The 89,803-nt window shown below is 72.4% G+C and carries 82 protein-coding genes and 1 tRNA gene; 40 read left to right on the top strand and 43 right to left on the bottom strand.

Annotated features, from left to right (window positions below; all coding sequences use genetic code 11):
• Positions 1–1,835, top strand: a 1,835-nt coding sequence (locus tag ACTIF1_RS16795) for a transglycosylase domain-containing protein (protein ID WP_439597599.1), incomplete at its 5' end; no start/stop codon positions are given.
• Between the two features lie 12 nt (positions 1,836–1,847).
• Entirely contained in the window at positions 1,848–2,462 is a 615-nt protein-coding gene (locus ACTIF1_RS16790) for a hypothetical protein (RefSeq protein ID WP_439597598.1), read from the top strand.
• A gap of 18 nt (positions 2,463–2,480) precedes the next feature.
• Here ACTIF1_RS16790 and ACTIF1_RS16785 read toward each other — a convergent pair whose 3' ends face one another.
• The 7 genes from ACTIF1_RS16785 to ACTIF1_RS16755 form a co-directional block, all read right to left on the bottom strand.
• A complete protein-coding gene (locus ACTIF1_RS16785; RefSeq protein ID WP_439597597.1) occupies positions 2,481–3,617 on the bottom strand; it encodes a 2-aminoethylphosphonate--pyruvate transaminase in 1,137 nt (378 codons plus the stop codon).
• Positions 3,618–3,764: 147 nt separating this feature from the next.
• On the bottom strand, positions 3,765–4,322 hold the full coding sequence (locus tag ACTIF1_RS16780) for an NUDIX domain-containing protein (RefSeq protein ID WP_439597596.1): 558 nt from the start codon (positions 4,320–4,322) through the stop codon (positions 3,765–3,767).
• Positions 4,309–4,923 (bottom strand): FMN-binding negative transcriptional regulator, encoded by a 615-nt coding sequence (locus ACTIF1_RS16775; protein ID WP_439597595.1) that lies wholly within the window; start codon positions 4,921–4,923, stop codon positions 4,309–4,311. The genes ACTIF1_RS16780 and ACTIF1_RS16775 overlap by 14 nt, the downstream gene beginning before the upstream one ends.
• A 142-nt stretch (positions 4,924–5,065) precedes the next feature.
• Positions 5,066–5,941 (bottom strand): DMT family transporter, encoded by an 876-nt coding sequence (locus ACTIF1_RS16770; RefSeq protein WP_439597594.1) that lies wholly within the window; start codon positions 5,939–5,941, stop codon positions 5,066–5,068.
• A 58-nt stretch (positions 5,942–5,999) separates the two neighbouring features.
• Complete coding sequence (gene folD, locus ACTIF1_RS16765) at positions 6,000–6,842, bottom strand: bifunctional methylenetetrahydrofolate dehydrogenase/methenyltetrahydrofolate cyclohydrolase FolD (RefSeq protein ID WP_439597593.1); 843 nt, start codon at positions 6,840–6,842, stop codon at positions 6,000–6,002.
• Positions 6,839–7,138 carry a DUF167 domain-containing protein gene (locus tag ACTIF1_RS16760; protein WP_439597592.1) on the bottom strand — a complete coding sequence of 100 codons (300 nt, stop codon included), beginning with the start codon at positions 7,136–7,138 and terminating at the stop codon, positions 6,839–6,841. Before ACTIF1_RS16760 ends, folD begins: the two co-directional genes overlap by 4 nt.
• Before the next feature lie 7 nt (positions 7,139–7,145).
• Positions 7,146–7,457, bottom strand: a complete 312-nt coding sequence (locus ACTIF1_RS16755; protein ID WP_439597591.1) for a YggT family protein — start codon at positions 7,455–7,457, stop codon at positions 7,146–7,148.
• Positions 7,458–7,606: 149 nt separating this feature from the next.
• Between ACTIF1_RS16755 and ACTIF1_RS16750 the strand changes: the two genes are divergently transcribed.
• The 4 genes from ACTIF1_RS16750 (at position 7,607) to ACTIF1_RS16735 (ending at position 11,238) form a co-directional block, all read left to right on the top strand.
• A tRNA-Ala gene (locus tag ACTIF1_RS16750) sits at positions 7,607–7,682 on the top strand.
• A gap of 144 nt (positions 7,683–7,826) precedes the next feature.
• Positions 7,827–8,471 carry a hypothetical protein gene (locus ACTIF1_RS16745; protein ID WP_439597590.1) on the top strand — a complete coding sequence of 215 codons (645 nt, stop codon included), beginning with the start codon at positions 7,827–7,829 and terminating at the stop codon, positions 8,469–8,471.
• An 86-nt stretch (positions 8,472–8,557) separates the two neighbouring features.
• Entirely contained in the window at positions 8,558–9,535 is a 978-nt protein-coding gene (locus ACTIF1_RS16740) for a tripartite tricarboxylate transporter substrate binding protein (RefSeq protein ID WP_439597589.1), read from the top strand.
• An 11-nt stretch (positions 9,536–9,546) separates the two neighbouring features.
• Positions 9,547–11,238, top strand: coding sequence for a thiamine pyrophosphate-requiring protein (locus ACTIF1_RS16735; protein ID WP_439597588.1), 1,692 nt, complete (start codon positions 9,547–9,549; stop codon positions 11,236–11,238).
• A 76-nt stretch (positions 11,239–11,314) separates the two neighbouring features.
• Here ACTIF1_RS16735 and ACTIF1_RS16730 read toward each other — a convergent pair whose 3' ends face one another.
• The 6 genes from ACTIF1_RS16730 to ACTIF1_RS16705 form a co-directional block, all read right to left on the bottom strand.
• Positions 11,315–12,109, bottom strand: coding sequence for a DUF72 domain-containing protein (locus tag ACTIF1_RS16730; protein ID WP_439597587.1), 795 nt, complete (start codon positions 12,107–12,109; stop codon positions 11,315–11,317).
• 50 nt (positions 12,110–12,159) lie between these two features.
• Positions 12,160–12,987: a metallophosphoesterase family protein gene (locus tag ACTIF1_RS16725; protein WP_439597586.1), complete on the bottom strand. Its 828-nt coding sequence runs from the start codon at positions 12,985–12,987 to the stop codon at positions 12,160–12,162.
• A complete protein-coding gene (gene phnE / locus ACTIF1_RS16720) occupies positions 12,984–13,727 on the bottom strand; it encodes a phosphonate ABC transporter, permease protein PhnE (protein WP_439597585.1) in 744 nt (247 codons plus the stop codon). The genes ACTIF1_RS16725 and phnE overlap by 4 nt, the downstream gene beginning before the upstream one ends.
• Positions 13,724–14,563 carry a phosphate/phosphite/phosphonate ABC transporter substrate-binding protein gene (locus ACTIF1_RS16715; protein WP_439597584.1) on the bottom strand — a complete coding sequence of 280 codons (840 nt, stop codon included), beginning with the start codon at positions 14,561–14,563 and terminating at the stop codon, positions 13,724–13,726. Before ACTIF1_RS16715 ends, phnE begins: the two co-directional genes overlap by 4 nt.
• 2 nt (positions 14,564–14,565) lie before the next feature.
• Positions 14,566–15,282 carry a TVP38/TMEM64 family protein gene (locus ACTIF1_RS16710; protein WP_439597583.1) on the bottom strand — a complete coding sequence of 239 codons (717 nt, stop codon included), beginning with the start codon at positions 15,280–15,282 and terminating at the stop codon, positions 14,566–14,568.
• Between the two features lie 294 nt (positions 15,283–15,576).
• Positions 15,577–16,521, bottom strand: coding sequence for a polysaccharide deacetylase family protein (locus ACTIF1_RS16705; protein ID WP_439597582.1), 945 nt, complete (start codon positions 16,519–16,521; stop codon positions 15,577–15,579).
• Between the two features lie 55 nt (positions 16,522–16,576).
• On the opposite strand from ACTIF1_RS16705, the gene ACTIF1_RS16700 reads away from it, so the two are divergent.
• A complete protein-coding gene (locus tag ACTIF1_RS16700) occupies positions 16,577–17,371 on the top strand; it encodes an SDR family NAD(P)-dependent oxidoreductase (RefSeq protein WP_439597581.1) in 795 nt (264 codons plus the stop codon).
• Here ACTIF1_RS16700 and ACTIF1_RS16695 read toward each other — a convergent pair.
• Together ACTIF1_RS16695 and ACTIF1_RS16690 are read right to left on the bottom strand one after the other, a co-directional pair.
• The gene (locus tag ACTIF1_RS16695; RefSeq protein ID WP_439597580.1) at positions 17,365–18,276 is read right to left on the bottom strand and encodes a DUF6282 family protein; all 912 of its coding nucleotides are present in this window, start codon (positions 18,274–18,276) and stop codon (positions 17,365–17,367) included. The genes ACTIF1_RS16700 and ACTIF1_RS16695 overlap by 7 nt on opposite strands.
• 15 nt (positions 18,277–18,291) lie before the next feature.
• The gene (locus ACTIF1_RS16690) at positions 18,292–19,059 is read right to left on the bottom strand and encodes an HpcH/HpaI aldolase family protein (protein WP_439597579.1); all 768 of its coding nucleotides are present in this window, start codon (positions 19,057–19,059) and stop codon (positions 18,292–18,294) included.
• A 124-nt stretch (positions 19,060–19,183) separates the two neighbouring features.
• Here ACTIF1_RS16690 and ACTIF1_RS16685 point away from each other — a divergent pair, with 124 nt between their 5' ends.
• Positions 19,184–19,975 (top strand): IclR family transcriptional regulator, encoded by a 792-nt coding sequence (locus ACTIF1_RS16685; RefSeq protein ID WP_439597578.1) that lies wholly within the window; start codon positions 19,184–19,186, stop codon positions 19,973–19,975.
• Between the two features lie 69 nt (positions 19,976–20,044).
• Positions 20,045–20,947: a hypothetical protein gene (locus ACTIF1_RS16680; protein WP_439597577.1), complete on the top strand. Its 903-nt coding sequence runs from the start codon at positions 20,045–20,047 to the stop codon at positions 20,945–20,947.
• Between the two features lie 11 nt (positions 20,948–20,958).
• Here the strand turns inward: ACTIF1_RS16680 and ACTIF1_RS16675 are convergent, their stop codons facing one another.
• From ACTIF1_RS16675 to ACTIF1_RS16660, 4 genes are read right to left on the bottom strand one after another with little or no spacing between them, the layout of a single operon-like run.
• Positions 20,959–21,408: a nuclear transport factor 2 family protein gene (locus ACTIF1_RS16675; RefSeq protein WP_439597576.1), complete on the bottom strand. Its 450-nt coding sequence runs from the start codon at positions 21,406–21,408 to the stop codon at positions 20,959–20,961.
• Positions 21,409–21,413: 5 nt separating this feature from the next.
• Complete coding sequence (locus ACTIF1_RS16670) at positions 21,414–22,397, bottom strand: Bug family tripartite tricarboxylate transporter substrate binding protein (RefSeq protein WP_439597575.1); 984 nt, start codon at positions 22,395–22,397, stop codon at positions 21,414–21,416.
• A 17-nt stretch (positions 22,398–22,414) separates the two neighbouring features.
• Entirely contained in the window at positions 22,415–23,218 is an 804-nt protein-coding gene (locus tag ACTIF1_RS16665; protein WP_439597574.1) for an amidohydrolase family protein, read from the bottom strand.
• Positions 23,215–24,216 carry a Bug family tripartite tricarboxylate transporter substrate binding protein gene (locus ACTIF1_RS16660; RefSeq protein ID WP_439597573.1) on the bottom strand — a complete coding sequence of 334 codons (1,002 nt, stop codon included), beginning with the start codon at positions 24,214–24,216 and terminating at the stop codon, positions 23,215–23,217. The genes ACTIF1_RS16665 and ACTIF1_RS16660 overlap by 4 nt, the downstream gene beginning before the upstream one ends.
• 170 nt (positions 24,217–24,386) lie before the next feature.
• Here ACTIF1_RS16660 and ACTIF1_RS16655 point away from each other — a divergent pair, with 170 nt between their 5' ends.
• The 7 genes from ACTIF1_RS16655 (at position 24,387) to ACTIF1_RS16625 (ending at position 30,663) form a co-directional block, all read left to right on the top strand.
• Positions 24,387–25,400 (top strand): NAD(P)H-quinone oxidoreductase, encoded by a 1,014-nt coding sequence (locus tag ACTIF1_RS16655; RefSeq protein WP_439597572.1) that lies wholly within the window; start codon positions 24,387–24,389, stop codon positions 25,398–25,400.
• Between the two features lie 20 nt (positions 25,401–25,420).
• Positions 25,421–26,182: an IclR family transcriptional regulator domain-containing protein gene (locus ACTIF1_RS16650; protein WP_439597571.1), complete on the top strand. Its 762-nt coding sequence runs from the start codon at positions 25,421–25,423 to the stop codon at positions 26,180–26,182.
• An 89-nt stretch (positions 26,183–26,271) separates the two neighbouring features.
• Entirely contained in the window at positions 26,272–27,123 is an 852-nt protein-coding gene (locus ACTIF1_RS16645) for an amidohydrolase family protein (protein WP_439597570.1), read from the top strand.
• 11 nt (positions 27,124–27,134) lie between these two features.
• Complete coding sequence (locus ACTIF1_RS16640) at positions 27,135–27,956, top strand: amidohydrolase family protein (protein WP_439597569.1); 822 nt, start codon at positions 27,135–27,137, stop codon at positions 27,954–27,956.
• Positions 27,953–28,909 (top strand): tripartite tricarboxylate transporter substrate binding protein, encoded by a 957-nt coding sequence (locus ACTIF1_RS16635; protein WP_439597568.1) that lies wholly within the window; start codon positions 27,953–27,955, stop codon positions 28,907–28,909. The genes ACTIF1_RS16640 and ACTIF1_RS16635 overlap by 4 nt, the downstream gene beginning before the upstream one ends.
• Positions 28,910–28,925: 16 nt before the next feature.
• Positions 28,926–29,699, top strand: coding sequence for an SDR family NAD(P)-dependent oxidoreductase (locus ACTIF1_RS16630; RefSeq protein WP_439597567.1), 774 nt, complete (start codon positions 28,926–28,928; stop codon positions 29,697–29,699).
• A gap of 16 nt (positions 29,700–29,715) precedes the next feature.
• Complete coding sequence (locus ACTIF1_RS16625; RefSeq protein ID WP_439597566.1) at positions 29,716–30,663, top strand: Bug family tripartite tricarboxylate transporter substrate binding protein; 948 nt, start codon at positions 29,716–29,718, stop codon at positions 30,661–30,663.
• Between the two features lie 6 nt (positions 30,664–30,669).
• Here ACTIF1_RS16625 and ACTIF1_RS16620 read toward each other — a convergent pair whose 3' ends face one another.
• Positions 30,670–31,734, bottom strand: a complete 1,065-nt coding sequence (locus ACTIF1_RS16620) for a mandelate racemase/muconate lactonizing enzyme family protein (RefSeq protein ID WP_439597565.1) — start codon at positions 31,732–31,734, stop codon at positions 30,670–30,672.
• Positions 31,735–31,892: 158 nt separating this feature from the next.
• Here ACTIF1_RS16620 and ACTIF1_RS16615 point away from each other — a divergent pair, with 158 nt between their 5' ends.
• On the top strand, positions 31,893–32,879 hold the full coding sequence (locus tag ACTIF1_RS16615; protein ID WP_439597564.1) for a Bug family tripartite tricarboxylate transporter substrate binding protein: 987 nt from the start codon (positions 31,893–31,895) through the stop codon (positions 32,877–32,879).
• On the top strand, positions 32,876–34,252 hold the full coding sequence (locus tag ACTIF1_RS16610; protein WP_439597563.1) for an MmgE/PrpD family protein: 1,377 nt from the start codon (positions 32,876–32,878) through the stop codon (positions 34,250–34,252). Before ACTIF1_RS16615 ends, ACTIF1_RS16610 begins: the two co-directional genes overlap by 4 nt.
• Before the next feature lies 1 nt (position 34,253).
• Here ACTIF1_RS16610 and ACTIF1_RS16605 read toward each other — a convergent pair whose 3' ends face one another.
• Entirely contained in the window at positions 34,254–35,078 is an 825-nt protein-coding gene (locus ACTIF1_RS16605; protein ID WP_439597562.1) for a DNA-binding transcriptional regulator, read from the bottom strand.
• A gap of 162 nt (positions 35,079–35,240) precedes the next feature.
• Here ACTIF1_RS16605 and ACTIF1_RS16600 point away from each other — a divergent pair, with 162 nt between their 5' ends.
• The gene (locus tag ACTIF1_RS16600; RefSeq protein WP_439597561.1) at positions 35,241–36,233 is read left to right on the top strand and encodes a Bug family tripartite tricarboxylate transporter substrate binding protein; all 993 of its coding nucleotides are present in this window, start codon (positions 35,241–35,243) and stop codon (positions 36,231–36,233) included.
• Between the two features lie 202 nt (positions 36,234–36,435).
• Entirely contained in the window at positions 36,436–38,286 is a 1,851-nt protein-coding gene (locus ACTIF1_RS16595; RefSeq protein WP_439597560.1) for an ATP-binding protein, read from the top strand.
• A gap of 34 nt (positions 38,287–38,320) precedes the next feature.
• Here ACTIF1_RS16595 and ACTIF1_RS16590 read toward each other — a convergent pair whose 3' ends face one another.
• A complete protein-coding gene (locus tag ACTIF1_RS16590; RefSeq protein ID WP_439597559.1) occupies positions 38,321–39,556 on the bottom strand; it encodes an MFS transporter in 1,236 nt (411 codons plus the stop codon).
• Positions 39,553–40,224 carry a nitroreductase gene (locus ACTIF1_RS16585; protein ID WP_439597558.1) on the bottom strand — a complete coding sequence of 224 codons (672 nt, stop codon included), beginning with the start codon at positions 40,222–40,224 and terminating at the stop codon, positions 39,553–39,555. The genes ACTIF1_RS16590 and ACTIF1_RS16585 overlap by 4 nt, the downstream gene beginning before the upstream one ends.
• A 145-nt stretch (positions 40,225–40,369) precedes the next feature.
• On the opposite strand from ACTIF1_RS16585, the gene ACTIF1_RS16580 reads away from it, so the two are divergent.
• Positions 40,370–45,529, top strand: coding sequence for a two-partner secretion domain-containing protein (locus tag ACTIF1_RS16580; RefSeq protein ID WP_439597557.1), 5,160 nt, complete (start codon positions 40,370–40,372; stop codon positions 45,527–45,529).
• 112 nt (positions 45,530–45,641) lie between these two features.
• Here the strand turns inward: ACTIF1_RS16580 and ACTIF1_RS16575 are convergent, their stop codons facing one another.
• The 3 genes from ACTIF1_RS16575 to ACTIF1_RS16565 form a co-directional block, all read right to left on the bottom strand.
• Positions 45,642–46,505, bottom strand: a complete 864-nt coding sequence (locus ACTIF1_RS16575) for a hypothetical protein (protein ID WP_439597556.1) — start codon at positions 46,503–46,505, stop codon at positions 45,642–45,644.
• Positions 46,502–47,752: a hypothetical protein gene (locus ACTIF1_RS16570; protein WP_439597555.1), complete on the bottom strand. Its 1,251-nt coding sequence runs from the start codon at positions 47,750–47,752 to the stop codon at positions 46,502–46,504. Before ACTIF1_RS16570 ends, ACTIF1_RS16575 begins: the two co-directional genes overlap by 4 nt.
• Positions 47,753–47,842: 90 nt before the next feature.
• Complete coding sequence (locus ACTIF1_RS16565) at positions 47,843–49,198, bottom strand: APC family permease (protein WP_439597554.1); 1,356 nt, start codon at positions 49,196–49,198, stop codon at positions 47,843–47,845.
• 151 nt (positions 49,199–49,349) lie between these two features.
• Between ACTIF1_RS16565 and ACTIF1_RS16560 the strand changes: the two genes are divergently transcribed.
• Genes ACTIF1_RS16560 through ACTIF1_RS16550 form a run of 3 tightly spaced genes read left to right on the top strand, consistent with a single transcriptional unit; the run spans position 49,350 to position 52,322 of the window.
• Complete coding sequence (locus tag ACTIF1_RS16560; RefSeq protein WP_439597553.1) at positions 49,350–50,321, top strand: Bug family tripartite tricarboxylate transporter substrate binding protein; 972 nt, start codon at positions 49,350–49,352, stop codon at positions 50,319–50,321.
• 1 nt (position 50,322) lies between these two features.
• Entirely contained in the window at positions 50,323–50,826 is a 504-nt protein-coding gene (locus tag ACTIF1_RS16555; protein ID WP_439597552.1) for a tripartite tricarboxylate transporter TctB family protein, read from the top strand.
• Positions 50,826–52,322: a tripartite tricarboxylate transporter permease gene (locus ACTIF1_RS16550; RefSeq protein ID WP_439597551.1), complete on the top strand. Its 1,497-nt coding sequence runs from the start codon at positions 50,826–50,828 to the stop codon at positions 52,320–52,322. The genes ACTIF1_RS16555 and ACTIF1_RS16550 overlap by 1 nt, the downstream gene beginning before the upstream one ends.
• Before the next feature lie 247 nt (positions 52,323–52,569).
• On the opposite strand, the gene ACTIF1_RS16545 is transcribed toward ACTIF1_RS16550, so the two are convergent.
• Together ACTIF1_RS16545 and ACTIF1_RS16540 are read right to left on the bottom strand one after the other, a co-directional pair.
• On the bottom strand, positions 52,570–55,017 hold the full coding sequence (locus ACTIF1_RS16545) for a membrane-bound PQQ-dependent dehydrogenase, glucose/quinate/shikimate family (RefSeq protein WP_439597550.1): 2,448 nt from the start codon (positions 55,015–55,017) through the stop codon (positions 52,570–52,572).
• Between the two features lie 59 nt (positions 55,018–55,076).
• Positions 55,077–55,703 carry a TetR/AcrR family transcriptional regulator gene (locus ACTIF1_RS16540; RefSeq protein ID WP_439597549.1) on the bottom strand — a complete coding sequence of 209 codons (627 nt, stop codon included), beginning with the start codon at positions 55,701–55,703 and terminating at the stop codon, positions 55,077–55,079.
• A gap of 86 nt (positions 55,704–55,789) precedes the next feature.
• On the opposite strand from ACTIF1_RS16540, the gene ACTIF1_RS16535 reads away from it, so the two are divergent.
• From ACTIF1_RS16535 to mdoH, 3 genes are read left to right on the top strand one after another with little or no spacing between them, the layout of a single operon-like run.
• The gene (locus ACTIF1_RS16535; RefSeq protein WP_439597548.1) at positions 55,790–56,200 is read left to right on the top strand and encodes an abscisic acid-deficient protein Aba4 family protein; all 411 of its coding nucleotides are present in this window, start codon (positions 55,790–55,792) and stop codon (positions 56,198–56,200) included.
• Positions 56,197–56,970 carry a hypothetical protein gene (locus ACTIF1_RS16530; protein ID WP_439597547.1) on the top strand — a complete coding sequence of 258 codons (774 nt, stop codon included), beginning with the start codon at positions 56,197–56,199 and terminating at the stop codon, positions 56,968–56,970. Before ACTIF1_RS16535 ends, ACTIF1_RS16530 begins: the two co-directional genes overlap by 4 nt.
• A 32-nt stretch (positions 56,971–57,002) precedes the next feature.
• Entirely contained in the window at positions 57,003–58,667 is a 1,665-nt protein-coding gene (mdoH, locus tag ACTIF1_RS16525) for a glucans biosynthesis glucosyltransferase MdoH (protein WP_439597546.1), read from the top strand.
• On the opposite strand, the gene ACTIF1_RS16520 is transcribed toward mdoH, so the two are convergent.
• From ACTIF1_RS16520 to ACTIF1_RS16510, 3 genes are all read right to left on the bottom strand, one after another.
• Positions 58,664–60,625, bottom strand: a complete 1,962-nt coding sequence (locus ACTIF1_RS16520) for an alpha/beta hydrolase domain-containing protein (RefSeq protein ID WP_439597545.1) — start codon at positions 60,623–60,625, stop codon at positions 58,664–58,666. The genes mdoH and ACTIF1_RS16520 overlap by 4 nt on opposite strands.
• An 81-nt stretch (positions 60,626–60,706) precedes the next feature.
• Positions 60,707–62,794, bottom strand: coding sequence for a YjbH domain-containing protein (locus ACTIF1_RS16515; RefSeq protein ID WP_439597544.1), 2,088 nt, complete (start codon positions 62,792–62,794; stop codon positions 60,707–60,709).
• A 230-nt stretch (positions 62,795–63,024) separates the two neighbouring features.
• Complete coding sequence (locus ACTIF1_RS16510) at positions 63,025–65,610, bottom strand: SLBB domain-containing protein (RefSeq protein ID WP_439597543.1); 2,586 nt, start codon at positions 65,608–65,610, stop codon at positions 63,025–63,027.
• A 124-nt stretch (positions 65,611–65,734) separates the two neighbouring features.
• On the opposite strand from ACTIF1_RS16510, the gene ACTIF1_RS16505 reads away from it, so the two are divergent.
• The 7 genes from ACTIF1_RS16505 (at position 65,735) to ACTIF1_RS16475 (ending at position 74,222) form a co-directional block, all read left to right on the top strand.
• Positions 65,735–67,561 carry a heparinase II/III domain-containing protein gene (locus tag ACTIF1_RS16505; protein WP_439597542.1) on the top strand — a complete coding sequence of 609 codons (1,827 nt, stop codon included), beginning with the start codon at positions 65,735–65,737 and terminating at the stop codon, positions 67,559–67,561.
• Between the two features lie 57 nt (positions 67,562–67,618).
• Complete coding sequence (locus ACTIF1_RS16500; protein WP_439597541.1) at positions 67,619–68,488, top strand: hypothetical protein; 870 nt, start codon at positions 67,619–67,621, stop codon at positions 68,486–68,488.
• Positions 68,485–69,714 carry an O-antigen ligase family protein gene (locus tag ACTIF1_RS16495; protein WP_439597540.1) on the top strand — a complete coding sequence of 410 codons (1,230 nt, stop codon included), beginning with the start codon at positions 68,485–68,487 and terminating at the stop codon, positions 69,712–69,714. The genes ACTIF1_RS16500 and ACTIF1_RS16495 overlap by 4 nt, the downstream gene beginning before the upstream one ends.
• Positions 69,707–70,321 carry a sugar transferase gene (locus tag ACTIF1_RS16490; RefSeq protein WP_439597539.1) on the top strand — a complete coding sequence of 205 codons (615 nt, stop codon included), beginning with the start codon at positions 69,707–69,709 and terminating at the stop codon, positions 70,319–70,321. Before ACTIF1_RS16495 ends, ACTIF1_RS16490 begins: the two co-directional genes overlap by 8 nt.
• A gap of 148 nt (positions 70,322–70,469) precedes the next feature.
• Complete coding sequence (locus ACTIF1_RS16485) at positions 70,470–71,678, top strand: DegT/DnrJ/EryC1/StrS family aminotransferase (protein WP_439597538.1); 1,209 nt, start codon at positions 70,470–70,472, stop codon at positions 71,676–71,678.
• A complete protein-coding gene (locus ACTIF1_RS16480) occupies positions 71,665–73,053 on the top strand; it encodes a glycosyltransferase family 4 protein (RefSeq protein WP_439597537.1) in 1,389 nt (462 codons plus the stop codon). The genes ACTIF1_RS16485 and ACTIF1_RS16480 overlap by 14 nt, the downstream gene beginning before the upstream one ends.
• Positions 73,050–74,222: a glycosyltransferase gene (locus ACTIF1_RS16475; protein ID WP_439597536.1), complete on the top strand. Its 1,173-nt coding sequence runs from the start codon at positions 73,050–73,052 to the stop codon at positions 74,220–74,222. Before ACTIF1_RS16480 ends, ACTIF1_RS16475 begins: the two co-directional genes overlap by 4 nt.
• A 109-nt stretch (positions 74,223–74,331) precedes the next feature.
• Here ACTIF1_RS16475 and ACTIF1_RS16470 read toward each other — a convergent pair whose 3' ends face one another.
• The 4 genes from ACTIF1_RS16470 to ACTIF1_RS16455 form a co-directional block, all read right to left on the bottom strand.
• Positions 74,332–74,520, bottom strand: coding sequence for a hypothetical protein (locus tag ACTIF1_RS16470; protein WP_439597535.1), 189 nt, complete (start codon positions 74,518–74,520; stop codon positions 74,332–74,334).
• Positions 74,521–74,657: 137 nt separating this feature from the next.
• Positions 74,658–74,855 carry a heavy-metal-associated domain-containing protein gene (locus ACTIF1_RS16465; RefSeq protein ID WP_439597534.1) on the bottom strand — a complete coding sequence of 66 codons (198 nt, stop codon included), beginning with the start codon at positions 74,853–74,855 and terminating at the stop codon, positions 74,658–74,660.
• Entirely contained in the window at positions 74,852–75,256 is a 405-nt protein-coding gene (gene cueR, locus ACTIF1_RS16460; protein ID WP_439597533.1) for a Cu(I)-responsive transcriptional regulator, read from the bottom strand. The genes ACTIF1_RS16465 and cueR overlap by 4 nt, the downstream gene beginning before the upstream one ends.
• A complete protein-coding gene (locus tag ACTIF1_RS16455; protein WP_439597532.1) occupies positions 75,253–77,685 on the bottom strand; it encodes a heavy metal translocating P-type ATPase in 2,433 nt (810 codons plus the stop codon). The genes cueR and ACTIF1_RS16455 overlap by 4 nt, the downstream gene beginning before the upstream one ends.
• Positions 77,686–77,853: 168 nt before the next feature.
• Between ACTIF1_RS16455 and ACTIF1_RS16450 the strand changes: the two genes are divergently transcribed.
• The gene (locus ACTIF1_RS16450; RefSeq protein WP_439597531.1) at positions 77,854–78,921 is read left to right on the top strand and encodes a trypsin-like peptidase domain-containing protein; all 1,068 of its coding nucleotides are present in this window, start codon (positions 77,854–77,856) and stop codon (positions 78,919–78,921) included.
• Positions 78,922–78,982: 61 nt separating this feature from the next.
• Positions 78,983–79,753, top strand: a complete 771-nt coding sequence (locus tag ACTIF1_RS16445) for a transporter (protein WP_439597530.1) — start codon at positions 78,983–78,985, stop codon at positions 79,751–79,753.
• Here the strand turns inward: ACTIF1_RS16445 and ACTIF1_RS16440 are convergent, their stop codons facing one another.
• From ACTIF1_RS16440 to ACTIF1_RS16410, 7 genes are all read right to left on the bottom strand, one after another.
• On the bottom strand, positions 79,754–80,710 hold the full coding sequence (locus tag ACTIF1_RS16440; RefSeq protein ID WP_439597529.1) for an ABC transporter substrate-binding protein: 957 nt from the start codon (positions 80,708–80,710) through the stop codon (positions 79,754–79,756).
• Between the two features lie 34 nt (positions 80,711–80,744).
• On the bottom strand, positions 80,745–81,731 hold the full coding sequence (locus ACTIF1_RS16435; protein WP_439597528.1) for a tripartite tricarboxylate transporter substrate-binding protein: 987 nt from the start codon (positions 81,729–81,731) through the stop codon (positions 80,745–80,747).
• Positions 81,732–81,945: 214 nt separating this feature from the next.
• Positions 81,946–82,692 (bottom strand): SDR family NAD(P)-dependent oxidoreductase, encoded by a 747-nt coding sequence (locus ACTIF1_RS16430; RefSeq protein ID WP_439597527.1) that lies wholly within the window; start codon positions 82,690–82,692, stop codon positions 81,946–81,948.
• A complete protein-coding gene (locus tag ACTIF1_RS16425; protein WP_439597526.1) occupies positions 82,689–83,579 on the bottom strand; it encodes a 3-keto-5-aminohexanoate cleavage protein in 891 nt (296 codons plus the stop codon). Before ACTIF1_RS16425 ends, ACTIF1_RS16430 begins: the two co-directional genes overlap by 4 nt.
• 5 nt (positions 83,580–83,584) lie before the next feature.
• Positions 83,585–83,893, bottom strand: a complete 309-nt coding sequence (locus ACTIF1_RS16420; protein WP_439597525.1) for a YciI family protein — start codon at positions 83,891–83,893, stop codon at positions 83,585–83,587.
• A 5-nt stretch (positions 83,894–83,898) separates the two neighbouring features.
• Positions 83,899–84,744 carry a dioxygenase gene (locus ACTIF1_RS16415; RefSeq protein WP_439597524.1) on the bottom strand — a complete coding sequence of 282 codons (846 nt, stop codon included), beginning with the start codon at positions 84,742–84,744 and terminating at the stop codon, positions 83,899–83,901.
• A gap of 14 nt (positions 84,745–84,758) precedes the next feature.
• A complete protein-coding gene (locus tag ACTIF1_RS16410; protein WP_439597523.1) occupies positions 84,759–85,790 on the bottom strand; it encodes a quinone oxidoreductase family protein in 1,032 nt (343 codons plus the stop codon).
• 116 nt (positions 85,791–85,906) lie between these two features.
• Between ACTIF1_RS16410 and ACTIF1_RS16405 the strand changes: the two genes are divergently transcribed.
• The 3 genes from ACTIF1_RS16405 to ACTIF1_RS16395 all read left to right on the top strand — a co-directional run bounded on the left by ACTIF1_RS16405 (position 85,907) and on the right by ACTIF1_RS16395 (position 88,113).
• Positions 85,907–86,977 (top strand): LacI family DNA-binding transcriptional regulator, encoded by a 1,071-nt coding sequence (locus ACTIF1_RS16405; RefSeq protein ID WP_439597522.1) that lies wholly within the window; start codon positions 85,907–85,909, stop codon positions 86,975–86,977.
• A complete protein-coding gene (locus ACTIF1_RS16400) occupies positions 86,968–87,813 on the top strand; it encodes a metallophosphoesterase family protein (RefSeq protein WP_439597521.1) in 846 nt (281 codons plus the stop codon). Before ACTIF1_RS16405 ends, ACTIF1_RS16400 begins: the two co-directional genes overlap by 10 nt.
• Positions 87,814–87,909: 96 nt before the next feature.
• Positions 87,910–88,113 (top strand): hypothetical protein, encoded by a 204-nt coding sequence (locus ACTIF1_RS16395; RefSeq protein ID WP_439597520.1) that lies wholly within the window; start codon positions 87,910–87,912, stop codon positions 88,111–88,113.
• Positions 88,114–88,123: 10 nt separating this feature from the next.
• Here ACTIF1_RS16395 and ltnD read toward each other — a convergent pair whose 3' ends face one another.
• A complete protein-coding gene (gene ltnD, locus ACTIF1_RS16390) occupies positions 88,124–89,038 on the bottom strand; it encodes an L-threonate dehydrogenase (RefSeq protein WP_439597519.1) in 915 nt (304 codons plus the stop codon).
• A 366-nt stretch (positions 89,039–89,404) separates the two neighbouring features.
• Here ltnD and ACTIF1_RS16385 point away from each other — a divergent pair, with 366 nt between their 5' ends.
• On the top strand, positions 89,405–89,632 hold the full coding sequence (locus tag ACTIF1_RS16385) for a hypothetical protein (RefSeq protein WP_439597518.1): 228 nt from the start codon (positions 89,405–89,407) through the stop codon (positions 89,630–89,632).
• Positions 89,633–89,803 lie beyond the last annotated feature (171 nt).

The following is an 89,803-nucleotide window of genomic DNA, read 5'->3' as shown; positions in this document are numbered from 1 at the left end:
CCGCCCGGGCGGCCCCGCGCCCGGCCCCCCGCCGCCGCTCCGCCTGGCGCTGGCTGCGCTGGCTGGTGCTGCTCGGCACCTGGGGCGCGCTTGCGGTGGCCGCCGTGCTGCTGGTGCTGGTCTGGGACCTGCCGCGCACCGATCTCGCGCTCAGCCAGACCCGCCGCGCCGGGGTGACGCTGGAGGCCGCGAATGGCACCGTCATCGCCACCTCCGGCGATGTGCATGGGGAGATCGTGCGGCTGCGCGACCTGCCGGTGCATCTGCCCGCCGCCCTGCTGGCCATCGAGGATCGCCGCTTCCGCCAGCATTTTGGCATCGACCCCATCGGCATCGCCCGCGCCGCCTGGGTGAACTGGTCCACCGGCCAGATCGCGCAGGGCGGCTCCACCCTGACGCAGCAACTCGCAAAAAACCTGTTCCTGACGCCGGAGCGCAGCTTCCGGCGCAAGGCGCAGGAGGCGGTGATGGCGCTGTGGCTGGAATGGCGCTTCAGCAAGGACCAGCTGCTGGAGATCTATCTCAACCGCGTCTATCTCGGCGCCGGCGCCTTCGGGGTGGATGCGGCGGCGCGGCTCTATTTCGGGATCCCGGCCACGCGGCTGAACCTGTGGCAATCGGCGGTGCTGGCCGGCCTGCCCAAGGCCCCCTCCCGGCTGAACCCGCGCAGCGCCCCGGAAGCCGCGGCCGGCCGGGCGGCGGAAGTGCTGGGCGCCATGGTGGAGACCGGCGCCCTCACCCAGCGCCAGGCGACCCTGGCGGCGGAGAGTATCCGCATCCCGCCGCGCCCCTCCCGCGATTCGGGTTGGTTCGCGGATTGGGCGCTGGACGATCTCGGCACGCGCTTCCCCGGCAATGCGGACCTCGTGCTGCGCACCTCGCTCGACCTCCGGATCCAGGCGGTGGTGGAGGCGCGGCTGGAGGCGCTGCTGGCCGGGCCCGGCGCGCGGGCCGGCGTGGGCCAGGGCGCCGTCGTGGTGATGCAGGCGGAAACCGGGCTGGTCCGCGCCATGGCCGGCGGGCGGGACTATCGCCAGAGCCAGTTCAACCGCGCCACCCAGGCGCGCCGGCAGCCGGGCTCCGCCTTCAAGCCCTTCGTCTTCCTCACTGCCCTGGAAGCCGGCGCCGCGCCCACCGACATGGTGGAGGATGGGCCGATCAACCTCGGCGGCTGGCGGCCCGGCAATGGCGGCTGGCGCGCCCAGGGGGAGATCACGCTGGAGGAGGCCCTGGCCCATTCGGTGAATACCGCGGCGGTGCGGGTGCTGGCGCGCGGCGGCGGGTCGCGGGCGGCAACGGCCACCGCCCAGCGCTTCGGCCTGCCCGGCCCCTTCCCCGCCGATGCCACCCTGGCGCTCGGCACCGGGGAGGTGACGCTGCTGGACCTGGTGGCCGCCTTCGCGCCCTTCGCCAATGGCGGGCTGCTGCCGGAACCGCGCGGCCTTGTCTCCGCCCGGGCCGATGGCCAGCCGGTGCCGGCCGGGCGCCCCACCTTGCGGCGCGTGACCACGCCCGAGCATGCGGCGGAGATGCGCCGGATGCTGGAGGCCGTGGTGGCGCGCGGCACCGGCCGCGCGGCGCAGCCCCCCGGCGGCCGGGCGGTGGCGGGCAAGACCGGCACGACGCAGGATTTCCGCGATGCCTGGTTCATCGGCCTGGCCGCCGCCCCGCCGGGGGCCGGCGGCGGCACGCTGGTCGCCGGCGTCTGGCTCGGCAATGATGATGCGACCCCGATGGCCGATGTGCGCGGCGGCACGCTGCCAGCGCGACTGTTTCGCGATATCATCGAATCCCTGTCCCAGGCCGCCCCGCCCGATTCGGCGGCGGCGCGATGAAGGAGACCCGGCTTGGCGGATGATCAGCCCCTGCCGCAGGCGGATGCGGCCCACCCCGTCCGGCTGCGCCAGGACCATCTGCGCCGCGTGGCGCCGGCCGTGCAGCACGAGATCAACAACGCCATGATGGTGCTCTCCGCCAATCTGGACCTGCTGGCGCGCAGCGTCGGCGAGGGCGCGCCGCAGCGGCAGCTGGACCGTGCCCTGCAGGCCAGCCGGCGGCTGGAGGAAACGATGCGCGGCTTCCTGGACGCGGCGCGGCGGGAGGTGGCGGAGACCGGCCCCGCCTGCCTCGCCACGGCGCTGCGCCAGCTGCTGCCGCTGCTGCGCGTGGCGCTCGGCGCGCGGCACAGCGCGGAGATGGTGGCGCCCGAACGGCTGGCCCCGGTGCGGCTGGACCGCGCGGCGCTGGAGATCGCCCTGCTGGCCGCGGTGCAGGAGGCCGCGCCCCGCCTGCCGCATGGCAGCCGCCTGAGCGCCGCACTCCATGAGGCGGAGGCGGAGGTGCTGCTGGAGCTCAGCCTGCCGGACGGGCTGGGCGAGCAGCCCCTGGCCCTGCTGCGCGGCTGCTGCGCCCGGCTGGAGCTGCGGCCGGATGGCTGCTTGCTGGCCTGGGCGAAGGGGTAAGAGCGGTCCCGGCGGCCTTCAGGCCAGGGCGCGCCCCATCCTGCGCACGCCCATCTCCGCCAGCGTATCGGCCAGGGCATCCAGCGCGCGGCCGATATCGGCCTCCGTCACCACGCCGATGCAGGCGATGCGGAAGGTATTGGCGGCGGCCAGGCGGCCGGGAAAGATGACGAAGCCGCGCCGCTTCATGCCGAGATACAGCTTCTGGAAGGCATAGGCGGGGTCGTCGGGGTCGTGGAAGGTCGCCACGATGGGGGAGGCGACGGCATCCTCCAGCAGGGTCGAGAATCCCATCTGCCGCATGCCATCCACCAGCCGCCGCCAGCTGGCGCGGTAGCGCGCCTGGCGGGCGGCGATGCCGCCTTCCTCCCGGTGCTCGCGCAGCGCCTCGGCCATCGCCAGCAGCAGATGCGTCGCGGGGGTGAAGCGGAACTGGCCGGTACGCTCCAGGTGCTGGTGCTGGTCCCAGAGGTCGAGCGTCAGGCTATGCGCATTGCCCTTGGTCTCCTCCAGCGCCGCGCGCTTCGCCACCACCCAGACCAGTCCCGGCGGCGCCTGCAGCCCCTTGTTGGCGGAGACCACCAGCGCATCGAAGGCCAGCGCCCGGGCATCGATCTCGAAGGCGCCGAAGGAGGCAACGGCATCCACCAGCAGCGACTTGCCCGTCCGCCGGCAGACCGCGGCGATCTCGGCCAGCGGATTCAGGATGCCGGTCGAGGTCTCGCAATGCACCACCATCACATGGGTGATGGCGGGGTCGGCGCGCAGCGCCTCCTCGAATTGCCGGGCGGTCGGCGGGGTATAGGGTGCGGTGCGGAAGCTGGCATGGGGCGTGCGGATGCGGCGCGCCACCTCCACCAGCCGGTCGCCATAGACGCCGTTGGTATGGATCAGCAGCTTCCCATTCGGCGGCACGAAGCCGCCGATCACCGCCTCCACGCCCGAGGTGCCGCTGCCGACCAGCGGAACCGCGGCATGGCTGCCCTGGCCGTTGCAGATCTCCAGCAGATAGTCCCGGCAGAAGGCGATGGTCTCCAGCATCCGCGCCTCGCCCGAGGCATAGTCATGCAGCATGGCGCGCTTGACCCGGGCCGAGAGGGTGGAGGGGCCGGGGGTGAGCATCAGCGGCTCATCCTCGATCGGCGTCTCGGTCATCGCGGCCTCCTGCATGGCAGGGCGAGCCTATGCTGCACTGCGGTGCGCGAATAGCCGGGGTGACAGCGCCTCCAACGGGCTGCGGAAAATCGGAGGAAAGCCCTCTTCCCCACTTCTTGTGGGGGAGAGTGCTTTTTCCTCAGCCTGCTAAATCAGCCCCTTCAGCCGCAGCAATCCGAAGGTCGCCATGGTGGTGGCATCCAGGATGGTGCCGTCGCGCAGCATCGCCTCGAACTCCGCCAGCGGCACGGCGCGGGTGATCAGATCCTGCTCCTCCACCTCCGGCATTGCCGCGCCCTGGGTCAGGCCGGTGGCCAGGAAGATGTCGTAGCCCTGGCGCATGGTGCCCTGCGCCAGGTTCAGGAAGCCGGCATGGGTCCAGCCCGCGGCGGCGAGGCCGGTTTCCTCCAGCAATTCGTGGCGCGCCGCCTCGATCGGGTCGGTGCCGGGCGGGCCCCACATGCCCTGGACGAATTCCCAGTGCCGCGCGCCGACGGGATAGCGGAACTGCTGGACGAGCTGGATGGACCCATCCGCATGCACCGGCACGACGGTGACGAAATCCACCTTCTCCACCACGCCATAGATGCCGGTGGAGCCGTCCCGGCGCCGTACCTGATCCTCCCGCACCGTCATCCAGGCGTTGCGATAGACCTCGCGGCTGGCGAGGGTCTCGATATCCGGCTTCACGTCACGCAATGCCATTGGCCTCCCGCAGGGCGGCGGCGGCGGCGTGGTCGCCACGCGCCTCCAGCGCCGCGGCGACGGCGTGGCGGTCCGCCTCGGGCCGATTCTGGCTCTGCTTGCGCTTGCCCGTCCAGTGCCGAACCGTGAGGGTCACACCGACCAGCGCCTTGAACATCCCCTCCATGTATTTCGGGGGCTGGGCGTCCATGTCGAAGCCGGGGGTGGGCTCGTAGGCGGCGGCCAGGGCGCGCATCTGGCCGGCGACCGCCTCCGGGTCCTCGGTCAGGGTCGCGATGCCCTCGGCCTGCACCACGTCGTAGTTCCAGGTCGGCACGCTGGGATGCTGGCCGTACCAGGTCGGCGAGACATAGGCATGCGCGCCGCGGAAGACGGCCAGCGCCGGCGCCCCGGCGCCTGCAAAAGCGCGCCAGTGGGGATTGGCGCGGGCCAGGTGGCAGAGCAGCCGGGCGGGGCCATCGCCCTCCGGCCGCAGCAGCTGGAAGGGCAGATGGCTGACCATCAGCGGCTCGGCGCTGACCAGCATGCCGAAGTCGTTCCGCTCGACATGGCCGAAGATCCAGGCCGGGTCGTCGACCCGGAAGGCGGCGGGGGTGTACATGGCGGGTATCCTGCAGGCGAACGGACGGGACGACCGGAGGGGTCGGGCAAGAGGCTCAGAAGCCGATGCTAGCTCGTCGTCGCGTTTGCATGCCTTGCATCCTGCACCGAAACGGGCGCCCGAGCCCTGCAACTTTGCAGGGTCAGGCCCGCGACCGGGCATGCACCAGCAGCGCCAGCCCGCCCAGCGTCAGCACCCCGCCGATGATGTCGCTGACATAAAGCCGCTCGCCCAGCAGCGCCCAGCCGAAGACGGCGGCCAAGGGCGGCGCCAGCAGTTGCAGGGCGGAGGCGGTGGAGGCCGGCACGCGGCGCATCATCGCGAAATTCAGCGCATAGGCGCCGATCCCCACCACCACCATGGACCAGACCATGGCCGCCCAGGTCGGCCAGCTGCCGGAGCTCGGCGGCGCCCCCTCCAGCGCCAGGGCGAGCGCCAGGCAGAGCAGGGCGGAGACGGTGGTCTGGCCCAGGCTCGCCATCCAGATATCGACGCGCCCCTTGGCCGGCGCATAGACCAGCAGCCCCACGGCCTGGCTGATGGCGGCGCCGATGGCGAAGACGAAGCCCAGCGCCTCCGCCGCCGCCAGCCCGTCCACCGCGCGCAAAAAGCCGAGCAGCGCGACGCCGGACCAGCCGATGGCGAGCCCGACCCAGGCCAGGCCCGGCAGCGGCCGGCGCAGGAACAGGCTCTCGCCGGCGGCGACCATCAGCGGCGTCGTCGCGCAGATGAGGGCAACGAGCCCGGTCGGGATGCGCGCCATGGCGAGCCAGGCGAAGGCGAGATAGCCGCCCATGCCGCAGAGGCCGAGCACGGCGACGCGGCCGATATCGCCGGGCCGGGGCAGCCGCGACCGCAGCGCCAGCACGATCACCAGCAGCATCGGCGCGGTCAGGCCGAAGCGGATGCCGAGCGACCAGAGCGGCGGCCATTCCTTCACCACCACCCCGGCCACGGTGAAGGCGGAGGCCCAGATGGCGACGAATGTGCCGGCGATCAGCAGCGCGCTGCCCTGCATGGAACGGATGCCCTTCGTGGAGCGCCTCAGTAGCGCGCCGCGCCGCGCGCTTGCACCCTCAGCCGCGGCGGGCCAGGGCCGCGTCCAGCGTGTTCTCCAGCAGGCAGGCGATGGTCATGGGGCCGACACCGCCGGGAACCGGGGTGATGGCGCCGGCATGGGAAGCGGCTTCCGCGAAGGCGACATCGCCCACCAACCGGCCATCGGCCAGGCGGTTGATGCCGACATCGATCACGGTGGCGCCTTCGGCCACCCAGTCACCGCGCACCATCTCCGGCCGGCCCACCGCCGCCACCAGGATCTCGGCCCGGCGGCATTCGGCGGGCAGGTCGCGGGTGCGGGAATGGACGATGGTGACGGTGCAATCGGCGGCCAGCAGCAGCTGCGCCATGGGCCGGCCGACGATATTGCTGCGCCCCAGCACCACCGCCCGCGCCCCCGGCAGCGCCGCCCCGGCCGCCTTCAGCAGATGCATCACCCCCTTCGGCGTGCAGGGGGTGAGGCCCGGCTGGCCGCTGGCCAGCAGGCCGGCGTTCAGCGGATGGAATCCGTCCACGTCCTTCTCCGGCGCCACGGCGGCGATCACCCGATCCGCCCGGATCTGCGGCGGCAGGGGCAGCTGCACCAGGATGCCGTCCACGGCGGGGTCGGCATTCAGCCGGGCGACCTCGGCCAGCAGCTCCGCCTCCGTCGTGCTGGCGGGCAAAGCGATGGTGGCGCTGTCGAAGCCCACCTCCTTCGCCGCCTTGTCCTTGTTGCGGACATAGACGCCGGAGGCCGGATCCTCCCCCACCCGCACCACGCGCAGGCCCGGCTTGAAGCCGAGGCCGGCGGTGCGGGCGGCGATGGACTGGCGCAGCGTGGCGGCGACCGCCTTGCCGTCGATGATCTGGGCCGTCATGCGGTCAGGGCTTCCAGTTTCGGCACGAGATGCGCCGGATTGCCGGTGATGCGCAGCGTTTTCTGGCGGCTGGTCGCGCCATGCAACACCTCCACGGCGGATTTCGGCAGGCCCAGCGCCCGGGCCACGGCCTCGCAGACCGCGCGATTGGCGCGGCCATCCTCCGGCACCTCCGCCACCGCCACCTTCAGCGCGGCGCCATCCGCGGCCAGCCCGCCGCAGGAGGGACGCCGGGCCCGCGGCTGCACTTTGACCGACAGGTCCAGCCCATCCTGGAGCAGGCGCCAGGGCGTCATGGCGGCGTCAGAAGTAGAGGCCGCTCCGCAGCAGGTAACCCTGGATGGCGGAAACGGCGATGGTGGCGGCGGTGATCAGCAGCAGCACCACCAGGGGCGAAAGATCGATGCCGCCCAGGTTCGGCAGCAGCCCGCGCACCCGGCGCAAGGCGGGTTCCGTCACCCGATAGAGGAAATCCGCGATGGTCCAGACGATGCGGTTGCGACCGTCCAGCACATTGAAGGACAGCAGCGTCTGCATGATGGCGGCCAGAAGCACCGCCCACCAGAAGAGGTCGAGACCCGCCCGGAGCAGGAAGAAAACGGCATCGAGCAGCATCTGCGACCCCTGGCGTGATGCGCGGAACCTAGTGGCGGGACGGCCGGCGAACAAGGGATTGCGGGCGTGGCGGCTTTCTCGCCCCGCTGTGCGCCCCCCCGCTTGACACCTGCCAAGGCCCCTTCCATAACCCGCGCCCTGCGGTGGACGGGGGTGTAGCTCAGTTGGTAGAGCGCGTCGTTCGCAATGACGAGGTCAGCGGTTCGATCCCGCTCACCTCCACCACGCCGCAGCTTTCCTTCTGACAATGTGGTCTACCAGTATCTCGGGTCGCTAAGCGGCGCTTGGCAAGGCCTCTCCGGTTTGTTTCGATGGGCGCCGGAGCCCTTGCCGCATGTCCGCCAGACCGTCCCGTGATGCTGCCACGCCATGGCCCTGAGGCTGCGCGCGCGCCATGGCGGGGCGAAGGTCATTCCCCTTGTGCTGCGAGATGGTCCACGGACGGGCGGGCTGCTGGTGGCCTTGCTGTTCATCGCCTTCGGCTGGATGTCGCTGCATGTCTCAGCCGATTCGCAGGCCGATGGGATGTCCTGGCTCCCTCCTGCCGTCGGCCTTTTCATGCTGGCCGGCGCCGCCTGCCTCCTCTGGCAGGGCTTTGCACCGAGACGGGAGGAGGTGAGGATCGCCCCCACAACCCTGTTCGTTCGGCTGCAGAGCGGCCGGTACGAGGCCGCCTGGACGGAGATCGCCGACATCACCGTGCATGACGTCCCGTTTTGGCAGCGGGACCAGGGAAGCCAGCCGCGCGTGACGGTGCGCCTGCACGCCCCCTCCGGTGCGCCGCTGGAATGGCTGACGATCCTCGACGTCTATGAGATCGGCCGCGCGGAGCTCGCCGCCGAACTGCGCGCCGGCCTGGCGGCGGCCCCGCCTGCCACCCAGCCCCGGACCTATGCCACCGCGGCCGTCGTCATCGACCGGCGCGACGAATGGCTGATGCGCTTCGGCGCCCTGTTCGCACTGGCGCCGCTGCTGCTCGGGCTGGCGATCCTGCTCCGCGCCTGGCTGCGTTAAGTTTTGCCCTGACTGGGACACAAGCAGGGTTCCAGACCCCGCGCGATGCTGCTTTCATGTCCGGACAACCTGCGCGGGGTCCCGACATGCTGCGTCGCCTTATCCTGCTCGCCGGCCTCGCGCTGGCGCCCCTCGCCCCCGCACTGGCTCAGACGGGCGCGCCGACCGCCTGGCCGGACCGGCCGATCCGGCTGATCCTGCCCTTCGGCCCCGGCGGCCTCAGCGACGGCGTCGCGCGGCTCGGCGCGGAATGGCTGACGAAGCAGCTCGGCCAGCCGGTGGTGGTGGACAATCGCCCGGGCGGCAATGGCGTCATCGGGATGGAGGCCGTGGCCCGCGCCGCGCCGGATGGCCATACGCTGCTCGGCGCCAGCGCCTCCCACCTCGTGGTGCTGCCGCTGATGCAGCGCCTCAGCCTCGACCCGCAGCGCGAATTTGCGCCCATCGCCATCACGGCCGCGAGCCCGCTGGTGCTGGTGGTTTCGCAAAGCCTGGGGCCGACCAATCTGGGCGAATTCATCGCGCATGTGCGGGCGCGGCCGGGGCAGCTGGACTATGCCTCCGGCGGCACCGGCGGGCTGAGCCACCTGGGCATGGCCTATCTGCTGCAGCGCCTCGACCTGCGGATGGAGCATGTGCCCTATCGCTCCGGCCCGCTCGCCATGCAGGACATCCTGGGCGGGCGCATCCATGTCTATCTGGGCAATGCGGTGGAGGTGCTGCCGGCGCTGCAGGGCAATGCCGTGCGGCTGCTGGGCGTGACGGGCGCCACGCGCAACGCCGTGCTGCCGGATGTGCCGACCATCGCGGAACAGGGCCAGCCGGGCTTCGAGGTGACCACCTGGAACGGCCTGGCCGCACCCGCCGGCGTGCCGGAGGCAGTGCGGGAGAGGATCGCCACCAGCCTGCGCGCCGCCTGCCAGGATGCGGATTTTCGTGAGCGGCTGATCCGCCTCGGCACGGACCCTGTGTGCAGCACGCCCTCGGAAATGGCCGCCTCCATCCAGCGCCTGACGCCGGTGATGCGCGACGCCATCCGCCTGTCGGGCGCGACGGTCAATTGAAGGGCTCCAGAATGACGGAAAGTGCTGCGGAAATCTTCCTGCGCCAGCTCGGCGCCTGTGGCGTCGACTGGTTCTTCGCCAATGGCGGCACCGATTTCCCGCCGATCGTCGAGGCCTTCGCGAAGCTGGAGGGCAGCAACCATCGCCTGCCGGTGCCGATGACGGTGCCGCACGAGAATGCGGCCGTCGCCATGGCGCATGGCGCGTATATGATCACCGGCCGGCCGCAGGCGGTGATGGTGCATGTGAATGTCGGCACGGCGAATACCATCAACGGCATCCTGAACGCGGCGCGCGACCACACGCCGGTCTTCGTGCTCGCCGGCCGCACGCCCTATGCCGAGAAGGGCCGCCACGGCGCCCGCACGCGCCACATCCACTGGGCGCAGGAGATGTTCGACCAGGCCGGCATGGTGCGGGAGGCGGTGAAATGGGATGGCGAGCTGCGCCAGCCCGACCAGGCCGCGGACCTCGCCACGCGCGCGCTGCACATCGCCATGACAGCGCCGCGCGGCCCGGTCTATGCGACGCTGCCGCGCGACACGCTGGCCGCGCCGGCCGGTGCCGCGCGCGTCGATGCCAGCCGCGCCGCGGTACCCGCGAAGCCGCTGCCGGACCCCGCCGCGATGGCGCAGGCGGCGCAGTGGATCGCCGAGGCGCAGCGGCCGCTGATCATCACCTCCGCCGCCGGGCGCACCCGCGAAGGCTTCGATGCGCTCAGCGCCTTTGCGAGTCGCTTCGGCGTGCCGGTGATCTCCTTCACGCCCCGCTTCGTCAATATCGCCGCCGACCATCCCATGCATCTCGGCTACGAGCCCGGCCCGCTGCTGGCGGAGGCGGATTGCGTGCTGGTGGTGGATACCGACGTGCCCTGGATCCCGCATCTGCAGGGGCCGCTGGAGGATGCGCGCATCATCCACCTGGGCGAGGACCCGCTCTTCACCCGCTACCCGATGCGCAGTTTTCCGACCGACCTCGCCATCACCGCGGAACCGGCCACGGGGCTGAACGGCATCGCCGCGGCGCTCGATCCGCTGCTGCAGGCAGACAGCGACGTGGTGCAAACGCGTTTGCTGCACTACGGCGCCATGGGCGCGGCGCAACGCACGGCCTGGGCGGCGCAGGTGGCGCAGCCGCCGGAAGGGCCGATCACGCCGGAATGGATCAGCCACTGCATCGCGGAGGCGGTGGGGCCCGACGCCATGCTGGTGAACGAATACCCGCTGCGCCAGACGCATTGCCCACGCACCCGGCACGGCAGCTTCTACGGCCAGTCCACCGCCGGCGGCCTCGGCTGGGGTTTCGGGGCCGCGCTCGGCGCCAAGCTGGCGGCGCCGGAGCGGCTGGTGGTGGCGACACTGGGCGACGGCGCCTATGTCTTCAACAACCCGACCGCCTGCCACTGGGTCTCGGCCGCGCACAACCTGCCGCTGCTGGTCGTGGTCTTCAACAATGCGATGTATGGCGCGGTGCGCAATTCGACGCTGGCCATGTATCGCGACGGCGCCTCGGCACAGCAGGGCGGCACGCTGCTGGCCGATCTCAGCCCGGCCCCGGCCTTCGAGAAATTGGCCGAGGCCAGCGGCGGCTATGGCGAACGGCTGAGCGTGGCGGCGGAGCTGCCGGCGGCGCTGCGGCGCGCGGTGGATGTGGTGCTGCGGGAGAAGCGGCAGGCGCTGGTGAATGTGGTGTGTGAGTATTAGGGCGGCTGGGGCTTAAGCCCTCTCCACCCAAAAAGGGGGGGGGGGGAGAGGGCTTTTTCGGCAAGTCCTCAGCCTGCTAAAGGCGCTTCATCAGCGCCATCGCCGCATGCGGCGCCTTCGGCTTGAAGCCGTTGATCATGAAGACGAAGACCTCGCGGGATTTCGGCGGCTTCGTCTCCGCCGGTGCCAGTAGCGGAAGATCCTTCGGCGCGCCGCCCTTGGCCCAAACACGCGCCCGATCGGCCCATAGATCCAGCACCGCCTCCGGATAGCCCAGCGCCTCCTCCTCCGATGCGTTCTGCAGCCGCGCATAGACGAAGGGCGCGGTCACGTCTTGGATCGCCGGATGCGTCGCGCTATCGGCCACCACCACGCCGATGCCGTAGCGGCGCAGCAGCGCGGGAAATTCCGGCACGCAAAAGCTTGGGTGGCGCACCTCCACCACATGCCGCAGCGCCACCCCGCCCTGCGTCTTCGGCAGCAATTGCAGAAAGGCTTCGAAATCCTCGGGTTCGAAGGCCTTGGTCGGCAGGAACTGCCAGTTGATCGGACCCAACTTCGCCTTCAGTTCCGTCAGCCCGCTGGCCAGGAAGCGCGCGACGGAGGCCTCCGCTTCCGCCAGCACCTTGCGGTTGGTGGTGAAGCGGCTGGCCTTCAGCGAGAAAACAAAATCCTCCGGCGCCTCGTCATGCCAGCGCGCAAAGCTTTCCGGCTTCTGGCTGCCGTAATAGGTGCCGTTGATCTCGATGGCCGTCATCTGGCGGCTGGCGAAATGCAGCTCCTGCTTCTGGGGCAGGCCCGCCGGGAAGAAATTGTCGCGCCAGGGCGCGAAGGTCCAGCCGCCGATGCCGACGCGAATTCTGCCCGCCATGCCGTCCCCCATCCCCGTGCCGCAGGCTGCACCATGCGGCGCGGAATGCCTCACCACATCAGCGCGACCGGCGCCAGCGCCTGGCCGCGCCGCGCGCGCTCCACCGGCGGCAGCACATCGGCGGAGGGCCAGAGGCCGGAGGACAGCGCCGCCGCATAGCCCTCCGGCAGCCGCGCCGCGCGCATCGCCGCGGCGGCCGCCGCATGGTCGTAATCCAGCGGCAGAATCTCGACGCCCAATCCGTCGGGCCCAGGCGTCAACACGGAAAACCAGACGCGCGGCGTGCCGTCATCCGCCGGCATGCCCACCGCGCCGGCATTCAGCCACAGCGCCTCGCCCACCCGCCGCGCGAAGGGGATGCCGCAATGGCCGGCGATCACGCCGTCGCAGCCGGTGGCCGCGATCTCCGCCGCCAGCACAGCCTCCGGCGCCGAGGCGAACAGGAAGCGGCTGATCTCCGCCGCACCGCCATGCAGCACCGCCAGCCGCCGCCCGTCGGGCAGTGCCACCTCGATGCGCTTCGGCAAGGCGCGCATCCAGTCGCGCTGCGCCGAAGTGACCTGCGCATTGGCATGGGCATACCAGCTGCGGCTGAGCAGGTCGCAGGCGGTGCCTTCCGCAAAACCGCAGCCGCAATCCTCGGCCGCCTCGGCCAGCTGCTCCTCGCAATTGCCGGCAATGACGAGAATGCCGCTGTGCATGACCAGGTCGCAGCAGGCCGCCGCATCGGCGCCATAGGCCACCACATCGCCGGTGCACACAGTGCGCGCCGCCGGAATGCCGCGCCGCGCCGCTTCCGCCAGCACGGCCTGCGTCGCCTGCAGGTTCGAATAGGGCCCGCCGAAGACCAGCAGCGGGCCATCGAGCGCGATCCTCATGCGAGACTCCTTCGAAGCGCGGCGCTGATCCGATCCGCGGCCAGGGTCAGCCCCACCACCACCAGCAGCAGCGCGAAAAGGCGGTTGAAGTCCAGCAAGTCTACCGCGTTCTTCAGCTCCTGCCCGATGCCGCCGGCGCCGACCAGCCCCAGCACGGTGGAGGCGCGGATATTGAACTCCCAGACATAGAGCAGCGCGCCCGCCGTCTCCGGCAGCGTCTGCGGAACCAGCGCGTGGCGGGCGACCTGCAGGGGCGTGCCGCCGACGGCGCGGATCGCCTCGGCCGGGCGCGGATCCGCTGCCTCCAGCGCCTCCGACCACAGCTTCCCCAAGGACCCCGCCGAATGCAGCGCCACGCCCAGCATGCCCGCGAAGGGCCCGAGGCCCACGGCCGCGACGAAGATCAGCGCGAAGACGAAGCCATCCACGCCGCGCAGCGCATCCAGCAGCCCGCGCGCCGGCTGGCGCAGCCAGGCCGCCCGTACCACCGGCCGCGCCGCCAGCACCGCCATCGGCGCGGCCAGCAGCGCCGCCACCACGGTGCCGAGCGTCGCGATCCCCACCGTCTCCGCCGCGCGGCGCGCGATATCGCCGGGTTCGGAGAAATCCGGCGGCCAGGCCGTGCCGAGCCAGCCGGCGAGCTTCGGAAACCCCGCCGCCAGCCGCGCCGGGTCCGGCCCCACCACCCAGACGGACCCCGCCAGCAGCGCCGCGAAGGCCAGCCACGCCAGCCGCCTCACGCGTTGCGCAGCCTTCCCAGCGCGCGGCCCGCGGCCGCGATGGGGGCGTAGGTTTCGGAGGTGGCGGGCACCCAGCCGGTATAGTCGGGCGGCAGCATCTCGGCCGTGCTGGCCATCGCCGCCTCCGCCAGGGCCGTGCGCAACTCGGCCGGCAGGCCGCGCCGCACGGCGAGCGCATCATTCGGCAGCGGGTCGCTGCGCCACACCACCTTCACCTGCTCCGGCCGCACCCGTCCCGCCGCCTGCATGGCGGCCAGGTTGCGGTCGTAGTCGGTGGCGAGGTCGACCTGGCCATTCGCCACGGCGATCACATTGGCCGCATGGCTGGCGCCGTCGCGGTAGCGGAAGTAGGTGCGCGGATCGATGCCCTGGCGCAGGAACCAGTGATGCGGCACCAGCCAGCCGCTGGTCGACCCCGCATCGGCGAAGGAGATCGACAGGCCCCGCGCATCCTCCGGGAAGCGCGCGATGGGCAGATCGGGCCGCGCCAGGATGATGGCGTGGTAGGTCGGGCTGCCACGCCAGAGCACCATCGCCACCGCTTCCGCCCCCGCGCGATCCTGCGCCAGCACATAGCCCCAGGGGCCCATCCAGGCGCAATCCACCTGGTCGCTGCCCAGCGCCACGGCAATGCCGGCCCAGTCGCCGGTGACCGACAATTCGTGCCGCCGGCCCAGCCGGTCCGCCAGATGCGCGAAGAAGGGCGCGAAGGCGCGGCGGGTGTCGCCCGGCGTCGGCTGGAAGGGGCCGACCGCGAAGCGCAAAGGCGGCGCCTGGGCCAAGGCGGGGGCGGCCAGCAGGGCACCGCCGGCCAGCAGGCTGCGTCTCGCGATCATCGTCACGTCCCCTTCGTCTCGAATCGCGCCTTCAGCGGAATCGCCGCCAGCGACAGCGCCGCCAGCCCCAGCAGCGCGCCGAGGATCTGCGGCGTCAGCACGCGGCCCACATCGAAGCTTCCGCCGGCCTCCAGCACCTCGCCCAGCCCGGCGCCGGCCAGGCTGAAGACGGCGGTGGCGGGGATGATGCCCACAAAAGTCGTCAGGACGAAGACCGGCAGCCGCACGCCGGCGAAGGCCGGCACCAGGTTCACCAGGAAGAAGGGAAACAGCGGCACCAGCCGCAGCACCAGAAGGTAAGAGGCGGCATTGCGCCGGATACCCTCCGCCAGCCGGCCCGCCATGGGCCCCAGCCGCTCCAGCGCATCGGCCCCGAAAATGCGCCGCGCCAGCAGGAAGACCAGCGTGGCACCCAGCGTGGCCCCCAGCACCGTCAGCGCCGTGCCCGCCAGCGCGCCGAAGAGGAAGCCGCCGGTGAGGGTCAGGATCACCGCGCCGGGGATGGAAAGCGCCACCGCCGCCGCATAGGCCAGCACGAAGCCGGCGGCGGCCAGCACGGCATGTTCCGCCACCAGCCCCGTCAGCGCGGCCCGATGGCGGGCCAGGGTGTCGAGGGAGAGGTCCGGCAGCAGCCCGCCCCAGCGCAGGGCCAGCAGCCCCGCCACCACGGCCAGCACCACCCACACCCTCCGGTCACGCAGCAGGCGGGTGACGGACATGGAGGCTCCTCGAACGGGGCGGCGCGGCGGGATATGGGGCTGCGGCCCGCGCCAGCAACCGCCCGCCCCTGGCTTCGCCCCGCCCCGGCCGGCGGTTACGCCCCTGACGCTGGGCGCCGGCCCGCCCCGAGCGGCAGGCCGCACCTGATCGACGTCTCCGACGCGAATGTCTGGGACCTGACGGCCATCGCGGCGCTGGACCGCGTGGCACGGAAGTTCCGCGGCAGGGCGTGGCGGTGACGATCATCGGCCTGAACGCCGCCAGCGCCGCGCTGGCGGCGCCGCACTGAACCGCTATTCGTTCAGCCCCTTGCCCGGATAGGGATGCGTCGCCATCCAGTGCCGCGCGATATCCACCCGCTTCGCGATCCAGACATCGCGCCGCTGCATCATATGGTCCAGCAGCCGCTTCAGCCCGGCGGCGCGGGCCGGATGGCCGATCAGGCGCATATGCAGCCCGACCGACATCATCTTCGGTGTCCGCGCGCCTTCCTCGTACAGCATGTCGAAGGCATCGCGGACGAAGCCGAACCACTGCTCCGCATTGCCGGTCTGCATGTTGTACTTGCCGTCATTGTTGGTCAGCGAATAGGGCACCACCAGATGGCCCTTGCCTTCCACCGTCACCCAGAAGGGCAGTTCCTCCCCGTAGTAGTCGCTGTCGTAGAGAAAGCCGCCATGCTCGTTCACCAGGCGGCGGGTGTTCACGGAAGGCGAGTAGCGGCAGTACCAGCCATCCGGCTTGCGGCCCAGCGTGCGTTCCAGGCTGGTGACGGCGCGCGCGATATGTTCGCGCTCCTCCGCCTCGCTCAGCTCGTAATGCTTCACCCAGCGCCAGCCATGGCAGCAGATGTCGTAGCCCGCGGCGCGGATGGCGGCGGCGGCTTCCGGGTTCTGTTCCAGCGCCAGGGCGCAGGCGAAGATGGTCACCGGCAGGCCGCGTTCCTGGAACAGCCGGTGCAGCCGCCAGAAGCCGACGCGGCTGCCATATTCGAACATGCCTTCCGCCGCCAGGTCGCGGCCCTTCGGGATGGGCGCGCCGCCATGGGACTCGGTATGGCCCGTCTCGGTATGCGCCTCCCCATTCTGGATCGAGGGTTCGGAGCCCTCCTCGTAGTTGATGACGAAGTTCACCGCGAGCCGCGCGCCGCCCGGCCATTGCGGGTCCGGCGGGTTGGCGCCGTAGCCGACATAGTCGCGCTTCACCTCATAGGGCATGCCGGGTCTCCGATCGGGCATCTGCGAGGGGCGCAGCCTAGCTCCATTCCGATGTCCTGGGCAAAATGGCCCTCCCATGGAACAGGAGACCCGCCGCATGCGCCTGAAGGACAAGGTTGTCGTGGTCACCGGCGGCGCCTCCGGCATCGGCCGCGCCATCGCCATCCTCTTCGCGAAGGAGGGGGCGCGGGTCGCCATCGGCGACGTGACGGAGGCGGTGAAGGAAGGTGGCGCCCCGACGCGGGAGGTGATCGCGGCCGCAGGCGGCATCGCCCGCTTCCATCATTGCGATGTCTCCGTCTGGGCCGATGTGGATGCGCTGGTGACGGCGACCGTTGCCGAATTCGGCCGGCTCGACGTCATCGTCAACAATGCCGCGACGCTCGGCCAGGCTCGCCCGCTGCTGGAGACGACGGAGCAGGACTGGGACCAGGTGATGGCGGTGAATGCCAAGGGCGTGTTCTTCGGCTGCAAGCGCGCCGTGCAGCAGTTCCTGACCCAGCCGCTGGTCGGCGATGCGCGCGGGCGCATCGTCAATATCTCCTCCCAGCACGGCATGGTCTGCGCGCCGGGCAAGATCGCCTATGGCACCGGCAAGGCCGCCGCGGCCTATATCACCAAGCAGGTGGCGGTGGACTATGCCGAGCAGGGCATCATCTGCAATGCCGTGGCGCCGGGCCGCATCCTCACCGGCAAGCCCCTCGGCGGGCCGGGCTCCGACGCGCTGGAATACTCCCATGCCCGCACGCCGATGCCGCGCCTCGGCCGCCCCGGCGATATCGCCAGCGCGGCCCTGTTCCTGGCCAGCGAGGAGGCCAGCTACATCACCGGCCACAACCTGATGGTCGATGGCGGCTGGATGGCCTATTGAACCGGCGTATTGGCGCCGAGCCCCGCCAGCTGCGCCGCATTGGTGCTGACCATCTTGCGCACATCCTCCTCGGAATAGCCGATGGACAGGCACAGGCCGATGATCTGCCGGAAGCCTTCCACCGGCAGCGGCGCATTGGTCTGGCCGAGGTCGGAGCCGAAGAAGGTGCGATCCACGCCGGCGGCCTCGATCATCGCCTTCAGGAAGGCCTCGTCATAGACCTTCATGCGGTTGGGGATGAACATGCAGATCGAATGTTCGATCCAGGCGCCCATGCCCACCAGTTCCTTCATGTCGGAGAGCGAGGCACCCACGGTGTAGCTCGGGTGGTTCACCAGCAGGCGGTTGCAGCCGCGCTTCTTCGCCTCCTCGAACAGCGGCCAGACCTCGCTGATATGCAGGTGCCCGCAGGACAGCACCACGTCATGCTCGGCAACGATGTCCAGCACCTGCTTCACGGGGTCCAGCAGATCGCCCCTCGCATCCAGAACCGATAGCGCCACCTGCTTCAGCATCTTGCCCTTGGTCGGCAGCAGCGACTTGCGATGGCCTTCGCGGATATGGTTGGCGGCGGAGACGGTGGGCATCCAGACCACCTTGGCACCGCACTTCACCGCGGGCTCCACGGCGAAGGGGTTGATGCCGCCGACGGAGTTGTTCAGCACGATGCTGCCGATCGGCTCCGCCCTTGTGGCCTTGCCGCCTTCCTTCAGCACATCGACGAAGGGGCCGGTGGGGTAGTAGTGGTCCTTGAACAACACGGCGCGCATGCCCGCGGCGGCGGCCTGTTCCAGCGCCTGCTCGTGGTTCAGCGCGCGCGCCATGACGGAAGGGCCGCTGTGGCAATGCAGGTCGATGGCGCCCTGCATCAGGCGGTCGATCCGGGCGGTGTCTGCGTGTGACATGGTTCTGTCCTTCCTTCAGGCCAGCGCGCGCATCTCGGCGAGCGCCTTGCTGGCGGCCTGCTTCATGAAACCCTGGTCGGAGGCGTAGACGAAGGCGGTGGCGCCGATTCTGGCCAGCCACTCCGCCTCCTTCATCCCGCCGACGAAGACCATCACCGGCTTGCCGGCGCGCTTCGCGGCGCCGGCGATGCGTTCCACCGCGTCGCGGATCGGCGGCGCGTCGTTGGTGGCGGCGCCCATCGCCGCGGTCAGGTCGCCGCGGCCGATGAACAGCGCATCGATGCCGGGCGTCGCCGCGATGGCGTCGATCTCGTCCAGCGCCTCGGGGTCCTCGATCTGCGCGACGACGGTGGCGGCGGCATCGGCGGCCTCGATGTAGTCCCACATCCTGCCGCCGCCATAGCCGGCGGCGCGAACGCTGCCCGAATAGCCGCGCTTGCCGCCACGATAGCGGCAGGCGGCCGCGACCTGCGCGGCCAGCGCGGCGCTGGCGACATGCGGCACCAGCACGCCGGCGGCGCCGCAATCCAGCACGGACAGCAGGTGGTGCGGCGCCGGACTCGGCACGCGCACCAGGCCGGCGGCGCCGGTGGCGCGGGCGGCGAACAGCGCGGCATCGGTGGCCGCGCGGTCGAAGGGCGAATGCTCCTCATCCACCACGACGAAGTCGAAGCCGATGCCGCCGAGGATTTCCGTCGCGTGCAGCGTCGGCGTCTTGATGAAGCTGCCGACCAGCCGGTCGCCACGCGCCAGCCGCGTGCGGAAATTTGCGTCAATTGGCATCACGGGATCCTGCGAAAGCAGCGTTGACGGAAAAGGGATGTTCCGTTAATCGGAACATGATCCTGTTGATAGAAACTTGTGCCGTCACGGCGCCAGCTGTCAAGCAGCGGGAAGGAGCACGCCCATGCCGCGCATCGACGGACCCAGCCGGGGCGAGGGTCTGCAGGCGGTCGCCATGGCCTTCCTGATCCTGGAACACCTGGCCCGCCACCGCGGAGATGCCGGCGTGACGGAACTCGCCCGCGCGCTGGAGACGACGAAAAGCCGCATCCACCGCCACCTGCGCACGCTGCTGGAGGCCGGCTACATCGTGCAGGTGCAGGACCGCTACCGCATCGGACACCGGCTGGTGACGCTGGGCCGCGCCGTGGCGGAGAATTTCGACCTGGCCACCATGGCGCGGGAGGAGATGCGCACGCTGCGCGACCGCGTCGGCCAGACCGTGGTGCTGAGCCGCGCGGAGCCACTGGGCGCCGTGGTGCTGGCGACGCTGCCGGGCGAAGACACGATCGAGATCTCGGCCAAATCCGGCGCGCTGATGGCGCCGCATTGCACGGCGCAGGGCAAGCTGGCCCTGGCGCATGCGGAGCCGGCGTTGCGGGAGCGCGTGCTGCTCTCGCGCCTCGACCTGCGCACGCCGCATACCATCACCGATCCCGACCAGCTGCGGGCGGAGCTGGAGCGGATCCGCGAACAGGGCTGGGCCACGGCGGCGGAGGAGAGCCTGGTCGGCGTCAATGCCCTGGCCGCGCCGATCTTCGAAGGCGGCGGCGGCATGGTGGGCGCCATCGCGCTGCTCGGCTCGATCCAGTTCATCCGACGGGACCCGGCGGCGGAGCAGATCCGCCAGGTGCAGCAGGCCGCGGCGCGGATTTCCGCACGCCTCGGCTGGGCGCTTGACAGCGCCAGGGGCTGACAACAAGACTGCTCCGTCAAAAGAAACACTGTCTCGTTCCACAGAACAAGACGGGCTGGAGCAGACGCCATGGCCTATCACGCCTCCGACCCCCGCGCGGCCCTCGCCCCGGCCAGCGGCGCCAAGCCGACCGAGGGTCCCTATGCCCCCGCCGACTACGCCAAGTTCTACAAGACCGCGCCGCAGTTGCAGGCCGATGGCGCCCGCACCTGGCTGGTGCGCGGCCGGAATTTCGTCATCGCCTATTCCGAGGTCGAGGACGGCGCCGTGCTGACGCGCCACAACCAGCCGGACGAATATGTGCTGCTGCTGCCCGATCCGGGTCTGTCGGCCACCATCACCGCGCGCGGCGAGACGAAGACCGTGGAGGGCCATTCGCTGGCCTTCATCCCGCCCGGCGACAGCCGCATCACCCTGTACGGCAAGGGCCGCATCACGCGCCTCTTCACGCCACGCGCCGCGGACCTGGCCGCACAGTGCAGCAATGCCGCGAACTACCTGGAACCCGACCCGCGGATCCCGCCGATCCAGGACTGGCCGACGCCGCCGGACGGCTTCCGCATCCGCAGCTACACCCTGGACGTGCCGAAGACGCCGGGGCGCTTCGGCCGCATCTGGCGCTGCACCACCTTCATGGTGAACTACCTGGACCCCGCCGCCGGCCCGCGCGACATCCGCAAGCTGTCGCCGCATCACCACGACGATTTCGAACAATGCTCCCTGGTGCTGAACGGCTCCTACACCCACCACATCCGCTGGCCCTGGACGCCGGACCAGACGCATTGGCGGGAGGATGAGCACGAGCTCTGCGGCGCCCCCTCCGTCACCGTCATCCCGCCGCCCAGCATCCACACCTCCCGCGCCGAGGAGGCAGGGCAGATGGTCGATATCTTCTGCCCGCCGCGCCTGGACTTCTCGAACAAGCCGGGCTGGGTGCTGAACGCGGACGACTACCCGATGCCGAAGGACTGACGCTTGGGACATCAGCCGGAGGTCGGCCGGCTGCCCTTGAACAGCGGCCGCGTGGTGCGGGCGGCATAGCGCCAGCGGCCATCCGCGCCACGCACGCATTCATCGGTCACGGCACCGATCAGGATCGGCGGCTCCGAGGCCAGCGGCGCCACGCCGTCCTCGGCATAGAGGCACATGGTCCATTCCGCCGTGGCGTGGTCTGCATCCCGCACGATGACGTGGAAGTTGTGGATCAGGTGGCGCGCCACGCGCTCCCCCCGCCCCTCGCGCTCGGCATAGAAGCCGCGGATGGCGTCGCGGCCGACCCGCGCCTTGTGGCTGGTGGTATAGACGCCGTCCTCGGTGAAATGCTCGTGCGCAGTGCGGCCCCAGTTGGAATCCACGTCGCGCCAGAAGGCGATGTTCAGCATCTCCAGCTCCTGCCGGATGCGCAGCGCATCGAATCCCATGCCCTGGTCCATCCCTCTCACTCCACCGAGATATTCGCGGCGGCGATGATCGGGCGCCACAGCTCGACCTCCGCCACCATGCGCCGCGACAGTTCGGCCTGCGTGCCGCCCAGCGGCGTCAGGCCCAGCGGCTGCAGCAGGGACCGCGTCTCGTCCAGCGTGAGATAGGCATTGCTCGCGGCGTTCAGCTTCTCCACCGCATCGCCCGCCATGCGGGCCGGCCCAAGTAGCGAGATCCAGCCCGTGGCGCGGTAATCCGCGATTCCCTGCGCCTGCACCGGCGGCACGCCCGGCAGCTGGGGAATCGCCTCGGCGGAGGTGACGCCGAGCGCCCGCAGCGTGCCGGCCTGGATATGCGGCAGATAGGTGGTGACCAGGTCGATGCCCATATCGACCGCTCCCGCCAGCAGGTCGTTGGTCAATGGCGCGGAGCCGCGATAGGGCACCAGGTTCAGCCGGATGCCCGCGCGATGCATCAGCAGCTCGATCGCCAGATGCGCGGCGGAGCCCAGCGGTGGCGTGCCGCAATTCACCTTGTCCGGATTCGCCTTCGCATGAGCGATCAGCTCCTGCACCGTGCGATAGGGCATCTGGCTGCGCGCCGCGATCACGATCGGCAGTTCCGCCAGCAGCGCGATCGGCGTCAGGTCGGTGCTCGGGTTGAAGGGCATGGACTTGAACAGCAGCGTGTTGTTGGTGATGGGGCCGTTGGTCGTGACCATCAGCGTATGGCCATCGGCCGGCGCGCGGGCGACGGAGGCGGCGCCGATATTGCCATTGGCGCCGGATCGGTTCTCCACCACGAAGGGCTGGCCGAACTGCTCCGAGAAGTAGCGCGCGACGGACCGCGCCAGCACATCGGTGGACCCGCCGGCCGGCCAGGGTACCACCACCGTCACGGGCCGGCTGGGCCAGGCCTGGGCCGCGGCCGGGCGCGTCACGGCAAGCGTTGCGGCGCCAAGCGCGAAGGCGCCGATCTGGCGCCGCGTGAGGCTGGTCATGGCGATCCTCCCTTTTTTCATTGGCCGAAATACAGGCGCATCGGCGTCTCGCCGCCGATCAGCCGGCGCGTCGCGGCATCCGGCACCCAGTCGTGCAGATCGGCGATGGTCTGCGCGTAGCTGACGCGATCCTCGAAGGCGGCGAAGGGCCAGTCGCTGCCCCACATCAGCCGCTCCCCGCCCGAGACGCGCAGCAGCGCCTGCGCATAGCTGCGCGCAGCGGCCGGCGACGGCATGCGGAAACCGCCCGACATCTTCACCCAGGTGCGGCCCCGCTCCACCGCCGCCAGCAGCGCCTGGAAGCCGGGGCAGTTCACGCCAAGCTGCTCGTCCGGCTTGCCGAAGTGGTCGATCACCAGCTTCACGCCGGCGCCTTCCACTTCCTGGATCACCTGCGGCAGCATCGGGCTGCTGACCAGCGTGTGCACATGCCAGTCCAGGTCCCGCACGCGCCGCAGCAGCAGCCGGTATTCCGGGCTGGTGAGGTCCGGCGGATCCGGCACGCGGCGGAAGAACAGGCGGATGCCGACGACACCATCGGCCTTCATCCGCTCCAGCGTGTACATATCCGTCTCCGGACGCACGAAGACCGTGCCACGCAGACGCTTGTGGCGGCGCAGCGCGCGGATGACGTAGTCGTTGTACTGGCCATGCAGGCTGGCGGCCGCGATCACGCCGAAGCCGATGCCGTGCCGGTCCATCACCTGCAGGAAATCCTCGGCGGAGGCATCCTCAGGTGGCTTGTGCCAGGCCCAGGAGGTGAGCGGCATGTCCTTCAGGTAGAGGTGGAAATGCGTGTCCACCAGGGGTGAGTCCTTCATTCGCGGGGGATTCCTGCGGCTGCGACCATGCCCTGCCAGAGCGGCACCTCGGCGCGCATCCGCGCCGCCAGCACCTCCGGCCCATCCAGCAATGTCTCCGCACCCAGTTCCGCCATGCGGTCCGCCAGCACGCCCTGGCGCAGCGGCAGGAGTTCGCGCATCACCGTCGCCACCGCCTCCGCCGGCAGGTCGCGCGGGGCGAAGAGGCCGAACCACAGCTGCACGCCCTCGTAGCTGGGCACGGCCTCCGGCATGGCCGGCGCCTCGGGCAGCAGGGCGCTGCGCGTCGCGGCGCAATTCGCCAATGCGCGCAGCCGCCCGCCGCGGATATGCGCCAGCACCTCGATGGGGCTGAGGAAGCCGCTATCGACCTCGCCCGCCAGCAACGCCGTGGCGGAAGGCGAGGATCCGCGATAGGGCACGTGCAGCAGATCCACCCCCGCGCGCAGCTTCAGCAATTCGCCGGCGAGATGCACGGTGGTGCCGATGCCGGCGGTGCCGAAGCTGATGCGGCCCGGCGCGGCGCGCGCCCGCGCCAGATAGTCCGGCAGGTCCTTGACCGGCGAATCCCCGCGCACGACCAGCAGGATGGGCGAGGCGGTGGTCATGCTGATGGGCAGCAGATCCGCCAGCGGATCGAAGCCCGGATCGCGCTGCAGCGCCGGCAGGATGGCGACGGCGGAGGTGGTGTGCAGCAGCGTGTGCCGGTCCGTCGCCTGCGCCACGCTGCGGATGCCAAGCGCACCGCCGGCACCGGACCGGTTCTCCACCACGAAGGGCTTGCCCAGCTTGCGCGCCAGGTGTTCGGCGATGATGCGTGCGGGAATATCCGTGGTGCCGCCGGGCGCGAAGGGCACCAGGATGCGCGTGGCACGGCTGGGCCAGGCTTCCTGCGCCGCCAGCGGCGCGGCGATGCCGGCCAGGCTTGCGCCCAGCAGCGCACGGCGCCGGATGGCGGCGCGGCCTCGATCGGCAGCCGCTTGGGGGGCGGACGGCATGCATTTCCTCCACGGCGCGTCAGGCCGCGCCTTGCGATGCAGCCTAGCCACTCCGCCCGGCCCATCCAGCGAATCGATGGCCCATTCCGCATCCCGGAACCGGCCGCCGCGGCCGGCATCGCCGCCGTTTCGCCATGCTAGGGGGCAGCAGCGCAGCAGGGAGCGATGGCATGCGGGTGATCGAGATCAGGGGCCAGGGCGGGCCGGAGGTGCTGGCTCTGGCGGATCGCCCTGTGCCGGCCTGCGGCGCGGGGGAGGTGCTGGTGCGCGTCGCCGCCGCGGGCGTGAACCGGCCCGATGTGCAGCAGCGCAAGGGCCTCTATCCGCCGCCGCCGGGCGTCACGGATATCCCCGGCCTCGACATCGCGGGCGTGGTGGAGGCGGTGGCGCCGGACGTGGCCTGGCCACGCCCGGGCGATGCCGTCTGCGCCCTGGTCTCCGGCGGCGGCTATGCGGAGTTCTGCCTGGTGCCGGCGGTGCAATGCCTACCGGTGCCGCGCGGCTTCAGCTTCGTGCAGGCGGCGACGCTGCCGGAAGTCTTCTTCACCGCCTGGAACAATGTGATCTGGCTGGGCCGGCTGGCGCAGGGCGAGACGCTGCTGGTGCAGGGTGGCACCAGCGGCGTGGGGCTTGCCGCCATGCAGATCGGCGTGCAGCTGCGCGGCGCCACGGTGCTCGCCACCAGCAGCAGCGCCGCAAAGCAGGCGCTGTGCCGGGAGATGGGGGCGACCGGCGTGGTGGATTATCGCGCGGCGGATTGGGCGGCGCAGCTACGCGCCCTGGCGCCTGGCGGCATCGATGTGATTCTCGATTCGCAGGGCGGCGACTATACGCAGCAGGAGATGAGCCTGCTGGCCCCCGATGGCCGCCTGGTGCTGATCGCCAGCCACCGCGCCCCGAAAGCCGAGATCAGCACGCGGGAGATCTACATCCGCCGCCTCACCCTCACCGGCTCCACCCTGCGCTCCCGCCCGGCCGCCTATAAGGGCCGCATCGCGCGCGAACTGGTGGAGCAGGTCTGGCCGCTGCTGGAGCAGGGGCGCATCCGCACGCATATCTGCGGCATCCATCCGCTGGAGGAGGCGGGGCGCGCGCAATCCGTGCTGGACGCCAATGCGCAGATCGGCAAGCTGGTGCTGACCGTCTCCGACCTCGCGGAGACGGTGCCGGAACCCAGGCCCTGAACGAACCGCCGGTCCAGTCCGTGCTGCGCGCCCTGTCCATCCTGCGGGAGCTGAACAGGCAGCAGACCACGACCGTGGACCAGCTGCACCGCGCGACCGACCTGCCCAAGCCGACGGTGATGCGCCTGCTCGGCACGCTGTCCGCCGCCGGGCTGGTGGCGAAGGGGGAGCGCGGCATCGGCTATCGCGTCACTTCCGATGTGCAGCTGCTCAGCGCCGGCTTCCATGGCGGACCGCTGGTGGCGGAGGCGGGGCGCCCCTGGGCCGCGGATCTCACGCGCCGGCTGCGCTGGCCGGCCGCCATCGCGGTGCGCGACGGGGCGCGCATCCTGATCGCCGCCAGCACCGCGGCCAGCAGCACCGTCTCGCCCTTCCATGCGACCATCGGCATGCGCCACAGCCTGGTGACGCGCGCCCTCGGCCGCGCCTATCTCGCCTTCTGCCCGGAGGCTGAGCGCCGCAGCCTGCTGCGCCTGCTCGCCACCGCCCGCGATCCGGAGGACAATCCGCCGAACCTGCAGCACGTGGTGCGCGGCATCGTCGCCACGGTGCGGCGCCAGGGCTATGCGCTGCGCGACCCGAAGGTGGAGCCGCGCTCCTCCAATACCGTCGCGGTGCCGATCCTGCAGGGCCATGCCGTCGCGGGCACCATCGGCCTCAGCTTCTTCCGCTCCGCCGTCAGCCCGGCGACCCTGACCGGGGAGTTGGTGCCGGCGCTGCAGCAGGCGAGCCGGGAGATCACGGCCGCGCTGCAGCGCCTGCACGGCCCGCCACCCGCCTGACTTTCCGCGCTGCGGAATGGGGGCAGAAGCTCCTTCTGCCGCGGGGCGCCTGCGCATTAGCGTCCCGCACGGAAAGCCGAGGACATGTCATGCGGGCCCAGACTCCGGAGGAAGACCTGCGCCTGGCGCGCTTCGAGGTGCCGGCGCTGGCCTGCGATTCCCATTGCCATGTCTTCGGCCCCGCCGCCCGCTTTCCCTATGCCGCCAGCCGTCGCTATACGCCGGAGGACCGGCCGAAGGAGGTGCTGGCCGCGCTGCACCGCCGCCTCGGCCTGGGCCGCGCCGTCATCGTGCAGGCCAGCTGCCACGGCACGGACAATCGCGCCATGGTCGATGCGCTGCACAGCGATCCCGCGTGCTATCGCGGCGTCGCCATGATCGACGATGCCACGACGGAGGCCGAGCTGTCGGAGATGCATGCGGCCGGCGTGCGCGGCCTCCGCTTCAATTTCATCAAGGCGCTGGGCGGCGCGCCCGACATGGACCTGTTCCACCGCGCGGCGGATCGCGCACGGCCGCTCGGCTGGCACATGGTGATGCAGCTGCAGGGCGATGGCGTGACGGAGATGGCGCCGCTGATCCGCGCGCTGCGCATGCCGGTGGTGATCGACCATATGGGCCGCGTCGATCCCACGCTGGGCACCGATGGCCCCGCCTTCCGCGCGCTGCTGGCGCTGCTGGGGGATGAGCGCATCTGGGTGAAGCTGAGCGGCGCGGAGCGCATGACGCTGTCTCCCTTCACGGCTGCGCTGCCCTTCGCGCGCGCGCTGATGCGGGCGGCACCGCACCGGGTGCTCTGGGGCACCGATTTCCCGCATCCGAACCTGACCACGCCGGTGGATGAGATGGAGCTGCTGAACCTGGTGCCGGATTTCGCGCCGACCGCGGAGGATCGCCAGCGCCTGCTGGTGGACAATCCCGCGAGGCTCTACGGCTTCTGAGGGCGATCACCATGCCGGCCGTCGATTGCCACGCCCATGCCTTCGACCTCACCCGCCAGGGCTGGGGCGGCGACCGCGGCTTCGATATCGCGTCGAACGAGCTGGGCACCGCGCCGCAATTCCTGCACATGCTGGCGAGCCACGGCTTCACCCATGGCGTGCTGATCAATCCGCTCGGCGGCTATGGCGCGGACAATACCTATATGCTCGAAGCCATCGCCGCAGCCGGTGGAAGGCTGAAGGGCGTGGCGTTGCTGCCGGATGCGACGGCGGAGGCGGAGGTCCATCGGCTGGTCGAAGGCGGTATCGTCGGCATCCGCTTCAACCTGGATTTTCCCACAAGCCCGCCGCTGCGCGCGCACGCCCTGGCGCGGGCGCGGGAGGCCGGCTGGTTCGTGCAGATCCACTACCATCACGGCGAGAGCTTCACTGCCGCCATCCCCCTGCTGCGCGCGGCGGGGCTGCCCGTCATCATCGACCATTCCGGGCGGCCCGAACTGCCGGGCGGGCTGCAACAGCCTGCCTTCCGCGCGCTGCTGGATTTCGGCCGCGACAGCGATGCGGTGATCAAGCTCTCTGGCGTGTTCCGCTTCAGCGAGACCGGATCCCCCTATGTCGACACGGACCCCTATATCGCCGCGCTGATCGAGGCCTTCGGCATCGACCGCTGCATCTGGGGCTCGGACTGGCCCTTCCTGCGCGCGACGTCGCGCACGGATTTCGGGCCGCTGCTGGCGGCGCTGCACCGCGTGGTGCCGGATGCGGCGGATCGCGAGCGGGTCCTGTGGCGCAATCCGGCGCGGCTGTTCGGCATGCAGGGAGAAGGCAGATGATCCTCACACGGCGCAGCGCCCTGGCGGCGGCCGGCCTGCTGCTGGGCGCGCCGGCGGCGCGGGCGCAGGCCTATCCCAACCGCGCCATCCGCGTCATCGTGCCCTATGCCGCCGGCGGCGCGGACCAGTTCATCCGGCCCTTGCAGGCGGGGCTGAACCAGGCGCTCGGCCAGCCGGTGGTGATCGACTCCGTCACCGGCGGCGGCGGCTCCATCGGCGCCAATCGCGTGCGCAATGCGGCCGCGGATGGCTATACGCTGCTCTTCGCCGGGACCGGCGCGCTGACGGCGGTGCCGCGGCTGCAGCGGCTGAACTATTCCATCGCGGATTTTGCGCCGATCGCGAATCTCATCGCCATTCCCTATGTGCTGGCCGCCCGCCACGGCGCGCGCTTCACGGATTTCGAAGGCTTCCTGCGGGCAGCGCGCGCCAGGCCGGAAGGGCTGAGCTACGGCACGCCGGGAATCGGCAGCACGCCGCATCTGGTGGCGGAGGCCATGGCCAAGGCAGCGGGCGTGAAGCTGCTGCACGTGCCCTATTCCGGCGTGGCGACCGCGGTGGTGGCGCTGCTCGCCGGTGACATCGACCTGGTGATGGGCGCGCCCGGCAATATCATGCCGCTGGTGGAGCGCGGCGTGGTGCCGCTGGCGCAGACCGGCACGCGCCGCATCGCCGTGCTGCGCGACCTGCCGACGCTGCGCGAGGCGGGGCTGGAGGTGGATCTCGTCACCCGCTTCGGCTTCTTCGCGCCACGCGGCACGGATGCTGCGGTGATCGACCGCTGGTCCCGCCTGCTGCTGCAAGGTGGCGCCGACCCCGCCTATGCGCAAACGATGCAGCGCGCCTTCAACGAGGTGGAACTGCTCGATCCCGCGCAGTTCCAGACCTTCCTGGCGGCCGAGGATGCGGCGACGGCGCAGCTTCTGGCAGCCCTGAACCTGACGACCGGCTGAGACAAGGAGCGATGGCATGAGCGACGTGAATCCGGGCGCCCTCGGCCCTTACGACCTCAACGGCAAGGTCGCCGTCATCACCGGCGGCAGCAGCGGCATCGGCGCAGCCTCCGCCCGCCGCCTCGCCGCACTCGGCGCCACCATCGCCATCGGCTACAACAGCGGCCGAGATCGGGCGGAGGCGCTGGCGGCGGAGCTGCCGGGCCGCGGCCACCTGCCGCTGCACCTGCCCATGGCGGATACCGCCGCGATCCGCGCCGCGGCGGCGGAGGTGGAGTCCCGCCTGGGCCGCGCCGATGTGCTGGTGAATTCCGCTGGCACGACGCGCGCCGTGCCGCATGCGGATCTCGAGGCGCTGGACGATGAGACCTTCGACCGCATCCTGATCACCAATGTGCGCGGCCCCTATTCCACCATCCGCGCCTTCGCGCCGCTGCTGAAGCGCGGCGGCGATGCGGTGGTGGTGAATATATCCTCCCTCGCCGCGCAGAACGGGCTCGGCAGCAGCATCGCCTATTGCGCCTCCAAGGCCGCGCTGGATGTGATGGGCGTCTCGCTCGCCCGCGTGCTGGGGCCGGAGATCCGCGTCATCGGCATCTCCCCCGCCGCGGTGGATACCGGCTTCGTGCCGGGCCGCAGCCGCGACGCTGTGCTGAAACAGGCGGCGCTGACGCCGCTGAAGATCCTCTGCCAGGCGGATGACGTGGCGCTCGCGGTGGTCTCCGCCGTCACGCATCTGCGGCTGACCACCGGCACCTCGCTGCTGGTGGATTGCGGCCGGCATCTGTGATTCGAGGGAGACGACGATGCCGATCACGCGCCGCCAGACGCTTGCCGCTTCCGCCCTGCTGGCCCGCCCCGCCTGGGCGCAGGACTTCCCCAACCGGCCGATCCGCGTGATCGTGCCCTATGCCGCGGGCGGAACGGACCAGTATATCCGCCTGCTGCAGAATGACTTCGCGCAGCGGCTGGGCCAACCCGTGGTGATCGAATCCGTGGTGGGTGGCGGCGGTGGCATCGGCGCCAATCGCGTGCGGACCAGCGCGCCGGATGGTTATGCGCTGCTCTTCGGCGGCACCGCCGCGCTCACCGTCGTGCCGCGCATCCAGAACCAGCCCTATACGGCGGCCGATTTCGCGCCGGTCTGCCAGCTGGTGGCGCTGCCCATCATGGTGGCGGCCAAGCGCGGATTCCCGCATCGCAGCGCGCAGGCGATGCTGGACGCGGCCCGCGCGCGGCCCGAAAGCATCTCCTTCGGCTCCCCGGGCATCGGCAGCTCCCCGCATCTGGCGGGCGAGGCCATGGCGCGTGCCGCAGGCGTGAAGCTGCTGCATGTGCCCTATGCCGGGATCGCGCCGGCAATGACGGCGTTGCTGGCGGGCGATATCGACCTGGTGGTGGGCGCGCCCGGCATCATCATGCCGACGGTCGAATCGCACGGCATCATTCCGCTGGCGCAGACCGGCGCCACGCGCAGCGCCGCGCTGCCGGATCTGGTGGCGCTGAAGGAGCTGGGGCTGGAGGTGGACCTGGTGACGCGCTTCGGCTTCTTCGCGCCGAAGCAGACGCCGGAGCCGATCCTGGACCATCTGGACCGCCTCTTCCGCGATGCCGCGGCGGCGCCCGCCTATGCGCAGGCGATGCAGCGCGCCTTCAATGAGGTGCAGCTGCAGGACCGCGCGCAGTTCGGCCGTGCCTTGGCCGAGGAGGATCGTGCCATGGCGCGGCTGATCGAACAGCTCGCCCTGCGCTGACCCGCCTCAGGCATAGCGGATGCCGCAGCCGGGGCCGGGCGGCACGGCGATCATGCCGTCCTCGATCGGCAGCGGCGTGAAGGGGTCGTCCAGGATGTGGTCGTGCTCCGACAGCTCGCAGGCGAAGGGCAGTTGGCGCAGGGAGGCCGCGGCATGGGCCGCGGCGCCCTGCAGCAGCGCCGGGCCGAAGGCGGCGCCGACGCGCGCCGCGATCTGCCCCGCCTCCAGGATCCGCGCCGCGGTGACGAAGTTCCGCACGCCGCCCAGCTTGGTCAGCTTCAGGTTCACCACATCCGCCACGCGGCCTTCGACGACTCGGAACACGTCGGCGATGGTCTCGACGCTTTCATCCGCCTCGATCGGCACCGGCAGCGTGCGCGTCACCAGCGCCAGGCCCGCCCAGTCCCCCGCCGGCACCGGCTGCTCCACCAGCGCGATGTCGTGCCGCTCCATCTGCCGCCAGGCTGTGAGAAAACCCTTGGCGCTGTAGGACTGGTTCGGGTCGAGCGTCAGCGTGACGGTGGTGCCCACCGCCGCGCGCACCTCCGCCACGCGCTGCGCATCCAGCGCGCCCTCCCCGGCCAGCTTCAGCTTCAGCGTGCGATAGCCCTTGCCCACCAGCGCGGCGGCGGAAGCGGCCATTTCCGCCGGCGTCTTGATCGGCAGGATGCGCGATTGCGGGATGCGGTCGCGGAAGCTGCCGCCCATCAGCGCGGAAAGCGGCAGGCCGGCGCGGCGCGCCAGCAGGTCGTGCAGCGCCATGTCGATGGCCGCCTTCACGGACCGGTTGCCGACCAGCGTCGCCTCCATCAGGTCCAGGATGGCGCCGGCCTCCGCCGGGTCGCGGCCGATCAGCAGCGGCCGCAGGAAATGCAGCGCCGCCTCCGCCCCCGCGCCATGCGTGGTGATGGCGGGGATCGCATGCGCGTAGCCGAGTCCCACCACGCCGTCCTCATCGGTCAGCACCAGCACCCAGCCCTGCAGTTCCGGCACCGTCGCGCGCGCGAATTTCCAGCCGGCATCGGCCTGTCGCTGGGTGCAGGGGCGCAACTCGGCCGTGACGATGGGCATGCGGTGTCCTCCGTGATTCGCGGCGGAGACTGCCACGCGGCCCCACCGCGCGCGCCGCGCAAGGGCCGTCTTTCCGGAATGCGGAACGCGGCGAGATAGCCCCGTCCCGCCCCCGCTGCCCGCCTTACACTGCGGCCACGCGAAGGGAGCGCCCCAAGATGCCGGTCCGAACCTCGTCACCGCCCTGGCAGAGGCGCCAATTGCTGCTGGCCCCGCTGCTACTGGGGGCCAGCCTCGCCTCGCCCGCCTTCGCCGCCTTCCCGGACCGGCCGATCCGCCTGGTGGTCGCCTATGCCGCCGGCGGCACCGGCGACCTGGTTGGGCGGCTGGTGGGCGAGGGGCTTTCCGCGCGGCTCGGCGTGCCGGTGGTGGTGGAGAACCAGGGCGGCGCCGGCGGTGCGATCGCCGCGCGCGCCGTGGCCCGCGCGGCGCCGGATGGCACCACCATGCTCCTCGCCGGCAATGCCATCTTCGCCATCCTGCCGCATATCACGCAGGTCGGTTTCGACCCGGTGCGGGATTTTACGGCCATTGCCAATATCAGCGAGTCGCAGCGCCTGCTCGCCGTTCGCAACACCTTGCCCGTGGCGACGCTGGCGGAGCTGGTGGACTACGGCAGGCGCAATCCCGGCAAGCTGAACTACGGCTCCTCCGGCATCGGCTCCACGCTGCATGTGATGACGGAGATGTTCCGCCGCGAGGCGGGGTTCGAGGCGGTGCATATCCCCTTCCGCGGCTCGGCGCCGGCGGTGCAGGCCATGCTCGGCGGCGATGTGGATTTCCTGATCGACACCGTCGTGATCCAGCATGTGCAGCAGGGAAGGCTGCGCGGCCTGGCCGCGGTGGGCGACCGCCGCCTGCCGCAGCTGCCGAATATCCCCACCCTGGCCGAGCAGGGCTTCCCCAATGTCCGCACCTCCGGCTGGCAGGCGCTGATGGGCCCGGCGGGGATGCCGCCCGAGATCGTCGCCACCATCGCGCGGCATGTCGAGGCGATGCTGCAGGAACCTGCCTTCCTCGACCGGCTGGGCCGCATCGGCGTGGTGCCCAGTTTTCGCTCGCCGAGCCAGCTGGCGGAGGATCTGGCCGAGGATACGCGGCAATTCGGCGCCATCATCCGCAGCGCCGGGATTTCCGCCGAATGAGCGAGAGCCTGAACCACCGCGCCGCCGCCTGGGCCGCTGGCCTGACACTGACGCAGGTCCCGGCGGAGGTGGTGGAGTCGACCAAACTGCGCATCCTCGACCTGGTCGGCGTGATGCTGGCGACGAAGCCCTTGCCCCTCGTCGCCGCCGCGCGGCGTGCGGCGGTGGCGCTGGAAGGCGGCGGTGGCGCGCGCATCCTGGGCGAGGCGGCCCCGGTCGCGCCGATGGCGGCCGCCTTCGTCAATGGCGTGATGACCGCGGTGCTGGAATTCGACGACACTCATATCGAGAGTTTCATCCACCCTACCGCGCCCTGCGTCGCCGTCGCCTTTCCCGAAGGCCAGCGCCGCAACCTCTCCGGCCGAGCCTTGATCGAGGCCGTGCTGGTGGGCAGCGAGCTGACCTGCCGGCTCGGCCGCATCACGCCGGTGCGCCTGCACAACCTGGGCTTCCACCCCACCGCCGTCTTCGGCGTCTTCGGCGGCGCCTATGCGCTGGCAAGGCTGCGCGGCCTGGGGGCGCCGGTCATCGCGGATGCGATCGGCGCGGCCGGCAGCCTCTCGGCCGGGCTCAACGCCTCCTTCGAGGATGGCAGCTCCACCAAGATGATGCATGTGGGCTTCGCCGCCACCGGCGCGCTGCGCGCCATGGCGCTGGCGGAGGCTGGCATTTCGGGCCCCGGACCGGTCTTCGACGGCCGCTTCGGCTGGTTCCGCAGCCATGTGCAGGGCCGCGACGACCTGCGCTTCGACGCGCTGTGCGACGGCCTCGGCGACAACTGGGAAGTGCTGAACATCGCGTCGAAGGTGCATCCCTGCGCCTTCACCATGATGCCGCATATCGAGGCCGCCATCGCGCTGCGCAGCACGCATGGCGTGAAGCCGGAGGAGATCGCCGAGGTGGTCTGCCAGATCGGCAAGCGATCCTTCCCGACGATGTGCGAACCCGTCGCCGACAAGCGCCGCCCCGCCACCACCTGGCACGGCCGCATCAGCCTGCAGCACACGGTGGCGGAGGCGCTGGTGCGCGGCCGCATGGACAAGGACGCCTATGCCGAATCCAGCCTGCGCGATCCCGTGATCAACGCCCTGGCTGACCGTGTGCTCTACGAGGACGATCCGGCGACGGAGCCCACGCGCTCCGGCGGCACCGTCACGCTGCGGATGCGGGATGGCCGCGTGCTGACGCATCGCATCGACGACATGCGCGGCACCCGCAGCAATCCGATGTCGCGCGACGACATCGTCGCGAAATTCCGCGCCAATGTCCGCGACGTGCTGGCGCCGGCCCAGGCGGAGGCGGCGGTGGATCGCCTGCTGCGGCTGGAGGCGGTGGAGGATGTGGCGCCGGTCTTCGACGCGCTCGCCGGCTGAGCTATTCCGGCCGCGCCATCGCCCGCAGCCGTTCCATGGAGGCGGTGATCTGCCGGCTCGCCTCCTGCAGCGCCGGCACCAGTTCCCCGGTCAATGCGGCATGGCCGACGACGGACCGGAAATAGCTGAGGCCGAGCGTGCCGGCGACCTGCTCGCCCTGCATGATCGGCACCGCCACGGTGTTCGAATTGCGCGGCTCCACCTTGGGGTCGCGCTGCGCATAGCCCTCCCGCCGCACCATCGCGACCATCCGCTGCACCACACGGTCCAGGTTCGGCGGATTGTCCTCCGGATCCGGGCTGGCGGCGAGCAGGCTGAGCAGGATGCGCTGCTCGGCTTCGGGGCAGAAGGCCAGATAGGCGCGGCCGATGGCGCGCGTCACCATGCTGAAGCGCACGCCGACCGTCGCGTGGAAGGGCGAGACGGCGCTGTCCGCCATGGTGCTGACGGCGACCACCACGCGCCCCTGGTCCGGCACTGCGATGGCGGCGGGCCATTTCAGCCGCCGCGTCAGGTCCGCCGCCCAGGCGCGCCCGGCCTCCGCCACCAGCGGCCCGCCATGGAAGCCGGAGCTCAGCGCCGCGACCTGGGAGGTGATGCGATAGCCCAGCCCCCGCTCCCCCTTCACCACCAGGCCGGCGGTGATCAGCGTGCCGAGCAGGCGCATGATGGTGGGCTTGGGCAGGCCGGTGGCGCGGTGCAGCTGGTCCACCGTGGTATGGCGCTGCCGGTTCAGCTCCTTCAGCAGGGCCAAGGCGCGCAGCACGGAATTCACCGGCGGGCCGCTCATCGCCGCGCGATCGCCAGATGCGTCATCGGTCGTCATCCCCCGAAGCGGTGCTGCAGCCGCCTTGGCGCGCATTCGGCCCAGCGCGGGGCGCGGGGTCAAGCGGGCGGGCTTTCCGGCTGCCGGAACCGGGCGAGCGGCCGCTTGCCTCCCCGGCCGCAGCCCGGGAGGGTCCGGCCTCATCCAAGGGGGAAACGCGCCATGATGCCATCCGATGCCGCGCGCTGCGGCCGCCGCCGGCTGCTCGGCACCACGCTCCTGGCGGCCGGGCTGCTGCGGGGCACAGCGGCCGCGGCCCAGGGCTTTCCCAGCGGCCCGATCCGCATCGTCATCGGCTTCGGCCCGGGCGGGCTTGCGGATCTCACGGCGCGGCTGGTGGGCGAACAGCTGGCGCAGCGCCTCGGCCAGCAGGTGGTGGTGGACAATCGCCCGGGCGCCGGCGGGGCGGTCGCCGCCCGGCTCGGCGCCAGCGCGCCGCCGGATGGCCAGACGCTGATGATCCTCAGCACCGGCAATGCCATCAACAAATCCCTGTTCAAGTCGCTGCCCTATGACCCGGTGGCGGATTTCACCGCCATCTCCGCCCTGGTCTCCTTCGACCTGCTGCTGCTGACCGGCGCCCATTCGCCGCTTCGCTCGGTGCAGGATGTGCTGGCGGCCGGGCGCAATGGGGGGCGGATCGCGATCGGCACCATCAGCCCCGGCAGCACGCAGAACCTGGCCGCCGAATGGCTGCGCGTCGCCGCCGGGCTGGAGGCCACCGTCATCCCCTATCGCACCACGCCGGAGGTGCTGACCGCCGCACAGCGCGGCGATGTGCAACTGGCCTTCGAATCCTTCGCCGCGGCGCGCGGGGCGCTGGAGGGCGGGCAGATCCGCGCCATCGCCGGCACGGGGGAACAGCGGTCCCAGCTGCTGCCCGAATTGCCGACGCTGCGCGAGGCCGGGCTGGCGGATTACGCCGTCACCGGCTGGAACGGCCTTTTCGCCCCGGCCCGCACGCCGGCCCCCGTCATCGCGCTGCTGAACGACCATCTGCGGGAGATCCTGGCCATGCCGGCGATGCGGGCGCGACTGCTGGCGCTGGGCGTGGAACCGGCGCCGAATGCGCCGGCGGAGATGGCGGCACTGCTGCAGCGGGACATCGCGACCTGGGCGCAGGTCATCGAACGCGCCGGCATCGAACGGCAGTGACAGGAAAGGGCGTCGGCCCGCCCGCATCCTCTCCCGCAATGCAGGCCTGCTCTGCGACTTCCCGTAGCATTGAAGCCGGATGATGCGGCCCATGCGGCCGACCGATTCGCTGCGGCAACCGCCGGTTGAGCCTGCGTCAAGGATCGCGCTATACCTCAAGGCAACATGACGAGGCACCCCGTCGCTTGCGGGGTGGAACCGGTTGCCTGAGATCCATCTTCCGACGGTCTTCGTCTTCTCCGCCTTCCTCGGCGGATTCATGGGCCTGGCGATGCTCTGGCTCTGGACCCAGGACCGGGCAGAGCCGGCGCTGGCGAGCTGGGGCCTGGCTCGGCTGCTGGGTTCCGTCGGAACGGTGCTGATCGGTGCCCGCGGCGTGGCGCCGGATTGGGTCTCCATCGACCTCGCCAATGCGCTGGTCTGCATCGGCCTCGGCCTGAACTGGACCGGCGCGCGGCTGTTCGAGGGACGGCGGGCGCAGACCTGGGTGGTGCCACTGGGCGCCCTCGTCTGGCTCGCCGCCAACCAGGTGCCCGCCTTCCACGCCAACATCGACCTGCGGGTGGCGCTGATGGGGCTGGTCATGCTGGCCTATAACGGCCTGGCGCTGCGGGAGCTGGTGCGCGGCCAGCGGGTGGCGCCGCTGCCCTCCCGCCCGCTGTTCATCATGTTGCTGGCCGGCGTGACCGTGACCTATCTGGCGATCGCCGGTGGCGCGCTGGCGCTCGCGCCGCGGCCGAGCGATACGGAATTGCCGGTGGGCTTCATGTTCAGCGCGCTGTTCTTCCTCAATGTGGTCTTCCTGGCCGGCGGCACGGTGCTGCTGGTGGCGCTGACCAAGGAGAAGGCGGCCATGCGCGCCACCGCCGCCCTGGCCGCGGCGCGCGACGCGGCGGACCGCGCCAGCGCGCACAAGACCCGCTTCCTGTCGCGGATGAGCCATGAACTGCGCACCTCGCTCAATGGCGTGATGGGGCTGGCCCAGGCGCTTGCGCATGACAGCTCCATGGGGCCGGCGCAGCGGCTGCAGGCGGAGACGCTGGAACAGGCCGGCCGCCACCTGCTGGCGATCCTGAACGAGGTGCTCGATATCTCCCGCATCGAGGCCGGGCGCTTCGTGGCCCTGCCGCGTCCGCTGCGGCTCGAAGGCTTCCTCCGCACCAGCCTGGCGATGATGCAGGACGCCGCCGAGGCCAAGCGGGTGACGCTGGTGCTGCAGCTCGACCCCGCCTTGCCCCGGACCGTGCTGGGGGATGGGCTGCGGCTGCGGCAGATCCTGATGAACCTGCTGGCCAATGCCATCCGCTTCAGCCCGGCCGAGGGGACGGTGACCCTGCGGGTGGCCGCGGAGGGGGAGATGGTGACCTTCGCCGTGACCGATACCGGCAGCGGCGTGGCCCCCGCGCTGCGGCCGCATCTCTTCGAGGAATTCGCGCAAGGCCATGCCGGCGAGTCCCGCACCGGCAGCGGGCTGGGCCTGGCCATCAGTGCCGCCCTGGCGCGGGCGCTGGGCGGCAGCCTGGCGCATGCGGATGGGCCGCGGGGCCGCGGCAGCTGCTTCACCCTGGCCTTGCCCCTGCCCGCGACGGCGGAGGAGGAGCCGGCCCCGGCCCACCCGCCCGCCACCCCGCCCGCTGCGGCCCCAGGGCTCCGCATCCTGGTGGTGGACGATGTCGCCGCCAACCGCTTCGTCGCCATGGCGCTGCTGGGCCCGGCCGGCCACCAGGTGATCGAGGCCGAGAGCGGCGAGGCGGCGCTGGCCCTGCTGCAGACGGATCCGCTGCCCGACCTGATCCTGATGGATGAGCAGATGCCGGGCCTGAGCGGCAGCGCCACCGCCGCCCGCATCCGCGCCCTGCCGGGGCCGGCGGCGCGCCTGCCGATGCTGGCCTTGACGGCGGATGCCCTGCCCGAGCAGGTCCAGGCCATGCTGGAAGCGGGCTTCGACGGCCATCTGTCCAAGCCGGTGGAACGCCGCGCCCTGCTGGCCGCCGTCGCCCGCATCGGCGCGGCGCGGCAGGACCGGGCGCTGGAAACCGGCCCCGCGGCCTGACGCGCCCCTGGTTCAACCCCCGGTCAACCCCTGGTCAACCCCTGGGGCGCCCCAGCCGCCGCGCCCGCCACAGCAGCCAGGCGACGATCACGACATTCGCCGCGTTCCAGGCCATGCCGTTCAGGAAGGCCATGGCATAGCTGCCGGTCCAGTCGAAGACGAGGCCCGAGAGCCAGCCGCCCAGCGCCATGCCCAGCAGGGTGGCCATCAGCACGATGCCAACCCGGGTGCCGGCCTGCCGGGCCGGGAAATACTCCCGCACGATCACCGCATAGCTCGGCACGATGCCGCCCTGGAACAGGCCGAACAGGGCGGAGATCAGGTAGAGCGACACCAGGCTGTCGAAGAACAGGTAGAAGGCCAGCGCCACCGCCTGCAGCACGGAGCCCAGCAGCAGCGTGGCCAGCCCGCCGATGCGGTCCGCGATCAGCCCCGAGACGATGCGGGAGACGATGCCGCAGGCCAGCATCAGGGACAGCATCTCCGTCCCCCGCGCCACGCCATAGCCGAGGTCGCCGCAATAGGCGACGATATGGACCTGCGGCATGGCCATGGCGACGCAGCAGCCGATGCCGGCGAAGCAGAGCAGCGCCGTCAGGCTGTTCGGGCGCATCCCAAGCGGCCGGTCGGTCGCCAGGGGCGGTGCGCCGGCCACCACGGGCGCCACGCGCAGCACCGGGGCGCGGGCCCGCAAAAGCAGGGCCAGCGGCAGCATGGTGACCAGCAGCGCGATCCCCACCAGCAGATGCGCCATGCGCCAGCCCTGCGCCACGATCAGCGCCTGCAGGATGGGCGGCCAGACCGTGCCGGCCAGGTAGTTGCCGGAGGCGGCGAGGGCCACCGCGATGCCGCGCCGCCGCCGGAACCAGAGCGAGGCATCCGCCATCAGCGGCCCGAAGGCGGCCGACGACCCCAGCGCGCCGATCAGCACCCCCTGGGCCAGGGCGAAGGCCGTCAGGCTCGGCGCCATGGCGGCCAGCACATAGCCGCCCGCCAGCATCACCGTGCCGAAAAGCACCGGCACCATGATCCCGAAACGGTCGGCCAGCCGCCCCATCAGGATGCCGCCCGTGGCGAAGCCGATCATGGTCAGGGTGTAGGGCAGCGAGGCCTCGCCCCGCGTCGCGCCGAATTCCGCCTGCACATGCGGCAGCGCCACCACCACCGTCCACATGCCGGCGCCGCCCAGCGTGGCGAGGCCGACGATGGCCGCCAGCCGGATCCAGCTCTGCCGGCTGTCGAGAATCGCGGCCGCCGGGTCGGGGCTCACGCCTCCGGGCCGAAGGTGACGAAATCGGCCAGCGGCGCGCGCTCCGTCTCCAGCCGGTTGGTGGGCTCGTCCGGGTCGGCGAAGCCCAGCGACATGCCGCAGACCAGCGCCTGGTCGTCCGCCAGGCCCAGCACGCGGCGCACCACGTCATGGTGGTCGCACCAGGCGGCCTGGGCGCAGCTGTCGAGGCCCAGCCCGCGCGCGGCCAGCATGATGGATTGCAGGAACATGCCGTAGTCGAGCCAGGACCCCTGGTTCAGGTCGCGGTCGATGGTGAAGAACAGGCCGACGGGGGCGCCGAAGAAGTCGAAGTTGCGGGCGCGCTGGGCATGGCCCGCCGCCGCATCGCCGCGTGCCACCCCGGCCAGGGCATAGAGCCCCCAGCCCACCTTGCGGCGCCGCGCCAGATAGGGCTCCCGCCAGATGGTCGGGTAGTACTCATAGTCCCGCTTCACCGTGGCGCCGGCATCATGCGCGGCGCGGACCTCGGCGCTCAGCCGCGCCTTCTCCGCCCCCTGCGTCACCCGCACCCGCCAGGGCTGGATATTGGAGCCGGAGGGGGCGCGGGCGGCCGCGCTGAGGATCCGCTCCAGGCTTGCGCGCGGCACCGGGTCCGGCCGGAAGCCGCGCAGGCTGCGGCGCGTGGCCAGCGCCTCGAATACATCCATTGTTGACCGACGCCCTCCAGATGCGCGCCATCCTGTCCTGCCAGGCGGTTGCAGGCAATTCGCCGGCGGTGGGCAAGGCCGCGTGCGGGGTGGGCGAACAATTCGCTTCATGGTTGGGTCATGATTGACGCAGGATGCGGCCACCATGCGCCGCAGCCCCGCCCTCCTCACCCTTGCCGCCTCCGGCCTCGCCGTCGCGCCCCTCGCCCCGCCGGCGGCCGCCCAGGCGCCGGATGCGCGCCCAACGGGCGGCGCCGTGGTGGCGGGCCAGGCCAGCATCAGCCAGACCGCCAGCCGCACCCAGGTGAACCAGGCCAGCGACCGGGCGGTGATCGAGTGGCAGCGCTTCGATGTCGGCCGCAATCACCAGGTGGATATCCGCCAGCCGGCCGCCACCTCCTGGTCCCTGAACCGGGTGACCGGGGGCGACCCCTCCGCCATCGCCGGCCGGGTCACCTCCAATGGCGGGGTGGCGCTGGTCAATCCGGCGGGGGTGGTCTTCCACCAGGGGGCGCAGGTGGATGTGGCGGCGCTGATCGCCACCACCTCCGACATCACCAACCAGAATTTCCAGGCCGGCCGCATGCAGTTCGATGGCGTGCCGCGGCCCGGCGCCCGCGTCGAGAATCGCGGGCAGGTCACGGTGGCGCAGCAGGGGCTGGCCGCGCTGGTCGCGCCGCAGGTGGCCAATTCCGGCACCATCCGCGCCCGGCTCGGCCGGGTTGCCCTGGCGGCCGGGGAGGCCTTCACGCTGGACCTGGCCGGCGACGGGCTGCTGGCGCTGGACGTCACGCGACAGGTCGCCACCGCCCCCTCCGGCGCCACGTCGCTCGTGACGCAGACCGGCACCATCGAGGCGGAGGGCGGCAGCGTGCTGCTCAGCGCCCGCGCCGCCTCCGGCGTGCTGGAGAACCTGGTCCAGGCCGGCGGCAGCACCAGCGCGGCGCAGCTCGCCCTGCGGGCGGAAGGCGGCGGGGTGCGGATCGACGGCGCCCTGGCCGGCCGCAGCATCGAGGCGACGGCCAGCGGCAGCGTCCAGGCCAGCGGCACCGCCCGCATCACGGCGCAGCCCGGCGGGCAGGTGACGCTGGGCGCCGGCGCCGAGAGCCGCATCGGCCAGCCCCGCCGACTGGCCGCCCGCACCACGGTGGCGCCCGGCGCGGAGATCACCGCCCCCGGCGGCACCGTCATCGTCCATGCGGCGGAGCGCACGGAGATGCGCGGCGCCATCCGGGCGGAGGGCGGCGCCATCGAGGTCTCGTCCCGCGGCGCACTCGCGCTGGACGGGCTGATGGAGGCCGGCGCGACCGGCACCGTCCTGGTCGACCCGGTGACGCTGCGCGTGGTCTCGACGCTCAGCGGCGCGACCGAGCCGGCGGAAATCACCGCCGCCACGATCGGCGCCACCACCGGGGCGCTGACCCTGCAGGCGGAACAGGCCATCCGGGTGGAGGCCGCGATCAACAAGCCGAGCGGGCCGCTGACGCTGGAGACCACGGGCGCCACCGCCCAGGGCATCGAGATCCGCCGCGGCATCACCGTGACCGGCGACCTGGTGCTGCGTTCGGCCGGGGACATCACCCAAAATGCCAGCGGCGCGGCACTGAACCTCGGCACGCTGGAGGCCCGCAGCAGCGGCGGCGCCGTGCGGCTGAACGCCGCCGCCAATACCATCCGGGCGATCGCCGGCGGCAGCGCCGCCGCGCGCTTCGACGTCACCAGCCGCCTCGCCATGACGGTGGATGGCGCGGTGACCGCGGCCGATATCGCGCTGGAGACGCCGCAGACGCTCAGCCTCTTCGCGCCGCTCACCGCCACCGGCGGGGTGGACCTCTTCGCACTGCGCGGCGTCACCCAGCAGGCCAGCGGCGCCGGGGTGACGGCCGGGCTGCTGCGGCTGGATTCGGCGCTGGGCGCGGTGGCGCTGGCCGGCGAGGGCAACCGCATCGCCCGCCTCGGCGACAGTTTCGCCCCCCGGGGCCTGGCGCTGACCACCACGGGACCGCTGGAGGTGGCAGGCGGCGTGAATGCCGGGCTGGTGACGCTGGAGGTGCGGCAGGGGGACCTGACCCAGGCGGCCAATTCGCGGCTGATCGCGGAGACGCTGCAATTGCGCGTGCCCGATGGGCTGGTGCGCCTCGATGCCGGGCTGAACGGCATCGCCCAGCTGTATGGCGAGGCCGGGGACCGGATGCTGGTGGCGACCGCCGGCGACCTGATGCTCGCCGCACCGCTGAGCGCGCCGGAGATCGAGCTGCGCCTCGGCGGCGGGCTGACCCAGGACCAGGGCGCGCGGATCAGCACGCTGCGGCTGGACGTGGAGGCGCCGGGCGGCATCACCTTGGCCGATCCCACCAATGCCATCGCCACCCTCGGCACGCTGCGCAGCGATGGTGTGATCAGCCTCGCGACGAGCGGCGCGCTGGAGCTGCTGGGCAGCGTCACCGCGCCGGCCGTGACGCTGACGGCCGGCGGCGCGCTGCGGGCCGGGGCGGGCGCCGCCCTGGTGACGGACCGCGCCCGCCTCGCCGGCGCCAGCGTGGCTGTGGAGGGCAGCGGCCATGCGGTGGGCGTGCTGGCCGGCGGCGGCGCGACCGGCGATTTCCGCCTCTCCCAGGATGGCGGCCTGCGGGTGGATGAGGCGATGACGGTGGGCGGCAGCCTGGCGCTGGAAGCCGCCACGCTGTCCCTGGAAGCGCCCGTCACCGCGGCCAGCGCCAGCCTGCGCGCCCGCACGGGGGATATCACCCAGGATGCCTTCGGCGCGATCCGCGCCAGTCGGCTGGTGGCGGAAGCCCCGCTCGGCCAGGTGCTGCTGGCCCAGGCGGCGAATGACGTGGCGCGGATCGGCGGCACGGCGCTCGGCGATTTCGCCTGGCGCGGCAGCGGCGATGCGGCGCCGGACCCGACGGCCGGGCTGGCCGGCGCCCGGCTGCTGCTGCAGTTCGGCGGCGACTTCCGGCAGGACCCCACCGCCACCGCCGGCCTCGCCACGCCCTATCTCGCCCTGCAGGCCGGGGGGACGGTGGATCTGCGCGGTGCGGCCAATGCGGTGACACAGCTCGGCGCCATCAGCGCCCCGGGCGGGCTGGCGCTGCACAGCACCCAGGCGCTGCAGATCACCGCCCCGCTGGCCACGGCCGGGGAGCTGGACCTGGCAGGCACCTCCCTCACCCAGGACAGCGGCGCCAGCCTTTCCGGCAGCCTGCTGCGGGCGCGGGCAACGGCCGGCGATGTGCGGCTGGAGGATGCGGCGAACAGCCTGCCGCGCCTCGGTGCCGGCAGCGCCACCGGCCAGTTCCGCATCGCCACCAGCGGCACCCTGACGCTGGAGGGGGCGCTGAGTGCCGGCGACACCATCTCCCTCCTCGCGGCGGACAGCCTGGGCCAGGCGGCAAGCGGCGCCGGCATCGCAGCCCCGCGGCTTCTGGCGCGCTCCGTCTTCGGCAATGTCACGCTGCTCGGCGCCGGCAACAGCTTCGGCACGCTCGGCGCCAGCGGCGCGGCGGGCGATTTCGCCCTGGCGCAGCAGGGGCCGCTGGCGCTGGGGCTGGATGGGCCGGTCGCGGCGCCGACGCTGTTCTTCCGCACCGAAAGCGGCCTGACCGACGTGGCCGGCGGCGCCCTGCGCGGCACGGCGCTGCGGCTGGAGACGGATGGGCCGGTGCGGCTGGATGCCGCCGGGCGGCATGCCATCGATTCCATCGGCGGCCGCGCCGGCAGCCTGGCGCTGGCCGTCGATGGCCCGTTGCAGGTGACGGAGGCGCTGGCCGCACCCGGCGCGCTCAGCCTCTCCGCCGCCAGCCTCGGCCTGCTGGCCCCGGTCGCCGCCGGCACGGCGCAGCTGGAGGCGACCACGGGCGACATCACCCAGACGCTGCGCGGCGCCGGCCTTTCCGCCACCATCCTGAGCGCCCGTGCCATGGGTGGGCAGGTGCTGCTGGATGGGCAGGGCAACCAGGTGGCGGCGCTGGGCGCGGGCGGGGCCTCCGGCGGCTTCGCCCTGGCGCAGGAGGGATCCGCACCGCTGCTGCTGACCGGGGCGATCGCGGCCGGCACCATCTACCTGCGCGCCGAGACCGGGATCCAGGACAGCCCCGGCGCCCGGCTCACCACCGGGCTGCTGCGGCTGAACACGCCGGGGGCGGCGCAATTCGGGCAGGTGCATGACGTGGCCCTGCTCGGCGGCCAGCTCGGCGGGCTGACGCTCGCCAGCAGCCGCGCCCTGGCGGTGGAGGAGGCGCTGGATGTCACCGGCGCCCTCGCCCTCTCGGCCAGCGCGCTGCGCTTCGCCGCGCCCGTCACCGCCGGCGGCGCGACGCTGGAGGCCACGGCCGGCGATATTTCCCAGTCCGCCAGTGGCGCGGGGCTCGGCATCGGCAGCGGCGGGCTGCGGCTTTCGGCGACGGGGAGCATCGCGCTGGAGGGGGCGGGCAATGCGGTGCCGCTGCTGCTGGGCGCCAGCGCGCAGGGCAGCCTCGGCCTGCTGTCCACCAGCGCCATGACGCTGGCCGGCACCGCCAGCGGCGCGGATGTGGTGCTGCGCTCGGCCGGGGCCATGCGGCTGGATGGCGCGGTGCTGCAGGCGGATCGCGCCGTGCTGCTGGCCAGCCCCCAGGGTTTCGGCGCCGGCGCCCCCAGCCGGGTGGTGGCGCGGAACCCGGCCGCGCTGCCGGTGCTGCTGATGGACAGCCGCGTGGGCGGGCTGACCGCGATTCCCGCCGGCCTGGTGGCGGACCAGCCCGGCCTGGCCCCGGCGCAGCAGCCGACGCAGCTGGCCAGCTTCGGACCGGCACAGGCAGCCCCGGCGGGGCCCGCGGTCTTCGCCCTGGATACGGGGGCAGCGCCCGTCTTCCTGCTGCTGGACGGCGCGGCCGTGCTGGGCACGCTGGATGCCGGGCGGCTCGGCGTGCTGGGCCAGGGTGGGTCGGCCTTCCTCCTGGGCACGCTGGGCGGCGTGGGCGGCGCGGCGGCGGCGCAGCTGGTGGCGGTGCCCGCCACCTCCGCCGGCTACCAGTTCAACAATTGCGTCATGGCGGCCAGCACCTGCAGCGGCCTGCCGCCGGTGGTGGATCCGCCCGTGGATCCCCCGGTGATCGACCCGCCGGTGGTGCCGCCCGTGGTGGACCCGCCCGTCGTGCCGCCGGTGGTGGTGATCCCGGACCCCGCTTCGCCCCTGGCACTGGCCCTGCCGGCCAATGACACGGCGCCGAGGCTGGCCGAATGGGATCTGCGCCGGGGCGTGCCCACCGTGCTGGTGGCCACCCCGCCCCCCTGGCGGCGGGAGGATGATGAGGAGGAGTAGAGCATTTTCAATGCTTTGCGGCTTCGCAAGGCGACTCAGAAAATGCGTCAGAACAATACCTAGAGCCGTTCCACCGTCTCCGGTTTCGGTGAAAAGGCTCCAGGCGGGCGTTTCAGCGCAGGTTGGAAAGCCCCTCCATCAGCCCGCGCAGCATGCCCGCCCCCTCCGCCACGCCATCCAGCCGCAGCGGCCGGCCGGCGGCGGTGCCGGGGGCGGTGGCGAAGCCGACGCGGTCCTGCGCCAGCTCCCCGGCCGAGATCCGGCCATCGCCGTCATAATCCAGGCTTTCCATCAGCAGCCGGGCGGAGAGGATGCCGGCCAGGCTGCCGGCGCCGAGGCTGATCGCCACCGCATCCTGCGTCGCGCCGGCCTCCACCGCCGCCAGCCAGGCGGCGCCGCGCAGCAGGCGCGCGACCTCGGCCACCGTCAGCACGCCATCGCCGCTCACATCGGCCTGCGCCACGATGGCCGCCGCGCAGGCGCCCGGCGTGCCGCTGCCGCAGCCAGCCTCCAGGTGTTCCAGCGCGGCCAGGAAGGCCGCGCCTTCGCCATGCAGCGCGGCGAGCGCCACCGGCGGTGCGGGGCAGCGGCGCCACTGGGCCAGCTCGGTCTCCCCCGGCAGGCGGTCGTCGCGCAGCTTGGCCTCGGGCTCCGCCGTCTCCAGCTCCGCCCCGGCACTTCGCAGCATCAGGCGCGGCGCCTCCGCGCCGCCGCCGGTGCCGATGGTCCAGCCGGCGGCACCGCGCAGCTGGCGGAAGCGGAAGAGGCGGGAGGGTGCCTCCGCCTCCACCCGCGCGGCAGCCCGGGCGGTGACCAGCAGCATCGCCTCCGGGTCGGTGCAGGCGCCGGCGAACCAGGCGCCGCGCAGCGCCTCCGGCACGCCCTGGCCGAGGTCGGAGGGTGCCTGGGCCTGGGCCGGCAGGGCGGCGCAGGCGAGCAGCAGGGCGGCGCCCAGCCAATGACGGGACCGGCTCATCGGATCTCGATCTCCTCCCCCTGGCAGAGGTCGAGGCCGGGGCGGCTCACCTCCCGCCCATCGCGGAACACCACCAGCAGATCCGCCGCGCAGGCATCGGCGTCCGGTGCCTCCAGCTCCAGCGTCTCCCCCACCCCCAGCACATCGGCGCCGAGCCGGTCCGCCCCGCGGGGCTCGCCCGGCGGGGCGGCGTAGACCTCGACGATCGGCAGCGGGCCGGCATTGCGCAGGCGCAGCGGGCCGGCCTCGCCTTCCGCGCGCGCGGCGCCCGCGCCGGGCCGGGCGGCCGCGGCCTCGGCCGGGGGTTCCGCGCCCAGCACCCAGCCGGGCGTCAGCACGATGCGCGGCGTGGCGCAGATATCCACCTCGCGCCGCTCCTCGGCGCCGCCATTCGGGAAGACGATGCGGATATCCGCCTCGCATTCCCCCTCCAGCTCCACCGTCGTCTCCTCCCCCACCGGCAGCAGGGTGGTGGTGCCGAGCCGTTCGGGGCCCCAGTCGCTGTCGGTGCTGGCGGAGACATAGACCTCCTGTACCGTGGCCAGGTGGCGGTTCACCAGCACCAGGCTGTGGCGCGGCAGGGGCGGCACGCCGCTGCGGTCGAAGACCACGCCGCGCTCGGCGCAGAGGTCGAGCTGGGACTTCACCTCCTCCCGGTCATCGGCATAGACGGCGCGCAGGTCGAAGCGGCAGGCGCGGGTGCGCATGCGCAGGCGGAAGGCGCCGCCGGTCTCGATCACCTGGCTGCCCAGCCGGTCCGGCCCCCATTCGGCACCGCCATCGCTGCTGGCATAGAGCTCCCGCAGCACCACCTCGCTGCGATTGGCCACCGCCACTTCCAGCGTCGGCATGGCGGGGTCGCCGAAGACCAGGCGCGGGTTGCGGCAGATGTCGACGCCATTGCGCGCCTCCTCCCGCCCATCCTGCCAGACCGCCACGACGTCGAAGGTGCAGGCGGATTGGCGGCCAAGCCGGGCGCGAAAGGTGGCGCCGGGCGCCACCATCTCATCGCCCAGCCGATCCGGCCCGCGATCGGCGCTGCCGCGCGGAAAGACGTAAAGAAAGTTCAGCGTCAGGTCGGTCTCGTTCTGCACCGTCACCTGGCGGTTGGGTGGCTGCGACTGCTGCGCGCCGGCCGTCGCGGCACCCAGCAGGCCGAACAGGAGGGCCAGCAGAAGGCGGAAGGCCGGGCGCGCCCGCGGCACGGGGGGGGCCAGCTTCGGCCGGAAGGCCGGAACACCGCGCATGGAAGACCGATTCCCTTGTGGAAGCATCACCATGCGGAGCGCCGCCGCGGCCCGCAAGGGCGCCGGTGCTTCACGCGGTTTCGCGCGACACTATGCCGCGACGCGTGTCTCCTCCGTCACTTTCGGCCGCAGCAGGGCGTATCCCAGAAGGATCAGCGCCAGCAGCGCGCCGGCCAGCGCCGGCGCCCGCCAGTCGCCAGTGCCCAGCCGGTTCAGCAGCAGCGCGCCGCAGACCAGCGCGCCGGCCGCCGGCACCGGCCAGGGCACCTCGAAGCCGCCACGCGGCTCGCCCGGGCGGCGCTGCAGCACCAGCAGCGCCACGTTCACCACCGTGAAGACCGCCAGCAGCAGCAGCACCGTGGCAGCGGCGAGCTGGCTGATATCGCCGGCCAGCACCAGCGCCACCAGCACCGGCAGCAGCGCGAGGGTGGCCACATGCGGCGTGCGCCGCCCGGCATGCACCTTCGCCAGTGGCTTCGGCAGCAGCCCCTGCCGCGCCATGCCGAAGACCAGGCGGGAGGCGGTGACGTAGTTCAGCAGCGCGGTATTCGCCACGGCAAAGACGGTGATCGCGACATAGCCCCAGCCCGGCACCCAGGGCGCGGCGCGGGCCATCACCTCCGCCAGCGGGCCCGGCGCCGCCGCCAGTTCCCGCCAGGGCACGACGGAGACGGCGGTGATGGCAACCGCGATATACAGCACCGTCGCCGCCAGCATGGCGCCGATGATGCCGAAGGGCAGGGTGCGGCGCGGGTCGCGCGCCTCCTCCGCCACATTGATCGTGTCCTCGAAGCCGATGAAGGCGAAGAAGGTCAGGATCGCGCCGGTCATCAGGAAGGACACGCCGATGCCGTCGCCGGACGGCGTCTCCAGCAGGTCCACGCTGCCCCAATAGGGAAAGCCCACCGCGATCACCAGCAGCAGCCCGGCCGCCTCCACCGCGGTGCAGAGGATATTCACCCACATGCTTTCCTGGATGCCGCGCAGCACGATGCCGCAGATGATCAGCAGGAAGCCCAGCGCCAGCACAATGGCGGGCACGCCCTCCAGCCCCGCCAGGCGCAGCAGGTTCTCCGCCACCACGCGGGACTGCGTGGCGACGGAGGAGAGGCCGGAGGCCATGACCGCCAGCCCCACCACCCAGGTCAGCAGCGGCCGGGCGAAGGCGCGCTGGGTGATGGTGGCGGCCCCGCCGGCCTGCGGATAGCGGCTGCCAAGCGAGGCATAGGACAGGCCGGTCAGCAGCGCGGCCACCATGGCCACCAGGAAGCCGAGCCAGATGGCGGAGCCCAGCTCCCCGGCCGCGCGCCCCACTAGCCCATAGATGCCGGCGCCCAGCATGCCGCCCAGCGTATAGGCGAAGAGCTGGAAGGGCCCGATGCTGCGCGCCAGCGTGGGCTGCCCGCCCGGCTTCTCCGCACGGCCGGGGACCGAGGTCGCAGTCATGGGCGGCAACTCCTGGCACAGGGACGTCCCACCCTGACGCGTGACGAATAGGCAAGGTTCCGTGGCAGCACGCCAGCCCCCCTTTCCCGGCCTTCCGGCGCGGCCGGGGGCTGATTAAGGTGATCGCCGAAATGCGCCCAATGGAGGAAACATGACAAGCCGCCGCACCCTGCTCGCCGCCACCGCCGGCCTGGCCGCCGCCAGCCTGTTCGGCCGCTCCGCCTCGGCGCAGCAGCGCTTCGAGAGCCTCTTCGTCTTCGTCCCCGCCGGCCCCGGCGGCGGCTGGGACGGGCTGGGCCGGGCGCTGGAACAGGCCTCCCGCACCGCGAACCTGGTCGGCAGCTTCCAGTTCGAGAATGTCGGCGGCGCCGGCGGCATGGTGGGCCTGCCCCGCTTCATCAGCCAGCGCCGCGGCCGCCCCAATGCCCTGATGGTGGGCGGCGCCGTGATGGTCGGCGCCGGCATCACCAACCGCACGCCCGTCAGCATTCGCGACGTGGTGCCGATCGCGCGCATGACCACGGAACCCGGCATCATCGTGGTGCCCGCCAATAGCGAATACCAGAAGCTGTCGGACTTCACCGATGCGCTGAAGGCCAATCCGGGCGGCACCTCGGTGGCGGGCGGCAGCGCCGGCGGCATCGACCACATCATCCTCGGCCTGATGCTGAAGTCCCTCGGCCGCAATGCCCGGGAAGCCAGCTACGTCGCCTTCGCCGGCGGCGGCCCGGCCCAGGCCGCGATCCTCGGCGCGCAGGTGAAGGCCGGCATTTCGGGCGTCTCCGAATTCGCCGAGCAGGTGAAGGCGGGCCGCATGCGGGCGCTGGCGACCACCGGCGAGACGCGCAGCCTGGACGGCGTGCCGACACTGAAGGAAAGCGGCATCGACATCGTCATGGGCAATTGGCGCGGGTTGTTCGGCGCGCCGGGCATCAACGCAGCCCAGACCCGCGCACTGGTCGACTACGTCACCGCCGTGCACGCCGCCCCGGCCTGGCAGGAGATCCTGACCACCCGCGGCTGGGACGACGCCTTCCTGACCGGCGATGCCTTCGCCCAGTTCCTGACCCGCGACCACGCGGAGACCGAGCAGGTGCTGCGCGACATCGGCCTGGCGAGCTGACATGCCCGCCAGCACGGCCCGTCGCGGCCCCGATCTCGCCGCGGCGCTCTTCGTGCTGGCGGTCGGACTGCTCTCCCTCTGGCAGACCGCCATCATCCCGACCTCGCCCATCTATGCGCAGGTCGGGCCGAAGGCGGTGCCCTACCTGGTCTCCGCCTGCCTCGTCGCCCTCGGCATCGGGCTGACCACCGTCGCCATCCGCGGCGGCTGGTCGCAGGATATCGAGGAGCTGCAGGACGCGGCGCCGCTGAACCCGCGCGCGCTCGGCCTGCTGCTGGCGGGCCTGCTGGCCAACCTGGTGCTGATCGAGCCCTTCGGCTTCACCATCGCCGCCACCGCGCAATTCGTGCTGGTCGCCGCCGCCTTCGGGTCGCGCGCCATCCTGCGCAACCTGGTCATCGCCTTCATCGTGTCGCTGGCCGCCTACGGGCTTTTCGTGAAAGGGCTCGGCGTGAACATCGGCGCGGGCGTGGTGGAAACGCTGGTCTTCGGAGACCCCGGCTGATGGGTGCGATCGAAGGCCTGACCCTCGGCTTCAGCCACGCGCTGTCGCTGTCCAACCTCGGCTGGGCGCTGCTCGGCTGCTTCCTCGGCACCGCCATCGGCGTGCTGCCCGGCATCGGCCCGGCGCTGACCATCGCGCTGCTGCTGCCGATCACCTTCAGCGTCTCCGCCACCGGCGCCTTCATCCTGTTCTGCGGCATCTTCTACGGCGCGATGTATGGCGGCTCCACCACCTCCATCCTGCTGAACACGCCGGGCGAGTCAGGATCGATCATCACCGCCCTGGAAGGGGCGAAGATGGCGAAGAACGGCCGCGCGGGACCGGCGCTGGCCACCTCCGCCATCGGCAGTTTCGTGGCCGGCACCGTGGGCACCATCGGCATCGCCTTCCTCGGCCCCATCGTCGTCGAGCTCGCGCTGAAACTCGGCCCGGCCGAGTACTTCATGCTGATGGTGCTCTGCTTCGTCACCGTCTCCGCCGTGCTCGGCGGCTCCGCGCTGCGCGGCCTCACCAGCCTCGGCTTCGGCCTGCTGCTGGGGCTGGTCGGCGTCGACCTGCAGACCGGCCAGCCGCGCCTCACCTTCGGCGTGCCCGAACTGCTGGACGGCGTGAACGTCGTGCTCGTCGCCGTCGCCCTGTTTGCCGTGGGCGAAACCCTCTACCTCGCCTGGCGCTACATCGACGGCCCCGTCGAAGTGCGCCACGTCGGCAGCATCATGATGAGCAAATCCGACTGGAAACGCTCCTTCTGGCCCTGGATCCGCGGCGCCGGACTCGGCTTTCCCTTCGGCGTCATGCCCGCCGGCGGCACCGAAATGCCGACCATGCTGAGCTACTTCATGGAACGCAAAATGGTGAAACCCGAATTCGCCAAGGAATTCGGCACCACCGGCGCCATCGAAGGCGTCGCCGGCCCCGAAGCCGCGAACAACGCCGCCGCCGCCGGCGTGCTCGTGCCGATGCTGACGTTGGGGCTACCCACCAGCGCCACCGCCGCCATCATGCTCTCCGCCTTCCAGTCCTACGGCATCCAGCCCGGACCGCTGCTCTTCACCAACCAGGCCGACCTGGTCTGGACCCTGATCGCATCCCTCTTCATCGCCAACGTCATGCTCGTCGTGCTGAACCTGCCCCTCGTCGGCCTCTGGGCGCGCATCCTGAAAATCCCACAACCCCAACTCTACGCCGGCATCCTCGTCTTCGCGACGATCGGCACCTACGGCATCAGCAACTCCGTCATCGACCTCGTGCTGCTCTACGGCATCGGCATCATCGCCATGTTCATGCGCCGCTTCGACTTCCCCGTGGCCCCCGTCGTCATCGGCATGATCCTCGGCCCCATGGCCGAACAAGCCATGCGCCAAGCCCTGACCATCAGCCAAGGCGACTGGACCGTCTTCATCACCCGCCCCATCAGCCTCGCCATCCTCCTCATCGCCCTCGCCGCCCTCGCCGGCCCCCACCTCTACGCCGCCTGGCTGCGCCGGATGGCGTGAGGGATTGCGCCAGGTGGTTTGCAAGGAGGGCTCTGCCCTCCCTGCACCCTCCCGCCAGGAGGCAGTGGCCTCCTGGACCTCAGGACCTTGAACAGAAATGGAGAGGGGCCGGTAGGACCGCCGAACATGCGGTACCTCCGGCCCCTCTCCATTTCTGTTCATGAATCAAAGGGTTCCAAGGGGCCACTGCCCCTTGGCAGGGGGTGCAGGGGGACAGCGTCCCCCTGCAATCACCCGCGCACCCTCATCACCGCCCCGGCACGGCATAGGCGATGACGTGGTCGCCGGGTGTGGTGCCGAGGGAGCCGTGGCCGCCGGCGATGACGAGGAGGTATTGGCGGGAGTCGGTGCCGGTGTAGGTCATGGGGGTGGCTTGGCCGCCGGCGGGCAGGCGGGATTCCCAGAGTTGGCGTCCGGTGGTGGTGTCGTAGCTGCGGATGTAGTTGTCGACGGTGCCGGAGAGGAAGGCGAGTCCGCTGCGGGTCAGCAGGGGGCCGCCGAGGCTGGGCACGCCCATGCGGAAGGGCAGTGGGAGGGGGGACATGTCGCGCACGGTGCCGTTGCGGTGCTGCCAGGCGATGGCGCCGGTGGTGAGGTCGACGCCGGCGACGCTGCCCCAGGGTGGTTGCTGGCAGGGCAGGCCGATCAGCGAGAGGAAGGGTTTGAGCTCGACGGCGTAGGGCGCGCCGAAGTTTTCGTTGAGGGCGGGGAGTGCGCCGGAGGGTGGGGTGTTGCCCTGGACGTAGAGCGCGGTGGGGTTTTCGCGCGGGATGAGGCGGGAGACGAAGGCCAGCGAAGCGGGGGTGGTGAAGGCGATCTGGCGTTCCGGGTCGACGGCGATGCCGCCCCAGTTGAAGACGCCGAAATTGCCGGGGTGGATGATGGAGCCTTCGAGCGAGGGCGGCGTGTAGCGGCCTTCGTAGCGCAGGCGGCGGAGCTGGATGCGGCAGGCCATCTGGTCGAGGAGCGTGGCGCCCCACATGCGGGCGCCGGTCAGCGGCGGCGGGTTGAAGGACAGGGCGGAAACGGGCTGGGTGGGGGCGGTGGTGTCGCCGGCGACGGCGCCCTGTGGCGCGGGCACTTCGCGGATCGGCAGGATGGCGGTGCCGGTGCGGCGGTCCAGCACGTAGAGCTCACCCTGCTTGGTCGGCTGCACCAGGGCCGGCACCGCCTGGCCGTTCACGGTGAGGTCGATGAGCGTCGGCTGGGAGGGAACGTCGTAGTCCCAGAGGTCGTGGTGCACGGTCTGGAAGACCCAGCGCAGACTGCCATTGGCGAGGTCGAGCGCCACGACGGCGGAGGAGAAGCGTTCCACATTGGCGCTGCGGTTGCCGCCGAACTGGTCGGGCGGCTGGTTGCCCAGCGGGACGTAGACCAGCCCGAGGGCGGGGTCGGCGCTGAGGATCGACCAGGCATTGGGGGAATTGACGGTGTAGGTCGCCTCCGGCGCGATGGGGGCGGTATTGTCCGGCGCGCCGGAATCCCAGTTCCACAGCAGGGCGCCGCTGCGCGCGTCGTAGCCGCGGATGACGCCGGACTGTTCGCGGGTGGAGACGTTGTCGAGCACGGTGCCGCCGATCACCAGCACGCCATTGGCCACCACGGGCGGCGAGGTGGAGTAGTACCCGCCCGGCCGGGGGTTCGGCATATTGGCCCAGAGATTGATCTGCCCGGTGCCCTCGCCGAAGTTGCGGCACACCGCGCCGGTCTCCGGGTCCAGCGCAATGACCCGGCCATCCGCGGTCGGCATGAACAGGCGGGCGCCGCAGTCCAGGGTCGCGGCGGCGCCGGCGGTCGCGATGGGCAGGTTCGGCACGGCGGCGCGGGCGGCGGCCTCGCGGGCCGGGTCCAGCGGGGTGGGTGCGGGCGCGTCGGCGGCCGGGGCGGGCAGGAAGGACAGGCCGCGGCAGGTCAGGTGCTGCAGCGCCAGGTTGTCCAGGACATTCGGGCGGTAGCGCCAGAGCTCGGCGCCGGTCGTCGCATCCAGCGCGATCACCGACTGGTGCGGCGTGCAGAGGAACAGGCGGTTGTCGATCTTCAGCGGGGTGACCTGGAAGGTGGTCTCCTCCGGCTCGCCGGGCTGGCCGCGGACATCGCCGGTGCGGTACTGCCAGGCCACTTCGAGGCGGCTGACATTCTCGGGCGTGATCTGGTCCAGCGGCGAGAAGCGCTGGCCGAGACCGGTGCGGCCATAGGCGTGCCATTCGCCGGGCGGGATGCCATCGGGGGCGGCGGCGAGGCGGCGCTCCGGCAGCCGGCCCTCGATGGCATGCGGGTCGCGCAGCATGGCCAGCGCGGCGGTGACGCCGGTGGCGAGCACGACGAGGCTCAGTGCCAGGCCGCTGCCGCGCAGGGCCCGCGTGCCGAGGGGGCGGGTGACCCAGGGTGTCAGCAGGACCAGGCCCAGCACCACCAGCATGCCGCCGCGCGGCGCCAGCGCCCACCAATCGAGCCCCACCTCCCAGATCGCCCAGCCGAGCGTGCCGAGCAGCAGCAGGGCGAAGACCACCAGCGCCTCGGACCGGCCGCGCCAGAGCAGGACGCCGCTGGCCAGGCTGGCGAGGCCGGCCAGCAGGTAGAACCAGGACCCGCCGAGCAGGATCAGCCAAGCGCCGCCGCCGGCGAGGCCGAGGCCGGTCAGCAGCAGGATCGCGGCGACCAGGCGCGGCAGCAGCAGCGGGCGGGATTGTGGCATGAAGGGGGCTCCGGGCTGGTTCCGGTGCCAACGTCTGAAACCGCGCAGGTTTCCGGGCTTCAGGGTTCCGATGCGCAGGCGGCGACCAGCAGGGCCAGCAGATCCTTCGCCACCTCCGCATCGCGCGGCGCCGGGTGCCACAGGTCGCTGCGCGGGGCCTCTGCCCGCAGGGTGCAGAAGCCATGCACCCCGGCCCAGGCCAGCGCCAGCCGGGCGCGTCGCGCACGATCCTCCGCCCGCGGCACCAGCGCCTGCATCGCCGCATCCAGCGGGTCCCGTGCGCGGCGGGAGGCTTCGGCCCAGGCGGCATCCGCCGTGTCGATCAGGTCGGTGCGGAACATCAGGCGGAAATGCGCGGGATTGTCGCGCACGAAGGCCATGTAGCCGCGGCCGGTTGCCGCCAACTGCTCGGCCGGGCTGGCCCCCGCGGGCAGGGCCGCCACGGCGGCTTCCATGGCGGCGCGCAGGCGCTGGGATTGTTCGGTGGCGAAGGCCGTCATCAGCCCGCGCTTGTCGCCGAAATGCGGCGTGGCGGCGGAATGGGAGACGCCGGCGCGGCGGGCGCATTCGCGCAGGCTCACCGCCTCCGGCCCCGATTCCTGGACGATCTCGGCCACGGCATCCAGCAGGGCGCGGCGCAGGTCGCCGTGGTGGTGGCGGCCGCGGGCTTTGGGGGTGACGGACATGCCCGGACTCTGCGCCGCGTCATTTAACTTGACAATGGTCAGAAATGGGCCAGAAACTGACCGTCGTCAAGTTCAGGGGCCAGGCCATGCCGCTCGAAACCCTATTCTCCGCCGCCGGTAGTCTCGCCATGGCGGGCTGGCTGGCCCTGCTGCTGGCGCCGGGGCGGCGCTGGGCGAACTGGCAACTGGCAGGGCTGGCCATCCCCGCGCTGCTGGCCGCGCTCTATGTCCTGCTGCTGGCCTGGCACTGGGGCGGGGCCGAGGGCGGCTTCGGATCGCTGGCGCAGGTCGCGGCGCTGTTCCGCAACCCGGGCCTGCTGCTGGCCGGCTGGGTGCACTACCTGGCCTTCGACCTCTTCCTCGGCGCCTGGATGTGCCGGCGCGGCACGGCGGAGGGGATGAACCCCTGGGCCATCCGCCTCTGCCTGCCGCCCACCTTCCTCGCCGGGCCGGCCGGGCTGCTGCTGTTCCTCGGCCTGCGCCTGGTGCGGCGATGAGGGCGCTGATCGCGGAGCTGCACCGCCGCCAAGCCCTGCTGGCCTGGGCCGGCTGGGTCGCGCTGGGGTTCCTGGCCTTCAGCCTGGCCGCCATGGCGGTGGATGGGCGGCAGATCCACGGCGTCTCCGTCTGGACCAAGCCGGCCAAATTCGCCGCCTCCTTCATCGCCTGGTTCTGGACCCTGGCCTGGGCCTGGGGCGTGCTGGCGCCGGCGGCGCGGCGCGGGGTGCTGGCCGGGCTGGTGGTCTGGGTGACGCTGGGGGCGGCCGGTTTCGAGCAGGGCTGGATCACCTTCCGGGCAGCCGCCGGCCTGCCGAGCCATTTTGCCGAGGATGCGCTCGGGCAGCTGATGTTCAGCCTGATGGGGCTGGGCGCGGCCCTGCTGGTGGCCATGGCGGCGCTGCTCGGACTGCTGGTGCTGTGGCGCGGCGATGTGGCCCAGCCGCGCGGTTGGCGGCTGGCGGTCGGGCTGGGGCTGGTGGTGGCGGGGGTGCTGGGCGGGGTGACGGGCTTCTCCATGGGCGGCGCCGGCAGCCCGCTGGTCGGCGGCAGCGGCACGCCGGGCCTGCCGCCCTTCTTCTGGTCGCGTGACGGCGGCGACCTGCGCGTGGCGCATTTCCTCGCCATCCACGCCATGCAGGCCCTGCCCGGTTTCTGGCTGGTGACCCGCGCGACCGCCTGGCCGATGGCGGCCGTCAGCCTCGCCTGGGCCGGGCTTTCGGTGGCGGCGCTGCGGCTGGCGCAGGCGGGGCTGCCGCTCTCGCCGTAACCGCGCCATCATCGGGCGGCAGGACTGCGCCGATGCCGCCCGAATCGCCCCTGCTCCGCCGCACCCTGTTCGCCCTGCTGGTCGCGGCGATCGCGGCGCTGCTGCTGGTTCTCACCCTGCGCGTGTTCTGGCCCGGCGGCATCGGCGCGCTGGAATGGGCGATCTTTGGCTGTCTCGCGCTGACCATCCCCTGGGCGGCGCTTTCGGCCGCCAATGCGCTGGTCGGACTGGTGATCCTGTTGCGGGAGCGTGACCCGCCCGCCGCCGTGCTGCCGGCGCTGGCCCGCACGCGGCCCGGCCCACCGGATTCCGTCACCGCGCTCTTCGTCTGCCTGCGCAACGAGGAGATGTCGGCGGTCCTGCCGCCCCTGGCCCAACTGCTGCGGGACCTGGACGCGGCCGGGGCCGGAGACCGTTTTCGCCTCTGGCTGCTCTCCGACACCCAGGACCCGCAGGCCGTCGCCGCCGAGGAAGCCGCGGCCCAAGACTTCCTCGCCGCCCATCCCACCGCCCGCTACCGCCGCCGCGCCGACAATGCCGGCTACAAGGCCGGCAATGTGATGGAGGCGCTGGACCACCAGCTGACCGACGAGACCTTCTTCCTCACCCTCGACGCCGACAGCGTGATGAGCGCCGCCGCGGTGCTGCGCCTGGTCGCGGTGATGGAGGCCGATCCGCGGCTCGGCATCGTGCAGCAGCTCATCGTCGGCCGCCCCGCCACCGCGGCCTTCCCGCGCCTGTTCCAGTTCGGCATGCGCGCCGGCATGCGCGCCTGGGCCACCGGCCAGGCCTGGTGGCAGATGGATGCGGGCCCCTATTGGGGCCACAATGCGATCCTGCGCGTCGCCCCCTTCCGCGACCATGCGAAGCTGGAGGCGCTGCCGGATGGCAGCCGCATCCTCAGCCACGACATGGTGGAGTCGGTCCGCCTGCAATCCGCCGGCTGGGCCGTGCGCTGCCTGCCGGCCGAGGATGGCAGCCAGGAGGCCAATCCGCCCGCCCTGCCCGAATTCCTGCGACGCGACGAACGCTGGGGCGCCGGCAATATGCAGTACCTGTGGCTGTTCCGCCTGCCGGGGATGACCTGGCTCGGGCGGCTGCAATTGCTGCAGGCGATCCTGCTGTTCCTGGGCGCGCCACTCCACGCGCTGGCGCTGCTGCTGGCCTTGGCGAATGCGCTGACCAGCGGCGGTGCCGCGACGCCGATGGGCGCGCTGGCGCTGGCCATCCTCGCGCATTGGCTCTGCTATTTCGCACCGAAACTCGCCGGCTATGCGCAGGTGCTGCTGCAGCGCCATGCGGCGCGCCGCTATGGCGGCCGCGCGGCCTTCGCGCGCGGGGCGCTGGCCGAGCTTGTCTTCACCCAATTGTTCGAACCGCTCTCGATCCTGAACAAGGCGCTCTTCCTGGCCCGGCTGCCCTTCGGCGCGCGCCCCGGCTGGCTGCCGCAGAACCGCGCCGATCGCGGCGTCGCCTGGTCCGACGCCACGCGCCTGCTCTGGCCCCACAGCACCATCGGCCTGCTGCTGACGGCGGGCTTTGCCCTGGTCTCCGCGCCGGCGCTGCTGCTGGCGCTGCCCTTCACGGCCGGGATGATCCTGGCCGTGCCGCTGTGTGTCGCCACCGCCGATCCGCGCCTTTCGGCCTGGCTGCGCCAGCGGGGGATTGCGGCGGTGCCGGAGGAGCTGGCGCCTTAAGGCGCCAGCCGCGCCAATTGCCCGGCCTGCGCCGCCGCCACCGCGGCCTCCGCATCCGCCGGCAGCAGCAGACGCGCCGCCACCAGCCGCGCGCTGGCCTGGCGCACCGCCGCCACATAGGATTCCGGCGTCGGGTACAGCTCCTCGATCGAGGGTCGCGGATCGCCGGCCGCCTGGCGCGCGGCGCGCGTCTCCGCGAAGGGCACCACGCCGCCGACCTGGGTGCAGATCTCCTGCGGACCCTCCGCGCCCGTCTGCGCGTTCCAGCCGACATAGCTGGCGCGCGGCGCCTCGATGATCGGCAGGCGGATGCCGCCCACCGCATTGCCGTCCAGCCCGGCGCGCGGCAGGAAGATCGGGTAGCTGCCGCCCGCGGTCGGCAGCGGCGCCGTCTGCTCGATGAATTCGGCGCGCACATATTGCCCGCGATAGGGCAGGCCCGGGATCGCCGGATAGACCATCTCGGGCCGCGTCAGCGTGCCGGCGGCGAGCGTCGGGAAGCGGCTCGCCGGCGGCTCCACACCCTCCCGCACCCAGGCTTCCATGGCGACGATCAGCGCACGCAGCGCCGCGCCCTGGCTCAACGGATTCAGCGCCATGCCGCAGGCCTCGCTGCGCCGCGCCACCGCATTCCACGGATTGCCGTGCGGCGCGCCGGCGACCATGTAGGCGCGCACATTGGACGGCAGGTCGTGATGGTTGCCGGCGGTGTCCGTCACCAGAAGGCTCGCCTGCGAGCCCCAGAACTCGAATTCCGAATCCATCTGCATGATGACGGGGCAGCTGTTCGTCAGGCTGCAGCGCAGCAGGATGCCGTCGCGCTTGCCGCTGACGGCATCCTCCATCACCGCATAGGTGAAGGGAAAGCCGAGCACCGGGAACAGCCGATCATATTGCGGCCCGGGATTGCGCCCCGGCTGCCCGAAGCGGGCGTTCGTAAAACTGCGGCGGGCGCCGGGGATCACCGGCATCATGCCCTCGAAGACCAGCCGCCCGGCCTCGTCCTCGTTCATGCCGAAATAGAGAAGATCGCGCAGCACGCGGCCGGATTGCGAAATGCCGAGGCCGATGGCGCGATCCACCGCAGGCCGCCCCTGCACCGCCAGCGGATTTTCGGGCCCCGTCGCACGGCGCAGGAAGGCGGTGACGTCGCGGATCGCGGCGAGCCCGATGCCCGTCACCTGCGGATCGCGCGCCGTATAGGTCAGCTCATAGAGCGCGCCGGCCGCCATGCCCTCCGGCCGCGTGATCTCCAGCGTGCTGTCATCGATGAAGCTGAAGCCGAGCCCCGCCGGCGTCTGCCGTTCCATATCCGTGCGCGCCCGCACCGTCAGCCGCGCGCTCGCGCGATCCGCCACCGGATAGCTCAGCGTCACCCGCTGCGGGCTGGTGGCATTCGAAAATGTCCATTCCTCGCGGGAGGGGCCGGAGACGCCCGGCACGGTCGGCAGCGCGATGCGAAGCAGGTCCGCCCCCTGCGGGCTGTCATGCTGCCACCCCGCCCAGACCAGCGTGAAACCCTGGTCGAGCAGGAAGCCATTGCCGGCATCGCCGGGCTGCGCCAGGCGAAGGCCCGCCGTGCCCTCGGTATCCTGCACCCAGCCGGGCAGCAGCTTGCGGCCGCGGTTCAGCACCTCGAACAGCAGCGTGCCGTTCGGCCGCGCGGGGCGCAGGATCACGACATCCGTCGTCGCCTCCACGCGGCCTTGCGCATTGCGCGGCGCGCGGTCCAGGTCGACGATCACCGCATTGCGCGGATTGGCCGGATCCAGCGCCAGCGTCGCCCGCGCCGTGATTTTCTCCGCAGTTCCACGCGCGCCGAATTCGCGCCCGCCGAGCGCCGGCGCTTCGCGCGCGAGAATCTCGAAGCGCGTCACCTCGGCCGCGGCCGGCAGCGCACCGCCCATCGCCAATGCCAGCGCGCCCCAGCGCGCCAGCCTTGCCTGCACCTTACCCATCCCGTCCCTCCGGCCGCGCTTGCTGCGCCTTGCGACCGACATGCTTCGCCCGGATGCGCCGCTTGGCAATGGGTCAGGCTCTCAGCGCAGGAAATCGGCAAAGCCGTCGCGCAGCGCCTGCGCCCGGCCCTCCCGCGTCACTTCCCACAGCGGATTGTCGACGGACAGCCGCGCGCCACCATCGCGCGTCACGCCGCGCACCACGACGGGCGCCACCGTGCGCGTCTCGGTCCCCAGCAGGTCGAGCGGAATGCGGATGAAGATGCCGCGGTCGAAACTGCCCTCGCCGAAGCGGCTGAAGGGCACGTCGGTGAAGGTCGCGAAACCGCCGATCTCGATGCCGCTGGCGAAGCGGCGCGACAGCTCCACCGTCGCCCCCCAATCGCCTGCCAGATACCGCCCGGCGCGCACCACGCCCTGCAGATTGTACCAGGGCAGGTCGGCATAGGCCGAGACATGCCCCGTGGTGACATGATAGCCGAGCACGCCGAGGCGCTGGTCGTAGTCCCGCTGCGCCACCTGCGCGATATCGACACCCAGCGCATAGGGCCGATCCTGCGGCCGCCACAGCACCTCCGCCGACAGGCCCGCGAACATCGGCTCCAGATACCCCGCCGTGGCCCGCGCAAAGACATCCGGCGCCAGGCTCCAGATCCGCTCCGCATAGAGCGCGGGGATCGCCGTCTCACCCTCCCGCGCATAGCGCCCCGCCTCGCTGCGCACGCGCGGCAGCACACTGTCGGAGGGCGGCGCATCCGCGAGATTCCCCGCCAGGCTGCGCGACACGCTGCCCGCCATGGCGAAGCCGCGGCCGATCTCCCAGCGCGCGCCCACCACCGCCGCCGCCTGCCAGCGCAGGGTGCGGGACGGATCGCCCAGCAGCAGCGAAAGCCGCGGCTCCGCCCCCCAGGCGAAGCCGCTGCCGCCATCGATCAGCCCGAAGTCATCCGCGCCGGCGGCGCCCAGCGTGCTGGCGAAGAACACCTCCTCCGCACTGCCATCGCCGCGGCTCGCCGCCTCCATCGCGCGCCGCGGCAGGGTCAGCCGCGCCACCTCCACCCCGGCCTGGCGCCAGGACAGCACCAGCCGCTCCACCTCGCGCGGCAGATGCGGCTGCACCGCGCGCAGCACGCGCCCCGCCGCCCCCGCCAGCCGCCGCTGCCGGCCACCCGCCACGGCGATCCGCACCTCGGCGCCGCGGATCTCCACCGCCACCGGGCGAAAGCCCGCCTCGCGCAACGCCTCCCGCACCGCTGCCTCAGGCTCCACCACCACAACCGGCCGCGCCCCCATGGCGGGCAGCCGCTCCCGCTCCGGCACCCGGTCCGGGTCCAGCCGCGCCGAGATCCGAAACAGCAGGTCCGTCCCATGCACCCAGTCCAGCCCGGCATCCAGCCAGCCGTTCGACCAGTGCAGCCCGTAGTTCAGCCGGCTCCGCGCCTCCCCCCGCAACCCCATGGTCCGCGCCGGCCAACCACCCCGCTCATCCCGCAAGGCATCCCCGGACCACTCCACCTTCCCGCGCAGCCCCTCGACACTTCCCAGCGGCGTCCAAAGCTCCGGCAGCGAATATTCCAACCCGCCGAACAGCGCCGCCTGATCCCCCCGAAAGAACGGAAAGGTATTCACCGACCCGCCCTGCCCCACCTCCCGCGGCCGCTCCTCGAACCGCGGGGAAATCACCGTCAGCGGATTGCCGAAATCATCCCCCGTCCCCATCCGACCCCAGCCCATCCCCAGCGTCGCATCCCAATTCCCCCACCGCTTCGACGCCACCAGATACTCGGCCGAATACAGACCCGTGCCGATGAAATCCTGCAGCCCCACCGCCACCGCCGGCCACCAATCACTCTCCTGCACCAACCGAACCTTCACATCGAAAGCCCGGTCCGTCGTCATCCCGGCCCCCGTCGTCCCATCCAACCGCTCCGCCAGGCGAAACGTCGCCTCCAGCCACGGCAAGGCCTGCCAATTCAGGAAATGAAACCGCCGCTGGTGCCGCACCGACGACCCCGCCTCCACCACCCCATCCGGCCTGAACCGCGCATTCCGCACCTCGACCAGCCCCACCCCCCCAAAGCTGGACCCCGTCCCCGGCACCTCCTGCGCGCTCAGCGTGACGGGCAGGAACAGCGTGAGGAGGAGGAGGGAGGTGCGGGTGGTCTGCAAGGGGGCTTTGCCCCCCTGCACCCCCCACCAGGAGGCAGTGGCCTCCTGGACCACGGGACCTTGTGCAGGAAGGGAGAGGGGCCAGCGGGACCGCCTGACATGCGGTCGCTCCGGCCCCTCTCCCTTCCTGCACATGAATCGAAGGGTTCCAAGGGGCCACTGCCCCTTGGCAGGGGGTGCAGGGGGACAGCGTCCCCCTGCAAGGCAGCCCGCGCCGCCTTCCCTCCCCCTCAACGCAGCTCCCGCGCGATCACCGCGAGGGCGGCGGAGGAGATGGTGACCTGGCTCAGCACTTGGGTGAGGTCGCGGATGAAGCCCCAGGTTTCGTAGGGGGAGGGGTCTTGGGGGATGACGATGAGGCTGCCGGGGGGGATGGGCGGGCTGCCGAGTTGCCAGGCGGAGAGGCCGGCGGGGTTGGCCTGGCCGTTGGGCAGGACGATGAAGGCGCGGGCGGTGTCGGCGAAGCGTTGGGTGCCGCCGGCGGCGCGGGTGTAGTCGCTGGCGCGCCAGCCGGATTGGAATTGCAGGCTGCCGGGGTTGAGGACGGCGCCGACGACGGTGACTTCGTTGGGGCGTTTCGGGATGACGATCAGGTCGCCCGGTTCCAGCAGCACGTCGCGTTCCGGGTGGGCGGCGAGTTGCACGGGGTCCGCTTCCACCACCATGCGTCCGGCCGCCTGGGCCTGGCGGAGGGAGGCGGCGAGTTCGCGGCCCGCGGTGATGGCGCTGCCGACATCGACGCCCTGGCCGCGCCCGCCGGCCACGGCCTGGCCGGCGGCGACCTGCACCAGGGAGGTTTCGAGGTCGCGGGCGGTGCGGGCGAAGCCTTCCTGCTGGCGGCGGCGGACGCTGTCGCGGGTAAAGACGGCGCCGTAGGGGTAGGCCTGGGGGGTGAGGCCGCCGGCGCGGGCCAGGAGTTCGGAGAGTTTCTCGCCGCGGCGGATGTCGTAGGTGCCCGGCCGCACCGCTTCGCCGGCCAGCACCACGGGGCCGGATTCGCGGTCCGAGAAGCCGCGGGGGATGCGGATGACGTCGCGTGGGGACAGGCGCACGGCGCGAAAATTGCCGGAGCGGAGGTCGAGCAGCAGGCGGGACAGCGGGTGGCTGCCGGACTGGTCCACGGGTTCGCGGGCGAGTTCGATCGCGGAGAGGTCGGCGCCGTCCGTCGCACCGCCGGCGGCGGCCAGCAGCAGGTCGAGGCCCGTATCGTCGAGCAGCGGGAAGAGCCCGGGCTGGCGCACCTCCCCGCTGAGCAGGACGGAGGTGTCGAGCAGGAAGCCCAGCAGCTGGGGATAGTCGCGGAAGACCGGCGGGCAGCCGGGCGTGCCGATCTCGGGGAAGCCGGCGCCGCGGGCATGGGCGAAGCGGGCGGGCGCGCTGCGGGCGGCGATGGCGAGTTGCGTCAGCGCCGGGCAGGCGTCCTCGGCCGGCGGCTCGCCGCGCAGCGCGCGCTGCACGGGCGGGCTGGCGAGCCAGGCGATGTCGGACTGGCCGAGCACGATCACCTCGTCCCCTTCGGCGAGGGGAAGGTCGCTTTCGCCGCGCAGGCTGCGCGACAGGTCGAAGGGGATGAAGCGGCGGCCGCGCGTGGCCGGGTCCAGCCGCAGCACCACGGCCATGCGCGGATAGGGATCGGCCCGCACCAGCCGGGCGTCGTTCAGCAGGGCGCGCAGCGTGGTGCCGCCGCGGCCGGCGGCGCGGGTGACGGGGGCGGTGACGTGGCCGGCCAGCCGCAGCTGGTTCGCCACCACGTCCGCGCCGGGCTGCACGAGAACGCTGTCGCCGCGCCGCACCGCGTCGCGCGGGCTGATCTCCGCAAAACTGCGGCGGCCGCCGGCATCGGTGCCCTGCACCAGGTAGCGGTTCCCGGCCGGGCGCAGCGGGTCGCCGGCCAGGCGCAGCACGGTGGAAAGGGGCGCGCTGGTGGCGCGCGCCGGCAGTTCGTAGATGCCGGGCCGCGTCACCTCCCCGGCCACCGCGACCACGCTGCCGAGCGGCGGGACGATGATGCGCTCGCCCTCGCGCAGGGTGAGGTCCGCCTCGCCGCCCTCCCCGGTGATGACGGCGTAGAGGTCGATGGTGCGGCGCCCGCCGGGGCCTTCCACGCGGATGGCGCGCAGGCTGCCGGTGCGGCGCGGCCCGCCGGCCTGCATCAGCGCATCGAGCACGGAGGACAGCGCGGTGACGGTCTGCATGCCGGGCCGCTGCACCTCGCCGGCCACGAAGACGGAGACCTGCCGCACCTGGCCGATCGAGAGGAAGATCTCGGTGCCTGGAAGGTCGCGCGCGGCGCGGGCCTCGAGGTCGGCGCGGAGCTCGGCCAGGCTGCGGCCGGCGGCGGGGATGGGCGGCAGGTCGGGGGTCAGGATGGTGCCGTCGCGCTGCACGCGCAGGCTCAGCGTGGCGCGGCTGCGGCCGCGGAGTGCCAGCACCAGCTCATCGTCTCGGCCGATCACGTAGTCGCCGGGCAGGGCGCCGATGGCGGGCGGCGTGCGGGCGCCGGCGGCGAAGGTGTCGTAGCCGAACTGGCGCAGCGGCAGGCCGAGTCTTTCGGCGAAGAAGGCCTCGATCTGGGACAGTCCCTCCGGGACCGGCGTGGCAAGGGCGGGACCCGGCGAGGGTGCTGGCGCGCTGGGCGCGGGCAAGGGCCCGGTGCTCGCGGGGCTGCGGCCGGCGGCGGCGTCGCGCATGCGCTGCAGGATCTCCTGCTGCGCGGCGGGCGGCAGCGTCGGCACCGGCAGGCCGCCAGGCAGCAGGGAGGGCAGGGCGGGCGGCGCCAGCGCCGTGCCTTCGGCGCCCGGCCCGCTGAAGGGCACCTGCGCAGCGGCTGGGCTGCCCGCCAGCAGGACGGGAAGAAGCCAGGCGACGCACGGGAGCCCCAACCACAGGGTGAATTTCATCTTCATTCTTCAGCCTGGAGGGAGCATAGGCATGTGATTCATGTCTGACCAAGCCCCATTCATTGATGAACGCGACGCCGGCCTCGCCCCCGAGGCAGACCGCAAGCCGTGGCTGCCGCAGGGCGCCCGGCTGCGCCTGCTGGCCGATGCCGCCTGGCGGCTGGGCCCGCGCCCGGTCGCGCTGCTGCTGTGGCACCGGGCCTCTCTGGCGCTGGGCCTGCCGCAGCGGGCCCTGGCCCGGGCGGCGGCACCGGCGGGCCGCTTCCTGCCCCGGGCCGCGCCTCCGCCGCCTGGCCTGCCGGCTGCGGAGGCGGCGCGACTCCTCCAGGCGGCGGTGGCCCTGCCGCGGCGGCCGGACTGGCATGGCGGCTACGACCCCGCCGCGCCCGCCCTCGGCATGGCGCTGTTCGATCGCGGCGATATCCGCCCGGTCTGGGAGGCCAGCCGCTTCGGCGACCTGCTGCTGCTGGTCCAGGCCGCGCGGCTGGCCCCCCGGGCTGGGCATCTGGACCGGGCGGAGCGGCTGCTGCGGGACTGGTGCGCCGCCAACCCCGCCTTCCGCGGCCCGGCCTGGGCCTGCGGGCAGGAGGCGGCGTTGCGGGCGCTGTCGCTGGCCCTGGCGCTCGCACTGCTGGAGGCGGATCGCGACCCGCCGCCGGCCGCCCGCGCCCTGCTGCGCCTTTGCGCCCGGCGCATCGCGGCGACGCCGGCCTATGCCGCGGCGCAGGACAACAACCACAGCCTCTCCGAGCCCGCCGGCGCCTTCGCCTGCGCACTGGTCCTGGGCGACGCCACCGGCGCATCCCGCGCGGCCGAAAGACTGGCGGCGGCGGTGGCGCGGCTGGTGGCACCCGATGGCGGTTTTTCCCAGGTCTCGGCCGGCTATGCGCGGCTGGCGCTGGATGTGCTGTCCCTCGCCGAATGGCTGCGCCGGCGGCATGGCGCCAAAACCTTCCCGGCGCCGCTCACCGCCCGCGCCGCGGCGCTCACCGCCTGGCTGCACCGGGTGACGGCGGCGGAGGATGGCAGCGGCCCCGGCCTCGGCGTGGAGGATGGCTCCGCCTTCGCCGATCTCGGCCTGCATGGCCCGGCCGATGCCCGCGGCAGCGTGGAGCGCGCGGCGCGGCTTTTTGCCGAGGCCGGCGGCGACCTGCCGCGGGATGCGGGCTGTGCCTGGCTCGGCCTGCCCGCCCCCGCCGCGCGGCTGGCGCGGCCGGCGCGCTGGCGGGCCACGGGCAGCCAGGGCTGGGCGGCGGTCGGCGCCACCGCGCTGCTGCGCTGCGGCCCGCTGCCCTTCCGGCCCGCCCAGGCCGACCTGCTGCACCTGACCCTGCGCGACGGTCCGCGCCACATCCTGCGCGATGCCGGCACCGGCGCCTACAATCCGCCCTCGCCCTGGTGGTGGGCGGCGCTGGCCGGCGGCGCCGCGCACAATGCCGTGCTCTTCGACGAGGCCGAGCCGATGCCCCGCCTCGGTCGCTTCCTCCTCGCCCGCTGGCCCCGGCTGCGGAACCTGCCGGAGGGCGCGGCACGGCAGGATGCCGCCGGCCATCGCCATGCCCGCAGCGTCGCGGTGCAGGGCCGCCTCTGGACCGTGACCGACGCGCTGGCCGGCCGCTTCCGCCAGGCCAGCCTGCGCTGGCGCCTGCCGCCGGGCGACTGGCGGCTGGCCGAGGACGGCCGGGGCGCGACGGATGGCCGGCTGCGCCTGGCCGTGGCCAGCGATGCCGCGCCGGGCGCGCTGCGCCTCGCGCTCGAGCCCGGCTGGGAAAGCCCCGGCTATGGCCGGATCGCGCGCTGCACCCTGCTGCATATCCGCATCGCCGCGCCGGCGACGCGGCTGGTTACACAAATTCACCTTCCTTAACGAAGATGGATTGCAATTCCCGCAGGCCATCAACATCCTGTGTGGGGAGGCGCCAGGATGCCGCTGGAGATGCTGGTCGGCCGTCTATGGGGGCTTCGCTGGCGCATCCTGCTGCTGGCGGCGCTGCTCCTGGCTGGCGGCGCGGGCGTCGTGCTGTCCTGGCCGCGCAGCTTCGTGGCGGAGGCCCTGGTCGCCCCCTCCGAGACCACGGGCATCGCCACCTCCTCCCTCCTCTCGCCCTCGCCCGCCTTCTCCGGGCTGCTGGACCCCCGGCCGACCGGCAATTTCGCCATCTACCTGGGCGCCCTGCGCTCCGCCGAGGCCGCCATGCTGCTGGCGGAGACCACGCCCCTGCTGGCCGATCTCGCCGCCCGCCGGGCAGAGGGGCCGGGCGGCGCGCTGCGCCGGCTGCTGGGCCTGCGGCTGGAGACCGACCTCGACGATGCCCGCGCCTGGCTGGCACGCAACCTGGCGGTGACCCAGACGCTGGGCGCCGTCACCTGGACCCTGCAGCTCGCCCATCCCGACCGCGACCGGGCGCTGGAGGCGCTGCGCCGGCTGCATGCCTTCGCCGAGGCCAAGGTGCGCGCCGACCTGGAGGATCTGGCCCGGCGCCGGATCGCGGCGCTGGAGGCGCGGCTGGCGCGGGAATCGGACCTCTATATCCGCCAGTCGCTCTACGAGATGCTGGCCCAGCAGCAGCGCGTCGGCCTCGTGGTGGCGGCGGATGAGGCGGTGGCGGCGCGGCTGGTCTCGGCGCCGATCGTCGAACAGCGCGCCTCCCTGCCCAACCGCCCGCTGCTGCTGCTGCTGCTGCTGGTCGCGGCGCCGATGGCCGCGCTGGCGCTGGCGGCGGCCGGGATCCTGCTGGCCGCGCCCCGCCGCGACCCGGCGCTGCCGGCCTTCGGCCTGGAGCCGGCCGAATGAACCCCGCCGCAGCCGGGCTGCTGGCCGCGGCTGCCGGCGGGCTGGCCGCGGTGCTGCAGATGGCCGGCGCGCTGAAGACCGCGCCCCTGCTGGCGGAGGCGCTTCCCTTCGACCTGACCCTGGCCAGCCTTCTCCTCCTGCTGCCGCTGCTGGCCCTGCTGGCGGTGACGCGGCGCTGGGTGGTGGCGCCGGTGCTGGCGCTGCCGCTGGCGGCCGCCGCCTTGCTGTGGCTGTGGCTGGTGGTGGCCGGCGCCTGGTCCCCCTCCCGCCTCGTGCTGGCCCAGAAGCTGCCGGAACTGGCGCTGGCCGGCCCCGCCATGCTGGCCGCCGGCCTGCTGGTGGGGGCGGAGCCCGCGGCACGGCGGGCGCTGTGCCGGGGCACGCTGGGCATCGGCCTGCTGCTGGCCGCGGTGATCGGCCTCGGCGCGCTGCGCGGCTGGCAGGCGATGGCCGAGGAGCTGAACCAGGAGCAGGCGCGGGTGCACCACCAGCTGGCCGGCCTCGCCCTGGCGAGCGCCGCCGCGCTGGCGGCGCTGGCGGCGGTGGAGGCGCGGCACGCCCTGGCGCGGGCCGGCTGGATGCTGGCCGTGCTGGGCCTCGCCACGGCCGCGCTGCTGCCGGGCGGGCGCACCGCGCTGGCGGCGCTGCTGGCCGGCGTCGCCCTGGCGCCGGCCCTGCGGCTGGGCCGTCGCGGCGGCCCCTCCTGGCTGCTGGCGGTGCTGCTGGCCCTGGCCGCCGCCCTGGCCTGGCTGCTGCTGCACCCGGATTGGGTGGAGGGGCTGCGGACGCTGGAGCGGCTGACGGCGGAGCCGGCGGGGCTGGAGGCGCGCCGGGGCCTGTGGCAGGCCGCGCTGCACTGGGCGGGGCAAACGGCGCCCTGGGGGCTCGGCACCGGCGGCTTCACCATCGCCGCAGGACATGGCGAATGGCGCGGCCTCTATCCCCACAACCATGCGCTGGAAGCGCTGGCCGAGGGCGGGCTGCCCGGGCTGCTGCTCTGGCTCGGCGCCTTCGGCGGCGCGGCCCTGGCCATGGCGCGGCTGGCGCCGGGCCTGCCGCCGGCGCGGCTGGCGCGGATCGCGGCGCTGGTGCTGCCGGTGGCGCTGACCATCATGGTCTCCACCGACCTCGGCAATCGCATGGCCTGGTTCGCGCTGGGCCTGGCGCTCAGCCTCGGCCTGACCGTGCGCGCCTTCCAGCTTGCGCCGGTGCCGCGCCATGTATGACCGCTTCGGCAAGCGGCTGCTGGATGCGGTGCTGGCCGCGCTGCTGCTGGCGCTGCTCGCCCCCCTCTTCGTCGCCGTGGCGCTGGCCGTCTGGTGCCGGCTCGGCCGCCCGATCCTCTTCGTGCAGCCCCGCGCCGGCCGCCATGGCCGGCCCTTCACCTTGATGAAATTCCGGTCGATGGCGCCGGGGGCAGCGCCGGATGCGGAGCGGCTGTCCGGCTTCGGCCGGGCGCTGCGGGCCAGCGGGCTGGATGAGCTGCCGCAGCTGGTTCATGTGCTGCGTGGCGAGATGAGCCTGGTGGGCCCGCGCCCGCTGCCGCTCGCCTATCTCGCGCATTACTCGCCCCGGCAGGCGCTGCGGCTGCGGGTGCGGCCCGGGATGCTCGGCCCCGGCGTGGCGGCCGGGCGCAATGCCGTGGCCTGGCCGCAGCGGCTGGAGCTCGGCGCGGACTATGCCAGCCGCCCGGCCCGGCTCGGCCGGGACCTGGCGCTGGCGGCCCGCAGCCTGCTGGTGCTGCTGCGCGGCCAGGGCGTCTCGGCCCCCGGCCATGCCACCATGCCGCTTTTCGCCCCGCCGAACCGCCGGCGGCCGGGCGAGGATGGCTGACGCCCGCCTGCCGCCCCCCCCCCGCGCGCCCGGAAATCATCACGCAACCGGTTGCACCGTCCCGCCGAATGCAGGGAATGCTTGATTTTGGTCGAAAACATCAACCAGTATAAGAAACGTTAAACAGGCATTCAATTTCCTGGTTCATATGGGACACCTCAGGCCCGCACCCCACGCCGCCGCCGTCCTGCCCTTCCCGGGGCGCCAGCCCCCGGAAGGCCAGCCGCCGGCCCGCCTTGCCCTCTCCCCGCCGCATCTGGCGGGTGGCGAGATCGAGGCGCTGCGCGCGACGCTGGAGGCCGGCTGGCTGGCACCCGCCGGCCCCACCCCCGCGGCCTTCGAGGCCGCGATCGGCGCCGCCACCGGCTTCGCCGCCACGCTGGCCACCACCTCCGGCACCGCGGCGCTGCACCTGGGCTACCGGGTGCTGGGCGTGCAGCCGGGCGACGAGGTCTGGGCCCCCGGCATGACCTTCGTCGCCACCGTGGCGCCGGCGGTGCAGATGGGCGCGGTGCCGCGCTTCCTGGATGTGACGGCGGCGGGCTGGACCCTGGACCCGGGCCTGCTGGCGGAGGAGCTGGCCCAGGCCGCGCGCCGCGGCCGGCTGCCGCGGGTGGTGGTGCCGGTGGATCTCTATGGCCAGTGCTGTGACCTGCCGGCCATCGTCGCCGCCTGCGACCGCTGGGGCGTGCCGGTTCTGTGCGACAGCGCGGCGGCCATGGGTGCGCTGCAGCGCGGCGGGCGGCATGCCGGGCGCGGCGCCACGCTCGCCGTCTTCTCCTTCAACGGCAACAAGATCATCACCGCGGCGGGCGGCGGCGCCCTGGCCAGCGACGACCCGGCGCTGATCGCCCGGGCCCGGCACCTGGCGGGCCAGGCGAAGGAGGCCTGGCCGCATTACGAGCATGAGACCACCGGCTATACCTACGGCATCTCCTCCGTCCTCGCCGCCGTCGGCCTGGCACAGCTGCCGTCGCTGGAGGCGCGGGTGCGCCGCCGCCGCGCCATCTTCGCCGCCTATGCGGAGGCGCTGGGCGCACTGCCGGGACTCGACTTCATCGCCGAGCCCGCCTGGGGCCGCGCCAATCGCTGGCTGACCGTGCTGCAGGTGGACCCCGCCCGCTTCGGCGCGGACCGGGAACAGCTGCGGCGGGCGCTGGAGGCGGCGGGTGTGGAAAGCCGCCCCGCCTGGAAGCCGCTGCACCTGCAGCCGGCCTTCCGCGGCAGCCCCCAGGCCGGCGGCGCCGTGGCCGCCGCCCTGTTCGAAGGCGGGCTGTGCCTGCCCTCCGGCAGCGGGATGAGCGAGGCCGACCAGGCCCGGGTGATCGAGGCGGTGACCCGCTGTGCGCGGCGCTGAAGGCGGCTGCACGGCCCAGGCCGGCCAGGGCGGGCTGCAGGAGGGCCGGGCCGAGGGCCTGCGCATCCTCTACCTGCACCAGCATTTCTCCACCCCCGCCGGCAGCACCGCGACGCGCGCCTTCCACCATGCCGGGGCGCTGGCCGCCGCCGGGCATCGGGTGACGCTGGCCTGCGGCCGCTACGATGGCGCGGTCACCGGCCTCAACGGCCCCTTCCGCCAGGGCCGCCGCAAGGGCCACGTGGCGGGCTTCGCGGTGGTGGAGCACGATATCCGCAGCGGCAACGACCAGCGGCTGCTGGCAAGGACCGGCGCCTTCCTGCGCTTCGCCGCCGCCACCGCGCGGCTGGCGCTGGCCGGATCGCCGGAGGGGCCCTGGGACCTGATCCTCGCCTCCTCCACCCCGCCCACCGTGGCGCTGCCGGCGCTGCTGGCGCGGCGGCTGCGCGGCACGCCCTTCATCTTCGAGATCCGCGACCCCTGGCCGGAACTGCCCGCGGCGCTGTCCCGCCGCGCCGGCACGGCGCCCGAGCCCCGGACCACTCCCGGCCCGGCGCGGGCCCGGGTGCCGGCGCCGGTGCTGGCGGCGCTCGGCCGGCTGGCCGATGCGGCCTGCCGGGAGGCCACGGCGGTGGTGGCGCTGACCGAGGGCATGGCCCGCGTGGCGCTGGATCGCGGCGCCGATCCGGACCGGCTGCGGGTGCTGCCGCAGGGGGCGGACCTGGTGCTGTTCCACCCCGGCACCGCCGCCTGGCGCCCGCCGGAGGTGGCGGCGGAGGAAACCATGGCCGTCTATGCCGGGGCGCATGGCCCGGCCAATGGCCTGCACCAGCTGCTGGATGCCGCGGCCCGGCTGCGCCGCACCGGCCTGCACCTGGTGCTGGTGGGGGAGGGGTCGGAAAAGCCCGGCCTCGTCGCCCGCGCCGCGGCGGAACGGCTGCCCGTCACCTTCCTGGACCCGATGCCGAAGGCGCATCTGGCCCGGCTGCTGGCCGGCGCCGAGATCGGCCTGCTCTGCCTGGCGCCGGTGCCGGAATTCGCCGAATGGACCGCGCCGAACAAGCTGGCGGAGGGCCTGGCCTCCGGCCTGCCCATGGTCACCAATACCCCGGGTCGCACCGCGCGGCTGCTGGCCGAGGGCGGCTGCGGCCTGACCGTGCCGCCGGGGGATGCGGATGCGCTGGCCGGCGCCCTGCTGGCCCTGGCCACGGACCCGCCCCGCCGCGCCGCCATGGCGCGCGCCGCCCGGATCGTGGCGGAGCGCCACCTGGACACCCGCCGCATCGCCGCCCGGCTGGTGGCGGTGGTGGAGGCGGTGGCCGGACATGTGCCGCGCCGCGCCACGCCGCGCCGGGACCGGGCCGAAGCGGAGTGAGCGAAGCCCTGGTGCTGATGCTCTCGGCCGCCCATCCGGCCGCCGATGTGCGGATCGTGGGCAAGGAGGGTGCGGCCCTGGCCGGCGCCGGCTTCCGCCTGCGGCACCTGGCGCCGCGCCTGACAGGGCCCGCGCCGCCTGAACGGCTGCATGGCGTGGCGCTCGAAACCTTCCCGGCGCCGCGCGGCTGGCTGGGGCGGCTGCGGGGCATCCCGGCCCTGGCGCGGCGGGCCGCGGCGCTGCGGCCGACGGTGATCCATGCGCATGAGCCGGATAGCTGGCTGGCCGCCCTGCTGGCGGCCCGGCACTGCGGCGCGCGGGTGGTGCTGGATGTGCATGAGCACTACCCCTCCCGCCTCGACCCCCGGCTGCCGGCGCCGCTGCGCCCCCTGGCGCGGCTGGCGCTGCGGCTGCTCTGCCGGTCGCTGGCGGCGCGGGCGGATGCGGTGGTGGTGGCGAAGGATGGGCTGGCCGGGGATTATGGCGGCGCGGCGCGCTGCACCCCCGTGCGCAACTACGCCGATCCGGTGGCGGTGATCCCACGCCGGCACGTGCCCGGCCCGCCGGTGCTGCTGCACCTGGGCGCGCTGACGGCCAGCCGCGGCGCGCTGCTGATGCCGCGGCTGCTGGCGGACCTGCCGCAGGCCCGGCTGCGCCTGGTCGGCCGCTTCACCGATGCCAGCGAGGCCGCCTTCTGGTCCTGCGCCAGCCGGCTGGGGGTCGCCGCGCGCATCGAGGCGCTGGGCTGGATGGAGCGGGAGGCCGCGCTGGCGGTGGCGGCGGGCTGCGACATCGGCCTGGTGCTGTTCCAGCCGGGGCCGGAGAACCACCGCCTGGCGCTGCCGCACAAGCTGTTCGACTGCATGCTGGCCGGACTGCCGGTGATCGTGCCGGATTTCGCGACGGAGGTGGCGGATGTGGTGCGGGAGGCCGGCTGCGGCCTGGCGGTGGATGTGGCCGATCCCGGCGCCATCGCCGCGGCGGTTCGCGCCCTGTCCGACCCCGTGGAACGCGCGCGGCTGGGCGCCCAGGGCCGGCAGGCGGCGCTCGGCCGCTTCGGCTGGTCGGCGGAAGCGGCGCGGCTGGTGCGGCTCTATCAGCGCCTGACCGCCCCGCCCGTCACGGTCGCCCCGCCCGCCATGCTGCAGCCGGTGCGCCTGCCGCCCTGAGGGCCGCTAGAGCCGTTTCACCGTAAGCGAAGACGCTGAAACGGCTCCAGCTTATTGTTCTGACGCATTCTCCGAGTCGCCATGCGAAGCCGCATGGTTTGAAAATGCTCTATCCCGGCGCCTTGCGCACCAGCCAGCGATAGACGCCCGCGCCGTTCAGGCCGAGCAGCACGACATTGGTCAGGCCGAGCTGGCTTTCCTGCTCCAGCTGCGCCGCGGCCAGCCAGAAGGCGGATCCGGTGGCCAGCACCGCGAAACCCCAGCCGGTGGCGCGCCGGCCGAGATCGGCCGCCGTCATGCCCGCGCCGGCGATGGTGCAGCCGGTGGCCGCCCATTTGAAGATCTCGGCTCAGCCCGTCATCGTTCCGCTTCGCCTGCTGCGGGGGCCGAACGCGGGCTGGCGGAAGCCGTTCCGCCGCTTCCCCGGCACGCCCCTCAGGCGGCGACCGAATAGCCTTCCGAGGCGACCGCCGCGGCGAGGTCCGCGCGGCTCAGCCGGCTGTCCGCCCGCACCACGCCGGCGGCCAGGTCCACCTGCACCGTCGCGGCCGGGTCGCGCGCCTGGATCGCCTTGGTCACCGCGCGCACGCAATGGCCGCAGGTCATGCCGCCGACCTTCAATTCCTCCGTCACGGCTCGCGTCCCTCCAGCTCCGCCAGGATCGGACACTCCGGCCGGTCGTCGCCGCTGCAATGCTGCGCCAGGTGGCGCAGGCTGTCAGCCACCGCCTGCAGGGAGGCTGCCTTGCTCTCCAGTGCCGCCACATGGGCCAGCGCCATCTGCTTCACATCGGCGCTGGCGCGGCTCCGGTCGCGCCACAGCGCCAGCAGCTTGCGGATATCCTCCAGCGGGAAGGCCAGGTCCCGCGCATGGCGGATGAAGCGCAGCACGGCGACATCCTGCGGGCCATAGCTGCGATAGCCGTTCGGCCGCCGCTCCGCCTCGATCAGCCCGATCGCCTCGTAATGGCGGATCATCTTGGCCGAGACGCCGGAGCCGGCGGCGGCCTCGCCGATATTCATCCCCGTGCTCATGCGCGCCCCCGGGCGGCCGCGGCTGGGCGCCAGCGCGACAGCAGGAGCGCATTGGTCAGCACCGAGACCGAGGACAGCGCCATCGCCGCGCCCGCGAAGGGCGGCGACAGCAGCCCGGCCGCTGCCAGCGGCAGGCCGAGCAGGTTGTACGCGAAGGCCCATGCCAAATTCTCCTGCAGCTTGCGATAGGTACGACGGGTGATGTCGAGGGCGGCCGGCACCAGCGCCGGGTCCCCCCGCATCAGGGTGATTCCGGCCGCCGCCATGGCGACATCGGTGCCGGTGCCCATGGCGATGCCGAGATCGGCCGCGGCGAGCGCCGGGGCATCGTTCACGCCATCGCCCACCATGGCGACGCGGGCGCCGCCCTGGCGCCAGGCGCCGATGGTCTCCAGCTTCTGCTGCGGCAGCATCTCGGCCGCCACGCGGTCCAGGCCCAGCGCCCGCGCCACGGCGCCCGCGGCGGCGGGGCTGTCGCCGGAGAGCATGGCCACTTCCACGCCCATGCCGCGCAGCGCGGCGACGGCGCCGGCGGTGCCCGGCTTCAGCGCATCCTCGAAGGCCAGCAGGCCGCGCACCTGGCCGGCGCCGGGTGCCAGCAGCCAGGCCAGGCTGCGGCCCTGCGCCGCTTCCGCATCCGCCAGCGTGGCGAGCGGCCCGGCCTCCAGCCCCGATTCGGCCAGCAGGCGCGGGCTGCCGAGCGTCAGGCGCTCGCCGGCCACCATGCCTTCCACGCCGCGGCCCGGCAGGGCGCGAAAGCCCTCGGCCGCCCTGGGCGCGGCGCCCGTCGCGGCCTGGGCGGCCAGCACGGCGCGGGCGAGCGGATGCTCGCTGCCCGCCTGCAGCGCGGCGGCCGCGGCCAGCACGGCGCTGCCCGCAAGCCCCTCGGCCGGATGCAGCGCGGCCAGGCGCGGGCGGCCTTCGGTCAGGGTGCCGGTCTTGTCGAAGGCGACGAGGGTGATGCCCTGGCCGCGCTCGATCGCCTCCGCATCGCGCACCAGGATGCCGGCGCGGGCGGCGGCGCCGGTGCCGGCCATGATGGCCGCGGGCGTGGCCAGGCCCAGCGCGCAGGGGCAGGCAATGACCAGCACGGCCACCGCATGCAGCAGCGCCGCCTCCACCCCCGCACCGGCCCAAAGCCAATAGCCCAGCGTCAGCGTGGCGATCACGAGCACCACCGGCACGAAGACCGCCGCCACCCGGTCCACCAGCTTCTGGACCGGCGCCCGGCTGGCCTGGGCGGCGGAGACCAGGGCGGCGACGCGAGCCAAGGTGGTGTCGCCGCCGACCGCCGTGGCGCGCAGCACCAGCCTGCCGTCCAGCACGACCGTGCCGGTGGCCAGTCTTGTGCCCGGCGCCTTCTCGACCGGGCGGCTCTCGCCGGTCAGCGCGCTTTCATCGACGCCGGCCTCGCCCTGCTCGACGATGCCATCCACCGGCACGCTCTCGCCGGGACGCAGCACCACCGCATCGCCCACCACCAGCGCGGCCGCCGGCACCTCCCGCTCCGTCCCATCCGGCTCCAGCAGCCGGGCCGTGCGGGGGCGCAGGTCGAGCAGGGCGCGCAGCGCCGCGCCGGTGCCACGCCGGGCGCGGGCCTCCAGGTGCTTGCCGAGCATGACGAAGAGGATGACGACCACCGCCGCCTCGAAATACAGCGCATGGCTATGCCCGCCGCCATGCTGGAGCAGCAGGACCAGCGACAGGCCGAAGGCCGCCGATGTGCCGATGGCGACCAGCAGGTCCATATTGCCGGTGCGCGCCCGCAGCGCCGCCCAGGCGGCGCGGTAGAAGCGGGCGCCGAACCAGAACTGCATGGGCAGGGCCAGCGCGAGCTGGAGCCAGCCATTCGGCATCCAGTCCTGGCCCAGGGCCATGCCCAGCATGCCGATGAGGAAGGGCGCCGCCAGCAGCCTGGCCAGCGTCAGGTCGCGCCGCTGCGCCCGGAGCTTCGCTTCCGCCGCATCCTCCGCCGCCTCGCCGGGGGCGGCCGCCAGGCGATAGCCGGCCTCGGCCAGGGCCGCGGCGAGGGTCGCATCCTCCACCGGCAGCAGCAGCCGGAGCGTCGCCTGTTCGGAGGCCAGGTTCACCGAGGCCTCGGCGACGCCCGGCACCGCCCGCAGCGCGCGTTCCACCCGGCCGGCACAGCTGGCGCAGGTCATGCCCTCCACGCCGATCTCGCGCCGGATCTCGGGCACGGCATAGCCGGCCTCCCGCACCGCGGCGGCCAGTGCCGCCACCGGGGCGCTGCCCTGCACCGTGGCCTGCTCGGCGGCGAGGTTCACCTGGACGGAGAGGGTGCCCGGCACCGCTTGCAAGGCGCGCTCCACCCGCCCGGCGCAGCTGGCGCAGGTCATGCCCTCGATGGGCAGGGTCAGGCGGGGGAGGCTTTGCAGCGGGGCCTCGGGCATTGCGGTGCGATGTTCCATGGCAGTCAGATGGGTCTTCCCAGTATGGGAAGGTCAAGGGGCGGGCGTCGGCATCCGGGGGAGGATGCCAGGATGCGCGGCGCCGACATTGATACAGCGCAGGTTTTGCGCCCTGGTCGCGCGGCGCCCGCCGTTGACGCGCCGGGGGCGGCGGACGACATCCGCCCCATGCGCAACAACCGCCGCCCCGCCCTGTTCCTCGCCGGCCTGCTGGCCGGGCTGACCCCCGCCCTGGGCCTGGCCCCCGCCAGCGCCCCGGCCCTGGCGCAGTCGCCAGGCCAGCTGCGCCCGCCGGAAGGCGGGGTGCGCATCGTCAACCGCACCGGCCAGCCGGCCACCGCGCTGCATGCGGTGCGGGCCGGCCGGGAGGAATGGGGCAGGAACCTGCTGAACCGCGGCCCGCTGCCGAACAATGCCGGCTTCACCATGCGCCCGAATGCCGAGGCCGGCTGCCGCTTCGACATCCGCCTGGTGCTGGAGGATGGGCGGGAGAGCCTGGCCCGCGACCAGGATATCTGCGCCAATCCGCAGGTGGAGCTGCATACCGCCCGCGCCGCCGCGCCGGCCGCGCCCGCCGCCCCGGCCGTGCCGCAGGCGCGGCCGAACTCGCAGGCCCGCAACGTTTCCACCGGCACCGGCTTCGTCGTGGCGCCGGACCGGGTGCTGACCAACCAGCATGTGGTGGCCGGCTGCGACCGCATCCTGGCCCGCACGCCGGATGGCCGCTGGCTGGCCGCGGTGCCGCCGGCGCAGGTGGATGCGGCGCTGGACCTGTCGATCCTGAACATCCCCGGCAATCCCGGCCCGGCCCTGGCTTTCCGCGCAGGCCCGGCAGTGCGGCGTGGCGAAGGCGTGGTCGCCTACGGCTTCCCGCTGACCGGCCTGCTCTCGGCCGACCCGAAGCTGACCCGCGGCGAGATCAACGCGCTCGGCGGCCTCCGCAACGACCAGAACACCTACCAGATCAGCGCGGAGGTGCAGCCCGGCAATTCCGGCGGGCCGCTGCTGGACATGCAGGGCCATGTGGTGGGCGTGGTGGTGGCGAAGCTGGACAGCCGCCGGGTGCAGAACGTGGACAATGTGAATTTCGCGGTGAAGGGGGAGGCGGCCCAGGCCTTCCTGCGCCGCGCCGGCCTCGCCTTCCGAACCGCGGAGAGCAGCGGCGCGGATCGCAGCGCGGCGGATGTGGGCGATATCGCCAACCGATCCACGGTGCTGCTGCGCTGCGAGCGTTAGGCGCCTTACCGTTTGGTTCATCCCTGGCCGGACAGGATCCGGCATCGCCAAGGACCCGCAGATGCCCACACGATCCTTCCGGCTTCTCCTGCTGCTGGGCGCCCTGCTGCCCTTCGCCGCCGCGGCGGAGGAGGAGGGCGCCGAGCCCAATGCCGGGGCACCCTTCTCGGTCGGCGATGCCTATACGTCCGAGGCCGGCGCCTTCACGCTGGAGAACGTCTTCGGCTATGAACGGGCGCGTGGCGGGCGCGAGGATTTCCGCCCCTCGCCGACCCTGAAATACGGGCTGAACGACCGGCTGGAGCTGAGCCTCGGCGGCGACTACGGATTCGGCAATGGCAGCGGCGTGAACCAGGGCAGCATCGGCCCGGCGCTGACGGCGCGGCTGGCGGACCAGGACGGCTTCCTGCCCACCCTCTCGCTCTCGCTGGGCGCCGGGCTGCCCTTCGGCCCCGGCCATGGCGGCACGGTGATGGACCTCACGGTGGCGACCAGCTGGGTGACCGGAAGCGGGCCCGGCAGCTTCGGGCTGCACCTGAATGCGGGCTTCCTGTCCACGCTGGACCCGGCGCCGGGCGAGCGCCGCAACGGCTGGCTGGCCGGCGCCGCGGTGAGCCATGTGGTGAACCCCGACACCGTCCTGGTCGCCGCCTATTCGCAGCAGACCCAGGACGAGGGGGAGCGGAACTACAGCCTGGTGGAGGCGGGCGTGATCCGCGGCCTGACCGACCAGCTCAGCCTCGGGCTCGCGGCCGGCGCCGGGCTGAACCGCGATTCCCCACGCCTGCGCCTGACCGCCTCCCTCACCTACAGTTTTTCGACCGGGCGCTGATCAGCCGAGCGCCGCGGCGCGGATCGACGGGTCGATGTAGCGCGTGATGTCGCCCAGCTCCTTCGCCGGCTGGGCGTATTTGCTGCGCAGCCGCAGCACGGTGCGCAGCCCGGCCTCGTCGATCCGCAGGTCGCGGTAAATTCCGCGATCGGCGTCGAGCAGGGCGGTGGCGGCGCGCGCCGCGACGGGTGGCGGCATATTGGCCTTGGCGGTCAGGATCGTCGCGGCCTCCGCCCGGTTCGCATCCAGCCAGGCGAGGCTGTCCCGGAAGCCGCGGGTGAAGCCGACCAGCGCTGCCCGCTTCTGGTCGATCACGCCGCGTCGCGCGGCGGCCACGATGCCCTGATAGGCACCGACGGCATCCCGCCCGCGCGCGAGGCGCCGGAAGCCGCGCGCCTCCGCCGCCAGGTCCAGCGGCGTGTTCAGCAGCGTCGCCGCCTGCCGGCCCTCCAGCAGCGCCGCCAGGCGTTGCGCCCCGCCGCCGACCGCGACCCATTCCACCTGGTCCGCGATGCCGGCCTGCCCCAGCACCTCCCGCAATACGAAGGCGAAGCCGGTGGTCATGGCATCGACGGAGACCACCTTGCCGCGCAACCCGGGCAAATCGGGCACATCGGCGGCCGCCATGACCGACAGCATGCCGTCATCGACGCCGAAGAAGGCCGCGAAGTCGGAGGGGCCGGGCAGCTGCGCCTCCCCCTGCCCTTCGTTATAGGCGACGATATTGTCGACCGAGGTCAGCGCCAGGTCGAATTTCCCCGCATAGAGATCGCTCGCCATGGCGCGGGAATTCGGCGTCAGCTCCAGCGCCACCTCAACCCCGTGGCGGGCAAAGATCCCCTGGTCCTGGCCGGCCCAGAGGACAAGGTTGGAGGCGCCGGCGAAGGCCACCACGTTCAACCGTGACAGGCTTTGGGCGCCCGCCGCGCCCGCCGCCACCGCGCCTGCAAGGGTCATGGCGCCCCGCCTTGTGATGTCGCGCATGGCACGATCAATCCGCGAACTGGCCGGCGGCCTGCAGCACCGGTCGCCAGCGCTCGATCTCGGCCGCGAGATGCGCGCGATGCACCTCGCCATTCTGGCGCGAGACGGGCTCCGGCGGGCTGCCGAGGCCGGTCATGCGCTCGACCACGCGGGGATCCGCCAGTGCCGCGCGCAGCGCCTGGTTCAGCCGGTCCTGCACCGGCTTCGGCGTGCCGGCAGGCGCATAGAGGCCGTGCCAGATCGCCACCTCGAAACCCGGCAGGCCGCCCTGGACGGCGGTGGGCACGCCGGGCACCGCCGGCAGCGGCTCCGGCGTCGTCACCGCCAGCGCCTTCACCTGGTTCGCCTGGATGAAGGGAATCGCACTGGTGGTCTGGTCGCAATAGATGTCGAGGCGGTTGGCCATCAGCTCCGGATAGATCGGGCCCGACCCGGCATAGGAGACGGTGGTGAAGCGCGTGCCGAGGCTGGCCTGCATCAGCGTGCCGCAGAGCTGGCTGGCGGAGCCGAGGCCGGCATTGCCGAGGTTGATACGCTCGCCGCCCTCGCGGATCAGGCGGATCATCTCGCCGAAGTTGGTGGCGGGGAAATCGGGGCGCGTCAGCCAGACCATCGGCGTGGCGGTGACAAGGCCCAGCATCTCGAAGGCGGTCAGCGGGTTGTAGGGCAGGCGGCGATACAGCGTCGGCGCGGTGGCCATGCCGATATTGTGCAGCAGGATGGTGTGGCCGTCCGGCCGCGCCTGGGCCACGCGATTCACGCCGATGGTGCCGCCGGCGCCGCCGACATTCTGTGCCACGACATTCACGCCGAGGTCGCGCGACATCGCCTCCGCGATCATGCGCCCCACCGCATCGGTGGGGCCGCCGGGGGCGAAGGGGATGATGAGGGTGATGGGCTGGCCCGCGGGCCAGGGGGCCTGCGCGCGGGCGGCGCCGGCAAGGAAGGCGGGGGCCGCGAGGGCGGCGGCGAGCAGGCTGCGGCGGGTGGTCATTTTTGATGGTTCTCCCTTGGACGGTCTTTGGAGGGGCCGGTTTGCCGGCCTGGTTTGTCTTGATCTTCCGCCGCCCCCCTCACCCGCTCCGGCCAGGCGCTTCGCGCCAGGCCTGCGCAGCCCTCTGCCCCCGACGGGGGGAGAGGGTCTGGGTGAGGGGGACAGCGCAGGCCATATGAATGTCAGCCAGTCGCGGCACGCCTCTTTGGAAACCTCAGCGCCCGCCGCCGATATCCACCAGCGTGCCGGTCATATAGGCAGCCCCCGGCGAGAGCAGGAAAGCCACCAGGCTCGCCACCTCCTCCGGCTCTCCGGGACGTCCCAGCGCGATGGCGGAGGTCATCGCCTTCAGCCGGTCGGCCCCCGCCCGCGCCTCATGGCTTTCGGTGCGGATCACGCCCGGCCGCACGCAGCAGACGCGGATGCCAACCTTTCCCACCTCATTGGCGAGGCCCGCGGTGAATCCATCCACCGCGCCCTTGGCCGCCGCATACATCACCCGCCCCGGCTGGCCGCCGAGGACGGAGGCGCGGGAGCCGATATTGACGATGACGCCGCCCGAGCCCCCGCGATCGGTCGCCATGCGGCGCACGGCGGCGGAGGAGCAGAAGACGGTGGTGCGGAGGTTGCCATCCATCATCAGGTCGTAGTCGGCCGCGGTGATGTCGGCGATCTGCGCCTGGGCGCTGCCGCCGGCATTGTTCACCAGGCCCTTCACGGGACCGATGGCATCGGCGGCCTCGAAGAGCGCGGCGATGCCGGCCTCCGACTGCACATCCGCCTGCACCGCCTGGGCGCGGCCGCCGGCGCCGGTGATCGCATCCACCGTCGTCTGCGCGGAGGCCGCGTCCCGTGCATAATTCACGACGACGTTCCAGCCATCCGCGGCGGCCGCCTTGGCGATGGCCGCGCCGATGCCACGGCCCGCACCGGTGACGATCAGGACACCCCGGTCGGTCACCGCGACCACCCGCCAACCTGCGACAGTTCCGCCCGCGCCTCGGCGGCCGTCATCGGCTCCGCGCCCAACTCGCGCAGGATCTTCACGGCGCGTTCCACCAGCACGGTGTTGCTGACCGCGAGCTCGCCCTTGTTGAGATAAATATTGTCCTCGAGGCCGACGCGCACATGCCCGCCGAGCAGCCAGGCCTGCGCAAGCATGGGGAATTCCATGCGGCCGATGGCGAAAGCCGCCCAAGGGCTGCCAGGGGGAATGATGGACTTGGCGTAGTTCAGCGTCGCGGGGTCCCAGTCGAAGCCGTAGCGGATGCCCATGCAGACCTGGAAAAGGCAGGGCCCCTTCAGCACGCCATCGGCCATCAGCTTCTTCGCCAGACCGATGTCGCCGCTGTCGAAGACCTCCAGCTCCGGAATGGTGCCCACCGAATAGATCAGCTCCGCCATCCGCGTGACGGACCAGGGCGCGTTGATCACCACGGCGCTGCCGGACCACATGGTGTTCAGGTCGAGCGTCGCGATCTCCGGCTTCAGCTCCACGATATGCGCCACGCGCTGATCCGGCGGCAGCAGCGTGGAGCCCGCCGCGGCCTCCCGCGGATTATCCTGCGACGGCACGAAGCGGCCGCCCGGGCCGGTGGTCAGGTTGATCACCACATCGGTGCCGGAGGCGCGGATGCGGTCCATCACCTCCCGGTACAGGTCGATGGACATGGAGGGCTTGCCGGTCGCCGGGTCGCGCACATGGATATGCGCGACGGCGGCGCCGGCCTTGGCGGCCTCGATCGCGGCATTGGCGATCTGCTCCGGCGTGATCGGCAGGTGCGGCGTCTGTTCCGGCGTGGTGATATTGCCGGTCACGGCGCAGGTCAGGATGTATTTGCGGCGCATCGCGATCAATCCTTGGCCGGGCCGAAGGCGGGCTTGCCGCGCGTGATGTCGAGGAAGCGGGTGATCAGCACGCGCTCGAACAGCCCGTTCTGCGCGAAGGGATCGCCGGCGGCGAAGGCTTCCGCCGCCGCGCGGTCCGGCACATCGACGATGAAGACGGAGCCGATCCGTGCCTCCCCGTCATCGGCCACCATCGGGCCGGCCAGCTTGATGTCGACGGGGCTCGCCTTGAGATAGGCGCGATGCGCGTCGTAATGCGCCTCGCGGATCGCGGCGCCATCGGCGACCTGCGTGCAGTGGATCAGGAACAGCATCTTTTTCAGTCTTCCTCCCGGGGAATGCGGAATTCGTAGCGCAGTTTCGCGGGCTTGCCTTCCGCCTTCGGCAGATCCCAGTCGGTGACGAGGCTCGCCTTCACGCCGAACACGGCATCGTCATGCAGATACGGGTCACCGTCCTTGAAGATATGGGTGATCAGGTCGCGGTAGCCGGGCTTCTTGACCCAGAAATGCACATGCGTCGGCCGCATCGGGCTGCGGCCCATGGAGGCCAGCACGCGCCCTACCGGCCCGTCATGCGGCACCGGGTAGCTGGCCGGCATCACCGTGGGGAAGGACAGCAGCCCATCCGCGCCGGTGACGAAGCGGCCGCGCATATTGTGCTCGTCGCCGAGCTGGCTATCATAGAAGCCCTCCGGCGAGGTGTGCCAGACATCCACCTGCGCGCCTTCCAGCGGCTGGCCGGCCTCGTCCAGGATGCGGACCTCCACCTCCAGCGGCTCGCCCGCCACGCCGGGCGACATATTGTCGCCGTTCTTCAGCACCGGCGGATTCTCGCGGTGGAAGGGGCCGAGCACCGTCGTCTCGCTGACGCTGGCATGGGTGCGATGCGCGATGGCGTCCACCAGCATGGAGACGCCGAGGATGTCGGAGAGGAGAATGACCTCCTGCCGCTTGTCGTCGCACCAGCGGCCGAGCTCGGTGATGAAGCCGACGCCCTGCTCCCATTCCTCCGGCGTGAGCTCCACCTCGCGCACGAAGTCATGCACATGCGTCACGAGGGCGGTCATGACCTGGCGGATGCGCGGGCTGGCCTCGGGCGAGATGCGCGCCAGCACGGCCTCGGTCAGGTTCTCGCTGGTATAGGTGATATGGCCTTCGGGCATGGGGGTCTTCCCTCTCAATCGGCCATGGTCAGCACGACGCGGCCGCGCGTGCCGCGGGCCACCGCGGCATAGGCCTCCGCACCGCGCGCCAGGTCATAGGTCTCGGCAAGGATGGGCGCCGGATAGGCGCCGGATTCGAAGCCGGGGCGCAGCGCCTCCATCATCGGCGCGCAGGCGGCGGCGGACCGCTTCAGGCTGTCCACGCCGAGCAGCCTGCATTCGCGGCGATAGAAGGGGATCAGCTCGAACTTCACCTGCTCGCCCGGCGTGCCGGCGATGACGATCATGCGTCCACCGAAGGTCAATGCGGCCAGCGCCGCTTCGGTCAGCGCCGGCTTGCCGACGCAGTCATAGACCACATCGACGCCGCGCCCGCCGGTGGCGGCGGCGATCTGCGCCGCCACATCGTCCCGCGTCACGTCGATGAAACGCTGGGTCGCGTGCCGCGCCGCGCTATCTGCCGGCGCGGCGCCGCGCACCGCCGCGATCACCGTGCAGCCGCGCGCCGCGCCGATGCCGCAGGCCGCACCGCCGACACCGCCCGTGGCGCCCAGCACCAGCAGCGTCTCGCCCGGCTTCAGCTGCGCATAGTCCAGCCCGATCCAGGCGGTGACGTAGTTCACGCCCACCGCGCCGGCCTGTTCGAAGGAGAGGTTCGCCGGCTTCCGCGCCAGCGCCGCCACCGGCAGCGCCAGGTAACGCGCATGGCTGCCATCGCGGGTGAAGCCGATATCGCCGCCGGTGCCCCAGACCTCCACGCCCTGCCATTCCGCCGGGCCCCGCACCACGATTCCGGAAAAGTCCCGCCCGGGCGTGCGCGGCGGCACGGTCTGCCGCATGCGGCCGGCGAGGTTCTTCACATCCGAGGGATTCACCGAGGCCGCCCGCACCCGCACCAGCACCTCCTCCGCGCCCGGCACCGGCAGCGGCATCTCCTGGCAGGCCAGCATCTCCGGCCCGCCGAAGGCGGCGAAGCGCAGCGCGGGAGCCTGGGGCGGCAGCGTGGATGCGGCGGGCGCCTTCCCTGCGAGGGCAGCGTCAGTCATGGGCAGTGGTTTCCTCCGTTGGCGGCCTCGGTAAGGCCTGCCGCGCCGAGGGTCAAGAAAAATCTGCAATCGATTGCATTGCCCCGATCCCGATGGCTTGCGCTATAGCGGCGGCAATGCAGCCCCCCGCGAACCTGCCCACCCTTGCCCGCGCCACGATCGCCGATGTGGCCCGCGAAGCCGGGGTGCATGCCTCCACCGTCTCCCGCGCCCTGAACCCCGCCACCCGCGGCATGGTGACGGAGGCGGTGGCCCAGCGCGTCACGGCGGCGGCGGACCGGCTGGGCTGGCGCCCCTCCGCCGTGGCCGCGGGGCTGCGCACGCGCAAATCGCGCACCATCGGCATCCTGGTGCCGGACCTGATCAACCCGATCTTCCCGCCCATCCTGCATGCGGTGGAAACCCTCCTGGCGGCGCAGGGCTATGCCACGCTGGTCGCGAATACGGACAACGACCCGGCGCGCGAGGCACTGCTGATCGAGCGCATGGCGACGCATCTGGTGGATGGGCTGATGCTTGCCTCCGCCGCCGCGGGCACCGGCGCCATCTCGCTCTGCGCCCGGCTCGGCATTCCCGCCGTGCTGATCAACCGCCGCATGCCGGAGGGGACGGGCTGCGCCGCGGTCTCCGCCGTCACCAATGACGACCGGCACGGCATCGGCCTGGCGGTGGACCATCTGGTGGGCCTCGGCCATCGCCGCATCGCGCATCTGGCGGGGCCGGAGGGGGTCTCCACCGCCACGGATCGGCTGCAGGGGTTCCGCGACAGGCTCGCGCAGCATGGCCTGGAACCTGCGGCGCTGCGGCCTGCCCAGGCCTATACGCGCGAGGCCGGCCGCGCCGCGATGCAGGCGCTGCTGGCCGAGCCCGGGAAAGGCTTCACCGCCGTGGCGGTGGCCAACGACATGCTCTGCCTCGGCGTCTATGACGCGATGGAGGAAGCGGGGCTGCGGGTGGCCGAGGACATCTCCGTCACCGGCTTCAACGACATGCCCTTCGTCGACCGCATCCACCCGGCGCTGACCACCATCCGCATCCAGCACGACGCCATGGGCCGCCAGGGGGCGGAGATCCTGCTGGCGGAAATGGCCGACCCCACGCGGCCGCGCCAGAGCATCCGCCTGGTGCCGGAGCTGGTGATCCGCGCCTCCACCGCCCCGCCAGCCCAGGATTCCGCATGCCGCTGATCGTCGCGCAGATTTCGGACGCCCATCTCGGGCCCCGCACCACCCTGTTCCAGGCCAATATGGCGCGCATCGAGGCGGTGCTGCAGGCCGCGCCGCCGCAGGCCCTGGTGGGCAGCGGCGATCTCTCGCTGGATGGCGCGGGGCGGGATGCGGACCTCGCCTTCGCCGCCGCCGCCTTTCGGCGCGCCGCCGGCGCGGTGCCGCTGCTGACGATCCCGGGCAACCACGATGTCGGCAGCGACCGCCGCAGCATGCCGGACCAGCCGGTGGATGCGGCGCGGCTGGCGCGCTGGCAGGCGGAATTCGGCGCCGATCGTTTCTGCCACGACCTGGACGGGCCGGGTGGTGAGGCCTGGCGGCTGATCGGCCTGAATACCGAGATCATGGGCACAGGCCTGGCCGAGGAGGCGGCGCAGGCCAGCTGGCTGCGCCAGGCGCTGGAAGGCCTCGGCCGCCGGCGCATCGCCGCCTTCCTGCACAAGCCCGCCTTCGTGAACGAGCCGACGGACGCCTTCGACTACTGGTCCGTGCCGCCCGAGGCGCGCCCGGCGCTGGCGCCGCTGCTGGGGCATCCGGCGCTGCGGCTGGTCGCCTCCGGCCATCTGCACCTGCATCGCATGCGGCGGCGCGGCGAGGTCAGCTACGTCTGGGCGCCCCCGGCCTCCTTCGTCTGCGAGCCCGAGATCCAGTCGGGGCTGGTGGGGCAGCGGGTGACCGGCTTCCTGCGCCACACCCTGCATGCCGACCATGTGGAAACCGAGCTGGTGCGCCCGGAGGGGCTGCGCACCCCCTATCTGGAGGAGGTGCGGGCGGAGACCTATCCGAAACCCGCGTGAAACTTTGTGTCGCCCCTCGGTCGATGCAACCGATGGTTGGTTTTCCGTAAGCAACGCCAAGGGTAAATTCGGTGACGTTCACTCCACGGGTATTCCATGTCGCAGGCCAAGCAGCCGCGGTCCGAGTTCCTGGGTCTGCATGACCCCTATGGCGACACGCCCGCGGGCAAGGCCGCGGTACCACGCCCGCCGGCCGGCCCCCTGGTGGACCGGGAGAAGGCCGGGGAGCTGGTGCGGGCCGGGGGCGCGCTGACGGCGCTTTTCATACTGATCGCGGTGATCATCACGGCCCTCGGCTAGGAACAATGAGCTAGGACTTGTCCCCCGGCAGCGGGATGCCGGTCAGGGCCTGCCAGACCCGGATGACGAAGCCATCATCGGCGCGGCCATGGCCCATGGCGCTGGCCGCGGTGAACAGCTGCTGCGCCTGGCTGGCCAGCGGCACCGGATGGTCCAGCGCCCGCGCCATCTGCGCCACCAGGCCGAGATCCTTCACGAAGATGTCCACCGCGCTGCGCGGAGCATCGTCCCCGGTCAGCACGCGGGCCATGCGGTTCTCGAACATCCAGGAATTGCCGGCCGCACTCGTCACCACGTCGTAGAGTTTTTGCGGATCCGCCCCGGCGCGGATGCCAAGCGCCATCGCCTCCGCCGCCACCGCGATATGCACCCCGGCCAGCAGCTGGTGCACCACCTTCACCGTGGCGCCGATGCCGGGGGCCTCGCCCAGTTCCCAGACCTTGCTGGCGACCGCATCCAGCACCGGCTTCGCGCGCGCAAACGCGGCCGGGCTGCCGGAGGCCATGACGGTCATCTCCCCCGCCGCGGCCTTGGCCGCGCCGCCGGAGACCGGCGCATCGAGATAGAGAAAACCCGCCGCCTCCGCCCGCGTGGCCAGGCGCCGCGCATCCTCGGGACCCATGGTGGCGGAGGCGATGATGACGGCGCCAGGCGCCAGCCGCGCGGCGCAGCCTTCCGGCCCGAACAACGCGGCTTCGGTCTGCGCGGCATTCACCACCAGCAGCAGCACCGCCTGCGTGCCCGCCGCGATCTCCGCCGCGCGGGCCGCCACCTGGCCGCCCGCCTTGGCAAAGCTGTCGCGCGCGGCCTCCGCAAAATCGCAGCCGGTCACCGAAAGCCCCGCCCGCAGGCAGGACAGCGCCGCCCCCATGCCCATGGCCCCGAGGCCAATCACCGCCACCTGCACTGCCCGCGCTCCCTGCATGTCGACCGCACCCTTACCGGGCGCGCGCGTTAAGACAAGGCGAGGCGCGCGATCTGCACGAGGGCAGAGACGACGAGCAGCACCAGGACGATGCGGCCGAGCTTATCCATCGAGGGCATGGCGCGGAAATGGGAAGGCGCGGCGCGGCCGCCAAGGGCGGGCCGGCCCGCGCGGCGCGATGTCTCCGCATCAGGCCCTGCCGTCCTGGAGAGGGCTCCCGGCCCTTCCGCACCATCCACGGCCTCCCAGGGCACACCCGTCCTATCGGACAAGAGTGATTCAGTTTGAAGATGCCCGGCTGGAACTGTGTCTTCGCATCCGTGCCGCATCCCCTATAGGCTCGGCCCCAAGCAGGAGGGGCGAGCCATGCCTGACACGATTGAGCCGGTGGAAGCTGAACGCTTCGCGCCAGGCACCTACGGCTGCCACGAGGCGCTGCACATGGCGCATGTTCTCGCTGAGTTGGTCGATGACCGTCTGTGCGGACATCCAGCCGTGCGGTTGGTGCCCGAATGGAAGGCGCTGGCGGATCAGGCTGCGACGGCCTTGCAGGATCTGTATCAAGCCATCGGAGCAAGGCACTTGGACACCTGACATGTCCAAGGGATGCGTCCACGGCTTCCGAAGCCGGGGCGTCGATCGCGACGGCGGCGCGGCGCGCTAGAGCGTTTTCACCTCAGCCGGAATTGGATTGGGGATTCCGGCACGGGTCGTCAGTGTGATTCATAGGCGTCCGGTGATCTGGCCGGAGGGTGTGATGGCGTG

Origin of the sequence: Falsiroseomonas sp., from assembly GCF_051860665.1 — a bacterium.
Classification (GTDB): Bacteria; Pseudomonadota; Alphaproteobacteria; order Acetobacterales; family Acetobacteraceae; genus Falsiroseomonas.
Note: the sequence above shows the minus strand (reverse complement) of the source record. Positions and strands in the feature narration are given on the sequence as shown.

What these genes read in the sequence shown, in the direction of transcription:
- ACTIF1_RS16395 (WP_439597520.1), top strand. Translation starts at nt 87,910, where the DNA reads ATGTCGCAGGCCAAGCAGCCGCGGTCCGAGTTCCTGGGTCTGCATGAC.
- ACTIF1_RS16470 (WP_439597535.1), bottom strand. Translation starts at nt 74,520, where the DNA reads ATGACGGCGGCCGATCTCGGCCGGCGCGCCACCGGCTGGGGTTTCGCG.
- ACTIF1_RS16545 (WP_439597550.1), bottom strand. Translation starts at nt 55,017, where the DNA reads ATGCCACAATCCCGCCCGCTGCTGCTGCCGCGCCTGGTCGCCGCGATC.
- ACTIF1_RS16495 (WP_439597540.1), top strand. Translation starts at nt 68,485, where the DNA reads ATGAACCCCGCCGCAGCCGGGCTGCTGGCCGCGGCTGCCGGCGGGCTG.
- ACTIF1_RS16415 (WP_439597524.1), bottom strand. Translation starts at nt 84,744, where the DNA reads ATGCCCGAAGGCCATATCACCTATACCAGCGAGAACCTGACCGAGGCC.
- ACTIF1_RS16565 (WP_439597554.1), bottom strand. Translation starts at nt 49,198, where the DNA reads ATGACTGCGACCTCGGTCCCCGGCCGTGCGGAGAAGCCGGGCGGGCAG.
- ACTIF1_RS16435 (WP_439597528.1), bottom strand. Translation starts at nt 81,731, where the DNA reads ATGACCACCCGCCGCAGCCTGCTCGCCGCCGCCCTCGCGGCCCCCGCC.
- ACTIF1_RS16605 (WP_439597562.1), bottom strand. Translation starts at nt 35,078, where the DNA reads ATGACGACCGATGACGCATCTGGCGATCGCGCGGCGATGAGCGGCCCG.
- ACTIF1_RS16445 (WP_439597530.1), top strand. Translation starts at nt 78,983, where the DNA reads ATGCCCACACGATCCTTCCGGCTTCTCCTGCTGCTGGGCGCCCTGCTG.
- ACTIF1_RS16535 (WP_439597548.1), top strand. Translation starts at nt 55,790, where the DNA reads ATGCCGCTCGAAACCCTATTCTCCGCCGCCGGTAGTCTCGCCATGGCG.
- ACTIF1_RS16555 (WP_439597552.1), top strand. Translation starts at nt 50,323, where the DNA reads ATGCCCGCCAGCACGGCCCGTCGCGGCCCCGATCTCGCCGCGGCGCTC.
- ACTIF1_RS16520 (WP_439597545.1), bottom strand. Translation starts at nt 60,625, where the DNA reads ATGGGTAAGGTGCAGGCAAGGCTGGCGCGCTGGGGCGCGCTGGCATTG.
- ACTIF1_RS16670 (WP_439597575.1), bottom strand. Translation starts at nt 22,397, where the DNA reads ATGACCAGCCTCACGCGGCGCCAGATCGGCGCCTTCGCGCTTGGCGCC.
- ACTIF1_RS16550 (WP_439597551.1), top strand. Translation starts at nt 50,826, where the DNA reads ATGGGTGCGATCGAAGGCCTGACCCTCGGCTTCAGCCACGCGCTGTCG.
- ACTIF1_RS16680 (WP_439597577.1), top strand. Translation starts at nt 20,045, where the DNA reads ATGGCCTATCACGCCTCCGACCCCCGCGCGGCCCTCGCCCCGGCCAGC.
- mdoH (WP_439597546.1), top strand. Translation starts at nt 57,003, where the DNA reads ATGCCGCCCGAATCGCCCCTGCTCCGCCGCACCCTGTTCGCCCTGCTG.
- ACTIF1_RS16710 (WP_439597583.1), bottom strand. Translation starts at nt 15,282, where the DNA reads ATGTCCGTCACCCGCCTGCTGCGTGACCGGAGGGTGTGGGTGGTGCTG.
- ACTIF1_RS16600 (WP_439597561.1), top strand. Translation starts at nt 35,241, where the DNA reads ATGATGCCATCCGATGCCGCGCGCTGCGGCCGCCGCCGGCTGCTCGGC.
- ACTIF1_RS16775 (WP_439597595.1), bottom strand. Translation starts at nt 4,923, where the DNA reads ATGTACACCCCCGCCGCCTTCCGGGTCGACGACCCGGCCTGGATCTTC.
- ACTIF1_RS16450 (WP_439597531.1), top strand. Translation starts at nt 77,854, where the DNA reads ATGCGCAACAACCGCCGCCCCGCCCTGTTCCTCGCCGGCCTGCTGGCC.
- ACTIF1_RS16385 (WP_439597518.1), top strand. Translation starts at nt 89,405, where the DNA reads ATGCCTGACACGATTGAGCCGGTGGAAGCTGAACGCTTCGCGCCAGGC.
- ACTIF1_RS16730 (WP_439597587.1), bottom strand. Translation starts at nt 12,109, where the DNA reads ATGGCGGGCAGAATTCGCGTCGGCATCGGCGGCTGGACCTTCGCGCCC.
- ACTIF1_RS16425 (WP_439597526.1), bottom strand. Translation starts at nt 83,579, where the DNA reads ATGCGCCGCAAATACATCCTGACCTGCGCCGTGACCGGCAATATCACC.
- ACTIF1_RS16630 (WP_439597567.1), top strand. Translation starts at nt 28,926, where the DNA reads ATGAGCGACGTGAATCCGGGCGCCCTCGGCCCTTACGACCTCAACGGC.
- ACTIF1_RS16560 (WP_439597553.1), top strand. Translation starts at nt 49,350, where the DNA reads ATGACAAGCCGCCGCACCCTGCTCGCCGCCACCGCCGGCCTGGCCGCC.
- ACTIF1_RS16705 (WP_439597582.1), bottom strand. Translation starts at nt 16,521, where the DNA reads ATGCCCGATCGGAGACCCGGCATGCCCTATGAGGTGAAGCGCGACTAT.
- ACTIF1_RS16635 (WP_439597568.1), top strand. Translation starts at nt 27,953, where the DNA reads ATGATCCTCACACGGCGCAGCGCCCTGGCGGCGGCCGGCCTGCTGCTG.
- ACTIF1_RS16505 (WP_439597542.1), top strand. Translation starts at nt 65,735, where the DNA reads ATGTCTGACCAAGCCCCATTCATTGATGAACGCGACGCCGGCCTCGCC.
- ACTIF1_RS16695 (WP_439597580.1), bottom strand. Translation starts at nt 18,276, where the DNA reads ATGTCACACGCAGACACCGCCCGGATCGACCGCCTGATGCAGGGCGCC.
- ACTIF1_RS16780 (WP_439597596.1), bottom strand. Translation starts at nt 4,322, where the DNA reads ATGGCATTGCGTGACGTGAAGCCGGATATCGAGACCCTCGCCAGCCGC.
- ACTIF1_RS16580 (WP_439597557.1), top strand. Translation starts at nt 40,370, where the DNA reads ATGCGCCGCAGCCCCGCCCTCCTCACCCTTGCCGCCTCCGGCCTCGCC.
- ACTIF1_RS16655 (WP_439597572.1), top strand. Translation starts at nt 24,387, where the DNA reads ATGCGGGTGATCGAGATCAGGGGCCAGGGCGGGCCGGAGGTGCTGGCT.
- ACTIF1_RS16675 (WP_439597576.1), bottom strand. Translation starts at nt 21,408, where the DNA reads ATGGACCAGGGCATGGGATTCGATGCGCTGCGCATCCGGCAGGAGCTG.
- ACTIF1_RS16770 (WP_439597594.1), bottom strand. Translation starts at nt 5,941, where the DNA reads ATGCAGGGCAGCGCGCTGCTGATCGCCGGCACATTCGTCGCCATCTGG.
- ACTIF1_RS16665 (WP_439597574.1), bottom strand. Translation starts at nt 23,218, where the DNA reads ATGAAGGACTCACCCCTGGTGGACACGCATTTCCACCTCTACCTGAAG.
- ACTIF1_RS16625 (WP_439597566.1), top strand. Translation starts at nt 29,716, where the DNA reads ATGCCGATCACGCGCCGCCAGACGCTTGCCGCTTCCGCCCTGCTGGCC.
- folD (WP_439597593.1), bottom strand. Translation starts at nt 6,842, where the DNA reads ATGACGGCCCAGATCATCGACGGCAAGGCGGTCGCCGCCACGCTGCGC.
- ACTIF1_RS16735 (WP_439597588.1), top strand. Translation starts at nt 9,547, where the DNA reads ATGACGGAAAGTGCTGCGGAAATCTTCCTGCGCCAGCTCGGCGCCTGT.
- cueR (WP_439597533.1), bottom strand. Translation starts at nt 75,256, where the DNA reads ATGAGCACGGGGATGAATATCGGCGAGGCCGCCGCCGGCTCCGGCGTC.
- ACTIF1_RS16570 (WP_439597555.1), bottom strand. Translation starts at nt 47,752, where the DNA reads ATGCGCGGTGTTCCGGCCTTCCGGCCGAAGCTGGCCCCCCCCGTGCCG.
- ACTIF1_RS16760 (WP_439597592.1), bottom strand. Translation starts at nt 7,138, where the DNA reads ATGACGCCCTGGCGCCTGCTCCAGGATGGGCTGGACCTGTCGGTCAAA.
- ACTIF1_RS16485 (WP_439597538.1), top strand. Translation starts at nt 70,470, where the DNA reads ATGGGACACCTCAGGCCCGCACCCCACGCCGCCGCCGTCCTGCCCTTC.
- ACTIF1_RS16530 (WP_439597547.1), top strand. Translation starts at nt 56,197, where the DNA reads ATGAGGGCGCTGATCGCGGAGCTGCACCGCCGCCAAGCCCTGCTGGCC.
- ACTIF1_RS16440 (WP_439597529.1), bottom strand. Translation starts at nt 80,710, where the DNA reads ATGACCCTTGCAGGCGCGGTGGCGGCGGGCGCGGCGGGCGCCCAAAGC.
- ACTIF1_RS16455 (WP_439597532.1), bottom strand. Translation starts at nt 77,685, where the DNA reads ATGGAACATCGCACCGCAATGCCCGAGGCCCCGCTGCAAAGCCTCCCC.
- ACTIF1_RS16575 (WP_439597556.1), bottom strand. Translation starts at nt 46,505, where the DNA reads ATGAGCCGGTCCCGTCATTGGCTGGGCGCCGCCCTGCTGCTCGCCTGC.
- ACTIF1_RS16620 (WP_439597565.1), bottom strand. Translation starts at nt 31,734, where the DNA reads ATGCCCATCGTCACGGCCGAGTTGCGCCCCTGCACCCAGCGACAGGCC.
- ACTIF1_RS16420 (WP_439597525.1), bottom strand. Translation starts at nt 83,893, where the DNA reads ATGCTGTTCCTGATCCACTGCACGCAGGTCGCCGATGGCGCCGCGATC.
- ACTIF1_RS16640 (WP_439597569.1), top strand. Translation starts at nt 27,135, where the DNA reads ATGCCGGCCGTCGATTGCCACGCCCATGCCTTCGACCTCACCCGCCAG.
- ACTIF1_RS16785 (WP_439597597.1), bottom strand. Translation starts at nt 3,617, where the DNA reads ATGACCGAGACGCCGATCGAGGATGAGCCGCTGATGCTCACCCCCGGC.
- ACTIF1_RS16585 (WP_439597558.1), bottom strand. Translation starts at nt 40,224, where the DNA reads ATGGATGTATTCGAGGCGCTGGCCACGCGCCGCAGCCTGCGCGGCTTC.
- ACTIF1_RS16645 (WP_439597570.1), top strand. Translation starts at nt 26,272, where the DNA reads ATGCGGGCCCAGACTCCGGAGGAAGACCTGCGCCTGGCGCGCTTCGAG.
- ACTIF1_RS16400 (WP_439597521.1), top strand. Translation starts at nt 86,968, where the DNA reads ATGCCGCTGATCGTCGCGCAGATTTCGGACGCCCATCTCGGGCCCCGC.
- ACTIF1_RS16410 (WP_439597523.1), bottom strand. Translation starts at nt 85,790, where the DNA reads ATGACTGACGCTGCCCTCGCAGGGAAGGCGCCCGCCGCATCCACGCTG.
- ACTIF1_RS16615 (WP_439597564.1), top strand. Translation starts at nt 31,893, where the DNA reads ATGCCGGTCCGAACCTCGTCACCGCCCTGGCAGAGGCGCCAATTGCTG.
- ACTIF1_RS16685 (WP_439597578.1), top strand. Translation starts at nt 19,184, where the DNA reads ATGCCGCGCATCGACGGACCCAGCCGGGGCGAGGGTCTGCAGGCGGTC.
- ACTIF1_RS16405 (WP_439597522.1), top strand. Translation starts at nt 85,907, where the DNA reads ATGCAGCCCCCCGCGAACCTGCCCACCCTTGCCCGCGCCACGATCGCC.
- ACTIF1_RS16490 (WP_439597539.1), top strand. Translation starts at nt 69,707, where the DNA reads ATGTATGACCGCTTCGGCAAGCGGCTGCTGGATGCGGTGCTGGCCGCG.
- ACTIF1_RS16610 (WP_439597563.1), top strand. Translation starts at nt 32,876, where the DNA reads ATGAGCGAGAGCCTGAACCACCGCGCCGCCGCCTGGGCCGCTGGCCTG.
- ACTIF1_RS16500 (WP_439597541.1), top strand. Translation starts at nt 67,619, where the DNA reads ATGCCGCTGGAGATGCTGGTCGGCCGTCTATGGGGGCTTCGCTGGCGC.
- ACTIF1_RS16700 (WP_439597581.1), top strand. Translation starts at nt 16,577, where the DNA reads ATGGAACAGGAGACCCGCCGCATGCGCCTGAAGGACAAGGTTGTCGTG.
- ACTIF1_RS16660 (WP_439597573.1), bottom strand. Translation starts at nt 24,216, where the DNA reads ATGCCGTCCGCCCCCCAAGCGGCTGCCGATCGAGGCCGCGCCGCCATC.
- ACTIF1_RS16725 (WP_439597586.1), bottom strand. Translation starts at nt 12,987, where the DNA reads ATGAGGATCGCGCTCGATGGCCCGCTGCTGGTCTTCGGCGGGCCCTAT.
- ACTIF1_RS16740 (WP_439597589.1), top strand. Translation starts at nt 8,558, where the DNA reads ATGCTGCGTCGCCTTATCCTGCTCGCCGGCCTCGCGCTGGCGCCCCTC.
- ACTIF1_RS16715 (WP_439597584.1), bottom strand. Translation starts at nt 14,563, where the DNA reads ATGATCGCGAGACGCAGCCTGCTGGCCGGCGGTGCCCTGCTGGCCGCC.
- ACTIF1_RS16540 (WP_439597549.1), bottom strand. Translation starts at nt 55,703, where the DNA reads ATGTCCGTCACCCCCAAAGCCCGCGGCCGCCACCACCACGGCGACCTG.
- ACTIF1_RS16755 (WP_439597591.1), bottom strand. Translation starts at nt 7,457, where the DNA reads ATGCTGCTCGATGCCGTTTTCTTCCTGCTCCGGGCGGGTCTCGACCTC.
- ltnD (WP_439597519.1), bottom strand. Translation starts at nt 89,038, where the DNA reads ATGCAGGGAGCGCGGGCAGTGCAGGTGGCGGTGATTGGCCTCGGGGCC.
- ACTIF1_RS16690 (WP_439597579.1), bottom strand. Translation starts at nt 19,059, where the DNA reads ATGCCAATTGACGCAAATTTCCGCACGCGGCTGGCGCGTGGCGACCGG.
- ACTIF1_RS16745 (WP_439597590.1), top strand. Translation starts at nt 7,827, where the DNA reads ATGGCCCTGAGGCTGCGCGCGCGCCATGGCGGGGCGAAGGTCATTCCC.